Origin of the sequence: Sphingopyxis sp. OPL5 (genome assembly GCF_003797775.2) — a bacterium.
In the GTDB taxonomy this organism is placed as follows: Bacteria; Pseudomonadota; Alphaproteobacteria; order Sphingomonadales; family Sphingomonadaceae; genus Sphingopyxis.
In genome coordinates this window covers 3,361,250-3,473,977 of sequence record NZ_CP060725.1, presented here as the reverse complement: position 1 = coordinate 3,473,977, position 112,728 = coordinate 3,361,250, and the positions used below count along the sequence as shown (strand labels likewise).

Annotated in this window: 106 protein-coding genes, 3 tRNA genes and 1 pseudogene (2 of these 110 only partly in view); 37 read left to right on the top strand and 73 right to left on the bottom strand. The window is 64.4% G+C overall.

Annotated features, from left to right (window positions below; all coding sequences use genetic code 11):
- The 7 genes from EEB18_RS16760 to EEB18_RS16730 all read right to left on the bottom strand — a co-directional run.
- Positions 1–151: the beginning of a serine hydrolase gene (locus tag EEB18_RS16760; RefSeq protein WP_187140270.1), read on the bottom strand. The gene continues 1,427 nt to the left of window position 1, outside the view; 151 of the gene's 1,578 nt are visible here — the first part of the coding sequence; its start codon is at positions 149–151; its stop codon lies off the left edge, out of view.
- Entirely contained in the window at positions 148–1,287 is a 1,140-nt protein-coding gene (locus EEB18_RS16755) for a hypothetical protein (protein ID WP_187140269.1), read from the bottom strand. Before EEB18_RS16755 ends, EEB18_RS16760 begins: the two co-directional genes overlap by 4 nt.
- Positions 1,284–2,324, bottom strand: coding sequence for a DUF1611 domain-containing protein (locus EEB18_RS16750; protein WP_187140268.1), 1,041 nt, complete (start codon positions 2,322–2,324; stop codon positions 1,284–1,286). Before EEB18_RS16750 ends, EEB18_RS16755 begins: the two co-directional genes overlap by 4 nt.
- A 19-nt stretch (positions 2,325–2,343) precedes the next feature.
- A complete protein-coding gene (locus EEB18_RS16745) occupies positions 2,344–4,500 on the bottom strand; it encodes a TonB-dependent receptor (protein WP_187140267.1) in 2,157 nt (718 codons plus the stop codon).
- 34 nt (positions 4,501–4,534) lie between these two features.
- A complete protein-coding gene (locus EEB18_RS16740; protein WP_187140266.1) occupies positions 4,535–5,677 on the bottom strand; it encodes a dipeptidase in 1,143 nt (380 codons plus the stop codon).
- A gap of 86 nt (positions 5,678–5,763) precedes the next feature.
- Positions 5,764–6,768, bottom strand: a complete 1,005-nt coding sequence (locus EEB18_RS16735) for a dipeptide epimerase (protein WP_187140265.1) — start codon at positions 6,766–6,768, stop codon at positions 5,764–5,766.
- Positions 6,768–8,747: a serine hydrolase domain-containing protein gene (locus EEB18_RS16730; protein WP_187140264.1), complete on the bottom strand. Its 1,980-nt coding sequence runs from the start codon at positions 8,745–8,747 to the stop codon at positions 6,768–6,770. The genes EEB18_RS16735 and EEB18_RS16730 overlap by 1 nt, the downstream gene beginning before the upstream one ends.
- 222 nt (positions 8,748–8,969) lie before the next feature.
- Between EEB18_RS16730 and EEB18_RS16725 the strand changes: the two genes are divergently transcribed.
- The 4 genes from EEB18_RS16725 to EEB18_RS16710 all read left to right on the top strand — a co-directional run bounded on the left by EEB18_RS16725 (position 8,970) and on the right by EEB18_RS16710 (position 11,380).
- A complete protein-coding gene (locus EEB18_RS16725) occupies positions 8,970–9,530 on the top strand; it encodes a helix-turn-helix domain-containing protein (RefSeq protein ID WP_262407970.1) in 561 nt (186 codons plus the stop codon).
- Between the two features lie 79 nt (positions 9,531–9,609).
- Positions 9,610–10,230 carry a GNAT family N-acetyltransferase gene (locus EEB18_RS16720; protein WP_187140262.1) on the top strand — a complete coding sequence of 207 codons (621 nt, stop codon included), beginning with the start codon at positions 9,610–9,612 and terminating at the stop codon, positions 10,228–10,230.
- A 73-nt stretch (positions 10,231–10,303) separates the two neighbouring features.
- Positions 10,304–11,101 carry a FecR family protein gene (locus EEB18_RS16715; RefSeq protein WP_187140261.1) on the top strand — a complete coding sequence of 266 codons (798 nt, stop codon included), beginning with the start codon at positions 10,304–10,306 and terminating at the stop codon, positions 11,099–11,101.
- 203 nt (positions 11,102–11,304) lie between these two features.
- Positions 11,305–11,380, top strand: a tRNA-Thr gene (locus EEB18_RS16710).
- Between the two features lie 341 nt (positions 11,381–11,721).
- Here the strand turns inward: EEB18_RS16710 and EEB18_RS16705 are convergent.
- The 7 genes from EEB18_RS16705 to EEB18_RS16675 all read right to left on the bottom strand — a co-directional run bounded on the left by EEB18_RS16705 (position 11,722) and on the right by EEB18_RS16675 (position 18,746).
- Entirely contained in the window at positions 11,722–12,249 is a 528-nt protein-coding gene (locus EEB18_RS16705; protein WP_187140260.1) for a hypothetical protein, read from the bottom strand.
- Between the two features lie 147 nt (positions 12,250–12,396).
- Positions 12,397–12,756 (bottom strand): hypothetical protein, encoded by a 360-nt coding sequence (locus EEB18_RS16700; RefSeq protein ID WP_187140259.1) that lies wholly within the window; start codon positions 12,754–12,756, stop codon positions 12,397–12,399.
- A 211-nt stretch (positions 12,757–12,967) separates the two neighbouring features.
- Positions 12,968–13,459 (bottom strand): helix-turn-helix domain-containing protein, encoded by a 492-nt coding sequence (locus EEB18_RS16695; RefSeq protein ID WP_222943111.1) that lies wholly within the window; start codon positions 13,457–13,459, stop codon positions 12,968–12,970.
- A 47-nt stretch (positions 13,460–13,506) separates the two neighbouring features.
- On the bottom strand, positions 13,507–14,634 hold the full coding sequence (locus EEB18_RS16690; RefSeq protein WP_187140258.1) for a DNA cytosine methyltransferase: 1,128 nt from the start codon (positions 14,632–14,634) through the stop codon (positions 13,507–13,509).
- Position 14,635: 1 nt separating this feature from the next.
- The gene (locus tag EEB18_RS16685) at positions 14,636–15,295 is read right to left on the bottom strand and encodes a hypothetical protein (protein ID WP_187669019.1); all 660 of its coding nucleotides are present in this window, start codon (positions 15,293–15,295) and stop codon (positions 14,636–14,638) included.
- A 17-nt stretch (positions 15,296–15,312) separates the two neighbouring features.
- Positions 15,313–16,476, bottom strand: coding sequence for a hypothetical protein (locus EEB18_RS16680; protein WP_187140256.1), 1,164 nt, complete (start codon positions 16,474–16,476; stop codon positions 15,313–15,315).
- A complete protein-coding gene (locus EEB18_RS16675; RefSeq protein ID WP_187669018.1) occupies positions 16,461–18,746 on the bottom strand; it encodes an ATP-binding protein in 2,286 nt (761 codons plus the stop codon). The genes EEB18_RS16680 and EEB18_RS16675 overlap by 16 nt, the downstream gene beginning before the upstream one ends.
- 88 nt (positions 18,747–18,834) lie before the next feature.
- Between EEB18_RS16675 and EEB18_RS16670 the strand changes: the two genes are divergently transcribed.
- Together EEB18_RS16670 and EEB18_RS22560 are read left to right on the top strand one after the other, a co-directional pair.
- Positions 18,835–20,355: an Eco57I restriction-modification methylase domain-containing protein gene (locus EEB18_RS16670; protein WP_187140254.1), complete on the top strand. Its 1,521-nt coding sequence runs from the start codon at positions 18,835–18,837 to the stop codon at positions 20,353–20,355.
- Between the two features lie 58 nt (positions 20,356–20,413).
- Positions 20,414–21,262 (top strand): hypothetical protein, encoded by an 849-nt coding sequence (locus tag EEB18_RS22560; RefSeq protein WP_222943110.1) that lies wholly within the window; start codon positions 20,414–20,416, stop codon positions 21,260–21,262.
- 69 nt (positions 21,263–21,331) lie between these two features.
- Here EEB18_RS22560 and EEB18_RS16660 read toward each other — a convergent pair whose 3' ends face one another.
- The 3 genes from EEB18_RS16660 to EEB18_RS16650 form a co-directional block, all read right to left on the bottom strand.
- A complete protein-coding gene (locus tag EEB18_RS16660; RefSeq protein ID WP_187140253.1) occupies positions 21,332–21,670 on the bottom strand; it encodes a TrbC/VirB2 family protein in 339 nt (112 codons plus the stop codon).
- Between the two features lie 83 nt (positions 21,671–21,753).
- Positions 21,754–22,266, bottom strand: a complete 513-nt coding sequence (locus EEB18_RS16655) for a hypothetical protein (RefSeq protein WP_187140252.1) — start codon at positions 22,264–22,266, stop codon at positions 21,754–21,756.
- A gap of 8 nt (positions 22,267–22,274) precedes the next feature.
- A complete protein-coding gene (locus EEB18_RS16650) occupies positions 22,275–23,393 on the bottom strand; it encodes an RHS repeat-associated core domain-containing protein (RefSeq protein ID WP_262407969.1) in 1,119 nt (372 codons plus the stop codon).
- Between the two features lie 73 nt (positions 23,394–23,466).
- Between EEB18_RS16650 and EEB18_RS16645 the strand changes: the two genes are divergently transcribed.
- From EEB18_RS16645 to EEB18_RS16635, 3 genes are all read left to right on the top strand, one after another.
- Positions 23,467–24,381: an IS1595 family transposase gene (locus tag EEB18_RS16645; RefSeq protein WP_187140251.1), complete on the top strand. Its 915-nt coding sequence runs from the start codon at positions 23,467–23,469 to the stop codon at positions 24,379–24,381.
- Positions 24,382–24,625: 244 nt separating this feature from the next.
- Positions 24,626–24,907, top strand: a complete 282-nt coding sequence (locus EEB18_RS16640) for a DUF3892 domain-containing protein (protein ID WP_187140250.1) — start codon at positions 24,626–24,628, stop codon at positions 24,905–24,907.
- Between the two features lie 237 nt (positions 24,908–25,144).
- Positions 25,145–25,723 carry a hypothetical protein gene (locus EEB18_RS16635; protein ID WP_187140249.1) on the top strand — a complete coding sequence of 193 codons (579 nt, stop codon included), beginning with the start codon at positions 25,145–25,147 and terminating at the stop codon, positions 25,721–25,723.
- Here the strand turns inward: EEB18_RS16635 and EEB18_RS16630 are convergent.
- From EEB18_RS16630 to EEB18_RS16610, 5 genes and pseudogenes are all read right to left on the bottom strand, one after another.
- Entirely contained in the window at positions 25,720–26,181 is a 462-nt protein-coding gene (locus tag EEB18_RS16630; RefSeq protein ID WP_410468109.1) for an HD domain-containing protein, read from the bottom strand. The two genes, EEB18_RS16635 and EEB18_RS16630, sit on opposite strands and share 4 nt — an antisense overlap.
- 103 nt (positions 26,182–26,284) lie before the next feature.
- Entirely contained in the window at positions 26,285–26,482 is a 198-nt protein-coding gene (locus tag EEB18_RS16625) for a hypothetical protein (RefSeq protein WP_187140248.1), read from the bottom strand.
- A gap of 85 nt (positions 26,483–26,567) precedes the next feature.
- The gene (locus EEB18_RS16620) at positions 26,568–26,819 is read right to left on the bottom strand and encodes a DUF736 domain-containing protein (protein ID WP_187140331.1); all 252 of its coding nucleotides are present in this window, start codon (positions 26,817–26,819) and stop codon (positions 26,568–26,570) included.
- A 33-nt stretch (positions 26,820–26,852) separates the two neighbouring features.
- A pseudogene (locus EEB18_RS22845) lies at positions 26,853–27,943 on the bottom strand (tyrosine-type recombinase/integrase).
- A gap of 166 nt (positions 27,944–28,109) precedes the next feature.
- Positions 28,110–28,196 (bottom strand) — tRNA-Leu (locus EEB18_RS16610).
- A 195-nt stretch (positions 28,197–28,391) separates the two neighbouring features.
- On the opposite strand from EEB18_RS16610, the gene EEB18_RS16605 reads away from it, so the two are divergent.
- The 8 genes from EEB18_RS16605 (at position 28,392) to EEB18_RS16570 (ending at position 39,901) form a co-directional block, all read left to right on the top strand.
- Entirely contained in the window at positions 28,392–29,330 is a 939-nt protein-coding gene (locus EEB18_RS16605; protein ID WP_187140247.1) for a complex I NDUFA9 subunit family protein, read from the top strand.
- 83 nt (positions 29,331–29,413) lie between these two features.
- The gene (locus EEB18_RS16600; RefSeq protein ID WP_187140246.1) at positions 29,414–30,304 is read left to right on the top strand and encodes a hypothetical protein; all 891 of its coding nucleotides are present in this window, start codon (positions 29,414–29,416) and stop codon (positions 30,302–30,304) included.
- Between the two features lie 106 nt (positions 30,305–30,410).
- Complete coding sequence (locus tag EEB18_RS16595; protein WP_187140245.1) at positions 30,411–31,211, top strand: undecaprenyl-diphosphate phosphatase; 801 nt, start codon at positions 30,411–30,413, stop codon at positions 31,209–31,211.
- Between the two features lie 158 nt (positions 31,212–31,369).
- The gene (locus EEB18_RS16590; RefSeq protein WP_187140244.1) at positions 31,370–32,812 is read left to right on the top strand and encodes an NAD(P)-dependent oxidoreductase; all 1,443 of its coding nucleotides are present in this window, start codon (positions 31,370–31,372) and stop codon (positions 32,810–32,812) included.
- 23 nt (positions 32,813–32,835) lie between these two features.
- On the top strand, positions 32,836–34,005 hold the full coding sequence (locus EEB18_RS16585; protein WP_262407966.1) for a DUF2059 domain-containing protein: 1,170 nt from the start codon (positions 32,836–32,838) through the stop codon (positions 34,003–34,005).
- A gap of 31 nt (positions 34,006–34,036) precedes the next feature.
- Complete coding sequence (gltB, locus tag EEB18_RS16580; RefSeq protein WP_187140242.1) at positions 34,037–38,566, top strand: glutamate synthase large subunit; 4,530 nt, start codon at positions 34,037–34,039, stop codon at positions 38,564–38,566.
- Between the two features lie 154 nt (positions 38,567–38,720).
- Positions 38,721–39,158: a hypothetical protein gene (locus EEB18_RS16575; protein WP_187140241.1), complete on the top strand. Its 438-nt coding sequence runs from the start codon at positions 38,721–38,723 to the stop codon at positions 39,156–39,158.
- Positions 39,159–39,229: 71 nt separating this feature from the next.
- Positions 39,230–39,901 (top strand): glutathione S-transferase family protein, encoded by a 672-nt coding sequence (locus EEB18_RS16570; RefSeq protein WP_187140240.1) that lies wholly within the window; start codon positions 39,230–39,232, stop codon positions 39,899–39,901.
- A gap of 96 nt (positions 39,902–39,997) precedes the next feature.
- Here EEB18_RS16570 and EEB18_RS16565 read toward each other — a convergent pair whose 3' ends face one another.
- Positions 39,998–40,591, bottom strand: coding sequence for a YdeI/OmpD-associated family protein (locus EEB18_RS16565; protein WP_187140239.1), 594 nt, complete (start codon positions 40,589–40,591; stop codon positions 39,998–40,000).
- The gene (ubiG, locus tag EEB18_RS16560) at positions 40,588–41,313 is read right to left on the bottom strand and encodes a bifunctional 2-polyprenyl-6-hydroxyphenol methylase/3-demethylubiquinol 3-O-methyltransferase UbiG (RefSeq protein WP_187140238.1); all 726 of its coding nucleotides are present in this window, start codon (positions 41,311–41,313) and stop codon (positions 40,588–40,590) included. Before ubiG ends, EEB18_RS16565 begins: the two co-directional genes overlap by 4 nt.
- A 158-nt stretch (positions 41,314–41,471) precedes the next feature.
- Here ubiG and EEB18_RS16555 point away from each other — a divergent pair, with 158 nt between their 5' ends.
- Complete coding sequence (locus EEB18_RS16555; protein ID WP_187140237.1) at positions 41,472–42,719, top strand: aspartate kinase; 1,248 nt, start codon at positions 41,472–41,474, stop codon at positions 42,717–42,719.
- Positions 42,720–42,722: 3 nt separating this feature from the next.
- Here the strand turns inward: EEB18_RS16555 and EEB18_RS16550 are convergent, their stop codons facing one another.
- Positions 42,723–43,307, bottom strand: a complete 585-nt coding sequence (locus tag EEB18_RS16550; protein WP_187140236.1) for an inner membrane-spanning protein YciB — start codon at positions 43,305–43,307, stop codon at positions 42,723–42,725.
- Positions 43,308–43,415: 108 nt separating this feature from the next.
- On the opposite strand from EEB18_RS16550, the gene EEB18_RS16545 reads away from it, so the two are divergent.
- Together EEB18_RS16545 and EEB18_RS16540 are read left to right on the top strand one after the other, a co-directional pair.
- Complete coding sequence (locus EEB18_RS16545; RefSeq protein ID WP_187140235.1) at positions 43,416–44,003, top strand: TetR/AcrR family transcriptional regulator; 588 nt, start codon at positions 43,416–43,418, stop codon at positions 44,001–44,003.
- A gap of 86 nt (positions 44,004–44,089) precedes the next feature.
- Complete coding sequence (locus EEB18_RS16540) at positions 44,090–45,013, top strand: alpha/beta fold hydrolase (protein WP_187140234.1); 924 nt, start codon at positions 44,090–44,092, stop codon at positions 45,011–45,013.
- Here EEB18_RS16540 and EEB18_RS16535 read toward each other — a convergent pair.
- Genes EEB18_RS16535 through EEB18_RS16525 form a run of 3 tightly spaced genes read right to left on the bottom strand, consistent with a single transcriptional unit; the run spans position 45,010 to position 47,122 of the window.
- Positions 45,010–46,119 carry an HlyD family secretion protein gene (locus EEB18_RS16535; RefSeq protein ID WP_187140233.1) on the bottom strand — a complete coding sequence of 370 codons (1,110 nt, stop codon included), beginning with the start codon at positions 46,117–46,119 and terminating at the stop codon, positions 45,010–45,012. The genes EEB18_RS16540 and EEB18_RS16535 overlap by 4 nt on opposite strands.
- Positions 46,116–46,532, bottom strand: a complete 417-nt coding sequence (locus EEB18_RS16530; RefSeq protein WP_187140232.1) for a PaaI family thioesterase — start codon at positions 46,530–46,532, stop codon at positions 46,116–46,118. Before EEB18_RS16530 ends, EEB18_RS16535 begins: the two co-directional genes overlap by 4 nt.
- A complete protein-coding gene (locus EEB18_RS16525) occupies positions 46,529–47,122 on the bottom strand; it encodes a TetR/AcrR family transcriptional regulator (RefSeq protein ID WP_187140231.1) in 594 nt (197 codons plus the stop codon). Before EEB18_RS16525 ends, EEB18_RS16530 begins: the two co-directional genes overlap by 4 nt.
- 55 nt (positions 47,123–47,177) lie before the next feature.
- Between EEB18_RS16525 and EEB18_RS16520 the strand changes: the two genes are divergently transcribed.
- Positions 47,178–48,791 (top strand): DHA2 family efflux MFS transporter permease subunit, encoded by a 1,614-nt coding sequence (locus EEB18_RS16520; RefSeq protein WP_222943109.1) that lies wholly within the window; start codon positions 47,178–47,180, stop codon positions 48,789–48,791.
- Between the two features lie 373 nt (positions 48,792–49,164).
- Positions 49,165–49,590, top strand: a complete 426-nt coding sequence (locus EEB18_RS16515) for a hypothetical protein (RefSeq protein WP_187140230.1) — start codon at positions 49,165–49,167, stop codon at positions 49,588–49,590.
- A gap of 102 nt (positions 49,591–49,692) precedes the next feature.
- Here the strand turns inward: EEB18_RS16515 and katG are convergent, their stop codons facing one another.
- Positions 49,693–51,885 (bottom strand): catalase/peroxidase HPI, encoded by a 2,193-nt coding sequence (gene katG / locus EEB18_RS16510; RefSeq protein WP_187140229.1) that lies wholly within the window; start codon positions 51,883–51,885, stop codon positions 49,693–49,695.
- Positions 51,886–52,249: 364 nt separating this feature from the next.
- On the opposite strand from katG, the gene EEB18_RS16505 reads away from it, so the two are divergent.
- Positions 52,250–52,390 carry a hypothetical protein gene (locus EEB18_RS16505; RefSeq protein ID WP_187140228.1) on the top strand — a complete coding sequence of 47 codons (141 nt, stop codon included), beginning with the start codon at positions 52,250–52,252 and terminating at the stop codon, positions 52,388–52,390.
- Positions 52,391–52,462: 72 nt separating this feature from the next.
- Here the strand turns inward: EEB18_RS16505 and EEB18_RS16500 are convergent, their stop codons facing one another.
- Both EEB18_RS16500 and EEB18_RS16495 read right to left on the bottom strand, forming a co-directional pair.
- Complete coding sequence (locus EEB18_RS16500; RefSeq protein WP_187140227.1) at positions 52,463–54,988, bottom strand: TonB-dependent receptor; 2,526 nt, start codon at positions 54,986–54,988, stop codon at positions 52,463–52,465.
- Positions 54,989–55,095: 107 nt separating this feature from the next.
- Complete coding sequence (locus EEB18_RS16495; protein WP_082544952.1) at positions 55,096–55,266, bottom strand: YezD family protein; 171 nt, start codon at positions 55,264–55,266, stop codon at positions 55,096–55,098.
- A 200-nt stretch (positions 55,267–55,466) separates the two neighbouring features.
- Here EEB18_RS16495 and EEB18_RS16490 point away from each other — a divergent pair, with 200 nt between their 5' ends.
- The 3 genes from EEB18_RS16490 (at position 55,467) to ptsP (ending at position 59,643) form a co-directional block, all read left to right on the top strand.
- On the top strand, positions 55,467–56,471 hold the full coding sequence (locus EEB18_RS16490) for an NAD(P)H-dependent flavin oxidoreductase (RefSeq protein ID WP_187140226.1): 1,005 nt from the start codon (positions 55,467–55,469) through the stop codon (positions 56,469–56,471).
- A 25-nt stretch (positions 56,472–56,496) separates the two neighbouring features.
- Positions 56,497–57,279 (top strand): hypothetical protein, encoded by a 783-nt coding sequence (locus tag EEB18_RS16485; RefSeq protein ID WP_262407965.1) that lies wholly within the window; start codon positions 56,497–56,499, stop codon positions 57,277–57,279.
- A gap of 69 nt (positions 57,280–57,348) precedes the next feature.
- On the top strand, positions 57,349–59,643 hold the full coding sequence (gene ptsP / locus EEB18_RS16480) for a phosphoenolpyruvate--protein phosphotransferase (RefSeq protein WP_187141823.1): 2,295 nt from the start codon (positions 57,349–57,351) through the stop codon (positions 59,641–59,643).
- A gap of 6 nt (positions 59,644–59,649) precedes the next feature.
- On the opposite strand, the gene EEB18_RS16475 is transcribed toward ptsP, so the two are convergent.
- A complete protein-coding gene (locus EEB18_RS16475) occupies positions 59,650–60,618 on the bottom strand; it encodes a phosphatase PAP2 family protein (RefSeq protein ID WP_222943108.1) in 969 nt (322 codons plus the stop codon).
- A gap of 227 nt (positions 60,619–60,845) precedes the next feature.
- Between EEB18_RS16475 and EEB18_RS16470 the strand changes: the two genes are divergently transcribed.
- Positions 60,846–61,490 carry a class I SAM-dependent methyltransferase gene (locus tag EEB18_RS16470; RefSeq protein WP_187141824.1) on the top strand — a complete coding sequence of 215 codons (645 nt, stop codon included), beginning with the start codon at positions 60,846–60,848 and terminating at the stop codon, positions 61,488–61,490.
- A complete protein-coding gene (locus EEB18_RS16465) occupies positions 61,483–62,328 on the top strand; it encodes a hypothetical protein (protein WP_187141825.1) in 846 nt (281 codons plus the stop codon). The genes EEB18_RS16470 and EEB18_RS16465 overlap by 8 nt, the downstream gene beginning before the upstream one ends.
- On the opposite strand, the gene EEB18_RS16460 is transcribed toward EEB18_RS16465, so the two are convergent.
- Both EEB18_RS16460 and EEB18_RS16455 read right to left on the bottom strand, forming a co-directional pair.
- Positions 62,325–63,977 (bottom strand): hypothetical protein, encoded by a 1,653-nt coding sequence (locus EEB18_RS16460; protein WP_187141826.1) that lies wholly within the window; start codon positions 63,975–63,977, stop codon positions 62,325–62,327. The two genes, EEB18_RS16465 and EEB18_RS16460, sit on opposite strands and share 4 nt — an antisense overlap.
- Positions 63,974–64,984: a glycosyltransferase family 2 protein gene (locus EEB18_RS16455; RefSeq protein ID WP_187141827.1), complete on the bottom strand. Its 1,011-nt coding sequence runs from the start codon at positions 64,982–64,984 to the stop codon at positions 63,974–63,976. Before EEB18_RS16455 ends, EEB18_RS16460 begins: the two co-directional genes overlap by 4 nt.
- Before the next feature lie 206 nt (positions 64,985–65,190).
- Between EEB18_RS16455 and EEB18_RS16450 the strand changes: the two genes are divergently transcribed.
- Positions 65,191–65,601, top strand: a complete 411-nt coding sequence (locus EEB18_RS16450; protein WP_187141828.1) for a GFA family protein — start codon at positions 65,191–65,193, stop codon at positions 65,599–65,601.
- On the opposite strand, the gene EEB18_RS16445 is transcribed toward EEB18_RS16450, so the two are convergent.
- The 7 genes from EEB18_RS16445 to ybeY form a co-directional block, all read right to left on the bottom strand.
- Positions 65,598–66,995 carry a serine hydrolase domain-containing protein gene (locus EEB18_RS16445; protein ID WP_262407964.1) on the bottom strand — a complete coding sequence of 466 codons (1,398 nt, stop codon included), beginning with the start codon at positions 66,993–66,995 and terminating at the stop codon, positions 65,598–65,600. The two genes, EEB18_RS16450 and EEB18_RS16445, sit on opposite strands and share 4 nt — an antisense overlap.
- Position 66,996: 1 nt before the next feature.
- Entirely contained in the window at positions 66,997–67,350 is a 354-nt protein-coding gene (locus EEB18_RS16440; protein WP_187141829.1) for an MmcQ/YjbR family DNA-binding protein, read from the bottom strand.
- Positions 67,351–67,364: 14 nt separating this feature from the next.
- A complete protein-coding gene (locus tag EEB18_RS16435; protein ID WP_187141830.1) occupies positions 67,365–68,120 on the bottom strand; it encodes a hypothetical protein in 756 nt (251 codons plus the stop codon).
- Between the two features lie 372 nt (positions 68,121–68,492).
- Positions 68,493–69,779, bottom strand: a complete 1,287-nt coding sequence (locus EEB18_RS16430; RefSeq protein WP_187141873.1) for a replication-associated recombination protein A — start codon at positions 69,777–69,779, stop codon at positions 68,493–68,495.
- Between the two features lie 39 nt (positions 69,780–69,818).
- A complete protein-coding gene (locus EEB18_RS16425; protein WP_187141831.1) occupies positions 69,819–70,973 on the bottom strand; it encodes a glycosyltransferase family 4 protein in 1,155 nt (384 codons plus the stop codon).
- Between the two features lie 38 nt (positions 70,974–71,011).
- A complete protein-coding gene (locus EEB18_RS16420; RefSeq protein ID WP_056346603.1) occupies positions 71,012–71,950 on the bottom strand; it encodes a hemolysin family protein in 939 nt (312 codons plus the stop codon).
- 19 nt (positions 71,951–71,969) lie between these two features.
- Positions 71,970–72,476 (bottom strand): rRNA maturation RNase YbeY, encoded by a 507-nt coding sequence (ybeY, locus tag EEB18_RS16415; RefSeq protein ID WP_187141832.1) that lies wholly within the window; start codon positions 72,474–72,476, stop codon positions 71,970–71,972.
- 246 nt (positions 72,477–72,722) lie between these two features.
- Here ybeY and EEB18_RS16410 point away from each other — a divergent pair, with 246 nt between their 5' ends.
- Positions 72,723–73,889 carry a serine hydrolase domain-containing protein gene (locus tag EEB18_RS16410; protein ID WP_187141833.1) on the top strand — a complete coding sequence of 389 codons (1,167 nt, stop codon included), beginning with the start codon at positions 72,723–72,725 and terminating at the stop codon, positions 73,887–73,889.
- Between the two features lie 36 nt (positions 73,890–73,925).
- On the opposite strand, the gene EEB18_RS16405 is transcribed toward EEB18_RS16410, so the two are convergent.
- Together EEB18_RS16405 and EEB18_RS16400 are read right to left on the bottom strand one after the other, a co-directional pair.
- Positions 73,926–74,801, bottom strand: a complete 876-nt coding sequence (locus tag EEB18_RS16405) for a sigma-70 family RNA polymerase sigma factor (RefSeq protein ID WP_187141834.1) — start codon at positions 74,799–74,801, stop codon at positions 73,926–73,928.
- Positions 74,801–75,256: a carboxymuconolactone decarboxylase family protein gene (locus EEB18_RS16400; protein WP_187141835.1), complete on the bottom strand. Its 456-nt coding sequence runs from the start codon at positions 75,254–75,256 to the stop codon at positions 74,801–74,803. Before EEB18_RS16400 ends, EEB18_RS16405 begins: the two co-directional genes overlap by 1 nt.
- Positions 75,257–75,542: 286 nt before the next feature.
- Here EEB18_RS16400 and EEB18_RS16395 point away from each other — a divergent pair, with 286 nt between their 5' ends.
- Entirely contained in the window at positions 75,543–75,923 is a 381-nt protein-coding gene (locus tag EEB18_RS16395) for a DoxX family protein (RefSeq protein WP_187141836.1), read from the top strand.
- 14 nt (positions 75,924–75,937) lie between these two features.
- Complete coding sequence (locus EEB18_RS16390) at positions 75,938–76,414, top strand: hypothetical protein (RefSeq protein ID WP_056346594.1); 477 nt, start codon at positions 75,938–75,940, stop codon at positions 76,412–76,414.
- A 66-nt stretch (positions 76,415–76,480) separates the two neighbouring features.
- On the opposite strand, the gene EEB18_RS16385 is transcribed toward EEB18_RS16390, so the two are convergent.
- From EEB18_RS16385 to EEB18_RS16335, 11 genes are all read right to left on the bottom strand, one after another.
- Positions 76,481–77,461: a DUF6607 family protein gene (locus tag EEB18_RS16385; protein WP_187141837.1), complete on the bottom strand. Its 981-nt coding sequence runs from the start codon at positions 77,459–77,461 to the stop codon at positions 76,481–76,483.
- Between the two features lie 20 nt (positions 77,462–77,481).
- Positions 77,482–79,734, bottom strand: coding sequence for a TonB-dependent hemoglobin/transferrin/lactoferrin family receptor (locus EEB18_RS16380; protein WP_410468108.1), 2,253 nt, complete (start codon positions 79,732–79,734; stop codon positions 77,482–77,484).
- A gap of 323 nt (positions 79,735–80,057) precedes the next feature.
- Positions 80,058–81,065, bottom strand: coding sequence for a PhoH family protein (locus tag EEB18_RS16375; RefSeq protein ID WP_187141838.1), 1,008 nt, complete (start codon positions 81,063–81,065; stop codon positions 80,058–80,060).
- Positions 81,066–81,196: 131 nt separating this feature from the next.
- Positions 81,197–82,534: a tRNA (N6-isopentenyl adenosine(37)-C2)-methylthiotransferase MiaB gene (gene miaB / locus EEB18_RS16370; RefSeq protein ID WP_187141839.1), complete on the bottom strand. Its 1,338-nt coding sequence runs from the start codon at positions 82,532–82,534 to the stop codon at positions 81,197–81,199.
- A gap of 7 nt (positions 82,535–82,541) precedes the next feature.
- A complete protein-coding gene (locus EEB18_RS16365) occupies positions 82,542–83,339 on the bottom strand; it encodes a lysophospholipid acyltransferase family protein (protein WP_262407963.1) in 798 nt (265 codons plus the stop codon).
- A complete protein-coding gene (locus EEB18_RS16360) occupies positions 83,308–83,733 on the bottom strand; it encodes a Fur family transcriptional regulator (protein WP_056346586.1) in 426 nt (141 codons plus the stop codon). Before EEB18_RS16360 ends, EEB18_RS16365 begins: the two co-directional genes overlap by 32 nt.
- 132 nt (positions 83,734–83,865) lie before the next feature.
- Positions 83,866–84,306, bottom strand: coding sequence for a MucR family transcriptional regulator (locus tag EEB18_RS16355; RefSeq protein ID WP_187141841.1), 441 nt, complete (start codon positions 84,304–84,306; stop codon positions 83,866–83,868).
- Between the two features lie 105 nt (positions 84,307–84,411).
- Positions 84,412–84,891, bottom strand: a complete 480-nt coding sequence (locus EEB18_RS16350; protein WP_262407962.1) for a GNAT family N-acetyltransferase — start codon at positions 84,889–84,891, stop codon at positions 84,412–84,414.
- Positions 84,888–85,538 carry a tRNA (adenosine(37)-N6)-threonylcarbamoyltransferase complex dimerization subunit type 1 TsaB gene (tsaB, locus tag EEB18_RS16345; RefSeq protein WP_262407961.1) on the bottom strand — a complete coding sequence of 217 codons (651 nt, stop codon included), beginning with the start codon at positions 85,536–85,538 and terminating at the stop codon, positions 84,888–84,890. Before tsaB ends, EEB18_RS16350 begins: the two co-directional genes overlap by 4 nt.
- Positions 85,513–86,106 carry a malonic semialdehyde reductase gene (locus EEB18_RS16340; RefSeq protein ID WP_187141842.1) on the bottom strand — a complete coding sequence of 198 codons (594 nt, stop codon included), beginning with the start codon at positions 86,104–86,106 and terminating at the stop codon, positions 85,513–85,515. Before EEB18_RS16340 ends, tsaB begins: the two co-directional genes overlap by 26 nt.
- A 28-nt stretch (positions 86,107–86,134) precedes the next feature.
- Entirely contained in the window at positions 86,135–86,713 is a 579-nt protein-coding gene (locus tag EEB18_RS16335; RefSeq protein WP_187141876.1) for a NifU family protein, read from the bottom strand.
- 63 nt (positions 86,714–86,776) lie between these two features.
- Here EEB18_RS16335 and EEB18_RS16330 point away from each other — a divergent pair, with 63 nt between their 5' ends.
- Both EEB18_RS16330 and EEB18_RS16325 read left to right on the top strand, forming a co-directional pair.
- Positions 86,777–87,649, top strand: a complete 873-nt coding sequence (locus tag EEB18_RS16330) for a hypothetical protein (protein WP_187141843.1) — start codon at positions 86,777–86,779, stop codon at positions 87,647–87,649.
- 79 nt (positions 87,650–87,728) lie between these two features.
- Positions 87,729–87,804, top strand: a tRNA-Thr gene (locus tag EEB18_RS16325).
- A 159-nt stretch (positions 87,805–87,963) separates the two neighbouring features.
- Here EEB18_RS16325 and EEB18_RS16320 read toward each other — a convergent pair.
- The 8 genes from EEB18_RS16320 to EEB18_RS16285 all read right to left on the bottom strand — a co-directional run bounded on the left by EEB18_RS16320 (position 87,964) and on the right by EEB18_RS16285 (position 97,196).
- Positions 87,964–88,782: a TorF family putative porin gene (locus tag EEB18_RS16320; protein ID WP_187141844.1), complete on the bottom strand. Its 819-nt coding sequence runs from the start codon at positions 88,780–88,782 to the stop codon at positions 87,964–87,966.
- Positions 88,783–88,899: 117 nt separating this feature from the next.
- Complete coding sequence (locus EEB18_RS16315; protein WP_187141845.1) at positions 88,900–89,232, bottom strand: hypothetical protein; 333 nt, start codon at positions 89,230–89,232, stop codon at positions 88,900–88,902.
- A gap of 121 nt (positions 89,233–89,353) precedes the next feature.
- Entirely contained in the window at positions 89,354–90,076 is a 723-nt protein-coding gene (locus EEB18_RS16310; RefSeq protein ID WP_187141846.1) for a response regulator, read from the bottom strand.
- A complete protein-coding gene (locus EEB18_RS16305; protein ID WP_187141847.1) occupies positions 90,073–92,745 on the bottom strand; it encodes a sensor histidine kinase in 2,673 nt (890 codons plus the stop codon). The genes EEB18_RS16310 and EEB18_RS16305 overlap by 4 nt, the downstream gene beginning before the upstream one ends.
- A complete protein-coding gene (gene kdpC / locus EEB18_RS16300; protein ID WP_187141848.1) occupies positions 92,742–93,332 on the bottom strand; it encodes a potassium-transporting ATPase subunit KdpC in 591 nt (196 codons plus the stop codon). Before kdpC ends, EEB18_RS16305 begins: the two co-directional genes overlap by 4 nt.
- A gap of 10 nt (positions 93,333–93,342) precedes the next feature.
- Positions 93,343–95,379, bottom strand: coding sequence for a potassium-transporting ATPase subunit KdpB (gene kdpB, locus EEB18_RS16295; protein WP_187141849.1), 2,037 nt, complete (start codon positions 95,377–95,379; stop codon positions 93,343–93,345).
- A 10-nt stretch (positions 95,380–95,389) separates the two neighbouring features.
- A complete protein-coding gene (gene kdpA, locus EEB18_RS16290) occupies positions 95,390–97,093 on the bottom strand; it encodes a potassium-transporting ATPase subunit KdpA (RefSeq protein ID WP_187141850.1) in 1,704 nt (567 codons plus the stop codon).
- A gap of 13 nt (positions 97,094–97,106) precedes the next feature.
- The gene (locus EEB18_RS16285) at positions 97,107–97,196 is read right to left on the bottom strand and encodes a potassium-transporting ATPase subunit F (RefSeq protein ID WP_056347272.1); all 90 of its coding nucleotides are present in this window, start codon (positions 97,194–97,196) and stop codon (positions 97,107–97,109) included.
- Between the two features lie 449 nt (positions 97,197–97,645).
- On the opposite strand from EEB18_RS16285, the gene EEB18_RS16280 reads away from it, so the two are divergent.
- Positions 97,646–98,491, top strand: coding sequence for a MaoC family dehydratase N-terminal domain-containing protein (locus EEB18_RS16280; RefSeq protein ID WP_187141851.1), 846 nt, complete (start codon positions 97,646–97,648; stop codon positions 98,489–98,491).
- Positions 98,488–99,216, top strand: coding sequence for an enoyl-CoA hydratase/isomerase family protein (locus EEB18_RS16275; protein WP_187141852.1), 729 nt, complete (start codon positions 98,488–98,490; stop codon positions 99,214–99,216). The genes EEB18_RS16280 and EEB18_RS16275 overlap by 4 nt, the downstream gene beginning before the upstream one ends.
- Before the next feature lie 29 nt (positions 99,217–99,245).
- On the opposite strand, the gene EEB18_RS16270 is transcribed toward EEB18_RS16275, so the two are convergent.
- The 3 genes from EEB18_RS16270 to EEB18_RS16260 are packed head-to-tail and all read right to left on the bottom strand — an operon-like array spanning position 99,246 to position 101,562.
- Positions 99,246–100,004, bottom strand: a complete 759-nt coding sequence (locus EEB18_RS16270) for an N-acyl homoserine lactonase family protein (RefSeq protein WP_187141853.1) — start codon at positions 100,002–100,004, stop codon at positions 99,246–99,248.
- Entirely contained in the window at positions 100,001–100,789 is a 789-nt protein-coding gene (locus EEB18_RS16265; RefSeq protein ID WP_187141854.1) for an enoyl-CoA hydratase/isomerase family protein, read from the bottom strand. Before EEB18_RS16265 ends, EEB18_RS16270 begins: the two co-directional genes overlap by 4 nt.
- Positions 100,786–101,562, bottom strand: coding sequence for an SDR family NAD(P)-dependent oxidoreductase (locus EEB18_RS16260; RefSeq protein ID WP_056346555.1), 777 nt, complete (start codon positions 101,560–101,562; stop codon positions 100,786–100,788). The genes EEB18_RS16265 and EEB18_RS16260 overlap by 4 nt, the downstream gene beginning before the upstream one ends.
- Positions 101,563–101,889: 327 nt before the next feature.
- Here EEB18_RS16260 and EEB18_RS16255 point away from each other — a divergent pair, with 327 nt between their 5' ends.
- The gene (locus EEB18_RS16255) at positions 101,890–103,473 is read left to right on the top strand and encodes a Na+/H+ antiporter (protein ID WP_187141855.1); all 1,584 of its coding nucleotides are present in this window, start codon (positions 101,890–101,892) and stop codon (positions 103,471–103,473) included.
- Between the two features lie 6 nt (positions 103,474–103,479).
- On the opposite strand, the gene EEB18_RS16250 is transcribed toward EEB18_RS16255, so the two are convergent.
- The 8 genes from EEB18_RS16250 to EEB18_RS16215 form a co-directional block, all read right to left on the bottom strand.
- Positions 103,480–104,070, bottom strand: a complete 591-nt coding sequence (locus EEB18_RS16250; protein ID WP_187141856.1) for a methylated-DNA--[protein]-cysteine S-methyltransferase — start codon at positions 104,068–104,070, stop codon at positions 103,480–103,482.
- Positions 104,071–104,179: 109 nt separating this feature from the next.
- Positions 104,180–107,443: an efflux RND transporter permease subunit gene (locus tag EEB18_RS16245; RefSeq protein WP_187141857.1), complete on the bottom strand. Its 3,264-nt coding sequence runs from the start codon at positions 107,441–107,443 to the stop codon at positions 104,180–104,182.
- A 1-nt stretch (position 107,444) separates the two neighbouring features.
- Positions 107,445–108,587, bottom strand: a complete 1,143-nt coding sequence (locus tag EEB18_RS16240) for an efflux RND transporter periplasmic adaptor subunit (protein WP_262407960.1) — start codon at positions 108,585–108,587, stop codon at positions 107,445–107,447.
- Positions 108,588–108,629: 42 nt separating this feature from the next.
- Entirely contained in the window at positions 108,630–109,793 is a 1,164-nt protein-coding gene (locus EEB18_RS16235; RefSeq protein ID WP_187141859.1) for a TolC family protein, read from the bottom strand.
- Positions 109,794–109,893: 100 nt separating this feature from the next.
- Positions 109,894–110,232 (bottom strand): hypothetical protein, encoded by a 339-nt coding sequence (locus EEB18_RS16230; protein WP_056346542.1) that lies wholly within the window; start codon positions 110,230–110,232, stop codon positions 109,894–109,896.
- A gap of 44 nt (positions 110,233–110,276) precedes the next feature.
- Complete coding sequence (locus tag EEB18_RS16225; protein ID WP_187141877.1) at positions 110,277–110,678, bottom strand: DUF3703 domain-containing protein; 402 nt, start codon at positions 110,676–110,678, stop codon at positions 110,277–110,279.
- 253 nt (positions 110,679–110,931) lie between these two features.
- On the bottom strand, positions 110,932–112,035 hold the full coding sequence (locus EEB18_RS16220) for a copper resistance protein B (protein WP_187141860.1): 1,104 nt from the start codon (positions 112,033–112,035) through the stop codon (positions 110,932–110,934).
- On the bottom strand, positions 112,032–112,728 hold the 3' portion of the coding sequence (locus tag EEB18_RS16215; protein WP_187141861.1) for a copper resistance system multicopper oxidase. The gene runs 1,103 nt beyond the window's last position; only the last 697 of its 1,800 coding nucleotides appear in the window; its start codon lies off the right edge, out of view; the stop codon is at positions 112,032–112,034. The genes EEB18_RS16220 and EEB18_RS16215 overlap by 4 nt, the downstream gene beginning before the upstream one ends.

Here is a 112,728-nt window from a genome sequence, read left to right as displayed (position 1 = left end):
CATCCTCGACGATCGCAATCGACACGCCGGTAGCGCCGATCTCCTTGCGTAGCGCCTCGACCTCGGTCGCGAGATTCTTGGGCGGCTCGGCCCAGGCGGGCACCGCAGCGGTGGCGAGCAACGCAAAGGCGAACAAACGGACGTGTTTCATGACACGGTCTCCATGGGGGCAACAGGGGAAGGACGCAGCAGGCGCCAGACGCCGATGGTCAGCAACGGCGCGACAAAGACGGCGAGGAACAGCCAGGCAAGGAAGCGGTAGCCGCTGGCGATCAGGTCGACGAGGCCGATGCGCCCCGCGACGAAGATGCAGCCCGCGAGGATCACCGCGCCGATCACCGCGCGCGCGGCGGCGGTCAGCGGGGCGCGCCCACGGCTCTCGACCGCGCCCGAGATACGCTCGTTGATCGCATGCACCGCGCCCGCGCCGCTTTCGAGCAGCGCCGCGAAGATCATGACCTGGAAGATCACATGGAACCCCGGCACCGTCATCTGGCGGAGCAGGAAATCCGACGGCAAGGTCTCTGCGCCGATCGCGGGATAGAAGGCCATCATCGCGACGAAGAAGAGGATCGCGGGCAGCATCGACAGCGGCCCCGCGATCAGCCCCGCGACCACCGCGTCGCGCTGGCTGGTCAAATGGCGCAGCACCGGCAGGATCACCACCGCGCCGACGATATTATAGCTCGCATAAGTGAGCCCGCCCGCCATCCAGTTTCCCGACGGCGGCGGCGCGCTGGCAAACCCCTGCCCGATCAGCCCGCCGAAACTGGCGAGCGCGATGACCAAGAACAGGCCATAGACGGTATAGAGCAGGATCGAGACATATTTGAACATCTGCTCGACGACGCCGGTGCCCCATGCGACCACCGCTGTGATCGACACGCCGAGCAGCAGCGACCCCGTCCATTCGGGCCAACCGAAGGTCGCGGCGCCGATCGCCCCCGCCGCGGCGCCAAACACCGCGAGGATCAGCACGACGAAGATCAGATAGGCAATCTCGAACGCAATCCAGCCGGGACCGAGAAGTCCCTGGAAGAAGGCGCGATAGTCATAGGCGCCGAGCTTGCGCGCGAGCGCGAAGGTCACCGCCGCGACGAGGCTCCACACCAAAGTCGCGAGCAGCATCGCGGCGAGCCCGCCCCACGGCCCTGCCGGCACGAAATATTCGGCGAGCTCGCGCCCGGTGGCATAACCGCCGCCGATGATCACCGCCTTCAGCGCGAAGCCCGGGAGCAGGAAGCGCTGGAACCAGCTCGACGTCCCGGCTGGTTCGGCGGCGCTCATGCGAGGCAGCTGTCCACGAGCGCGGCGAAAGCCGCGCCGCCACGGATGGGATCGGCGACCGGCAGCCCGAGCCGCCGGCTTTCGGCCGCCATCAAGGCTTCGGCCGCATCGGTCCCCAGGCTCGAGGTGTTGAGGCTGATCCCGCCGCAGCGGATCGCCGGATTGGTGCGGCTACCCAGCCGGATCGTCAGGTCGATGACCTCCTCGACCGTCGGCAGCGCAAAGCTTTCCATGCCGAGGATCACCGTGCGCGACGGATCGTGGCAGACGACGAACACATCGGGCTGGCTGCCGTGGAGCAGGCCGAGCGACACTGCGGCATAGGCCGGATTGAAGATCGACCCCTGCCCCTCGATCAGGTCCCAATGGTCGGCGGGCGCATCGGGGCTGAGGATTTCGGCCGCCCCGGCCTCGAAGTCCGACACCACGGCGTCCATCGGGATGCCACCGCCCGCGATCATAATGCCGGTCTGGCCGGTCGCGCGGAAATCGGCGTCGAGCCCGCGCTCGACAAAGACGCGGTGCAGCGCGAGCGCAGTGTATTTCTTACCGAGCGCGCAGTCGGTGCCGACGGTGAGCAACCTTTTGCCTGCCCGCTTGCGCCCGGTGCCGATCGGGATGTCCGACGGCGGACTGCGCACGTCGATCAGCCGTTGCCCGGTGCGCCGCGCCGCCTCGGCCAGCGCGGGCACGTTCGCCAGCCGGACGTGCAGCCCGCTGATGATGTCGAGCCCCGCCTCCATCGCGTCGATCAGGATCGCGACCCAGCTTTCGCCGATCACCCCGCCTTGGTTGGCGACCCCGATCACCAGCGACCGCGCGCCCGCCGCCCTGGCCGCTGCGGGGTCGAGCCGCGGCAGGCCGGTGGTGACGGTGCAACCGGCGGCCGAAAATTCGCCGACGCAGCGGTCCGCCGCCCAGTCGGCGAGTCCGAAAGCGGTCTTGGCAAAGCTCGCCTCGGTGGTGTCGCCGAGGAACAGCAGATAGGGCTGCGGCAGGGTCAATCGGTCGGACAGGCGTCCGGTAGGGGCGTTCATTTGGTTCACTCCGGTCGCGTCAGAAGGACAGGTCGAGCGCAACGCCGATCGTCCGCGGCTGCAGCGGCGAAATGGCGAGGAAGCTGGGCCGGTTGAGTCCGTCGGCCATCGTCGATCGCGCCATCTCCCCCTTGTTGTCGAGCAGGTTACGCGCATAGGCGCGCAGCGTCCAATGGTCGCTGAAGGTCAGCGACGCATTGAGATCGACCGACGTATAGGGTTTGGCGAGCGCGGTCAGCGGATCGCTCTCCACCAGCGAAAAGCGGTTTCCGGCATGGCGGACGCCGGCACCGAAGCTGCCCTTGGTACCGCCGCCGAGCTCGAATTCATAGTCGGCGCGCAGCGCGCCGCTGAACTTCGGCACCGCCGGCAGGCGGTCGCCGTCGACGCCGCTGATTTCGGGGACATCCTCGCTGAGCGTCGCGTCGGTATAGCTGCCCGTCGCGGTGATCGTCAGGCCCGGCGCGGGGCGCAGCAACATCGAACCTTCGATGCCCTTGCTCGTCGCCTTGCCGCCATTCGCGCCGCCCGACACGCCGCCAAAGGCGCGCACGACCTGGATGTCGGTCCAGTCCATCCAGAAGAGCGCGACATCGACCGACACCAGGCGGTCGGCGAAATCGGCCTTCAACCCGAGCTCGTAATTCTTCATCCGGTCGGCATCGACCGTCGGCGGAACATTGGGCACGATGACGTTCGGGCCGCCCGGGCGATAGCCGGTGGCGATGCGGGCATAGAGCATCGCATCGTCGTTGATGTGGAATTGCGGGCTGATCGAGTAAGTGAAGACATTCTCGGCCGATTCACCCGGATCGTTCGCCTGCGGCACGATCGCGCCCGAGCTGATCTGGCGGAAGGTCTGTTCGTTGCGTGCCCAGCGCAGGCCACCGGTAATCTCGAACTGGTCGGAGAAGCGGAAGGTCGCGTTGGCGAAGGCGGCATATTCCTTGTACGTCGCGGGCAGGCCGACGATGGCGAGCGGATCGAGCGGCGCGATCGGGTTGCCGGCCATGTCGAACGACCGGACGAGCTGGGAATTGCTGGTCGTTTCGTCGGTGAAGAAGCCGCCGATCAGCCATTCGAAGCGCCCGCCACCCGGCGAAGCGAGACGCAGTTCCTGCGTCCATTTTTCCAGCCCGAGATCGAGGTAGAAGGGCGTGATGCCGGGCGCGATCGCGCCGCCGGTGAGCAGCGGGAACAGCACGCCAAAGGCATAGCTCGCATCCTGGACCTGCCGGCTCTGCGTCTTGCTGTAGGTGGTCGCCGAGGTCAGCGACGCGGCGCCGAAATCATAGTCGAGCGTGGCCGAATAATAGTCGAGGTCGATGTCGTAGGATTCGGGAACATAATTGTTGAACGAACGCCCGTCGCCGAGCCGGTTGCCGGCGAGGTCGGCAGCGTAAAGGCCGTTGCCGTCCGAATCGAGCGACTGCCAGATGCCCGCGAGCTTGACGCTGAATTCAGGAGTCGGTTGCCACAATAGCGCGACGCGGCCGCCGCGCTGTTCATAGTCGTTCTGATCCTTGAGCGCGGCATTGTTGACGCTGTCGACCCAGCCCGGCGTCTTGCGCCAGGCGAAGCTCGCCGACATCGCGAGCCGGTCGGTGACGATCGGGACATTGACCATCGCCTGCGCGCCCCAGCCGAGTCCGTCGCCGCCCTTGATCGCGAAACCCTCGACCCCGGCGCGCACCTTGAACGCGCTGGTGTCGGGCTGGACGGTGACATATTTGACCAGCCCGCCGATAGAGCTGGCGCCATAGAGCGTACCCTGCGGCCCCTTGAGCACTTCGATACGCTGGAGGTCATAGGGCATGAGGTCGATGGTGAACGCCCCCGCGCGGTTGTAGATCGCGCTCGATCCGACCGGCGCCTCGTCAAGATAGATGCCAACCGTCTGCGCCGAGTTCAGCGGTGCGACCCCGCGCAGCGTGATCGTGGTCTGGCCCGGCGTGCCACTGTTCGACACCTGCATGCCGGGAACGAAGCCCGCATAATCGACGAGCGACGCCGCACCCTGTTCCTGCAGCGCCTCGCCATCGACGACGCTGATCGAGATCGGCACGTCCTGGACATTCTGGACGCGCTTCTGTGCGGTGACGACGATTTCGCCCGCCGCTTCCACGGCGCCGGCTTCCTGCGCCGCTGCCGGCATCGCGGCCATCAGTGCGGCCATACTTCCTGCGATAAAGAGACCCTGTTTCATCGTCTTACCCCCAGACTTGCGCGAGCAGGCGGCGGAAATTGCCCCCCAGCACCGCGGTGATGTTTTCGTTGGAATAGCCCCGGCGGATCAGTTCCTCGGTCAGGTCGAAGACCTTGAGCGGATGGTCGAAGCCGTCGATGTCGATCTTGTCGCGAAAGCCGTAGCTCGCCTTGTAGCCCTGCTTGAGCAGCGCATATTCGTCCGGCTTCATGTCGTCATAGCCGTTGAGATCGGCGTCCGAGCCGATACCGACATGCTCGATGCCGGTCAGCTTCGCGACATGGTCGATATGGTCGGCCATATGCCCGACGTTGGTCGGGTCGGTCAACCGCACGAACATCCGCACCCCGGTGATGCCCATCACCCCGCCCTTCGCGGCGAGCGCCTTGATCGCGGCATCGGTCTTGACGCGCGGATGGTCGACCAGCGCGCGGGCGTTGCTGTGGGTGATCGCGATCGGCCCCTTGGCGATGTCGATCGCGTCGAGCGTCGTCTTGTCGCCGCAATGCGAGACGTCGATCAGCATCTTCGTCTTTTCCATCTCGGCGATGATCGCGGCACCATAGTCGCTGACCCCGCCATCGACGCGCTCGGTGCTGCCCGACCCGATCATGTTCTGGCTGTTATAGGTAAGCTGCGCGCAGCGCAGACCGAGGCGGCGGAAGGTCGCGACGTCCTCGATCTTTTCGAACTGCTCGGCGTTCTGGATGCCCATGACGACGGCGCATTTCCGGTCAACCTTAGCACGGTCGAGGTCGTCCACGGTGTCGACGAGGGTGAAGACATGGCTGTTGCGCCCGGCAAAGCCCTGCCAGCCGGCGAGGAACTCCAGCCCCTGCGCGCGGGCGTCGGGGCCGCCGAGGCCATAGGCGTTGTGGAAACCGGTGATGCCGCTCGCCCGGAACTCGGCGGCTTCGGCGTCGGTCAGCCGATGCGCGACATAATCGGGCGACATGGTGATCTTGAGCGGCGCGAGCATGTCGATGACGAGCGACGACGCGACCAGATCGACGGCGCGGCGCGAATAGCTGCGCCCCGGCGCGGCGGCGAAGGCGAACGCGCTCCGGCCGATCATCGGCGCGGACAAAGCGGTGCCGACCGCGCCGGCGACGAGTGCGCGGCGCGTCAGCGGGAATGACGTCTTCATTCCACCCTCCAACTCACGAAGTTTACAATTTCAAGACTATTGTCCTAATCAGAGAATTGTCAACCCAAATAGGACATCCTCACCTTCTAACCCCAAATTTCTTCCGGACAATGGATCCGCCCGCCCGCGTAACGCACCCCCGGATCGCGATCGGTCGCGAGGAAGGTCGGGCCGTCGAGATCGACGATGTCGCACAGTTGCCCCAATACGAACGACGGCGCCATCGACAGGCTGCTGCCCATCATATTGCCGACCATCACGTCGAGCCCGAGAAGCTTTGCCTGCCGCGCGATCGCCAGCCCCTCGGTCAGCCCGCCGCATTTATCGAGCTTGATGTTCACCACATCGAAGCGGCCGACGAGCGACGCGGTATCGGCGAGCGTCACCGCGCTCTCGTCGGCGACGAAAGGCAGCGGCCGCTTCAATCCGTCGAGATCGGCTTCACGCCCGCGCGCAAGCGGCTGTTCAAGCTGCGCGACGCCATTCGCAACCAGAACCGGCAGCAACTCGCGCAGCGTCGCGATGCTATAGCCCTGGTTGGCGTCGACCCCGATCCAGGCGTCGGGCCGCGCGGCGCGAATCGCTTCAACGCGCGCGATGTCCTCACCCAGATCGCCGGTCAGCTTGACCTTGACCGGCGCCTCCGGATCGAGCGCCAGCGCGGCGCGCGCCATCATCCTCGGCGCGTCGGCACCGAGCGTCAGCGTCGAAAGCAGCGGCTGCGGCGCCGCCAGCCCGGCGAGGTCCCACACCGTTCTGCCCGCCTGTTTCGCCTCGAGCTCCCAGAAGGCGCAGTCGATCGCGTTGCGCGCGCCGCCTGCGGGGAGCAACTCCTGCAATTGCTCACGGGTTACCCCGGCCTCGATCGCCCCGCGGACGCGCTGCGCCTCGCCCAGCATATGGTCGATGTCGTCGCCGAGATAATAGACCCCCGCCCCCTCGCCGCGCCCGCTGTGTGTGCCATCCGAAATTTCGGCGACAAGCAGCGCGGTCTCGGTGAAGACATGCCCCGAAATGCGGAACGGCTGGTGATAGGGAAAGCGCTCGACCCGAAGGTCGAGCGCCAGTTTCTGCTTGCCCATCGTCGCCATCAATACACCATGTTGAAGCCATAGAGGTGGAAGGCGAGCGTGACCCACACCAGTGGAAGCGCCGCCAGCACGAGCAGCACCGCGCCGAGCTTCATCGTCCAGCGACGCTTGCCTTTGATGCTCTGTCCCAGATGCCACAGCGCCGTGACCAGCAGCCCGAAGGTCGCGAGCGGCGTCAGGATACGCAGCAGGTGGATCAGCCAGTCGAGCGGTCCGCCGATGCTGCCGATATCAGCTGAGAAGGCCATGATCAGCCCGATCCAGCCCGCGAGCGCCGCGAGCACCAGCCAGGCGAAGAGCCGCGACAGGCGGTAGGCGCGGCGCGCCTTCCCCTCGAGCGCGAAGTCGGCCTTGAAACTGCGCCGGACCAGCGCGCGCACCGGCCAGGCCAGTGCGGCGAGCAGGACGATGCCGAGCGCGAAGATCAGCGCCGGGTTGAGCCAGGCGGCGTTGGTACCGGCCGGCGCGGGTTCGAACACCATGAACGGCGAGCCGGCATCGACGCTCCACCGCGTGACGCGGCCGTCCTTGACCTCGGCGGCGAGCCGCTCGCCGGTGCCGGTGTCGCGCCATACGAACGGCTCGACTTCGACCCAGTCGCGCGCACCGGCGCCAAGGCCGTCGAGCGCCGGCAGCGTGATCTTGCCATCTTCGGTCAGCCCGATCGTCGCCTGTCCGAGCAGTCCGAACAGGCTCATGAAATTGGTGAAGCTGCCGCGGCTGCTTTCATAATTTCCGACCATCATCTGCGCGTGCGCGGCGGCGGTCTTTGCGTCGACCGTTCCCGGCTTTTCGGTGCTGGGCAGGTAGCGGTCGGCGAATTTGTGGAACAAAGCGCTGCGCACCGCACCCGCGTCGCCCGCCTTACCGGGGCTGTTCATCGAGATATAGACGCCGATGTCGGCATCGGGGAACAGCCACAGATAGGAGTGGAACCAGACGGTGTCGCCGCCATGCGCGATCGCGCGGTGGCCGTTGACCCATTGTTCGTAGAAACCGAGCGCCATGCTGTTGAGCGGGCCGACGCCGGGCGCCTTATAATCGTGCATCATCTTCGCGGTTTCGGGCTTGAGCAGCCCGGCGCCGTCGTTGAGGTGCGCGATCATGAACTTCCCCATGTCGGCGCCTGACGCCGACAAGCTGCCGGCCGGCGCGGGGATCACCATTTCGAACGGCTGCGCCTTGCCGGTCACGTCGGGATAGCCCTTCGACATATGCGCCTCGAGCGCCTTGGGAAGCGGCTGGCGGAACGAAGCGTGCGTCATGCCGAGCGGCGCGAAGATATGCTTTTCGACATAGCTGTCGAAATCCTCGCCGCTCGCCCGCTCGACGATATAGCCCGCGAGCGCGGTCGCGTAATTGGAGTAAGCCGGCGTCGTGCCCGGCGCAAAGACGCGGTCGGGCAGCGCCAGCGGCATCTGCTTCTTCAGCGTCATGACCGCCTTGGGATCGCTACTGATCAGGTAACGCACCGATTCCTGAAAACCCGCAGTGTGCGTCATGATGTTGCGCAGCGTGATCGGCTTGCCCTGATAGGGCGGAATCTTGAAATCGAGATAGGCGTTGACGTCCTTGTCGAGATCGAGCTTGCCCGCCTCGACCTGCTGCATCACCGCGGTCCAGGTGAACAGCTTCGACACCGAACCGGGACGGAACAAGGTGGTTTCGGGCAGCACCGGCGCGCGCTTGGCGACGTCGGCGAAGCCATAACCCTTTTCCAGCACGACCTGGCCGTCCTTGACCACGACGACGACCGCTCCGGGAATGCGCGCGCGTTCGATCGCATAGGGGAGATAGCCGTCTAGCCAGGCCTCAAGGTCGGCGCGGTCGAGCGTCACCGGCGCGGCGGCGGTTTTGGCGGCAGATGTCGCGGGCACCGCGACCTTCTTGGCGGGCGGCGCGACCGCCGGCCCCTGCGCCATCAACGGCACCGCCGCGAGCGCGGCCAGTCCGATCATCAGCTTGCGAACAAAACGCATCGCGACCTCCCTTTTGCTGGCGCCCTCACTTAACCTTGCAGCGAGCCGCGCGACCCCTTACCAAGGGACCAACAACTGTTAGCCCAATAGGGACATAATGATCCTGATTAGAAAATTGTCAAACGGCTTGTGGCAACGCTGATGGCGAACCGGACAAAGCCCCCCACGCTGGGCGAGGTGATGCGCGGCATAAGGTCGCGAAATCGCTGGACACTCAAGGAGATGAGCGCCCAGTCGGGTATCCCCGTATCGACGCTGTCGAAGGTCGAGCACGACCGGCTGACGCTGAGCTATGACAAGCTCCAGCAGCTCAGCCAACGGCTCAACATGCGCATGTCCGACCTGTTCGCCGAGGATTCGGAGGACGCGTCGCCGCGCCCGACCGGCCGCCGCAGCGTCGGCACGATCGACAATGCCGTGCGCGTCACCACCGACAATTACGACTATCACTACCTTTGCACCGACCTGCGCCAGAAGCGCATGATCCCGATCCTGACGCGTATCCGCGCGCACAGCGCGACCGAATTCGGCGAACTGGTCCACCATCAGGGCGAGGAATTCATCTACGTCCTCGAGGGCCGGATGGCGGTGCACACCGAATATTACGACCCGGTGGTGCTCGAAGTCGGCCAGGGCATCTATCTCGATTCGTCGATGGGCCACGCCTATGTCGTCGCCGAGGGATGCGAGGAGGCACTCGTCCTCGGCGTCTGCTCGAGCGCTGACGACGGGCTCATGGATTCGCTGATGAGCCTGCACGGCGAAGGCGAAGGCGGCCTTTGAACGACCCTGGACGTCTCACGTCCATAGGCGCGGCACGCGGCCGCCGCGTACGCAAAGCGAAGGGAAGAGCGACAAACCGATGAGTGCGCCCCCCAAAACGAAGCTCGCGGTCGCGGCGGAGGAGGAGATGGCAATCCGCGCCGCGGTTCGCGCCGCCGACCTTTCCCTGCTCGGCGCCAGATATCATCTGGCGGACGCGCGCCATATCGAGGGCCTGATCGCGCTGCTGTCCGATCCCGCCGTCTCCGATCCGATCTATGATCTGCCAAGACCATTCACCCACGATGTCCTGTCGGCGTGGATTTCCGATGCGCGCGACAGGCAGGCGCGCGGCGAAGCGATATTGGCGGTCTCGGTGGACGAGGATGGGGACGTCGCCGGATATTCCTATTTCACCGTCTGGCCCGAGCGCTCGGCGGCCGAACTCGCCGGGGCGCAGCGCGCCGATGGACAAGGCCAGGGCCGCGGAAAAACAGGCGCCGCGCGCAGTTTCGGCTGGATGTTCGACCATCTGGGCGTGCGGTTGATCGGCCTCACCGCGGCCATGGACAATCTGCGGTCGGCGCGCGTCATCGAGGCCGCCGGATTCCTGTCGCAGGGCGAAAGGCGAAGCGTCCGACCCGACGGATCGATTCGCGTGTCCCGCTATTGGGAACTCGCGCGCGAACAATGGCGAAGCCGCGGGCAAACCGGCGCTTGACCCGGCGCGGCTGACGGCTTCGAGGAGGTCGGCGGCTCGGTTATCACACGACAACGGGATTCGGGGGATCGGCATGACGGGACGGGACACGCGGACGCGAGGCGGTTTGCTGGCCTCCAGCCGCACACGGCCGGCGATCGCGGCGACGATCGCGGTCGGCGGCTTGCTCGCCATGGGGTGGTATATCGTCAGCGACCGGCAGGAGCCGCAGGCCGCAGCACCGCTCACGATCGATACCGTCGTCACGGCGCCTGCGGTCCTCACCGGCGGCACGTTCAAGCTTCCCGACGGCAGCGGCGTCACGCTGACCGATGGCGCGGTTCTGGAAAACAAGTTCGACGACCAGCAACGCCGCGTCCTTCTCTTCGGCGGTCATGCCCGCTTCGACGTCGCGCACGACGCCACACGCCCCTTCATCGTCCTCGGAGCCGGCTCGAGAACCACCGCCCTCGGCACGATCTTCGAGGTCGACCTCCGCAACAGCCGCCCGCGCGTGTCGCTGATCGAAGGGGCGATCGAGGTCGCCTCGCGCAATTCCGACCGCAGCGTCCGGTTGCAACCCGGCGAAACCGCCGAGGTCGTCACCTCCGACGTCCGGATCCTGCCTTCGATGCGGTCCGCGGCCGGCCCGGTCGCGATCGACGCCGACAGGATGCCGCTCGGCGATGTCGTCGCCCGCGCCAATACCGTGAACGCCGTGAAAATCCGCCTCACCGAACCCGCGCTCGAAACGATCGAGGTCAGTGGCCGTTTCGATCTTGCCGACCCCGCCGCGCTGGCGCGTGAACTCGCCGCGAAACTCGATCTCGGGGTCGAGATACGCGCCGACGCCATCATCATCGGACCCGCACCCAAAAAACAGCGGGAATAGACGGCCGCCGCCCTCCTCGGCATCACCGTCCGAACCGCCCTTTCTTCGGGTCATCGCGCAGGCTGCGGCTGCAGTCGGCGGCCATGACCGCTTGAATATTGGCGGTCGTGCACGACCGGCAAAACCGCCCGATGCAGTCCAACCAGATTCTGCGCGACGATGCTTGTCTTCGCCCCGACGCGCTGATAGAGGCGCCCATCGTTGCCGCTTTAGCTCAGTTGGTAGAGCACATCATTCGTAATGATGGGGTCACAGGTTCGAGTCCTGTAAGCGGCACCACCACCTTCAGCAGGGAAATCCGAGACGTAAGGCCAAAGGGGCTTTCGCGTGGGACGTTCTTTGGGTCCTGTTTGGGTGGCTTTGGGCAGGAAGAACGGCCCGACCCACGCTATACCCTGTCGAAATCCAGCTATCGGTTGGAAGTGCTGGCCAAATTGCCGTTTAGTGCGAGCGAACGGCTCATGCTGGCCGCTAGCGGGCTGTCTGCTTTTCGCGGAAAATCGATTAAAGCAGACATCAGTCAGACCGCTGCGCGGCACGGGATGTTGCATCGCAATTCCACGATGGAAAAATCGGATCGCATGCTGATGGACTCAAGGATCATGCAGGAATGCGACGCTCTATTCTTGCGGCAATCGGAAACTCCCGGTCTCCCGCATCATATCGATCGCATCTCGGGCCGCTATCTTCGCACGGCTGCGAGGTAAGCCTCGGTGACGCAAGACAGAAACTGTGTGCTTAAGGAAAATCTTGTCCCAAGTTGGACGAAAGCCCGTGTCCGGTACCTCGACTACAACCCGATGCCTGTCAAAAGTAGTCCTTAACCGATCGCCGCCCCTTCCTGCCTGCAGATACAGCCCTCTAACTTTCAAAATTTGTTCGACGAGAATCCCATGATTGTCGGATAGTTGAAATCCGATGAGCATTTTCATCACCAAAGGCCGTTCGACAGTGAGCATCAAAACCACCATCTCGCGATCAGGCATATATGCCCATTGGACGCGCACATCACCTGGTGGAGAGGTGGCATGCACTCGAATATAGTCCTCAATGTCGGCGCGGTTGCTCGTATCTAAGATCAGCACTGGGATCATTCGGCCATCGCCCACATTGGCTGCGCCAATTATGCCATCGCCGGCGATGGCCACAATGTCGGCGCTAGGAAGGTATATGGTCGTGGGTTTCTTGAACCTACCGAACACCGGATCGCTCCGAAATCAGCAACGGCGTTACCCAAGCCAATTGGCTGTGGCTGTCAGTCAGTTCAACAACGTAGGATTCGACGGTTCGCGCCCTCAAAAGCGTGTGTCGATGACGAACCGACACCATCCCGCTACGGTTTCATGGGCTTCGATGAGCCGGGGCACCGAGAAGTCGTTCTCCCTCTGAATTTCGGCAGCCGGGATACGGGCGGCGACCGTGGTTCCGTCGATCAATCGATAGGAAATGCCTAACTCGATGCGCGCAACGGCATTGGCAGAATCGCTCGTATTCCTGACAGCGATTCGAATGTGATAGGTGCGCTCAGAGGTGGTCTCGCCCGTCGAATAATAGCCTTCAAGATAATCGGGTACTAGCGCGGGACGGCGCCGCCGCTCCTGGTCGTGGGCTAAGGCATGCCGCTTCCACGAGAAAAACAGGCTGGCCGCAGACATTATCAACGCCGCGATAGCTACTAGTGCGGTGGCTTGGTCAGTCCAGAGAGGGCCAGTAGTTATCATTTCCTACTTCTAATCCATGAACTTTCTTAATCGAAGGCGCCTACAAGTCTCGACGGTGCGCGGCGGCTAAGCTTGACTAGACGATGGCGATCTATCTGCTATTCAGTATTGAGTTGTAAAAAAGACTCTCAAGCCATTCCATTATCTACATTGGCTGAAACTCGTACCAAGCGAGTTTGAGTTCGCGCAACGTCTCGAAAACTTTGTCTCTTACTCGATTTTTGTCCGGCGTGACATCGAGCATCCCCAGCGTCCCCTGTGCACGTTGAAGAAAAGTGTCCGCATCGGGACTTCCTTGCCGCGCCCGCCAGTGCGCTGCAGCGGCCCGCAATCGATCTGCGTAATCGTAGGGCGGGATACCCCGGACCGCCGCCTGATCCAAAACATGTGCAACGGCCTCGTGGATTTCCACCAGCTCAGGTGTCCGTTCCAGCCTGCCTTCCGCGACATAGCGCATAGCAAGCTCTGTTCTTCGATCCAGCGCCTCACCTCCGCGCTCAATGCGACCAATTGTCTCGCGCGACACACTGATCGCCGCACCGAAGTCAGCCTGCGACAATCCACTCGCTTTTCGTAGTCGCCTTGCCTCCACGCCGTCCATCACCCGTTCCCTTCGATAGGAAAAGTCGGTCATCATGACACTGTTTATAACCCAAAAATGTCAAAAACTCCCAATCCGAATACCTATCGATTGATCAAGGCAGACTCAACGGCTTCAATAAACCCGGCCGGGAATCGTAGTCCGCCTTCTCGCGCACGACCAATATATCCGCGCAATGCACGCTCCGAGAGCCGCTTCCAGCTTTGATCACGAAAAAGTCCAATCGAAGGAACCGGAACGTCAAGAGGTCTCTCGCTCGCATCTACGGCAAAGTGTCCGTCAGTGTTCCCGAACGCAGCATTGGGCCATTTGGATGTGGCGGTCAGACTTCGCGAACCTAGGGGCAGCATATCGCCGGGCTCTTTAATCCTGCTTGCAAGCCAACGCGCTGCTGGAACTGAAACAGCATTGCCAACCATGGACCAACGCGGTGATCGGGCGACTCCGAATTCCACATCAGTCCAGCCGCGCGGAAAGCCTTGCAATTCTTCGCAGGATTCAATGCTTGGCGTTAGGACTTCACCGTCAGGGAAAAGAACAGCTGGCACCGAAGGAATGCCGATCCCGGACGCGATCTTCAATGGCGGTATGCCATCAACCGCAAGTCCCATACCCCGACGACCTTCGGTCCAATAGAAGCCAATCGGCTGATCGAGAGTGGGGATCGGCTTAGCGACGGGCCCAGCTTCGTCTGCGAAGAGCACGCCTCTGGGATCGATAGTGGTACTTGCGACTAGAAAAACACGGCGGCGGCGCTGCGGCAAGCCGAAGGATGTCGTATTAACGACCCGGTAGGCCCAGCTATAGCCCAGTTCCTCAAGATCTCCGACGAGCGACTTCATCGCGGCGCCACGCCCGAGATGAAGCATGAAGTAGACGTTCTCTATTACAAGCGTCGGCCTCCCTCCCGCTCTCAGCAATTCAAATAAGTGCCTGATATCGCTAGACTTGCTACCAGATAATCCTGATTTGTCTCCCGCCATACTAAGATTCTGACAAGGAAATCCCGCTGTTACGATCTTCGTGTTGGCTGGCATTTTATCCAGATCCGCCACGTCCGCGTGTATCTTCGCTCGCGGAAATCGCTTCTCAAGGACCAGTCGACAGTAGTCATCCTTGTCCGCCAGCAATGACGGCTGCATTCCGATGTCGTGAAAGCCAAGTTCGAAACCGCCGATGCCGGCGTATAATCCAAGAATAGAATTTCTCATTTCAAAAAAGCCGGATCGACTCGGACAAGGGAGCGTGAAGAGATACTAGGGGGTATCGCTTAGTGGCGAGGTGCTGAAAGGCCCGGGCAACCCGGGTCAATCTAATTCGTTGAGCGCGGTGATGCCCGAGCAAACCATTTCGGTTTTTGTCTACAACGCCTTGCCATCCGCTCGGCCACAGTTCGAACAGCAGCATTTCCAGAACATCACTCGGAAGGAGAAGAACACTTGGAAAGCGCGGAAAAGAAGTTCGGCCATCTACCTGCGCATGGCTGAAACAATGCATGACCTCCGATTGCGGTTCATTCCCGCCGGCGCATAAATCGAAATGATATTTGCCGGCGTCAGATCCATTCCGTCGGATAACAACATTCGTACCGCCGCGAGCGGCGCCAACCAGCGTCGGATCGTCGGTGCGCTCACAGATCCAGAGAAATGTAAACCGCGCGCTGACTGCGTGGGCTCCGCCTTGCCCTTGATAGGAAGTCGATTCCTCTGTTTCGACAACCGGGTCGATTGTCCAACTGAAGGGACCGGGCCGATTAGACTGGAACCAGGTTTCAAGTTCCTGCGCAGCCATGGTCAACCGCTGGTCGTCACGGTTTTTCAGAAGTGGACGCGCCGAAGCGGATAGGCGACGCAACTCCTGCGCGACAGCCAATGGTCGAAACAGCACTGTCATTCGTCGGCAGGGGCGTCGAGAAGCGGCTGATCGGATGGATCGATCATGTGTCGAAACCACGGTGCCGAGGCGGCTTCGGTGATCCGCATCCAAGGCTCTTCGCACTGCGGCGGCCAGCCCCGTGGTCGGAGCTGAACACATTTTGAAGCGGGGGCAATTCCAGCGTCAATCATATCGCCGTTTACGATCGCCACCGGGTCGCGCTCGCGCAGCAACGCAACGTCATCGCTGCCCGACAATGCCTGCAGAACCTGCTTTTTGTCCTGGCCTTCGCGAACGGCAATCGCGACGGTTAGCGACGCATCCGCGACACCGGCCGCCCACCAACGCCGTGGAAAGAGACTTGCGGCGGGGCCACGGTATACTGCTTCAGAAAGGGCTCGGCTCCAATCCGTAGCGAGATCTCGAATGAGAGCGTTAAGCGCGTTTGGCGTAACACCTAGGCGGGTCGCCACTTGGTCGTCAGACAGGAACGCGCCCGGATATGGCAAGGTCTCGTGGATCAACCAGCGCACAGCCGAGACAGGCCCCCGAAAAGTTGCTGCATTGCCCATCGCCTCCGAAACCGGCGGGCGGGCGCGTTCCACTGATGAGATCGCTGACGCCCGCCACGCTAGATTTGCCCCAAGGCCAAGAAACGCAACCAACTCGTCGAAGCTAGCACCATTAGCTCCAAATTGGATGCGCGCAGCTTCCTGCGCGAAGGCCAACGAAGAAATTTTAGAGGCAATAATCGCCTTTTCGTCGCCGTTTTTCGCAAAGAGCCACTCGACGTCCAAAACCGGCGCAAGGTGCGCTTCGCGTCCTACGAAGCTTCCACCGATCGGCCGTGCGGGTCCCACCGCGGGCACCTCCTTATCGAACAGATCAGGCTGGGTGGTGAAGATCGCAACGCACGGCAGCTGTCGGCCAGAACGTCGCGCCTCAGCTCTTAGCCAGCCAACTAGGCTGCTGCCATCGAAGACGGCAGGCGTCGCGCCGGGTTGCTTTCCCAAATTCTCGTCAACGAGGATTAGATCCCACAACTCATCGAGGCGGTCGCTGAAATCGTCATCGTCAGGCGTGCTGACGGCCAAGTCTGCCGGCAGCGGAACAAAGGTTCTCGCTTCTGCCTCGGACATCGTGTCGTCGATAATCCACACTCTCATCGACGCGGCCATCTCAATTCAATTGCCGTTTTGAAACCCGCGCTCGGTTTCACAAACTGAATTACGCCGCCGTATTCGTCCATGAGGCTGCGCGAGACAGTCAACCCTAGGCCCATGCCCTGGCCAAGATTAGCATCAACTTCGGAGGTCGTGGAACGAAACGGCTCGAACCATCGGTCCGCAGACTTCGCATCGACCGCAATCCCAGTGTTTTCAAAGCAGATTATTACTTCATCGTCGGTAGCCCGACCTACGGCGCGAACCGATCCAGGGGTGCCGGCGAATTTCACGGCATTGCTCAGCAAGTTTGAGAACAAGGCTGCGGCTTCCGCTGGAAAGATTGGCGGCGACACAAGTGATGAGGGAATGTCATTGACGATCACGACACCTCGACGTTCTGCTGATGCCTGATAGAATGCCGCCACTGGTTCGAAACGGTCACGGAGTTTCAGGCGTGATCGACGCTTTCGACCTTCGACGCCGGTCATCTCCGAGAGGTATATTCCGTTTCGTTTGAGTCTTTCACGCAGTTCCTTGGCGTCGCCTGCTAGCGCACGAAGGGCACGCTTCTCCGGACCAATCGGCACCTGCCTCGCGATCCGGTCTAGCCCATCGGCGACGACCTCCGCTGTGGCCCCCAAGCCCAATATCTCGTGGATGAAAGCAGCCTGTTCCAGTCCGACGGAAGCAAGAACTCTGAACATAACCGCTTCGGAAACATCATCGCTACTGATCTGATCGGCCTCGACCACCACTTCTTCTAGTCGATCCAATTGTTCTGCCGCGGCGCGCGAGTTGCCTGCGGCAGTGAGCGTCTTCATCTCCCTGACGATAGACACTGCCTGCTGATGCAATTCTCGTGCATGAAATGCGACTGGAGCCGAGCCTTCATCAGCTCGTGCGACGATTGCACGGCGCCGTTTTGCGTCGACCTTGCGGTGCTGCACGATATCTGCGCTCGCCATGCGCCGCTGACGCACTTGTACGCCGACTGCCCAGCGAACGACATCGCTGACGAAGTTCCAGCGGGGCCCGGGAAGGAAGCCTTCGCGGTTTACCAACATTTGGAGCTTGGACGAGCCTTCTCGCGTCAGGAACACCGCGCCGAAATAATGAGCGTTGCCCTTAATAGTTAGGCCTTCTCCCTCGTCTCCTTCCGGAACCTCCCATCCCGTGAAGCGTCGCAATCTCCCCTGTTCGCCCTTTCCGCGGCTCCGATATTCGGAATCGAGTTCAAGCCAATCGTCGTTCGGATCTCCGTATGGAGGAATCCTAAATCCCTCCAAATACACCCTTATTCCCGCGTAGGCGCGTGTCCAAGGCGTTCCATCTTTCTCGAAAATCCGGGCAGTAAACTGAACTGCGTCATCGGATTTCGGAATGGGATAGTCTCCACGCCAACCCTCAGCGTTCTCATATTTTGAAGCGCGCCTCGCGGCATTGGTCGGCTCCACCGCAACCTTCACGTTGCCGCGCGCTGGATCGCAGTCGATCTCGATCACCCAATATGCGGCCTCGGAAACAGCCGGGACTTCGGACGCGCTATCGCGAAAATCGCCCGAATACTCGATCTTAAACCCCGGATCTCCGGTCGATGTATCCCGTATTGTCGGACTTGCGAACAGCAGCTTGGATGAAACAACGCTCTTCGGCAACGTCTCAATTATCGGTTCAGCAGGGACAAGCGTGGCCACGTCACGAAAGAACGCGTCAAATTCGCGCGCTCCCCAACTGCGTCTCGGGCGGCGCAGGACGAGCTTCGTGCCGGCCTTCTTTGCTGCGCCAAGGGGTTTTGTTTCCACCGCATTGGTACCCTCGATGTCGTCAAGGGTCTCCAGCTTCTCGATCTCATCCCAATCTATATGTGCGGCGACGCCCTGGTCCGACCGCAGCCCCTCGACAGGATCGAGTGGGGCGCCGTCCCAATGATGGGAGGTGATGTGGAGGTCGGAAGCAAGCTTATGCGCGGCGAGCCGCCCCACGCCCTTTTCTCCGGTGAACCGCCGCTTAAACAAAGGGGATTTATGCTGCCCCTCTGTCTTTGTCCGGCCCGCGATTGTCAGAAACCCCTTTTCAAAGGCCTGAACCGTCATTCCCGTGCCGTCATCTTGAATTGTGATAACGCCGTCGGCGTCATTCAACCGCTCACCATGGACGCGGACGAGCCGCGAATCGGCATCGTAAGCATTTTTGACAAGCTCGACCATGGCCGTGCTGTCTCGACCCACGAGTAGCTCGCCCAACTCCCGAAAGAGTTTGGTATCTACAGCGAATTTGGCCAAGTCACCCCCGAATGGCCCGCCCCGACAATGGACCTACCAAAAAAAATGGCATTATAGCCATTTGGATGGAAGATGCTACGGGGTACATATGAAGATAGCCGCGGCAATCAAGGAGATGCATGAAAAGTGCGCGGTATATACTGCGTCCGAAACTGCCAATCGCCTTCTCGATATCGCGGAATGGACAGCGGGCCGAGACCTGACCTCGGCAGTGCTCCTTGAACCTTGTGCTGGCGAGGGAGCCATTCTGGTCGAAGCCGTCAGACGCCTAATTGCGAGCTTTCGGCAGCACGATCGGCCTTTGGCTACGCGAAGTCTGAAGGCACGAATCAAGGCTTTCGAATTTCACGGCCCGGCAGCCGCAGCCGCTAGACGCGCCGTCCGGCTAGTTTTGATGAACGAGGGTATTGGCTGGGCGGCAAGTGGCCTGCTTGCTGAGGCATGGGTGCACGAAGCCGATTTTCTCCTCCATGAGCCCGCCAAGGCCACGCACGTCGTAGCAAATCCCCCATATCTGCGTTGGAGCAAACTGCCGCTATCGCTCGCTGCAGAATATCGAAAATCTCTTCGGCCTCTATCAACTCGAGGAGATGTTGCGGTAGCATTTCTCGACCGGATGATCGAATGGACCCGGCCGAATGGACGAATTGCGGCCCTGGTGAGTGATCGCTGGATGTTCGCGCAGTACGGCGCCGATTTCATTGCAGACATTAAGGGCAAGGGATGGTCGCTCGCAGTTATCGATGATCAACCGGTAGCCCCCTTCGTGCGGCGCGTAGGCGTTTCATCGGCGATTGTGCGGTTGTCGATGGGCGCCCCGATCTCACCCTCTCCTGATAGTGTCCGCGAGATAGCGCGTACGCGCCATGCCGCGCTCGTAACGAAATACGGCACATTGGCCGACGCCGGCTGCATCGTGAAGGTCGGTCCGGCATTGGGGTGCGGCGAGACATTTCTGCTGGATGCCACTGAGGCTGCCACCATCGAGAACGAGCTTGTTCGCCCATACCTGTCGCGCAAGGCCCTCACCGGTGGCGTAATCGACTATGCCGACTTGAATGTGGTCGTGCCTTACGACCGACGCGGTCAGGCGATCGAGATCGAATATTGGCCGAATTTCCTCAAATGGGCGCGGAAGCACGAAACCTCTCTTAAGGCGCGGAGTCACGTGCAAGGTCAAGAACGCTGGTGGAAGACAATTGACGCGATCGGGTCCCAGTGGAACGATGAACCTAAGCTTCTCCTTGGAGAGATGTCGACGCACGCGGAAGTTTCGCTGGATCTCAGCGGGAGCATTCCTGCGCACTCGGTTTATGCTATCTGGTCGAGCGAGTGGCCGATCGAAGCTCTTCAACGCGTCCTCAACGCAGGCCTTCTTCAATTGACCGCGGAGGCTGAAGCTCCCCGGTTAAAACAACGATGGTTCCGGTTCTACAAGCGCTTCATTGTTCGTACGCCCCTCCCAAAATGGACGGCTTTGTCCAAGGAAGAACAGCTTGCGTTTGAAGGGGAAAATGCAGAATTCTTCACCGCAGCGTTCTACAAGATGTTTGGATTCTGGCCAATGTCGCACGTGAAAGGCGTCGCCGCAGACAGTCCTGAGAGCTAGGACGCTCGTCCAGCCTAGCGCGGTTCTGATGTAAACATCTATAGAGATAGGCCCGCACATGCGCCATCCTCGCTGGAACGACGGAATGATCATAGCTTTGCTTTTCAATTGGATCGCTTACAAGCAGAGCGGCAATTATTGGCACAAAATCCGCAAGGCTGTCTTCGGTACCGATATTATCCAGCGTTCCGGCCGACATATGAAACTTTCGATCGGCGATGTGCTCGTTGGGATTACGGCTGGCCAAGACCCTGAAGCACTGTTCAATGCGGCTTTCAATCACAGCGACTGGACTCTCCTTTACGAAGAGCGGGTGCAAAATGGCTTTCCAACGGTATTCGGCATGGTCTTCGACAATATGCCACGCGAGCTCGCGGCCGAATTGCATGACGCCCTATTCAATCACCGTGGATATGTGGGTGCGCTATCCGTTCATCTAGAGTTTGCGCCCCATTTAGCCTTGTATAGGAACCGCCTTCCCCCACAATACCGCTTACAAGGCCGGAGACTGCGAAGCTTCTACTCGATGGGTAACATGGACGGGTGTGACGAGCATGATCTGAACGACATGCGTTCACTCGGCTACAGCGATCTTGATTTCGAGGACACAGGGGCAGGCCGGACGATCCTGGATGATTTCGACACGCCGAGGCATTTTGCCAGAGTTACTGCGTTTCGGAGCTTGCTGTCGGGCGACCTCGCTGACGGCGAGGACTGTGCTTACGAATTGGCGATGCTTCTAGAGGATCTCAGCCCGAGGTTATTTAATGTCTTAGGGGCCGCCGCCGAGAGGCTGTCAGATGCCGAGAATGAAGAGGAAGTGGCTCAGGTCGCTCTGTCCGGTCGACGTTATCCTGAGCAATTGGCCGAGATGCGCGCCGTCGAGGCGGGCGCGACTGGTTGGTAGGGCTGACTCACTCACCTTGCCCTGGACTTGCATCGCGCAGGTTCGGGGCGGGGCTTTCCCTATTTTTTGTCAACGGATCAGCGAGGGACCGGCATAGGGGGCGCTGAGCTGAGCGGGAGGCGGTGCGGGCGTGAGCGGCAGGGGCGGTGCCATTGCCGCCTGCGGGACAGCATCGCCTCCGCCATTCGCCCATTGGACGAAGCCGTTTGCGAGGGACGGGGCAGCGAAGAGGATGAAGCAGCCGAGAATGACGGTCGCGCCACGGCGCAGGTGGACGCGCCCGGCCAGCATCCCGAAACCGATCCCCGCAACGGCGATGGTCGCGGCGACCAGGGAGATCGACCCGGTGGCGACGTCGGCGAGCCATTGGCTGGCGGCGACCAAGGCGTTGGCTGAGAGTGAGGTCATCGAAACATGCCCATCTTCCCGGCTCCCAAGATAGCCGGGAAGCCGACCTAATTAATAATTAACAACAAACAAAAACAATTCAACTAGCTAGATTCCTCATTCATTTTTTTTAAAATATCTATGATTTTGCTCGATTTTGCTATACTCAAATAGCTGAAACTGCAAGCCATACTTCCAGTTTCTTTTAGACTATGAGATGCTATAAATAGGTTACGCGGCACCTCTTTTTTCATATGATTTAACAACAATTCGCAGAATTCGACTATTAGATCGTATCTTTCTGAATCTATAAATCCTCTATTAGAGATCGCCGGATAGTTCTCTATCATCCTATATATCAAATAACCTTTTTGATCGTTAAAGACATCCTCAGCTTTATCGGCCGAAAGCTCCTCAGGCTTCGAAGGAAAAAATCCTATAATACCCGAAATTCTTGTAAATGAATTTCTTTTCTCTATTCTTGGACAATAGAATTCATATAGATCATTTGATCTTCTTGCAAAAATATATGAGTTCCATTTATAGCTAAAAAATTTGAAAAATCCTTTTCCTATCAAATATTCATCGATAATTCTGAAAATAATTTCATGACTCATGCAGAACCTCAACAAGCTAATACTGACCTACACTGAACCCTGGCAACAAACGTCGGCATTGAAGGAAAAAGGGATCCGTGAGGAAAAGATGGATTCAAATACCCCGCGACCTTTCCTCCCCCTCCGTATATAACGTTATCCTTTGCCTGCTGCAGGCCTCCATACCATGATGAGTTTACCTTTACTTCAACAGAAGTCATTTCGGTAACTCCTGGTTTAAATACAACATAGTCTATTATTCTCAAGCCAAGCCCGGTCTGAACGCGCACCTGCCTACCCAATATTTCGTATCCTTCTTCCAGTAACTTGGCTTCGACGGCGCTCTCGCCCAGGAACCCCAGCTGAGCGATTGTGGCTGCATTATCGGCTTCTTCCGATAGATCGCCAAGCGCCTCTTCAAGGGCCGATGGCTCGGGATAGCCCGAAGAGGATTCTTGTCCTGCCGCCGCGATCTTCATTTCCAGCTTCGGCGGCGTGTACAGGCGCCACATCGGATCGCGATCTTCCACGGGCGTGCGGCAAACCCGGCTGCCCGTTTGGGGCTGGCACTCCAGACCATCCGGATCGGTATGATTTACCGGATCGTTTGCCACATAGGCATAGAGGTTCACTTGGTCAGCATATCCGATCGGATCGGTCTGGAGAAAACGTCCTAGCGTCGGAGAGTAGATACGCGCCTTGTAATAATACATGCCCATATCGGCGAGCCAGAGCTGCCCCGTATACTGGAACCTTCCGACGTTGCTCGCCGCGGGAATCCCATATTCGTCGTAGCGGTTAATCCCGATCATTGTCCCGGCATTATCCGCGACCGCTATCACGCTGCCCTGATGATCGGTACGGAGGCGGCGCAGCACGCTCGTTGCCACCGTCGTCCCCTCATACCAGACGAGCGGCTCGTCGCCCCCCGGACCATGGATGTAGCGGCGCAGGAGCGGGTTCGGCGTCACCTGGCTATATTCGGCCACGAGCTCGTCGCCGTCATAGACCAGCCTTAGGCTCGGCGAGGTCACGGTTCCGCCATACATGTACAGCCGGCCCAGCGGATCGTATCGCAGCGCCGCCCTTTGCGCGCCGGCATAAGATAGCGCCGCGCAGTCGCTGTTCACCTGCGCGCGCGTCTGCACTAGCCGGTTCTCAACGTCATATTGGCAATTATATACTTGACAAAGCAGCCCATGAGACGGCATAGAATAGGGCATGACGAACATCACCGCCCCGCACTTTCACGACGAAACCAAAGCCCGCGAGCATTTGGAAGCGATCCGCTGGCCCGAAGGCCCGACCTGCCCCCATTGCGGCTCGTTCAATGCCACGCGCCTTGAGGGCAAGAAGCACCGCGCGGGCCTCGTCCAGTGCAACGATTGCCGCGAACAGTTCACCGTCACCGTTGGCACCGTGTTCGAGCGTTCCAAGGTGCCGCTTCACAAGTGGCTGCTCTGCAATCACCTGCTCTGCGCCAGCAAGAAGGGCATGAGCGCAAAGCAGATCGAGCGTATGCTCGGCGTGACCTACAAAACCGCTTGGTTCATGTGCCACCGCATCCGCGAGGCCATGAAAACCGATGGCACTGACGGCCCCCTCGGCGGTCCTGACGCCGTTGTGGAAGCCGATGAAACCTATGTCGGTGGCAAGGCCAAGAACCGCGCCACCCGCAGCCCTGCCCCCAAGAAAGCCGTTGTCGCCCTTGTCGAGCGTGACGGCCAAGTTCGTTCGTTCCACGTTGCCAACGTCAACGCCAAGCACCTGCGCGGCCTTATCGTCACCAACGTTGACCGCCGCTCGCACCTGATGACCGATGAAAGCATGGTCTATACCAGCGTCGGTCGCGAGTTTAACGGCCACAGCGTCGTCAACCACAGCGCGAAAGAGTACGTCACGACCGGCGGCTTCAAGCACAGCAACACCGCCGAAAACTTCTTCTCCATCTTCAAGCGCGGCGTGATCGGAACCTACCACCATATGAGCGAGGCCCATCTGGCTCGCTATACCGGCGAGTTCGACTTCCGTTACAACACCCGCACCATGACCGACGCCGAACGCGCCTCGATTGCCTTGTCGCGCATCGGCGGCAAGCGTCTCACCTATCGGCGGACTGACGCAATCGCCGCCTGATTGGTATCAGGCGCCTCGCCAGATCGGGGAGGGTCGAAAACGTTGGTCTAGGTGAGAACGGGCGGGGAACAGAATCCCTTTGCCGAATCAATTAACAACCCGTAAAATACCAAATGGCCGAGGTGGTTCAGACCTCGGCCATCATTGGAAACCGCCAGCGGGGGCGGGTGTGATCACGTTTTGGCTTTTGCTCCTAGACATGAGTCGCGTCAACCCCTGCTGGTTCTAAACAGGGTAAATTGACATGGCTGACGTCGCATACATTTCGTGCATCAACAAAGACCCCCGATACGATGCTTACAACCGCATCACACACGTCGGCGGGGTCGGGGCCGAGCGTTGGAAGATCACCACTGACGACGCCATTTCCCATATAGAGAACGGCGCTTGGGAGTTTTGGACCAAGCCGCCAGTAGGGCATGGTCAAAAGGTCATCGTGGCTCAGCGAAACGGGCGGAAATATCTGAAGACTGTGGCTGATTACGACACGCCGGATAATCTGCTGAGCCTTCCTGAGTGCCCGTAATCATGCAGCTCGGGGCGTTGTAGCCCTGAGGGTCGAGGGACCAGGCTAAGGCTTGCTGGGCCGCGTAAAACTCGGCGTAGCGCTCCCCCTCGGGGGCGCTACTCAGGGCGCGGCCCAGCTTTTCCAGTTCGTGACTTACGTGGTCCATCGCCATTGTCCTTTTTCGCCTTGTGCGGCGTCGGTGGCGTCGCCAGCATCCGGCGAAGCGTCTCTAGCTCTTTTTGATCGGTGTCTGACATGCCTACAACTCTCATTCCCGGCGAAGACGATCAGACCGCCGTTATGGCGCTCATTGGATACGTCTGCATCCAGTGGGCCGTTCTCGAAACCACGTTCTTGCACCTGATTGGCGCAATCGAATTAATGCTACCAGAAGAGGCCTACATTGTCTTCGCCGGTTTGGATTGCCGCCAGCGTATCTCAAAATCCCTCGTGTTGTCCCGTCACCACAAGTTTCCGAACCGCCTCACCAACCGCATTGAGCAGCTTCGCAAGGATATGGACAAGGCAGACATATTCGAGCTTCGCAACACTGTCGTGCATGGCGCTCACGCAGCATCGGAACAGCCCCACAGCACCAAAATCATGATGGCCCGGTACTCTGGCCCCAAGCGCTTTCAAGACTTTTCCATCACCGATCTGCGCGACATCGGCGAGAACGTCGCGCGCTTCGCTCTGGAAGCGCAGCTAATCTTTGAAGACTACGGAAAAACCAGCCGCGTCAAAGAAAGCACCCAGCATCTGGCGCGCGAGTTCAAAGCGGGAAACCTCGGCCTCTGGGTCAAAATCAAGCAGCACTTCCGTAGCCGCGCCTAGCATAGCGGAAGGGATTTCGAGCGTACCGGCCTGTCCCGAATCCTGTACCACTTACGTTCTGCTTTCTCAAGTATACAATTGCCCTCGAAGCCGCCATCGGCACGCATGCAATAATTGAGCGCGACCTCACCGCCATGGCCAAAGGGGGGATGCCCGAGGTCATGCGTGCACGCGACTGCCTGAATTAGGCTATGCTCCGGCAGGTTAGCTATCGCCGGATGTTCAGGCTGATTGAAGCGGAGTTGCTTCACCAAGCCTCCTGCAATCTGAGCCACCTCCAGCGAGTGCGTCAACCGCGTACGGTAGAAATCGCTGTCTCCAAGATTGAGAATCTGCGTTTTGCCTTGCAGCCTACGGAAGGAGCCCGAATGTACGACGCGCCCGTAATCAATATCACCGTCAGACCGCGCATCATTTGCCTTTCTAGTTTCCAAAGTCCTGCGCTCAAGCCAAATCATTCAAATGCTCCCCCTCATGGTAAACTGACGCAATCTCAAAACGACCTCTCGGATCGGTGAGCCGCTCGTGATTGACGACGACCAGGATATCGTAATCCGAATATTAGCCGCCGACCGGATCGGCGACCCAGTCGCCGCGCACATGGTTTCCGTAAAGGGTGACCTTGAGGATGCGCCCCTGCTTCTTCCACTTCTGGGTCGCAAGGGCGGTCGTATCCTCGAACTCGGCGAAGAGGATTTCGACGATGCGCGCGAGGTCCTGCTGCTTCCTGCCGGAAAGATGGTCGAGGTTGTTTTTCATGTGCCTTGAATCCTACCGATTTATTGTGGCATGACAACGAAATAGGGTGATCCCCGCGCCCGCCGGAGCGAACGGGGGCCGGCCTTCAGTCGGCCGGGTTCCAGATGACGGCATAGGTGTCGTCGTCGTCCTGACCCGCCGCCCGGCCGAGGTGCGCGTAGAGCCGGCGCGGTCCGAACTCGGGAGCGGCGAGGCTCAGCGAGACGTAGGTCTTGCCAGACATCTCGCCGGTGCGGACCCATCCCGCACCGATCTCGACGCCTTCGGAAAAGACCCGGAAGTCGAGCTGCGTGCCCGCCTTGCTGCGATTGGGGGTGATCTCGATGCTTGCGCGGATCGAGACCCGCTCGCCCCAATATTCGCCGCGCGTTCAAGCACGCCGCACGCTATTGATATCCATATGGGCGAGCTGGCGTTCGATCGCATCGGGATGAAAGCGCCCGGTTTCGTTCAGCAGCGTTGCCGCCATCGCCCTGAAACCGTGGGCGGTCATCCGCCCCTGACTGAACCCCAAGTCCCGCAGCGCGCATTCACCGTATTCTCCGACATTGGGCGCTGGGGCGACCGGAAGGACGGGAAGCAATATTTGCCTGTGCCCGTCAGCTCCCAAAGCTGTTCGAAGAGATCGAGCGCCTTGGGTGAACAAGGGTACGCGGTGGGGCCGGCCCATCTTCATCTTTTCAGCGGGAATGCTCCGCACCACCTGCTCGAACTCGCTCCATTCCGCCTGGCGCAATTTGCCGGGTCGGACGAAGAGGTGCGCGGACAGCCTGAGCCCGAACAAGGTGATGGCATGGCTGGTAAAGCCTTCGATCGCGCGCATGAACTCGCCTGCACCATTGGCCGTCGTAATCGCAGCCAGATGCTTTGCCTTGGGCACGGTCAGCGCGCCGCGAAGGTCGCAGGCCGGATCGCGCTCCGCCCGCGTCTTCGCGATCGCATAGCGAAAAACCCTGCTCACGACGCTGCGCATGCGCCGCGCGCTTTCGCTTCAACCGCGCGAAGGACGGCCAACACCTCCTGCGCGGTGATCTTCGCGACCGGTCGGTTACCGATCTTGGGATAGGCTTTGTCGAGCAACCAGCGAATCTTACTCAGCGTGATCTCGGCCATGCCTTCGCGCTCATTCTTTGCCGTCCATTCCTGGGCTACCGTCTTGAAGGTGTCGTTCTCCTCGACCCTGGCCCGCGCGGCTTCAACTTTCTGTTGGTGGGAAGGGTCGATGCCGGATGCGATCAGGCGCCGCGCTTCATCGCGCCGGGATCGCGCATCGGCCAAGGTCACCTCAGGCCAGGAGCCGAAAGCGAGCGTGCGCTCTTTATCCATATAGCGATAGTTGAGGCGCCAGAGCTTCGAACCGTTCGGTCGCACAAGAAGATAGAGACCGCCGCCATCGGACAGCTTATAGTCCTTCGCCTGCGGCTTGGCGTTCGCGACCGTGGTGGCAAAAAGGGTGTTCATGGGGGTATCGTCCTTGCAAAAGGACGGAAAACGATACCCTCGGATATACCCTCATTGTTCCCGATTGGTGCCGTATCCGCCCGGATTTGACCGGACGGTTATAGCACAAAAAACGGCTGAAATCTCCCGTTTTTCGGACGTCCTCGGACGCCCCCGGAAGAACAAATGGTGCCCAGAAGAGGACTCGAACCTCCACGACCTTGCGATCGCCAGCACCTGAAGCTGGTGCGTCTACCAATTCCGCCATCTGGGCACGGGGTAGGAGCGGGCGCTTAGCGGCGCGGCACGCGCCTTGTCAACCGCGCTGCAACCGGCTCGCTGCATTTTATCGAAAAGTGGCGCTTTCCGGTGCCGCCGTCCCGCTCTCCCCTTGCCCGCATCATCGCTTCGCGGCATGGGGAAGCGGACGGCGGACGGTGCCGGGACAGAATCACCACGGGCTGATATGATGCGAAATCTCGACGGACAATTGATCACGGTGCTCGGCGGCGGCGGCTTCATCGGCCGCTATGTCGTGCAGAAACTGCTTGCGCGCGGCGCGCGGGTGCGCATCGCCGAGCGTGAGCCGCGCAAGGCGGTGTTCCTGAAACCGCTCGGCGGGCTCGGCCAGACGCAGTTCGTCGCCGCCGACGTTCGCGACGCCGCCAGCGTCGCGCGCGCGATCCAGGGCAGCGACGCGGTGATCAACCTCGTCGGCAGCTTCGACGACATGGCTGCGGTCCATGCGGAAGGCGTCGGCCATATCGCGAAGACGGCCGCAGCCGCCGGCATCGCGGCGCTGGTCCATGTCTCGGCGATCGGCGCCGACCGCGACGCCGCCTCGGCCTATGGCCGCAGCAAGGGCGACGGCGAGGCGCTGGTCCGCGCCGCCTTCCCCGCTGCGGCGATCCTGCGTCCCTCGATCGTCTTCGGCCGCGAGGACCGCTTCATCAATCGCTTCGCGGGGATGATCCGCATGCTGCCGGTCGTCCCGGTGATCGCGCCGGGTGCGAAGTTCCAGCCGGTCCATGTCGCCGACGTCGCCGACGCGGTGGTCGCGGCACTCGACGCGGGCGCGGCGGGCCGGACGTTCGAACTCGGCGGGCCGCAGGTGCTGACGATGGCCGAATTGCAGCGCTGGATCGCCGAAGCGACGGCGCGCAGCCCGCTGTTCGTCGAGGTGCCCGACGCCGTCGCCGCGGCGCTCGCCAGCGGTTTCGGCTGGGCGCCGGGCGCGCCGATCACCAAGGACCAATGGCTGATGCTGCAGCACGACAATGTCGTCGCCGCGGACGCGGCGGGGCTTGGCGACCTCGGCATCGTGCCGGCGTCGCTCGCCTCGGTCGCCGACGGCTGGCTGGTGCAATATCGCCGCAACGGCCGCTTCGCCGAACTCGCCGCGCGCTAACCCCCTGCCCGCGCGCCCTCTGGCGCCAATCGCAAAAGCTGTTACTCTGAACCGGGGTCGCTTCTGCTTTGCGGGGGTGTACGATGAAATATGGGGGGATGGCCGCGCTGCTGACGGCGGCGCTGGTTCTGGCTGGCTGCGACAATACGCCGGCCGATTTGCATGGATTGCCAAAGGATGCCGCCGAGCGCGCGACCTTGTGCGGTCGTTCGGCGCTGGCCTATGCTGCGGCGGGCAGCGGCAAGGGAGCCGCCGAGGAAAAAAGGCGACAGGAGTTGCTGCAGACCATCGTCGACAAGACGGGTTTCTTCAGCGCCACCGGCCTCGACGATGAAAAGGGCAAGGCGCTGCTCGGCGATATCCAGGACACGCTGAAGGGCGGCAACTGGCTGGGCACGCTCAACCAGTGCAAGGCGGCCTATGCGCTCGGCGACCCCGAGCCGCTACCGAAATTGCCGACCGAGCCGAAGGAAAAGCCCGCGGCCTGCGCCGCGGTCGCGGTCGCCGCGGCGTTCGGCGACGGATCGAGCGACCTCGCGGCGCTCCAGAAAAACGTCCTGATGAACCCGCAATCCTCCTATTTCCTGATCGCCGCGGCGAACCAGGATGGCGGCATGGCGGCGGCGCAGAATGCGATGGCGAGCAAGGTCGAATGGGCGATTGCGTCGGGCGCGGTCGGCCCGCTGACCGACGCCTGCGTCAAGGAGTATCCCAAGGCCGCCGCGACCACCGCGGTGACGCTGCCCGCCGACGAAGGCCAGGCGGTCGCCGCGTGCGGCTTCAACGCCGGACTGCTCGGAACGCTGGAGGGCGAGGAAGGCGCGATGGCGAAGGCCGTCGCCAAGAAACTGCAGGACGGCGGCATGATGCCCGACCTCGCGCTCGCCGGCAGCCCGAAGAAGCTGCTCGAACAGGCGCTCGACCTCGGCCCGCCGGCCAATGTGCTGAAAGCCTGCGGGGCGCGGTTCAAATAGCGACTGGCCAAGCCGCGCGGCTGTCCTTAGGGCAGACACAGGACGGGGGCGTCCGACATCGGTCGGGCGCCCCCGCCTTGTTTCAGAGCCATCGTCGCAGGACCCCATGAACGAAATCATCACCGCCATCATCCTCGGCATCGTCGAGGGGCTGACCGAATTCCTGCCGGTATCGTCGACCGGGCATTTGATCCTCGCGACCGAATTGCTCGGTTATGACGCGTCGCGCTGGGCGATCTTCAACATCGCGATCCAGCCGGGCGCGATCCTCGCGATCGTCGTGCTCTACCGCAAATTGTTCTGGGAGATGTTCACCGGCTTCTTTCGGCGCGATCCGGTCGCGATCGCCTTTGTCCGCAACCTGGCGCTTGCCTTCGTCCCCGCGGTCGCGCTCGGCCTCGCGCTCGGCGATTATATCGAAGTGCTGCTCGAAAATGCGGTGGTCGTCGCCTGGGCGCTGATTATCGGCGGCTTCGCGATCCTGCTCGTCGAACGTTATGCCAAGCCAAAGGAGAGCGGCGGGGTCGCCAATCTGTCGGTGCGCCAGTCGGTGCTGATCGGCCTCGTCCAGTGCATCGCGATGATCCCCGGGGTCAGCCGCTCGGGCGCGACGATCCTCGGCGCGATGTCGCTGGGCGTCGACCGCAAGACCGCCGCCGAGTTCAGCTTCTTCCTTGCGCTGCCGACGCTGACCGGCGCGACGGCACTGCAATTGTTCAAGCATCGCGACGCGATCACGACGAACGACCTCGGCCTGATCGGGGTCGGCGCCTTTGTCTCGTTCATCGTCGCCTGGGTGGTGATCAAGGCGTTCCTCGCGGTGGTGACGCGCTATGGCTTCACCCCTTTCGCCTGGTACCGAATCATCGTCGGCGGCGCCGCGCTGGTTTGGCTGACCCTGAGGTAGGTCCGGACCGGACCTTTTAATGTAAGATAGTTGCGCGGGAGACTTTCTTCTGCTCGGCAAGTTCGATATTTAGGTCAGCAAAACTTCCCTATCTTGCATTTCTTGCGTGACATGGGGGATTTGACGATGCAATCGCCCCGCAACGAAGGGGAAATTGCATGGCTGCCGATCGCATGCTCCAGTTTGTGGGGCGTGAACAATCCTATCCCGACAAGCGCTCGGCCGAAGAGCGCGCGCTGGATTTCCGCGAAATCGCCGAGCGCTATGCCGCGCCCGACGCCGATGCGCAGGCTGCGCGCTGTTCGCAGTGCGGAGTGCCCTATTGCTCGGTGCATTGCCCGCTCCACAACCACATCCCCGACTGGCTGCGCCTGACCGCCGAGGGGCGGCTGCGCGAGGCCTATGAACTCAGCAACGCGACCTCGACGATGCCCGAGATCTGCGGCCGCATCTGCCCGCAGGACCGGTTGTGCGAAGGCAATTGCGTCATCGAATTTTCGGGCCATGGCGCGGTCACGATCGGCAGCGTCGAGAAATATATCACCGACACCGCCTGGGCCGAGGGCTGGGTCGAACCCGTGCATCCCGGCAAGCCCACCGGCCAGTCGGTCGGCATCGTCGGTGCCGGCCCCGCAGGCCTCACCGCCGCCGAATATCTGCGCGTCGCGGGGCATGAGGTTCATGTCTATGACCGGCACGATCGCGCCGGCGGGCTGCTGACCTATGGCATCCCGGGCTTCAAGCTCGAAAAGGATGTCGTGATGCGCCGCATCGAACGGCTCGAAGCCGGCGGCATCCATTTCCATCTGGGGTTCGAGGTCGGCGCCGACGCGACGCTCGACGAACTGCGCCGGAAACATGACGCGATCCTGATCGCCACCGGGGTCTACAAGGCGCGCGAGATCGCAGTCCCCGGCAACGAAGCCGCAGGCGTCATCGCCGCGCTCGATTATCTCGTCGCCTCGAACCGCAAGGGCTTCGGCGACGCGGTTCCCGCGTTCGACGACGGCAGCCTCGACGCGAAGGGCAAGCATGTCGTCGTCATCGGCGGCGGCGACACCGCGATGGATTGCGTCCGCACCGCGGTGCGCCAGGGCGCGAAGTCGGTGAAATGCCTCTATCGCCGCGACCGCGAGAATATGCCGGGGTCGCAGCGCGAGGTCGCCAATGCCGAAGAGGAAGGCGTCGAATTCGTCTGGCTCTCGGCCCCCGAAAGCTTCACCGCCGACAAGGCGGTCAAAGAGGTCGCGGTCGCGGGCATGCGCCTCGGCGCCCCCGACGCCAGCGGCCGCCGCAGCCCCGAGGCCGATCCCGGCCGCCGGTTCGACCTGCCCGCCGACATGGTGATCAAGGCGCTCGGCTTCGATCCCGAGGAACTGCCGCATCTGTTCGGCGCCCCCGACCTCAGCGTCACCCGCTGGGGCACTTTGCGCGTCGATCACCAGACGATGATGACCAGCCTGCCCGGCGTTTTCGCCGCCGGCGACATCGTGCGCGGCGCCAGCCTCGTCGTCTGGGGCATCCGCGACGGCCGCGATGTCAGCGACCAGATGGCGAAATGGTTGAAAGTCCGCGCGGAAAGCGAAATGAAGGCGGCATGACCATCAGGGGAAGGAATCACATTATGTCGACCTGGAAATCCATGCTGCTCGCCGGCACGATCGCTTTTGCGCCGCTGACCGCCCACGCCGCCGTGCCGAAAGAAGCGCCCGCCGCCGAAGTGATCGCGGTCGACGTGCCGGCCGATGATTATGTCGATCCCTCCTCGCCCGAAGGCCTCGCGCAGACCAAGGCCAAGATGCAGAAGGAAATGGATCAGGCCATCGCGATGGTCGAGAAGATCTTCGGCACCGACAAATTGCCGCCGATCGCTCCCGCCCAACTGGCCATCGCCCAAAAGACGACGGGTGCGCTCGTTCCGACGGGCAGCCTCGAAAAGATGATGGACAATCTTTACGGCAAGCTGTTCCGCGGCCTGATGGGCGAGCTTGGCGGCATGTCCGACATCATGCTGTCGTACAAGACCGGCGTGGAAGCCGACAAGATTTCGGCGCTCGACGACGTGACCAAGGAAAAGATCGCCGACATCTTCGACCCGAACCGCAAGGCGCGCGAAGAGCAGATCATGACCAACGTCAAGCCGCTGATCAGCGAAGTACTCCGCGACCTCGAAGTCCCGATGCGCGAAGGCATGGCGAACGCCTTTGCTCGCAAGTTCAGCGCCGACCAGTTGAACCAGATGAACGCCTTTTTCGCGACCCCGGCGGGCAGCGCCTATGCCAGCGAATGGATGGCGCTTCAGGCCGACCCCGAAATCATCCTCGCCATCATCAAATCGGTGCCGCCGATGGCGAACAAGTGGATCGACCGTGCTCCCGAACTGGAAGGCAAGTTCAAGGACCTGCCGAAAGAGCGGCAGATGGCCGACCTCAGCGACGCCGACCTCACCAAGCTGGCCGGGCTGATGAAGGTCGATGTCCAGACGCTCAAGGACCAGCGTGACCTTTACAAATCGGTCGACGATGCGGCGATGGAGGCGACCGATGCCGCGGCCTATGACGACACTGCAGTCGCAGCCGCTGCCGATGCCGCCGCGGCGGCTGGCGACGCCGTCGACGCCGCGGGCGACTTCGACGCCGGCTACGACCGCAGCAACTGGTCCGACGCCGATCGCGAAAAGGTCGAGGCGCTCGAAACCGCCGTCAGCGAAGCCACCTCGGCCGCCTATGAAGCCGAGGCCGCCGCCGCGGCCAACGCCCGCAAGAAGCTCGGCCTGCCCGACACCGCCGAATAGGCGCCGCAAAACAAGACACCGTCAGGACTGCATGATGACCCACTACCCCACTCCCGAACATGCCCGGCTCGAAGCCGAGGGCATGTACCGCCCCGACATGGAATCCGACGCCTGCGGCGTCGGCATGGTCGCCGCAACCGACGGCAAGGCCTCGCGCCGCGTCGTCGAGGCGGCGATCGAGGCGCTGCGTGCCGTGTGGCACCGCGGCGCGGTCGATGCCGACGGCAAGACCGGGGATGGGGCGGGCATCCATGTCGACCTGCCGGTCCGTTTCTTCGACGATGCCATCGCCGCATCGGGGCATAAGGCGCTGCCGAACCGGCTCGCGGTCGGGATGATCTTCCTGCCGCGCACCGACCTCGATGCGCAGGAACATTGCCGCACGATCGTCGAATCCGAGATCATCGACGCCGGCTACACCATCTATGGTTGGCGCCAGGTGCCGGTCGACGTGTCGGTGATCGGCGACAAGGCGCAGCGCACGCGGCCCGAGATCGAGCAGATCATGATCGCCGGGCCGCTGCCCGACGAACAGTCGCTCGCCGAGTTCGAAAAGCGCCTCTACCTCGTCCGTCGCCGGATCGAGAAAAAGGTCGTCGCGGCGCAGATCGCCGATTTCTACATCTGCAGCCTGTCGGCGCGCTCGATCATCTACAAGGGGTTGTTCCTCGCCGAGAGCCTCGCCGATTTCTATCCCGACCTGACGAACAAATTGTTCGAAAGCCGCGTCGCGATCTTCCATCAGCGCTATTCGACCAACACCTTCCCGCAATGGTGGCTCGCCCAGCCCTTCCGCTGCCTCGCCCACAATGGCGAGATCAACACGATCCGCGGCAACAAGAACTGGATGAAGAGCCACGAGATCAAGATGGCGAGCCTCGCCTTTGGCGAGCATAGCGAGGACATCAAGCCCGTGATCCCGGCGGGCGCGTCGGACACCGCCGCGCTCGACGCGGTGTTCGAGGCTTTGTGCCGCGCCGGGCGCGACGCGCCGACGACCAAGCTGATCCTCGTTCCCGAAGCCTGGGGTGACGATGCCGAGGTGCCCGATACCCACCGCGCGATGTACTCCTATCTCGCCAGCGTGATGGAGCCGTGGGACGGCCCTGCCGCGCTCGCGATGACCGACGGCCGCTGGGCGGTCGCGGGCATGGACCGCAACGCGCTGCGCCCGCTGCGCTACACGCTCACCGTCGACAATCTGCTCGTCGTCGGCTCCGAAAGCGGCATGGTGCTGCTGCCCGAAGCGAGCATCCGCAAGAAGGGCCGCCTCGGCCCCGGCCAGATGATCGCGGTCGACCTCGACGAAGGCACGCTCTACGAGGACCGCGCGATCAAGGACCGGATCGCCGGCGCACACGACTATGCGTCGCGGGTGAAAGGCTTCCGCAGCATGGCCGACCTGCCCAGGGGCGGCAAATCGACCCTGCCCGCCTTCGACCGCAGCGAGCTTTTGCGGCGCCAGGTCGCCGCCGGGCTGACGATGGAGGATATGGAGCTGATCCTCTCGCCGATGGTCGAGGATGCCAAGGAAGCGATCGGCTCGATGGGCGACGACACCCCGCTCGCGGTCATCTCGGACAAGCCGCGCCACGTTGCGCAATTTTTCCGCCAGAATTTCAGCCAGGTCACCAACCCGCCGATCGACAGCTTGCGCGAACGGCATGTGATGAGCCTCAAGACGCGTTTCGCCAACCTCGCCAACATCCTCGATGAAAAGGGGCAGAGCGACCATGTCCTCGTCATCGACAGCCCGGTGCTGGTCGGCGACGACTGGGACCGGCTGCGCGCCTATTTCGGCGACGCGGTCGCCGACATCGACTGCACCTTCAAGGTCGGCGGCGATGCCTCGACCCTGCGCGAAGCGATCGCGCGCGTCCGCCGCGAGGCCGAGGATGCGGTGCGCGCCGGGCGCAGCGAATTGTTCCTGAGCGACGAAAAGCTGGGCGAAGGCCGCGTCGGCATGGCGATGGTGCTCGCCGCCGCCGCGGTCCACACCCACCTTGTTCGCAAGGGGCTGCGCAGCTACGCATCGATCAACGTCCGCTCGGCCGAGGTGCTCGACACCCATGCCTTCGCGGTGCTGATCGGTGTCGGCGCGACCACCGTGCAGGCCTATCTGTCCGAAGCCGCGATCGCCGATCGCCAGGCGCGCGGACTGTTCGGCAGCGAACTGACGCTCGACGACTGCCTGAAGCGCTTCCGCAAGGCGATCGACGACGGTCTGCTCAAGATCCTCGCCAAGATGGGGATCGCGGTGATCTCCTCCTATCGCGGCGGCTATAATTTCGAGGCGGTCGGATTGAGCCGCGCGCTCGTCAATGACCTCTTCCCCGGCATGCCGGCAAAGATTTCGGGCGAAGGCTATCAATCGCTGTTCATCAACGCGACCGAGAAGCACGAGGCGGCGTATGACAAGCGCGTCACCACCCTGCCGATCGGCGGTTTCTATCGCCAGCGCGCCGGCGGCGAGACCCACGCCTATTCGGCTCAGCTGATGCATCTGCTGCAGACCGCGGTCGCGACCGACAGTTACTCGACCTACCTCCAGTTCGCGCGCGGCGTCGCCGACCTGCCGCCGGTCTATCTGCGCGACCTGATGGAGTTCAACTATCCGGCGCAGGGCGTCGCGCTCGACAGCGTCGAAGCGATCACCGAAATCCGCAAGCGCTTCGTCACCCCCGGCATGTCCTTGGGCGCGCTGTCGCCCGAGGCGCATGAGACGCTGGCGATCGCGATGAACCGCATCGGCGCCAAGGCGGTGTCCGGCGAAGGCGGCGAGGCGAGCGAACGCTACCAACCCTATGCCAATGGCGACAATGCCAACAGCAATATCAAGCAGATCGCGAGCGGGCGCTTCGGCGTCACCGCCGAATATCTCGGCGCCTGCGACGAGATCGAGATCAAGGTCGCCCAAGGCGCCAAGCCCGGCGAGGGCGGCCAGCTTCCAGGCTTCAAGGTCACCGAATTCATCGCGCGGCTGCGCCACTCGACCCCGGGCGTGATGCTGATCTCGCCGCCGCCGCACCATGACATCTATTCGATCGAGGATCTGGCGCAGCTGATCTACGACCTCAAGCAGATCAACCCGCGCGCGCGGGTCTGCGTGAAGCTCGTCTCCAGCGCCGGCATCGGCACGGTTGCCGCGGGTGTCGCCAAGGCGCACGCGGACGTCATCCTCGTCTCGGGCAACACCGGCGGCACCGGCGCCAGCCCGCAGACCAGCGTCAAATACGCCGGCACCCCGTGGGAAATGGGCCTCAGCGAAGTCAACCAGGTCCTCACCCTCAACGGGCTGCGCCACCGCATCCGTCTGCGCACCGACGGCGGGCTCAAGACCGGGCGCGATATCGTCATCGCCGCCATCTTGGGCGCCGAAGAATATGGCATCGGGACGCTCAGCCTCGTCGCCATGGGCTGCATCATGGTGCGACAGTGCCACAGCAACACCTGCCCCGTCGGCGTCTGCACGCAGGACGAGAAGATGCGCGCGAAGTTCACCGGCAGCCCCGAGAAGGTCATCAACCTGATGACCTTCATCGCCGAGGAAGTGCGCGAAATCCTCGCCAAGCTCGGCTACCGCAGCCTCGACGAGGTGATCGGCCGCACCGAATTGCTGCGCCAGGTCAGCCGCGGCGCCGAACATCTCGATGACCTCGACCTCAATCCGATCCTCGCCAAGGTCGACGCGCCCGACAACGAGCGCCGCTCGCACGGCCTGCTCCGCAACCCGGTGCCCGACAGCCTCGACGCGCAGATATTGAGCGACGCCAAGCCCTTGTTCGAGCGCGGCGAGCGGATGCAGCTGACGTACAATGTCCGCAACACCCACCGCGCCGTCGGCACCCGCCTGTCGGCCGAAGTCACCGCGCGCTTCGGGATGAAGGGCCTTGCCGACAATCATGTCCAGGTCCGCCTGCGCGGCACCGCGGGCCAGTCGCTCGGCGCCTTCCTGTGCCAGGGCATCAGCCTCGAAGTGTTCGGCGACGCCAACGACTATGTCGGCAAGGGCCTGTCGGGCGGCCGCATCATCGTGCGCCCGACGGTGTCGAGCCCGCTGGTCAGCCAGCACAACACGATCGTCGGCAACACCGTCCTCTATGGCGCGACCGCGGGCACCCTGCTCGCGGCGGGCCAGGCGGGCGAGCGCTTCGCGGTGCGCAATTCGGGCGCTAACGTGGTCGTCGAGGGTTGCGGCGCCAACGGCCTCGAATATATGACCGGCGGCATCGCGGTGATCCTCGGCACCGTCGGCTCGAACTTCGGCGCCGGGATGACCGGCGGCATGGCCTTCGTGCTCGACGCCGACGATCATTTCGAACGGCGTGCCAATCCCGAATCGATCGTCTGGCAGCGCGTCGAAAGCCGCCATTGGGAAGGCGTGCTCAAGGCGCTGGTCGAGGATCATGCCAGGGCCACCGGCAGCAAATGGTCGAACGAGGTGCTCGCCGACTGGGACCGCTGGCTCGGCCAATTCTGGCAGGTGTGTCCCAAGGAAATGGTCAGCCGCCTGTCGCACCCCCTGCGCGACGAGGAAATGGCCGTGGTGGCGGCGGAGTAGAGTCCGTCGCCCCCGCCTATGCGGGGGCGACGCTTTGTCGCATCGCCGTCTCATCCCACCGCATCGCCCGCCATGTTCAGCCCAGCGAAAGCGTTGTGTCCCCATACACCGCGCTTTCGCTGACCCCGCACCCTTCCCGGAAAGGAAGATGCCGATGACCCGCTGGACCCCCAAACTCGCCCTGGCCGCCCTCCCCCTGCTCGCCATCGCCGCGCCGCTTCCGGCGCAGGCCGCCGATGTGCGCGATGCCGCCGCGACGCTGACCGATCCTGCCGAAGCTGACCGCATGGCCGACACCGTGACGATCCTCGTCGATGCGCTGATGCGCACCAACATCGGCCCGCTTGCCGAGGCGATCGCGCGCGTCGATCCGGAGTCGGACGCGGCTTACATCCCCCATGATGCAACTTTGGGCGAGGTTACGGGCAGCAACCCCGACGCCGGCCAGCGCATGGGCGACGACGTCCGCGCCACCTCGCGCATGGCGGGCCAGCTCGCGACGACCGCTGCTGCTTATGCCCCGGTTCTCAAGGATATGGCGCGCGATCTCGCGGCGCAATGGCAACGCGAACGCGACGCCGCGCGCCGCTGATCCACAGCCTGCGGCGCCGCAACGCACCATAGCCGTTGCGCGCCGCGCCCCCCTGCCGCTATGCCCACGCCATGTGGCAACTTTACCAATATCCGCTCTGCCCCTTTTCGCGCAAAATCCGCCTGCTGCTCGGTGAAAAGGGCGTCGGTTACGATCTGGTGCGCGAATCGCCATGGGAGCGCCGCGACGAATTCATCGACCTGAACCCCGCCGGGCGCACCCCGGTGATGGTCGACAATGCGCGCGGGCAAGTGCTGATCGACAGCATGGCGATCGCCGAATATTTCGAGGAGACCGTCGAGGGCAAGGCGATGATCAACGGCACCGCCGCCAATCGCGCCGAAATCCGCCGCCTCTCCGCCTGGTTCGATCAGGATTTCTATTATGAGGTCACCGGGCCGCTGCTGTTCGAACGGATGCAGAAGCGCATCGTCCACCGCCAGCCCCCCGACGGCGGCGCGCTGCGCGAGGCGATGAAGGCGGCGAACCAGCATCTCGATTATGTCGATTATCTGATCGACCACCGCACCTGGCTCGCCGGCGCGACGATGAGCCTCGCCGACCTGACCGCCGCGGCGCATATCTCGGTCGCCGACTATCTCGGCGGCATCGACTGGACCGGGCATGAGCAGACAAAGGGATGGTATTCAGGGCTGAAATCCCGGCCCTCCTTCCGCCCCCTGCTGGCGGAGCGGATGGAAATCGTGACGCCGCCAAAATACTACGAAGACGTGGACTTCTGACGCGGCGAGGAAGTCGCTGTTCCCCGGCGAAAGCCGGGCTCCATGCCATGTAGCGCTGCGCGATCCGGGCCCCGGCTTTCGCCGGGGAACACGAACTCAGCAGCTCTTATATTTCCAGTTGCGGTCCTTGCCCTCGGCGACCTGCGCGACGATCGTTTCGATGCGCTTGATGCGCGTTTCCTCGCGCTTCGCCTCAAGTACCCATTCGATATAGTCGCGGCGCTTGCCCGGCGAAAAGGCATCCCAATGCCCCTGCGCTGCGGCATTGGCCCCCAGCGCTGCGCCAAGGTCGTCGGGCAGGTCGAGCGCCGCCTTTGGCTCGGACTTGGGCCGCTTGGCCTTGCCCTCGACGCATAGCGCCGCCGCCTTGGCGATATAGGCCGCCATCACCTCGTCCGACGGCAGGTCGGCCAGCGTCGCCAGCCGCCCCATGCTCCCCATCGCACCGGTATCGCGCGGCGATCCGGTGACCTCTTCGTCGCGCCAGAAACCGAAGGTCGCATGGCCCTGGAACGCCGCCATGCCGGCGAGATTCTGGCCGTTCAGCGTGAAATGCGGCACGCCCCATTTCAACGTCTCTTCCGCGCCGGGCACGTGCGCGTGCACCAGTTCGCGCAAATGGATCAGGATCGGCTGCGCGAAAGGCTGCCGCGCGGCGATATAGGCATCGACGCGCGGGTCGCGGTTCATCCCGGCCACCGCGCGGTGACGAGGTAATTGAGCGCCTCGCTGCCGCCGAGCTTGAAGCCTTTCGCCGCCGACGGCGACAGCCCGGTCCGGTCGATGACCTCCAGCCCCGCGCCTTCCATCAGTTTCGTCAATTCCTCGGGCTTCAGGAACTGGTCCCAGTCGTGCGTACCGCGCGGCACCGCGCCGACGCGCTCGGCCGCCTCGACGAGCAGCAACTTCGACAGCATCGTCCGGTTCGGCGTCGACAGGATCATCAGCCCGCCGGGCGCAAGCCGCGCCGCGAGTTCGCCGATGAACGCCGCGGGATCGGTGACATGTTCGACGACCTCCATCGAGGTGACGAGGTCGAAGGTCGCCGCCGGCAGCGCCGCCAGTTCGCCAGCGAAGTAATTGATCGCCAGCCCCTGCCCCGCCGCATGGTCCTGCGCCGCCGCGATATTCTCGGGCGCCGCATCCACCCCCGTTACCCCGGCGCCCATCCGCGCCAATGGTTCGGCGAGCAGCCCGGCGCCGCACCCAACGTCGATCGCGCTTTTCCCGGTGAGCGGGTGCCGCTCGCGCGTGTCACCGTGCCAATGCGCGTCGATCTTGCTGCGGATATACGACAGCCGCACCGGGTTCAATTTGTGCAGCATCGCCGACGACCCATGCGGGTCCCACCAGTCGGCGGCGAGCGCCCCGAAATGCGCGGCTTCGTTCGGGTTGATCGTGGCGGTGCTCATGGCCGTTGATGTGGCACCGGGGCATCACCGGCGCAAGAAATTCTATCCGCCGTGTGCGTTGCCGGTCTTGCCTTCCCCCGCCCCCTTCCCTAACAGCCGAGCGCCGCAAAATTGTACGAATGTTGCGGTGGAAACCAGTTTCTTGAAAGCGGGGCGAGATGGCGCGGATCGTGATGAAATTCGGGGGCACGTCGATGGCGGGCACCGAACGAATTCGCACCGTGGCGAAGCTCGTCGCACGCGAAGTCGCCAACGGCAACGAGGTCGCCGTCGTCGTTTCCGCCATGGCCGGCGAAACCGACCGCCTCGTCAATTTCTGCCGCGAGGCGAACCCGCGCTACGACCCTGCCGAATATGACGTCGTCGTCGCCGCAGGCGAACAGGTGACCTCGGGCCTGCTCGCACTGACGCTGCAGGCGATGGGCACCCCGGCGCGCAGCTGGCTCGGCTGGCAACTGCCGATCCGCACCGAGGAAGCGCATGCCCGCGCGCGCATCATCGATATCGACACCGGCGCACTCGGCGCCGCGATGGCGCGCGGCGAGGTCGCGGTGATCCCGGGCTTCCAGGGCATGATGGACGACGGCCGCATCTCGACGCTCGGCCGTGGTGGCTCGGACACCAGCGCGGTCGCGGTCGCCGCGGCGCTCAAGGCCGACCGCTGCGACATCTACACCGACGTCGACGGTGTCTACACCACCGACCCGCGCATCGTCGCGCGCGCCCGCAAGCTCGATTATGTGACATACGAGGAAATGCTCGAACTCGCGAGCGTCGGCGCGAAAGTGCTCCAGACGCGCTCAGTCGGGCTCGCGATGAAGATGGGCGTGCGCGTGCAGGTGCTGTCGAGCTTCGTCGAAGGCGACGAAGCGCCCAAAAAAGGCACGATGATCGTCAGCGACCAGGAAATAGAGGAACATCAGATGGAACGGCAGCTGATCACCGGCATCGCCCACGACAAGAATGAAGCGAAGATCATCGTCACCCGCGTGCCCGACAAGCCGGGCGCGGTCGCCAACATCTTCGGCCCGCTCGCCGCCGCCGGGATCAACGTCGACATGATCATCCAGAACGTCGGCCGCGAAAAGGGCGAAACCGACGTGACCTTCACCGTTCCGGGTACCGACCTCATCCGCTCGATCGACCTGCTCGAAGCGTCGAAGGACAAGATCGGCTTCAACCGCATCATCAGCGACGACAAGGTGGCGAAGATCAGCGTCGTCGGCGTCGGCATGAAGAGCCATGCGGGCGTCGCCAGCACGATGTTCCGTGCGCTCGCCGATCGCGGCATCAACATCCAGGCGATCTCGACCAGCGAGATCAAGGTCAGCGTGCTGATCGACGAGGACGAAACCGAACTCGCGGTGCGCGTGCTGCACACCGCCTACGGGCTCGACGCCGACTAAGCCCTATTCGGCCGCCAACGGCTGCAACTCGCCGCCCGTGCGGCGGCGCAGCCGCGCCTGGCCGATGACATGCACCACCGCGATGTGGCCCGCGAACAGGGTGAATTTCGACGCCAGCGGGAATATCCCGATGAAGAGCGGCCACCAGGCGGTGAAGAACACCGCAATGACCAGGTTGAGGCCCGCGCTCGCGAACATCAGCGCCGCCCAGATCATCCCGAACCGGTCCATGACATCGCCGACCAGCGCCAGCTGTTCGGGCAGGATATAGCGGTTGAGCCAGCCGCGGCGCAGCATCACCGTCCCGACGACCAGATAGACGATGGTGGGCTTTGCCATCACGAAACGCGGGTCGCCGGTGAAGAGCGTCACCGCAGCGGTGAGGAGCACCGACGCGAGGCTGATCCACTGCAGCGCCGCGACCTTCCTGCCGCGCGCCAGCTCGTAACCGACCACCGCAAGCGCCACGATGGTGCCCGCGATCGTCGCAATCACGATATCCGCGCCAGCGACAAGCAGCACTGCAAAGACAAGCACGCCGAGCGAGTCGAACAGCATCGGTCCGAGAGCGTATAGCAAGGTTTTCATCCGCCAGTCCTTTTCGCCTCAATATTTCCACTGTCAATATTGAGGCGGCGGCGCCCGCAAGTCAAGCATAAATTGACAGCGTCAACATTGACGCGCTAATCGGTTCCGATGACCAAGCCCTATCATCACGGCGATCTTCGCACGGCATTGCTGACCGCGGCCGAGGAAATCGTGAACCGCGACGGCGTCGCCGGTCTCACCCTGCGCGGGGTCGCACGCGAGGTCGGTGCCTCGCACGCCGCTCCCAAAAATCATTTCGACGATCTGACCGGCCTGCTCAGCGAACTCGCGGCGATCGGCTTCACGCGCTTCGCCGATCGCATGCAGGCCGCCGCCGCCGCGCAAACCGCGCCCGCCGACAAGCTCAACGCGATCGGCCGCGCCTATGTCGAATTCGCGCTCGCCGAGCCCGGCCTGTTCCAGCTGATGTTCCGCGGCGAACGCCTCGACAAATCGCGCCCGGCGCTGAACGCCGCGATGGAGCGCGCCTTCGGCACGCTGACCGGATCGGTCGCCGCCACCCATGAAGGCGACCCCGACGTCGCGCGCGCCACCCGCGCCCATGCGGCGCGGGCGTGGAGCATGGTCCATGGCTATGCGATCCTGCTCCTCGACGACCGGCTCAACCCGCTGCTCGACGCGGGCGCCCCGCGCGACGATGCGCTCGCATTGCTCGACGACATGCTGAAGGGCTGAGGCCGGCCTTGCGCGGGCCCGGCATCCGGCGCATGCTCGCCCGCAGAGGCGGTGCACTCGCTTCCGTCGACGGAGGGGCAAGGGCGATGAGATTTCCCGGCAGTTTCTTGGCGGCCTTGGCGCTCACGCTGACCGCCGTTCCCGCAGCCGCGCAGGTTCCACCCTTTCCGGCCGCCTTCACGACGCAGGAGATCGCGGCCAATGGCACGACGCTGCATGTCCGCGTCGGCGGCAAGGGACCCGCGGTCGTCCTGCTCCACGGCTATGGCGAGACGGGCGACATGTGGGCGCCGCTCGCCGCCGCGCTGATGCAGGATCATACCGTCGTCGTTCCCGACCTGCGCGGCATGGGGCTGTCGGCGCATCCCGACGGCGGTTATGACAAGGCGACGCAGGGCCGCGATATCGCCGCCGTGCTCGACAGCCTCAAGATCGGCAAGTTCGCGCTGGTCACCCACGACATCGGCAACATGGTCGGCTTCGCGCTCGCGACGCAGCAGCCCGATCGCGTCACCCGCTTCGCCTTGCTCGACGCGCCGGTTCCCGGGGTCGGACCGTGGGACGAGATATTGAGGAACCCGCTGCTCTGGCATTTCCGCTTTGGCGGCCCCGACATGGAACGGCTCGTAGCCGGGCGCGAGCGCATCTATCTCGACCGCTTCTGGAACGAGTTTTCGGCCGATCCCAAACGCTTCGACGAAGCCTCGCGCGACCATTATGCCAGGCTCTATGCGCTGCCCGGCGGCATGCATTCGGGGTTCGCGCAGTTCGCCGCCTTCGATCAGGACGCCATCGACAACCGCGCCTGGCTCGCCAAGGGCCAGAAACTGACGATGCCGGTGCTGGGGATCGGCGGCGCCAAATCCTTCGGCCCGACGATGGCGCTCGTTATGCGCTTCGCCGCGACCGACGTCAGCGAAGGCGTCATCCCCGACGCCGGGCACTGGTTGATGGAAGAACAGCCCGACGCGACCGTGAAGATGGTCGCCGCCTTCCTGAACGCCCCCTAGCGCAGCCGCACCGTCGCGGTGACCGACAGGCCGGGGCGCAATTGCGCCAGCGCCGCCTGTCCCGGATCGAGCCGGATCCGTACCCCGACACGCTGAACGATCTTGGTGAAATTGCCCGATCCGGGCTCGAACGGCAGCAAAGTGAACTCGCTCGCCGAACCGGGCGCGAGGCTTTCGACGGTACCGGTCAGCGGATCGCCGCCGAGCGCATCGACATGCACTTCGGCCTTCTGCCCGGACCGCATTTCGCGCGTCTGGGTCTCCTTGAAATTGGCGACGACATAGAGCGACCGCGTCGGCACGAGGGTCAGCAGCCGCGAGCCCGGCTGGACATAGTCGCCGACCTGCACCTGGCGGTTGCCGACCACCCCGGCGATCGGCGCGCGGACCAAGGCATGCCCCTGATCCTGCCGCGCCAGCGCCAGCGCGGCGCGGGCCTTTAGCGCTGCCGCCTCGGCCGCCTGGATCTGCGCGAGCAGCACCGGGCGCCGCGCCCTGGTCACCGCCGCCTGTTCGTAGCTGGTGCCGAGGTCGGCGCGCGAGCGCTGCGCCGCCGATGCCGCGCCGACCGCGGTCGCGCGCACCTGGTCGGCATCGCGCCGCGTGACGAAGCCGTCGACGAGCAGACTGTCGTATCGCTTGAGGTCGGCCGACGCCCGCACGGACTCGGCGTCGGCGGCGGCGATCTGCGTGCCCACCGCCCGGATCTGCGCCGCCGCAAGCCGTTCATCGGCACCGAGCGCGGCCAGCGCCGCGCGCGCCGTCGCGACCTGTGCATCGGCGTCGGCGACCGCGGCGACCGCCGCCTGCAGCCGCGCGTCATAATCCTCCGCGTCGATGCGGACGAGCGGATCGCCCGTCTTCACCGCCTGATTGTCGCGCACCAGCACCGCCGCAACCAGCCCGCCGACCTTCGGCGCCACCGTGCTCGAATCGGCCTGCAGATAGGCGTTGTCGGTCGATTCCGCGGTGCGCGGCGCGGTCAGCCACCAGATGCCCGCGGCGGCAACCAGCAGCGCGATCAGGCCGACCTTCCACGCCTTTGCCGGAAAGGTGAAACGCCTCGCGACAGGCGCTTCGGCCTCGATCACCGTCGGCGCGTTCATGGCGTGATCACCAGTAGGGTCGACGTCGCCGTGGCATAGAGCCGCCCCTCCGCATCGGTTAGCTTCGCCTCGACATAAGCGACGCGGCGACCGATCGAGATCACCCGCCCCTCGGCGCGCACCGTGCCGGTCTTGTCGGTCATCGCCTTCAGATAACTGGTCTTGAGTTCGAGCGTCGTCATCGCCTGATCGTCGGCGAGCCTGGTCACCACCGCGATGCCGCAGGCCGAGTCGAGCAGGGTCGCAGCATAGCCGCCATGGACCGTTCCCATCGGATTATAATGTTCGGGTCCCGGCACCCCCTCGAACGCCGCCCAACCCTCGCCCGCATCGACGAGCTGGAACCCCAGCGTATGACCGATCGGCGGGCGCCCGCCCGCGGCGATCAGCCCCTGCACCTTGGCGAGCGTCATGACGCGGCCTCCAGTCCATAGCGCGCAACAATCGCGGCATGGGTGTCGGCCAGCAGCGCATCGGAGAGCGCGGGATCGCCGACCGCGCGCGCCAGCGCGACCCCGCCGACCAACTGCGCGAGCAGCGCATGCGATTCCGCCTCGGCATCGGTGCAACCGAGCGTCGCCAGCGGCACGGCAAGCCGCGAAGCAATGCCGACCACCCCGGCGCCGAACCGATCGCGCGTCGCGGGTTCGGACCGCGCGAAATCGCCCGACAGCGTCGGCAGTGGACACCCCCGATCGCGGCTATCGCGATGCGCGGGGGAGAGGTAGAAATCGACATAGGCGCGCAACACGGCTTTCGGATCGCCGGCGGCATCGATCCGCTCGGTCCGCGCCCGCGCATCGGCGAACATCGTCCCGATCGCCTCGCCGACCAGCGCGTCCTTCGATGGGAAATGGGCATAAAAGCCGCCGTGGGTCAGTCCCGCGCGCGCCATGATGCCCGCGACCGCGACATTGTCGGGACCCTTGGCGCGAATTTCCTTCGCCGCTTCCTTCAACACCCGTTCGCGCGTTTCGGCGCGATGCCCACTCGAATAGCGCACTTGCGATCTCCTTTATATGATGCATATAATATAAAGGCAGCAGGACACAAGCCCGATGGCATCGATTCCCCTCTCCGCCGGGTCAGGCCCCGCTCCCGCCGACACGCCGTTCAACCCGGCGGCGATGCCCAATGCGCGCAAATATCTGATCTTCGCGGTGATGGCGTTCGGCCAGTTCATGGCGCTGATCGACATCCAGATCGTCGCCGCCTCATTGAACGAGGTCCAGGCGGGCCTCAGCGCCGGCCCCGACGAGATCAGCTGGGTGCAGACCGCCTATCTGATGGCCGAGTTGGTGATGATCCCCTTCGCGGCCTTCCTCGCGCAGGCGATGTCGACGCGCTGGCTGTTCGCGGCGTCGGCGGGGCTGTTCACCATCGCCAGCATGGCGTGCGGGCTCGCCTGGAACATCGAATCGATGATCCTGTTCCGCGCGATCCAGGGCTTTGTCGGCGGCGCGATGGTGCCGACGGTGTTCGCCACCGGCTATATGCTGTTCGAGGGCAAGCAGCGCGCGATGATCCCCGCGATCCTCGGCATGGTGTCGGTGCTCGCGCCCACGCTCGGCCCGACGGTCGGCGGCTGGATCACCGACGCGCTGGGATGGCGCTGGGTGTTCTTCATCAATGTCGCGCCGGGGATCGCGGTCACGATCGCGATCCTCGCCTTGGTACGCGTCGACAAGGCGGATTGGTCGATGCTGCGCCGGATCGACTGGGTGCATCTGGGGTCGATGGCGGTTTTCCTCGCCGGCCTCGAATATGTGCTCGAGGAAGGGCCGAAGCACGACTGGTTCAGCGAGCCGTCGATCGCGATCGCCGCCTGGCTGTCGCTCGTCGCCTTCGCGCTGTTCCTCGAACGCTCCTTCCGCTCCGATGGACCGATCGTCAAACTCACGCCCTTCCGCAAGCCGACTTTCGCCTTTGCCTGCGTCTTCAACCTCGTGATCGGTTTCGGCCTCTATGCCGGCACCTATCTCGTCCCGATCTTCCTCGGCCGGGTGCGCGGCTATAATGCCGCCGAAATCGGGACGACGGTGTTCGTCTCAGGGCTGGCGCAATTGCTCGGCGTGCCGATCGCCACCGCGCTGTCGCAGCGCGTCGACCCGCGCATCATCATCACCTTCGGACTCAGCCTGTTCGCGCTCGGGCTATGGATGTTCAGCTTCATGACCCCCGACTGGGGTTTCGCCGCGCTGTTCTGGCCGCAGGTCGTGCGCAGCTTCGCGATCATGCTGTGCATCGTCCCCTCGGTCGGCCTCGCGCTCGGCAATTTCGAGGGCGCCGAACTGCGCTACGCCTCGGGCCTGTTCAACCTGATGCGCAATCTCGGCGGCGCCATCGGCATCGCCCTCGTCAACACCTGGCTCGGCGACAATGCGCGCCTCCACGCGCTGCGCATTTCGGAAGCGCTCGGCCAGTCGGCGCAGGGCGCGCAGCAAGCGGCCGCACAATTGACCCACTATATCGGGACCTGGGTGTCGGACCCGCAGCAGGCCGCGCTGATGGCCGACGCGACAATGGCCCGGCTCGTCGGCCGCCACGCGCTGACGCTGGCGTTCGACGATGTCTTCCGCCTGATGTCCTATATCTTCCTCGCGGCGCTGGTCATGGTCCCCTTCTGCAAACCGCCGCCGATGGGAGGTCCGGCGCCGACGGATGCGCACTAGGGTGGAGACCGGCCACAAAAATCCTCCCTGTGGCGCAGCCATGGGGAGGGGGACCGTCCGCGAAGCGGATGGTGGAGGGGCCAGCAACCTCAGTGTCATCGCCCCTCCGTCAGCGCTTCGCGCTGCCACCTCCCCATCGCTTCGCGACAGGGAGGAATGAAATGGCCGGTACCGACCGAAACAAGACGTCGCCCCCGCGAAGGCGGGGGCCGCTGTCGGTTTACGCAGCGATACGGAAATAGGCCGTTAGCGGCCCCCGCCTTCGCGGGGGCGACGGTTTAAAGAACGTCCGTTTCCACCCCAAACCAGTCCTCCAGTCCCCCACCCAAAAAACTTCTTTCCTAAAATATCCCACTATGTTCCAAACTGGCAGATGGAACAGACCGACTCACCCGCCGCGCTCCTCGCCGGCACCTGCCTCGCCTTCGCAGCCGTCCCCGCGCAGCGCCATCGCGCCGACGGCTGGACGCCCGAAACCCAGGCCAATTTCATCCGCGCGCTCGAAGCGATGGGTTCGGTGGGCAAGGCGGCACGCGCCGTCGGCATGGGCCGGGCGTCCGCCTATCGCCTCCGCGAACGGGCGGAGGCGGCAAGCTTCGCCGCCGCGTGGGACCGCGCCATCGTGATGGGCCGCACGCACCAGTTCAGCATCGCGATGGACCGCGCGCTCAACGGCGTCACGACGGTCCGCGTCCTCAAGGGCGGAGCCATCGACGTCAGCGGCGGTCCCGACATGGCGGTCGTCCACGCCGTACTGCGTGACGAAGGCTTCGCTAAAGCGACAAAGGAGACATTTTGAACGCGTGCATGCGTATCCTTTGTCGCTTTAAGCCAAAAGAAAACCCGCCCCCCGGGTCGATATCCCCGGGGGCGGGTTCCTGCGACCCGTCGCTATTACCGATCAGGCAAGGTCGAAGCGGTCGGCGTTCATCACCTTGGTCCAGGCCTTGACGAAGTCCTTCACGAACTTCTCCTCATGGCCGGTCTCGGCATAGACCTCGGCAACCGCGCGCAGTTCGGAGTTGGAACCGAACACCAGGTCGGCGCGGGTGGCGCGCCAGGTTTCGCCGCCGCTCTTGCGGTCGGTCGCGACATATTCCTCGTCGCCCGATCCATCGACGGCCTTCCACACATTGGTCATGTCGAGCAGGTTGACGAAATAGTCGTTGGTCAACTGGCCCGAACGCTTGGTGAAATGGCCATGACCGCGATCGCCGTGATTGGCGCCAAGGACGCGCAGGCCACCGACCAGCACGGTCATTTCGGGAACCGACAGACCCAGCAAGGACGCCCGGTCGAGCATCATTTCCTCGGTCTTCACCGCCAGCTTCTTCTTGCCGAGATAGTTGCGGAAGGCGTCGGCCTCGGGCTCCATCACCGCGAAGCTGTCGGCGTCGGTCTGTTCGGCGCTCGCATCGCCGCGACCGCCCGTGAAGGGCACCGTCACGCCGAAGCCCGCATCCTTGATCGCCTTTTCCAGGCCGACCACGCCGCCCAGCACGATCGTGTCGGCCAGCGACAGATTGCCGCGCAGGCCGTCGAGCGTGCCCAGCACCTTGCCGAGGATCGCCGGTTCATTGACCTCCCAGTCCTTTTGCGGCGCCAGCCGCACGCGCGCGCCATTGGCGCCGCCGCGGAAGTCCGACTTGCGATAGGTGCTCGCCGAGGCCCACGCCGCCTTGACCAGTTCGCTGACGGTCAGGCCGCTGGCGGCGATCTTGTCCTTCACCGCCTTGACGTCGGCGTCGGAGGGTGCAGCGCCGGCAGGGATCGGATCCTGCCAGATCAGGTCTTCGGCGGGCACTTCGGGGCCGAGGTAGCGGACCTTGGGCCCCATGTCGCGGTGGGTCAGCTTGAACCATGCACGAGCGAAGGCGTCCTTGAACGCGTCATGGTCGTTACGGAATTTCTCGCTGATCACGCGGAACTCGGGGTCGACCTTCAGCGCCATGTCGGCGGTGGTCATCATCGTCGGAACCTTGATGTTCGGGTCCCAGGCGGCGGGGGCCTTGTCCTCTTCCTTCTGGTTCACCGGCTGCCACTGCTGCGCACCGGCGGGCGAGTGGACCAGCTCATAATCATAGTCGAGCAGCAGGCGGAAATAGTTCTCGGACCACTCGGTCGGGGTGTTGACCCACGCGCCTTCGATGCCGCTGGTCACGGCATGCTGGCCGATGCCGCCGCTGTCGTGGCTGCTGACCCAGCCGAAGCCCTGCGCCGCCAGGTCGCCGCCCGAAGGCGCCGCGCCGAGCAGCGAGGCATCGCCATTGCCATGCGCCTTGCCGAACGTGTGGCCGCCCGCGGTCAGTGCGACGGTTTCCTCATGGTCCATCGCCATGCGCTCGAAGGTTTCCTTGATGTCGCGCGCCGACAGCAGCGGATCGGGGTTGCCGCCCGGACCTTCGGGATTGACGTAGATCAGACCCATCTGGATCGCGGCGAGCGGCCCTTCGATCGCTTCCAGGCCCTTGTCGGGGTCGATGCGCGTCTGCACACCTTCATTGACCCATTTGTCCTCCGAACCCCAATAAATGTCGCGCTCGGGCTCGAACACATCGGCACGGCCGCCGCCGAAACCGAAGACCGGGCCGCCCATGCTTTCGATCGCGACATTGCCGGTCAGGATGAACAAGTCGGCCCAGCTGATCTTGTTGCCGTACTTCTGCTTGATCGGCCACAACAGGCGCCGGGCCTTATCGAGATTGCCGTTGTCGGGCCAGCTGTCGAGCGGCGCGAAACGCTGTTGCCCGCTGTTGGCGCCGCCGCGCCCGTCGGCGGTGCGGTAGGTGCCCGCGGCGTGCCAGGCCATGCGAATGAAGAAGGGACCGTAATGGCCATAGTCCGCCGGCCACCAGGGCTGGCTGTCGGTCATCAGCGCGGTCAGGTCATTCTTCAGCGCCCGATAGTCGAGCAACGCGAACGCCTTCGAATAGTCGAAATCGTCGCCAAGCGGGTTCGACGAGCCGTTGGGGGTAAGGATCTCGGTCGCCAGCATATCCGGCCACCAATCCTTGTTGGTGCGGCCGAGCAGCGCGCGAACGCCGCCGGGCTGGTGAACCGGGCAACCGCTGCCGATGGGGGTCTGGTCGTTCATGCAGTCTCTCCTTTGGGGTTTTTTGTTTGCTGATCGTGGCGGCGGGCGATGACCGGCGCATGACGCGCCGACGCGAAGGTCGCGGGACAGGCTTCGACAGGGGCTGGCCGCGAGTCGATGGGGTCATCCTTTCGCCTTGGGATGGAAAGGATAGGCGGCACCCCTCCATCGACATAACCGAATAAGCTGAATTCAGTCATTGAACGAACCGATCACAGCGTCGCGGGTTGCGGCAAGGAAATGACGTTGGTCGCGCCGCCGCCACGCCCCGGCGAAAGGCGGCGCGGCGGATGCAACAGCGGGACGGCCCGAGGGTTGATCGAGGGTCACGCCCACCCCCGGCGCGGCAAATAGGAGAGAGCAAGTGGCTAACCAAAACCCCAACGAGCAGCAGCAGCGCGACGAGGAACAACGTCGCAAGCAGCAGCAACAGCAGGGCGGCCAGGATCGCCAGCAGGGCGGTCAGCGGCCCGACCAGGACCGCGACAACCAGCAGCAGCGCTGACAGGCAGGCTGCATGAGAAAGGGCCGCTCCTGCCGGAGCGGCCCCTTTTCCTTTATCCGAAGGCGGTGGGGATCAGAAACTGACCTTGATCGTCCCGCCCCATGTCCGCGGATCGCCGGCCGTACCGGCGATCAGACCGGTGTTGCCGGGTGCGACCTGCAACAGATCGACATAGTTCACGTCGAAGGCGTTACGGACCCAGGCGAAGACGTCGATGCCGTCGCCGCGAAAGCCGGCGCGGAAGTTGGTCAGCGCATAGCCTTTGACGTTGGTGTAGATCGACGGCGACGCGTTCGAATTCCAATGCGAACGGTAATTGCCGTCGATGCCGAAATAGACCTGGCCTTCCTTCGCCAGCAGCGTGACCGGAGCATTGGCTTCGGCGCCGTAGGAGAAGGCATATTTCGACACGCCCGGCAGGCGCTGGCCCGAGATATCGCACTGGCGCGGGCTGAGCGCACCGGGAACACCCGCCGCGCCCGGCGTCACGCCGACACCGGCGGTCGTGCCGCCGGACAGTTCGGGCGGGCACGGCGCGCTGGTGAACTTCTGATATTTGGCGTCGGTATAGGCGCCGTTGGCATAGGCCGTGAAGCGGTCGCTGGCGCGGATCTTGAAATCCGCTTCAAGCCCCTGCGAAACCACCTTCTCCGCATTGGCCAGATAGCCGCGCACCGTGCCGAACTGGCCGCCGTTCACCGTCGCCTGGAAATTCTTGATCTCCGTGCGGAAGGCGGTGAGGTTGAAGGTGGCGAGGCGGTTAAAGAATTGGGTCTTGAGGCCGACTTCGAAATGGTTGACCGATTCGGGCTTCACCGTGCTGGCGCTGAGGACGGGCTGATTGTTCGTATCGAGCGGCAGGCCGTTCTGGTTGATGCCGACCGTCTTGAAGCTCTTGGCATAGGTCGCATAGGCCAGCACGTCCGGCGCGACCTTGTAATTCACATTCAGGTCGTAGCTGAAGTTCCAGTCACTCACCGAAGGTGCGGTAAGCTGCGGCTGATAGACGCCGCACTGCGCTGTCAGCACAGCATTGCCGGCGGTGGCCGTCGGGGCGCAACTGGTGATCACCTGCCCCGCCCCTGTGGTCACGACGCGCTGATAAAAGCCCTCTTTCTTGTCGTAATTGACGCGAATACCCGGCTGGATGGTCAGTTCCGGCGTCAGTTTATAGCTGAGCTGCCCATAGAATGCCGCGCTGTCGGCCTTCAGAAATTGGGTATTGGAGGCGGTCAGGCCGTTGAGGACCTCGGGGCGATTATAGACATTGGTCGGATCGGTGGACGGCGCCAGGCTGTAGCGCGTGGCGTCGATCCCCTGCTGCTCGGTACCCTGGGTATCGATCCGCTGTCTGAAACCGAACAGGCCGGCGACGAAGTCGATCTTGTCGCCTTCGTAATTATAGCGGAATTCCTGGCTATACTGATCCTGCTGCGACGGGTTCTGCGACCTCGCGACGACCGAAGCGCCGGTAAAGTCGCGGTCGTTCTCGGGCAGCCAGTCCCAGAAGCGCCAGGCGGTGATCGAGGTGAAGGTGCCGGGACCGACATCCCACTTCACGCGCAACGAAGCGCCCCCGATCTTGTTGCCGGCGTTGAGGCTGGCATCGATGTCGGTCAGGCGATCATAGACGTTGCGGCTCGGCACGATGTAATTGTAGTTTGGGTTGGCGGCCTGAAGCCGCGCGATGATCGCGTCATACTGGCGGGTGAGCGCCCGCTGCGTCGTCCCCACGCGAACAAAGGCGGTGCCGCAGCACTCGGGGTCCTGCTTGCTGTAGTCGCCGGCCAGCGTGATGCTGAGATCCTCGTTCGGCTGGAACAGAAGCTGGCCGCGAAGGCCCAGATTGTCCTGCTCGTTGATCCAGCGGTCGGTCCGGGTGTTGAACAAAGTGCCGCGCCGGCTGGTGGTGGCGATCGCGATGCGCGCCGCGATCTTGTCCGACAGCGGACCGGAGACCGCCGCCTTCGCCTGGCGTAAATTGAGATTGCCGACGGTCACTTCGGCGCGGCCCTCGAAATCGAAGGTCGGCTGGTTGGTCGTGATGTTGATCGCGCCAGCCGTCGTGTTCTTGCCGTAAAGCGATCCTTGCGGCCCGCGCAAAACTTCGACCTGATCGACGTCGAGGAAGTCGAACGTCGCGGCGGCGACGCGCGAATTATAGACGTCGTCGACATAAATGCCGACGCCCTGTTCGAAACCGTCGCTGGTCAGCCCGAAGGGGACACCAAGTCCGCGGATATTCACCGAGGTATTGCGCGGGTTCGAGGTATAGACCTGCAGCGTCGGCGCAAGCTGCTGAAGCTTCACGACGTTGAAATTGCCGGTTGCCTCGATCGAATCGCCACGAATCACCGAGATGGCGACGGGCACTTCCTGCGCCGTTTCCTGGCGACGGCGGGCGGTGACGATGATGATATCGCCTCGGCTGACATCATCATCCTGCGCTGTGGCGGTGGCCGAAGTGGCGGCTTCCTCATCGGCAGTCGTGGCGCCCTCCGCCGCAGTGGCCGGCTGCGCCGCGAAAGCGAGCACGAAGGATAGGGTGATGGCACTCACCGACAAGCGGCCGCGCACGGACGGATATTTCGCGGTCATGACAATTTTCCTGTTGCTTTGAAGTTGCACGAAAAATTGCCACATCCGGCGGTCCGGTCTGCGGCATTTTAAGGATGGGGCAAAGGCTAGCCCCCTTGGGAGATGGATCAGTTCGGGTAGCGATGGCGCTCGGTGATATCGACCTGCACCAGCTTGCCTTCATGCACGGTAAGTTGGATCGCACCGAAGCGCAGCTTTTCAAGCGCGTCGAGCACCGTCTGGACGGAACGCGACACAGCCTCGCGCTGGACCGGAGCCTTTTCTGCTGAAGCGGACATTTGTTTCCCTTTCCCTGCGACACCCTGTCGATTCGTCCACAAGCATATGCCAATCGATTTAGTTGACAATGATTGATTTGCTTTCTGCGGCGAAAGGCCCGGTTCGCACGCCCAAGCGAAATTTTGCCGATCGGCGCGTTTTGCACGCGCGGGACGCTAGGGATTGCGCGCGACTCCCAGTGCTGGCAAAGGCGTGTGCGATGACAAAAATTAACGATCTGATGGCGCGCGGAACCGCGCTTCTGGGCAGCGAATACGCGATTTTGTGCGGTGCGATGAGCTGGGTTTCGGAGCGAAACCTGGTCAGCGCGATCAGCAACGCCGGCGGTTTCGGCGTGATCGCCTGTGGTGCCATGACGCCCGAATTGCTCGATACCGAGATCGCGGCGACCAAGGCGCTCGCGACCAAGCCTTTCGGCGTCAACCTGATCACCATGCACCCGCAATTGTTCGACCTGATCGACATTTGCGCAAAGCATCGCGTCGGCCATGTCGTGCTCGCCGGCGGCCTGCCGCCCAAGGGCAGCCTCGAGGCGATCAAGGCATCCGGCGCGAAGGTGATCTGCTTTGCGCCGACGCTGGCGATGGGCAAGAAGCTGGTCCGTTCCGGCGTGGACGCGCTGGTGATCGAGGGCATGGAAGCCGGTGGACATATCGGCCCCGTGTCGACGAGCGTGCTGGCGCAGGAAATCCTGCCCGCGCTCGCGGACGAGGTGCCGATCTTCGTCGCCGGCGGCATCGGCCGCGGCGAGGCGATCGCGGGCTATCTGGAGATGGGCGCCTCGGGCGTCCAACTCGGCACTCGCTTCGTCTGCGCGACCGAAAGCATCGCGCACCCCAATTTCAAAAAGGCCTTCATCCGCGCTTCGGCGCGTGACGCCGTCGCCAGCGTCCAGATCGACCCGCGTCTGCCTGTCATCCCGGTGCGTGCGCTGAAAAATGCTGGCACCGAGGAATTCACCGCCAAGCAGCGCGAAGTCGCCAATCTGCTCGACGGCGGCAGCGTCGACATGCTGGAGGCACAGTTGCAGATCGAACATTATTGGGCTGGCGCGCTGCGCCGCGCGGTGATCGACGGCGACGTCGAAAACGGTTCGTTAATGGCAGGGCAATCTGTCGGTATGGTAACCGGCGAAGAGACCGTGGGGGAAATCATCGCGTCGCTGGTGCAGCAGGCCGAAGCCGCCTTGCAGGCCCGGGGTTGATGCCGCATGATTTGGCGGCTGGGGAGTGGAGCATGACTTTGTTGCGGAAGATTATCGTCGTCGGACTGCTTGCGAGCATCGCGGGCTGCACCAAGCCGCCGCCGCCGCCGCCGCCGCCTCCCCGCCCCCTCCGCCGCCGGTCGTGATCATCGTACCGCCGCGCCCGCTGCCGCCCGGCAACGCCTCGCTGACCCAGATCCTGCCCGGTCGCGCGATCGACGGACGCTTCGTGACCGCGAACAGCAACGTCACCGGCGACCGCGCCTTCTGGCAGATGAAGATCGCGCTGAACGTCGCCGCGATCGGCTGCCGCGGGCTGGAGGAAGCCACTCTGGTTTCAGCCTACAACAATATCATCAAGTCGCATGGCAAAGCGATCAAGGCGACTGAAAAGACCGTCATCACCGACCTCGGCAAGGCGAACAAGACGAACGGCATCAAGGAGCGTGATCGCCTGTCGACCCAGTTGTTCAACTATTTCGCGCAGCCGCCTGCCCAGCGCGCCTTCTGCGCGCGCGCCAACGAGGTCGCGCAGATCGTGTCGACGACGCCCCCCGCCGACGTCGTCGCGCAGGCACCAGCCCATCTTGCGCGGCTCGACCAGCCCTTCGTCGATTTCTATGAAGCCTATGCGAAATACCAGCTCGACGTCATGGAATGGGACGCCAAATATGCGCCCCCGCCGCCGATCATGAGCGCACCGGCCCCGCTGACGACAAACCCGAGCGTGATCTATGGCCCGACGACGACGACCGCGCCGGGCGCCGCTTATAGTCCGACGACGCCCGGGACCAATCCGGGCAACTAGGCGGCGAACAGTAAATATTCACGCACGCCCTTGGCGTCGAGGCACGGCATCTGTTAGCACCGTCGGGACATGACAAACGCCCCGCCCCCGCCCTCGACAGCCGCCCAGTCGGCGCGCACGATCCTGACGCGGCTGCACGAGGTGATGGCCGCGCGCACCCACGCGCAGGGCAAGCTCAACCAGGTCGTCGGTATCATCGGCGAATGCCTCGATAGCGAGGTCTGCTCGATTTATCTGCTGCGCGAGGGCGCGCTCGAACTTTATGCGACGCGCGGATTGAAGCAGGAGGCGGTGCATGTCACGCGCCTCGGTCTTGGCGAAGGTCTGGTCGGCACGATCGCCGAACAGATCGAGACGCTCAACCTCGACGAAGCGGCGGCGCATCCCGATTTCTCCTATCGCCCCGAAACCGGCGAAGAATTGTTCCATAGCTTTGCCGGGGTGCCGATCATCCGCCGCGAGCGTGCGGTCGGGGTGCTCTGCGTCCAGCACAGCGACCCGCGCCGCTATGACGATATCGAGATCGAGACGCTGCAGACCGTCGCGATGGTACTGTCCGAACTGATCGCCAACGCTGACTTGGTCGACACCACCGCACGGATCGACGCTGCCGAGGCCGACCAGTCGAGCCAGCGGCTGACCGGCCAGAAACTCGTCGATGGCATGGGCCGCGGCGTCGCAGTGTTCCACCAGCCGCGCGTCGTCATCGAGCATACCGTCGCCGAGGATACCGAAGCCGAACGCCACAGAGTTTACGCGGCCTTCGACAAGATGCGCGAACAGATCGACCGCATGGCGAGCCAAGCCGAATTCGGCGTCGGCGGCGAGCATGACGAAGTGCTCGAGATGTACAAGATGTTCGCCTATGACGAGGGCTGGTCGCGGCGGATCAACGAAGCGATCGACAGCGGCCTGACCGCCGAGGCGGCGATCGAGCGCGTCCAGCAACGCACCCGCATGCGGATGCGCCAGATCGACGATCCGCTGCTGCGCGACCGGATGCACGACCTTGAGGACCTCTCCAATCGGCTGATACGGATCGTTTCGGGCCAGCTCGGCACGGCGGCGCAGATGGGGTTGCGGCAGGATTCGATCCTGATCGCGCGCAACCTCGGCCCTGCCGAACTGCTCGAATATGATCGCCGCCGTCTGAAAGGCGTCGTCCTTGAGGAAGGATCGCTTACCGCGCATGTCATCATCGTCGCGCGCGCGATGGGGGTGCCGGTCATTGGGCGCGTGCGCGATGTCCGCACCGTCATCCGCGACGGCGACATGCTGTTGCTCGACGCGGCCGATGGGACGGTACACGTCCGTCCCAGCCCGTCGACAGACGACGCTTTCGACGCCAAGCTGGAGGTTTCGCAGAAGCGCCGCGCCAATCTTGCGGCGCTGCGCGACCTGCCGGCGGTGACCAAGGACGGCGTGTCGATCGAACTGATGATCAACGCGGGGCTACGCGAGGATATTGCGGCGCTCGATCTGACCGGCGCGCGCGGTATCGGGCTGTTCCGCACCGAGTTCCAGTTCCTGGTGTCGGCGACGATGCCGCAACGCGAGCGTCAGCAGCGCCTCTATCGCGACGTGCTCGACGCAGCGGGCGACCGGCCGGTGATCTTTCGCACCGTCGACATCGGCGGCGACAAGGCGCTGCCCTATATGAACACCGACACGGTGCTCGAGGAAAATCCGGCGATGGGCTGGCGCGCGCTGCGCCTCGCGCTTGAACGCGAAGGCCTGCTCAAGGTCCAGGCGCGCGCGCTGATGGAAGCGGCGGCGGGGCGGACGCTCAACGTCATGTTCCCGATGGTGTCCGAGCCATGGGAATATGAAGCGGCGCGGGCGCTGTTCGTCGGCCAGCGCGCCTGGCTCGCCAAGCACAACAAGAAATTGCCCGTGGCGATCCGCTATGGCGCGATGCTCGAGGTGCCGGGGCTCGCCGAGACGCTTGACCTGATGCTGCCGCACCTCGACTTCCTGTCGATCGGCACCAACGATCTGACGCAGTTCCTGTTCGCCGCCGACCGCGCTCACCCGCGCCTCGCCGAGCGCTATGACTGGCTGTCGCCGATCGTGATGCGTTTCCTGTCGCGCGTGGTGAAGACCGTCGCGGGCTCGAAGGTCACCCTCGGCGTCTGCGGCGAGATGGGCGGGCGTCCCCTGGAAGCCATGGCGCTGCTGGGGATCGGCATCGAGCGACTGTCGATCACCCCCGCGGGGGTCGGCCCGGTTAAGGCGATGATCCGCTCGCTCGACCTTGCCGCGCTGCGCCGCGATATTCCCGCGATCCTCGCCCAGCCGTCATCGACCCCCCGCGCCCAATATGCCGATTGGGCCAAGGCGCATCAGGTCGATCTGGGCGACTGACGCAATTCAGGCAGCCGCGGGCACCGCCGTGTCGATCGGGTCCGGCGCAGCCGCATCTCTTGCCTTGCCCATGATCCGCTCCGCGAGCCGGACACACACCCACGCGAGGGCAAGCCCGGCGGGAGCATCGACGACATAGTGCCAGCGGCTGGCGATCGACGTCACCAGGATGAAGACGAGGATGACCGAATAGAGCGGCAGGAGGATTCGGCCGTGCTTCCACGCGAAAAGGAAGAAAAGAAAGGCGCCGCCGGCGTGCAGCGACGGCATCGCCGCGAGGCCGACGGTGAAATTGGCGCTGCCGTTCTCGGCGAGCCAGGCCGGCCCGTGGGCGACGGAGTTCCGATAGAACTCCAGCATGCTCAACTGGCCCGTGGTAATGCCCGCATCGACTCCGCGCTCATAGATGAACGGGCCGATCGCGGGCGCCACCAGATAGGCCAAGGCGCCCGACGCCTGCAGCAACAGCACCGCCACAACCAATGTCCGGAAATGGGCCGGCGTCTTGATCGCATGATATAGAAAGCTGGTGTAGAATAGTGCGATGAACGAAACCATGTAGAAATTGGAATCTTCAGAAACGAAGCCAAATATATTGTTTCGCATATAGACGCAAAGATCGACGATCGGCCGAAAAAGCTCGTCCGTCGCCCAATAGACATCGTCGTACATGACGGGATTGATGTGTGGAATCCACAGCTTCAGATTGAAGTGCGCAAACAGGATGACAACGTAGCAGGGCAAGGCGATCAGGAAGCTGGCCGCGACGTCGCGCTTGCCCGCGATGAAGGTTGCGACCCCCAACAGGGCCACGCCGATCAGCGGATAGATATAATGTACGCCGACAAAGGCCGCCCGGTCGCCCGAAGGTGTCACCACCGGCAAACCCAAAAGCAGCGAGAAGAGGAACATGATCGCCAGGGTTCCACCGGCGATCGCGATCTCTGGGGGAATGTTGCGCAGGCCAAGCCGCATGGATCACCGCCAATGATTAGGAGTAGGTCACCTGCGGCAAACAGGCTCGTAGCGCCCCCTCCGCATCGCCGAACTGCCATATCAAGGTTAACAAAGGTCTAATTTCGGGCTTCGGACATGACTCGAACCCTTCGCCAGGGTCGGCGCGCGCGATCGGGTTGTTAACCTTTCGCTAGGAGGTTCTTGGTTAATATAATCTTGTCGCCCGTTCCGGGACAGGAGGATTCATGCAACTCGTCAAACGTACCTATTCCGGAATGATGCATGCAATTGCGGGGTTGGGCGCGCTGGAAAAGCTCAGCGACGACGCCCGCACCAGCGATGCCTATCGATGGCAGCGGTGGACGGCGTCCCTATTGGCGATCCACGACATCGATCGGATGGTGGCGCTCGACCTGCCTTGGTGGAACGTCGCGGCAACGCGCGAAGCGGAAGACTATCTGCGCGCGCGCCCCGGCGCCCGCGTGTTCGAATATGGCGCCGGCGCCAGCACGATCTGGCTCGCCCGGCGCGCCGGGTCGGTTATGTCGGTCGAGCATCATGCCGACTGGCATCGGCGGCTGGAACCGATGGTCGCGCGCTTTGCGAACATCGAATTGTGGCAGCGCGATCTGACCGGTGACGCCTATATCGGCGCGATCGACGAGGCGGGCGGGCTGTTCGACATGATCGTCGTCGATGGCCGCCGCCGCGCCGAGTGCCTGGCACGCGCGGTTCCGCACCTGAAGCCCGGCGGCGTGATCCTGTTCGATGACAGCGGGCGGCGGCGCTATCGCCACGCCATCGAAACCTGCGGTTTGCCCGAGCAACGCCACTTCGGCCGGTCCTATTGTGTCCCCTACCCCGACTTCACCAGCTTCCTGCGTGGCTGACGTCGCCGCTGGGCCGCGGCGCCCGTCGATCGACCGGATCGGGCGGTGGGTTGGCGGTGTAGCGCTGGCGGCGAGCATCGCCTTCCTCGGCGACCGGCTCTGGCGGCTCGACTGGTCGACGCTGCAACCGCATGTCACCTGGCAGTTCGGCGCGGCGATGGTCGGCGCACCGCTCTTGTTCGCAGCCGCTGATCGCGCGCTCGAACGCGGATGGGCTGTAACGGCCGACCCCGACGGCCAGATACCGCGCCAGGAGCTTGCCGGCATTTACGCGCGCGGCGTGCTGATGAAATATCTTCCCGGTTCGATATTCCAATATGTCAGTCGCCAGGTCGGCGGCGCCAAGGCCGGGCTCGCGCATAAAAAGCTAGCGCAGGCGAGCCTGGTCGAGATCGGCCTGCATCTGGTGAGCAGCCTGTCGGTTGCCGCCGGCTGCCTGGCATTCGCGCGCCTCCCGATTGTCGCCGGCTTCGGTGCCGCGGCGTTGGTCGGCGCGCTCCTGGTCATGCGCCGACGGCTGATGACCGCGCTGGCGTTTCAGATGATCGCCTTTTCCCTTTTTGCTGCCGCGGCGGCGCTGGTCGGCTGGGCCATATTGCCCGCCAATGCCGGGTTGCCGCATTTTGCCGCCCTCTTTCTGCTCGCATGGCTGGCTGGCTTCGTCGTGCCGGTCGCACCCGGCGGGATCGGCGTGCGCGAAGCGGCGTTGCTGGCGTTGGCGGGCGCCTCGCTGCCCGCCGCGGCCGCGTTGGCGGCGACACTCGCGCTGCGCGCGTCTTCGATCACGGGCGATCTGGGCTATGGCCTCGCGACCCTCGCGACCGGGCGGCGCGCCTAGAAATCCCTGAAGACCGGTCCGCCGACAAAGGGCTTGGCCGGGCGCTTCAGATGATCGCCCCAACGCAGGATCGTCTCGTCACCCGGCGTCGCCGGCTCGAAGCGATGCGGCCCGCGCGCCAGAACGACGCTCTGTCCCGCCAGATGAAGAACACCATCGATGCGCCCGCTCGCCCCTTCGACGGTGTAGCGGCCTGGCGCATGGATTTCGAAAGATTCGGGACCATTGTTCGACGCAAACCGCCGCCCCGAAACCCAGATCGGCCCCCAATGCTGGATGAAGCCCTTGCGCAGCGCCTCCGCATCGCGAGCCAGCATCGCACCCGCCGGTGCCAGCCCTAGCTGGTTGGCTTCCAGCGTGTCGTGATTCACGATCAACAGCGGCACGACCTCGCGGTCCATCGCGTCGACCAGCGCTTCTTCAAAGCCCGCCCGATATTTTCGCATCCCCCACGACGTCATGAAGAAATTGGCCTTGGGAAAACCGACGATCATGCCCGGATAGTCGAAATAGGCGACCGGCTCGGGAAATATCTCGTGCACTGCGGCCAGCAGTTGCCGCTGCGTCGACAGGGTTTCGCGCGGGGTCGACAGGCTGACAAGCAGGGCATTGGCAAGCAGGGCGACCGACAGGGTTTTCGCCGAAAGTCGCCCGATCACCGCCTCGATCGCGACGGCGGCAGCGACCATCGCCGGCGGCAGGATATAGGCGTAATAATAAGGAAAGGCGTTGCGATAGAAGAGGAAGCTGGCGAGCGGCAACAACAGGCCGACCAACGCGACACGCTGTGGCCGCGAGAGGTTGGGCGACCCAAGCGCGAACGGCGTTGCGACGAGCAATATGGCGAGCAGGGGCGCCGAGAGCATAGCGCCGAGGCCATATTGCCAGCGCGGGAAAAGCCCCTCGTCGAACATCATCATGCCCGACGTCGAAACCGTCCGGGCCGCGCTGCCATGGCCGACATCGGGGAGGCTGAGCACCGTGGCCCCGATGAAAAGTAACGCAAAGATCACCGCCGCGATGCCAAAGCCGACGAGCCGCATCGCGACGCCCCGCGGCTGTTCGGCTTCGCGCCAGCGTAGCCACGCGACCCCGGCGAAGGCCGGCGCGTAAAAGACGACCTTGATCGTCGTCAGCGCCGCGAGACCGGCCAGCACCGCCGCGACGAGGATCGCGGTCCTGTCGAGGCGGCTCGCGAGCAATATCCACAGCGCCCCCATCAGGAACGCCGCCGCCATCGGGTCGGCGCGATAGGAAAATCCGTGCTGGAAGACATAGCCGCCGGTGACATAAGCCAGCGCGGCCAGTGCGGCGGCAAGGCGCCCGGAAAAGCGGCTGGCCATCGCATAGATGGCATAGAGGGTGAACAGTTCGAACCCGAGCATGAACAGCCGCGCGACGCGGATCTGGTCGATCGCGTCGAGCGGCAGCAGCGGCAGCCAGAAAAAGGCGCGTGCGTAAAAGACCTGCAATGCTTCGGTCAGGCGACCCTGATGAAAGGCATGCGCTTCGCTGAGATGGAAAAATTCATCCCAGTTCACCGGCCGGTTGAAGACCAGTTCGAGCTGGAGCAAGATCGCGAGGGCAAAAATTGCGATCAGCCACCAGCGCCGCACTCCCTCCTCGCGCGTGAAGGCGGCGACGATCAACCCGCCCGCCTGCGCACCGGCTTGTCGCTCTCGGACGAAGCTTCGCCTGGCTCGACCGATTTTTCGAGATGATCCTCGATATGGCGCAGCCGGGTCAGGCTTGCCTCGATCAATTTGCGGTTGGAGGCGATCAGATCGGCCAGCACGCCGAGGACCGCAACAAGCGCGCCGAGGATCAGCAGCGCCCCGCCGATGACGAGCGACTGGACATGCCCGTCGCCGCCACCCTGCGCGTAAAGCCACAGGAAGCGAACGATCGGCAGAAAGCCGAAAAAGGCAATGGACAGGCCGAGGCCGACAAAGGCGCGCAACGGGTTATAGGTCGTATAGGCCCGCGCCATGGTGATGCCGGTGTTCATGATGAAACGCGGGATCGACTTGAACAAGCGCGAGGGCCGGGTCGCGGCATTGGTGCGGATCGGCACGCTGAGGATCGCGAGGCGCTTGCGTCCCGCCTGGATCAGCATATCGGTGGTATAGCTGAATTCGGTGGTGATGTTGATGCGCTGTGCCGCTTCGCGGCTGATCGCGCGAAAGCCGCTGACGGCGTCGGAGACCTCGACATTGGCGAGCCGCTGGACGACCGCGCTGCCCAGCTTCTGCAGCTGGCGCTTGATCGGACCGAAATGCACATTGTCGGCGACGCCCCGATCGCCGACGACGATGTCGGCGCGTCCTTCGAGTACCGGACGGACGATCGTTTCGATATCCTCTCCGGCATATTGACCGTCGGCATCGGTATTGACGATGATGTCGGCCCCCGCGCGCAGCGCCGCGTCGATGCCCGACTGGAACGCGGCGGCAAGCCCGCGGTTGGTGCGGTGGCGCACGACATGCTGCACCCCCCACATGCGAGCGACCTGCGCCGTATTGTCGGTGCTGCCGTCATCGATAACGAGGATTTCGATGCTGTCGATGCCCGCGATCCGACGCGGCAGTGCGGCCAATGTGGTCGGCAGATCGTCAGCTTCGTTCAGGCAGGGAATCTGGATGATCAGCTTGGTCATGGCAGCATCGCTCGCGAAAACGCGGCTGGGCGCAACCCGGCAAGAGCCGGCGCGGCGGAGCGCATATGGTCCATGGAAACTCCCCAAAATTCCGTCGTAACCGCCCTAGAAGCTTGTGGTTAACAGCCCGCTAACGCCGCCCGCTATCCGACTGGACTCCGACCATGTTTATGTTATGTTCTCCCCTCAGTCCCGAGGAGAGGAACATGAGCGAGACCCCCACCCGCGCCACCGGCCAATGCCATTGCGGCGCCATCCGCTATTCGATGCCGACCACCGTCGTCCACCACGCGCTGTGCAACTGCCAGGACTGCCGCCGCCACGCCGGCGCGCCGCTCGTCGGCTGGGCGCTTGTCGGGCAGGACGAGCTGGAAGTCACCGGCACGCCGAAAATCTATGCCTCATCCGACCATGGCCGTCGCCATTTCTGCGGCGATTGCGGCACCGGGCTTTTCTACACCAGCGACGCGGTGTTCCCGGGCCAGATCGACGTCCAGTCCGCAACGCTCGACGACCCCGACCTGATCCCCGCACAGGTGCAGATCCAGACCGCCGAGCGCATCGGCTGGATGGAAACGCTCGGCGATCTGCCGACCTTCGAGCGCTATCCGGGCTAGCGCCTGCCGTCCGCCTCGACGATCGCTCGGACCAGCGCGGCGATGTCGAGCCGCACCTTGCCGTCATCATACCCCTGGCGCACGATCACCAGCCCGCGCGAAGGGATGACGACCATATATTGGCCGCGATTGCCGAACGCGCCGAAGGCGTCGGCGGGAATGCCGTCGGACTTGTTGAAGAGCCAGAAGCCGGCACCATAGCCGAAGTCGCCGGTCGGCTGCGGTCCGCTCGGCGTCGTGACGAAGCGGCGCCAATTTTCGGGCAAAACCCGCTTGCCGGCCCACATCCCGTCATTCTGGTAGAGCAGGCCGAGCCGCGCGAGATCGCGCGCGGTGGTCGATACCTGGCTCGACAGGATATAATCGCCGTCCTTGTCATGCTCGGCGAAGGTGCGCGTCATGCCGAGCCGGTCGAAGAAGGCGGCAGGGTCGAGGTGCAGGTCGCGGCGGATCACCGCCGAGCGTTTGTTCTTTTCGTCTTCGGCCTTCTGCTGCGCGGCCTTGAGCGACTGGACCGCGAGCAACGTGTCGTTGTTGGCATAGCGATAGACGCTGCCCGGCGGGTTGAGCAGCGGCCATTGCACCGTCCACTGCCGCACCGACGCGCCGCCCATGTAAATGGCGTCGCTGCGGTTGCCCGCGGTGTCGCTGGTCAGCCCGCTCGCCATGCGCATCAATTGCTCGGTGGTGATCGCGGCGCGCGGATCGCCCGGCGTCTGCCAGTCGGCGATCATCGCGGGCCTTGTCACGTCGATGTCGCCGTTCAGCACGCCATGGCCGATGAGTGTCGCCGCCATCGACTTGGCGACCGAAAAGGTGCGCTGCGCGGTGTGGAGGCCGTGCCCCTGCTGATAGCGTTCGATCGCGATCTTGCCATCCTTGACGACAAGTAGCGAACTGGTGCGCCCGCCGAAGCGCTCCATATCCATCGTCGCCAACTCATAAGGTGTAGCGTTGCGCGGCCGCGGTGCCAGCGCGTCGCGATCGCCGAGCGGCCATGGCTGGTCGTCGAGGTTCGGCCGGCCGGGACGATAGCCGCTCCGCTCGCCCGGCGCCGTGCCGATGGGCAAGGTCACACAGCCCTGTTCGCCGTCCCATTCGGCGATACGCGGCGGCATGTCCTCGCGGTAGCGCACGCTGACGCGCTTCGCCCTGTCGTCGATATCGGCCTTTTGCAGGCGGATATCGGGTTCGATCTCGGGATAGATGTTGGTGAGTTCGTCGCGCTCGATATCGGCGAGCGCCTTGCCCGCGCCGTTCCACAGCGCCGAACAGGTGGCCCCGGCGCGATAACCCGCCGCCCACGCGCGGTTGATCTCGGCATTGGGTTCCGCTGCGTGCGCCGGCAGGGCGGCGAAGGCCAGCGCCGCGCCGAGGATCAGGAAGCGCAGCATCTCAGGGCCGCGCGCCAAAGGCCTGCCGCTGCGGCTTTTTGGCGCGGTCCCACCAGGCGCGGCGGAGGACATCGGCGATACGTTCGGGATCGTCCGATTCGAAGCGGACGAGCAGCGCGTGCCAACCCTCGTAATGCGGGGTCTGCCAGAAGGTGTCGGGGTCGGTTTCAAGCAGGATTTCCTTTTCGTCGGGTTTGCACATGACCGCGAAGCTGCCGGCCTCGCGCCCCGGCGCAGCGAGCGCCTTGCCGTTGAGCTTGGGACAGGGCGTACCATAGAAAGGCAGCATTTCGACATCGGGGAGCGCGCAGGCAAAGGCGACGACATCGGCCCAGCTGTCGAACTTCGGTGTCATGTCGGCTCCGCCTCTCAGTATCTTGGCGGCTTGGGGCGCACCACGACCTGCTCCACCGCGTCCCCGACCGGCTGCATCGGCTGGAACCGCATGCCATCGACAACCAGCCGATCGCCGACAATCGAATAGTCGAACAGCGCCTGCCCGCCGCGCGGACAGCAATTGCCGTCGCCGTCGCGCGCAACCGGGACGATCGCGAACATCTCGTCGAAGCGGAAGTCGGCGGGGCCGCGCAGCCAATAGCCCTTGGGAAGCAACTTGCCGCCTTCGTCGTACCAGCCGCCGATATCGATCTGGTGCCAGCTCGCCGCCGCGCCCTCGCCCGCAAACAGCGCGTCGGCGTTTCCCGCGCCGCTGCCCGCCAGCGTCCCGGTGACATGGACGAGGCTGCGCTCGCCATTGCTCGACACGAGATCGGGGGTGCCGATCACGCCCGAGCTTTCGGCAAAGCCCGCAAGCGCCGTCTTGCCCGCCGCATCGCGCGCGATCAGTACGACCATCCACGCGCCCGGACCATCGCGCGGGGCGAGCGAGAGTTTTTGCCACAGCAAAATGGTGCCGCGTTCGGGCACATCGATCCGCCCGCTCGCCTCGACGCCGCAGCGACCGCCATAATCATAGAGGCAAGTGTCGGCGATCTTCGCGACGCGGTCGGGCGCGAGCGCAATCTTCCCCGCGACATCGGCGCGGCTGCATTCGCTTTCGATGCTGCCACTGGGGCAGGAAATGACGGGCGTCGCGATGGCGGCGAGCGCAAGGGTCAAAGACATGGCTGTTTCCCGGACATGGTGCGACCCGATGCGATGGCTAAGGCGAAGCAGCGACCGAGGCAAGCGCGCCTTAAGGAGACAAAGGATACGCAAGCACGCGTCCGAAATGTCTCCTTTGTCGCTTTAAGACCGGTGTGGACCGAGGTGGCCAGCAGCAAGCAGTTCGGGATAAGCGGCACCGTCATCCCACAGGGTAGATCATGCCGGGATTTATTAGGAAAGCGGTTTCTGCGGGGACGAGCGGACGGTAGCGGTCACTCCCTTACCTTGTCATTCCCGCGAAAGCGGGAACCCAGTGTGGGGTCAGCCTAAGGACGCTCTGGGTCCCCGCTTTCGCGGGGATGACCAACATTGGGGCTGCTAAAGCCGTCCTCACCCCCGCGCCTTCCTTTGTTCGTCCCACCAAGCCAGACGTTCGGCGATGCGCTTTTCGAAACCGCGATCAGTCGGCCGGTAATAGATCTGCGGCCCCATTTCCTCGGGCCAATAGTCGGCGCCCGAAAAGCCACCCTCGGCATCATGGTCATATTCATAACCCGCGCCGTACCCCAAGTCCTTCATCAGTTTGGTCGGGGCGTTGAGGATGTTCGCGGGCGGCGCGAGGCTGCCGGTGTCGCGCGCCGAGGCGAAGGCGGCTTTCTGCGCGGCGTAGGCGGCGTTCGATTTGGGCGCGGTGGCAAGATAGAGGCACGCCTGCACGATCGCGAGTTCGCCTTCGGGCGAGCCGAGGAACTGGTACGCATCCTTCGCGGCAAGGCATTGCACCAGCGCCTGCGGATCGGCGAGGCCGACATCCTCGCTCGCGAAGCGCACGAGGCGACGCAGCACATAAAGCGGCTCCTCGCCCGCGACGAGCATGCGCGCCATATAATAAAGCGCCGCTTGCGGGTCCGATCCGCGCAGCGCCTTGTGGAGCGCGCTGATCAGATTGTAATGACCGTCGCGGTCCTTGTCGTAAACCGGCATGCGGCGGTGGAGCAGCTGCGCGAGCGCCGCCGGGTCGAGCGGCTCGGCGATGCCCGCCGCGAACAATGTCTCGACCTGGTTGAGCAGGAAACGCCCGTCGCCGTCGGCGCTGGCGGTCAGCGCCTCGCGCGCCGCGTCGGTCAGCGGCAGCGGTTTGCCCACCTCTTCCTCGGCACGGCCCAGCAAGGTCGCCATCGCCGTCTGGTCGAGCCGATGGAGCACGAGCACCTGCGCGCGGCTGAGCAGCGCGGCGTTCAGGGCAAAGCTGGGGTTCTCGGTCGTCGCGCCGACGAGCACCACGGTGCCGCGCTCGACATAGGGCAGGAACCCGTCCTGCTGCGCCCGGTTGAACCGATGGATTTCGTCCACGAAAAGCAGGGTGCGCTTGCCCGCCGCCGCCATCTTTTCGGCATCGGCGAAGACCTTTTTGAGGTCGGCGACGCCCGAGAAGACCGCCGACAGCGGAGCAAACCGCATGCCGACCGCTTCCGCCAGCAACCGCGCGATCGTCGTCTTTCCGGTGCCCGGGGGACCCCACAGGATGATCGACGACAATTGCCCCGCGGCGACCATCCGCCCGATCGCGCCGTCGGACCCGGTCAGATGTTCCTGCCCGACGACTTCGGACAGGGTCCTGGGACGCAGCCGTTCGGCGAGCGGTGCCGTGCCGGGCGGGCCGCCGGCGGCGCGCATCGGCGCATCGTCACCGAACAGGTCGTCGGCCACCGCCGCCTATCCCCGCCGCTGTTTCTGACGGATCAGCCGGATATAGGTGTCGGCGACCGTCTGGTTGATCGCGTCCCATTGATAGTGATGGCTCTCGGCGAGTGCCGCCGCGCCGTGCTTCGCGCGCAGGCCGATATCCTGGCAATAATGCTGCAGATGGTCGGCGAAGCCGGTGATCAGCCCCGGCGACACGAGATAGCCCGTCACGCCATGCTTGACGATGCTCGCACTGCCCGTCGCGCGCGCCGCCACCACCGGCAGCCCGCACGCCATCGCCTCGAGCGTGACATTGCCGAAGGTTTCGGTGACCGAGGGATTGAAGAAGACATCGCACGAGGCGAGCGCGCGGGCGAGGTCCTGACCGCCCTGAAACCCTACGAATTTGGCGTCGGGCAGGCGCGATTCGAACCAGTCGCCGGCAGGCCCCTCGCCGATCACCACCACCTCGTGGCGCACCTTGCGCCGGTTGAGCTGGTCGATCGCGTCGGCGAAGACGTCGAGCCCCTTTTCCATCACCAGCCGGCCGAGGAAGGCCACGACGGGGACATCGTCGGCGATGCCCCAGCTTTGCCGCCAGCTGTTGTCGCGCCGCCCGGGATTGAACACGTCGCGCTCGACCCCGCGGGTCCAGATGCCGATGTCGTAATTCATCCGTTGCTCGCGCAGCACCTGCGCGAAGCTTTCGGACGGCGCGATCAGCGCATCGCATTTGCGGTAGAGCTTGCGCAGCCAGGCGACGATCACCGGTTCGATGAACGAGAGGTTGTAATAGCGGAAATAGGTTTCGAAGCGGGTGTGCACCGAACAGGCGACCGGCAGGCGGCGGCGGCGCGCCCAGGCCGCGGCCTGACGGCAGACGCGGTCGGGGCTGGAAATATGCATGATGTTCGGGGCGAATGCGGCGAGATCCTCGCGCACGCGGCCCGAAAAATGGAGCGGGATCCGATATTCGGGGCGGTTCGGGATCGCCATCGACGGCACGCTGACCAGGTCGCCGGTCGGCTCGAAATCGGGATTGGCGACGGTCGGCGAATAGACGCGCACCGCCGCGCCCTGGCTGAGCAGATAGCCGACGAGCCGGTTGAGCGCCTTGTTGGCGCCATCGACGGTCATGTTGTAATTGCCGCTGAACAGCGCGATGCGGAGATCGGAAATTTCCATCCCGCCTCCGCTAATCGTCTCGGCAGGCAAAGGCAATCTTAGTCGCCGGTCTCCGACGGCGCCTCGAGTTCGACCACGACCGGCGGATGCAGGCGCAGGCGATGGACGCGACGTTCGTCGGCCTCGGTCACCTCGATCCGCCAGCCGCTCGGATGGACAAGGATTTCGCCGACCTCGGGCACATGCCCCGCGAGCACCGCCGAAAGGCCGCCCAGCGTATCGACATCTTCCTCGATCTCGGCGAGGCGCGGGTCGATCGCTTCGCCGATATCGTCGAGTTCTGCGCGTGCGTCGGCGTCCCAGCAGCCGTTTTCGCCCGGCGTGAACAGCAGCACCGGCTCGTCGTCATGCTCGTCCTCGATCTCGCCGACGATTTCCTCGACCAGGTCCTCGATGGTGACAAGACCTTCGGTGCCCGAATATTCGTCGATCACGATGGCGAGATGGGTGCGCTGGGCGCGCATGTCGGCGAGCAGGTCGAGCACGCCCATCGATTGCGGCACGTACAGCGGCTGGCGGATCAGGTCGAGCAAGGGCGGCGGCGCGCGCTTTTCCGCCAGCACCGCGAAGACGTCCTTGATGTGGATCATGCCGACGACCTCGTCGAGATTTTCGCGGTAGACCGGCAGGCGGCTGTGCCCGGCCTCGGCGAACAGCGCGACGACCGCTTCAAAGCTGGCGCTTTCGTCGATCGCGATGATCTCGCCGCGCGGCACCGCGACGTCATCGACGGTCTGCTCGCCGAAATGCAGGAGATTGCGGAGCATCTTGCGCTCGATCGGCGAAAGGTCGCCGACGACGCTGCTGCCGCGCCGTTCCTGCCCTTCTTCCTCGGCCTCGTCGATGACCTCTTCGATCTGCTCGCGCAGCGACGGCTCCTTGTCGCCGCCGAACAGCAATGTCTTCAGTCCGGCCAACAGGCCGGGTCTACTACTGTCCTCTTCCGATCGGTTCGAAGACCCCTGGTCGTCGGGCATGATGTGTCGTGTTTCCCTGCTAAATCTCATCCGCATATGGATTGGCGAGGCCCAGCGATGCAAGCGCTTTCACTTCGAGCGCCTCCATCGCGCCGGCGCTGGCATCGTCCATATGGTCGTAACCGACGAGGTGGAGCGCGCCGTGGACGATCAGATGCGTCGCATGATCCTCCAGCGAAATCCCCTTCTCTTCGGCCTCGCGCGCGCAGGTTTCGCGCGCCAGCACGATGTCGCCGAGCAGGATTTCGCCGTCGTCGCTGTTCGCCAGGCTTTCGAGCAGGTCGTCCTGCACCTGCGGAAAGGACAGCACGTTGGTCGGCCTGTCCTTGCCGCGAAAATCGCGGTTGAGCTGGTGCACCTCGGCATCGTCGGTGAGGCGCACCGCGACTTCGACGAGCGGCGCGGCGTCGGCAAGCGATGCAAAAGGGGTCAGCGCCAGCGCCGCCGCCACCGCCTCGGCGGCGCGCGCCTCCCAATCGAAGGCGTCGGGCCACGGCGTCGCGGCATGGGTTTCGACGGTCAGCATGAAAATTCCCGCAGCGAGATTATGACGGAAAACCGAGAAACTTCACTCTGGAATCGCATTTTCCGGGCGGCGGACGAAGGGGATCGAAGGTCGATGTGGATCATCGCTGGACGCTATAACGACGGTGCGATGTAGGACAGCGAAAAAGTTGCCCGGCCGTCACCCTTGACGGCTGCGACGGTGTATGGATATGGCAATACACACTAGCAGCCGATACATTCCTCCAGCTTTGGATCGCCAAAAAAGATGCTGAACAAAATTTCCGCCGCAATCGGTCTGATTGCGGTCATGGGCGGCCTTGCCAACAGCGCAAACGCCCGCACGACGCCGGTCACCGAAGCAGACAACAAGACGGCCGCGATCGAACAACTGGTCCAAAGCGAGATGACCGCGCGTGACATTCCCGGACTGCAATTGGCGATCGCGCAGGATGGCAAGATCGTTTTCACGGGTGCCTATGGTCTGGCCAACAGGGAAACATCAGCCCCCGTCACGAACAAAACCATTTTCCGCATCAATTCGATCAGCAAGGCCGTTACCGGTGTTGCGGCAATGCAGCTTGTCGAAGCGGGCAAGCTTGATCTTGATGCGCCAATCTCAACCTATCTCGAAAAACTTCCGGAAGCATGGAGCGGTGTCACCGTTCGGCAAGCTCTCACCCATACATCCGGGCTGCCCGAAATTGTGGATGACAATACCCGGCCGATTGACGGCCTCGTTGACCCGGATGCCTCCTGGGCAAGGGTGCAGCAAAATCCCCTGACCTTTCCGCCGGGAGCGGGATATCGATATAGCCAGACCAACTATGTCGCGATGGGGAAAATCATCGAGAAGCTTTCAGGGAAATCCTTTTCCGATTTCGTGCGCGATCGGCAGTTTGATAAAGTGGGCATGAAGCAGACCCGCTTTGCCTATCCTGTCTCGACCAACCCCGACCTGGCTGAACTCTATACGCATTTGACGCTGAAGTTTGACGGGATGAGAACTGTCGGCGCTGATCGCAGTGAAACCGCGTTTGTGCGTCAGGAAGCATGGACGTCCGCGCAATTGCTCCCGATCGGTGGCATCCAGTCCACGGCCATTGATCTGGCGAAATGGGTTATTGCGATCCAGAAATTGCAACTGGTCAACAAGAGCAGCCTTGAGGAACTCTGGAAACCACAGCCGCAAAAAGATGGCAGCTATCGCGGCTTCAACGCTTTCATCAATGGCTATGGCTTGGGCTGGCCATCGGTGCGGCGCGCTGAGCATCCCGCACTTGCCCTTACCGGCGGAGCGCGCGCCACCGTGTTCATTTATCCCGAGGACGACCTGAGCGTTGTGGTCTTGACGAACCTGATGGGCGCTTCGCCCGAGAAGTTCGTCGACAAGATTGCTTCGCACTATATCCCCGGCCTCGCCGCCGAACAGTGACACCGGCACCTCCCTCGACGAGAGGGAGGCCGCCATTCAATGCATATGCTTCAGCTTGTCGGGATTGCGCATCACATAGATGGCGGTGACCTTGCCATCCTCGATCTCCAGCGCGGTGGTCTGGAACTCGCCATCGGCCTCGCGCGTCACGAAACCCGGCAGGCCGTTGATCGTGCCGGTGTGGACCAGGGTCGAGCCATATTTTCCGAACAGCACCGCGAGGCTGCGGTGCAGCTTCATCACGATATCATGGCCCAGAACCGGCCCCATCGCGGCGGGGCGCTTGCCGCCGCCGTCGGCCCACATGCCGACATCGGCGGCGAGCAGAGCGCCCAATGCCCCCATGTCGCCGCTGCGCGACGCCGCGAAAAAGGCATTGGCGATCTCTAGCCCCTGCTCCTTTTCCAGCTTGTAGCGCGGGCGGGCGTCGCGGACATGGGTGCGGGCGCGGGCCGCGAGCTGGCGCGTCGCAGCGGGATCGCGGTCGATCGTCTTCGCGACTTCGTCGAACCCCACTCCGAAAACATCGTGGAGCAGGAAGGCGGCGCGTTCGAGCGGCGACAGGCGTTCGAGCGCGAGCATCAGCGGCAGGGTGACGTCGTCCTCTTCCTCTTCTTCGACCAGCGGGTCGGGAAGCCAGGGGCCGATATAGGTCTCGCGCCGGTTCTTCGCCGACTTGATCTGGTCGAGGCAGAGGCGGGTGACGGTGCGCCGCAGGAAGGCGGCGGGTTCGCGCACTTCGCTGCGGTCGGTGCCGAGCCAGCGGAGGAAGGCATCCTGCACCACATCCTCGGCATCGGCGACCGAGCCGAGCATGCGATAGGCGACGCGGGTGAGGAGCGGACGCAGCGGGTCGAAACCGGCCGCCGCGTCCGCCGCATCGTTGGCGTCATGGATGCCCTCGGCGGGCATCAGGCCGCCTTCGCCGCGGGCATGTCGTACCAGAGATCGAAGCCGACCGCGAGGCGGTTCCAGCCGTTGATGACGTTGATCATCAGGGTCAGCTTCACCTGTTCCTCCGGCGTGAAATGCGCTTCGAGTTCATCCTTGACCGCCTTCTGTGTGTGCCCCTGCGCGACCGTGGTCAAGGCGTCGGTCCAGGCGAGCGCGGCGCGTTCGCGGGGCGTATAGACCGGGGCTTCGTGCCAGGCCGACAGCAGGTAGATGCGCTGCTCGGTCTCGCCCTTGGCGCGCGCTTCGACGGTGTGCATGTTGATGCAGTTGGCGCAGCCGTTGAGGATCGACGAGCGGATCTTCACCAGTTCGATCAGGCTCGGCTCGAGGCTGTTCTGCGCGACCATCGAAAAGGCCGTCCACTGCTTCATCAACTGCGGGGCGGCGGCATAGGGGTCGGTTACCTTGGTCATCGTCGGTCTCCTTGTGTGGGTTGTACGGACATGACGAGACAGGATCGGCGGATGTGACATGGGGCACGAAAAAATTCGGGTCATCAAATCCTCCCTGTGGCGAAGCCATGGGGAGGTGGCAGCGCGCTGCGCTGACGGAGGGGCGATGAGGCCGACGTTGCTGGCCCTCCCCATCGCTGCGCGACAGGGAGGATCGGAAACGCTGGGTTGCGAGAATGGCGCTTTGACGGAAGCGAAAGCTGAACTAGCATCCGCCCCTCATTCAACAAGCGAGGGGTACGCGATCATGAAATTTCTCGATGGCTTCACCGAACAGGCCTATGCGCTGCTGCGCATCGTCGCGGGCCTGTTATTCCTGGCGCATGGCGTGCAGAAATTCCTGAACTTCCCGGCGCCTTTCCCGATGCCGCTCAACCCGATGCTCACCGCGGCGGGCGCGATCGAACTGGTCGCGGGCACCCTGATCGTCATCGGCGTCTTCACCCGTCCCGCCGCCTTCATCGCGAGCGGCATGTCGGCGGTCGGTTACTGGGTCGCGCATGGCACGCAAGGCCCCTTCCCCATCGCCAACGGCGGCGAGACCATTGTGCTCTACTGCTTCCTGTTCCTGTTCATCGCGGCGCGCGGTGCGGGCATCTGGAGCGCTGACGGGGCGATGAAGAAATAGGCGTGCGTCGACCTTTGCTGGTGGGAATCGCGATTGGGGCGATGCTGGCTCTGGCCGGCGTCGCCGTCGCGGCCGTCTGGATCGCGCCAAGGACCGAACCGACTTATCTGCGCATCGCCGACGACGACATCGACCATTTGCTGAGTTCGGACCACGAACCCGAAGATGGCCCGACCAGCGCGAGGCTGATCCGGCATTGCGGCATCGACGCATTTACCCTCGATCTGGCCATTCCCGATCATGCGGGATCGGCGTTCGTCAATCTCGAGAAGACACCGCGCGCGCGGCTCAATTGCCTGATCGGGGAAGCGCGAATTCATGGCCTGTCATTGGCCATCGTCGATGGCGAAGACACCGCCAGCTTCGAATGCCTGCCCGGCTGGCCATCGCGATTCCAGCGCTTCGATCCGGCGGACTATGGATTTTGCCCGAAGGGTGAACCCAATCCGGTGGTTGGAAAAGGCCCAGCCCTGACGCGCACCGATCGATAGATTGAAAAATGGGGCGGCCCCTTGCGGACCGCCCCTTGAGGTGCGGGCTTCACATGGTGAAGGTCGTCAAAGCTTGCGGGTGTTCGTCTCGATCAGTTTCTTCGCTTCTTCGATCGCCTTCGCGGTCGTCAGCGTCTTGTCCTGGATCTCGTTCGCCATATCGAGCAGGCGGCCGCTGATCACGGTACCGGTCTGTGCTTCCTCCTGGATCGCGATGCCGCCCTTGGTCGCGGCGACGCGGTCCCATTCGGCGCGGACGGCCGCCCAATAGTCTTTCGTGGCGGCCCAATAATCGTCGGCGGCCTTCAGGTCATACTGGTCGTATTTGATATAGGTGTTGAGGACATATTCCTGGACGATCGGCACCAGCTTGCCGTCCTTGATCCCCATCTTGGTATTATCCTGCCAATGGACCCAGCCGTCGGGCGAGGGCTGGTGGCGGTTGATCGAGAGATAGCGATCATAGACCGGATTGCGCACCGCATCGCGGCGGGCGAGCGGGCGCCAGGTCCAGTTCGAGCGCCAGCGGCGGACGCCGCCCTGCGTTTCATACTGACCCCAGCCGGCATAGCGCGGGCTGTCGTCGACCTGATAGACCGTCTGCGACCAGCGGCCGGTGCGCATCTTCTCGGGGACGTCTTCCCACGTCCATGTGTTGCGGTCCGAATAGACGAGTACCCTGGCGGGTTCATATTCCCAGTCCTGGCGCCAATGCTTGATGATCATGCTCTTGTCGTCGTCGCCGGTGATGACAAGCATGTGCTGGAGCACGATCTTGCGCCCCGTGTCCTCGATCACGCGCACGACCTCGTTGCCGCCCGAACGCTTCGGCTCGAGCACCTCGTAATTCGGGTCCCAGCGCGTCGATTCCTGCATGTTGAAGCTGACGCGGTAGTTGCCCGCCATCGCAAGGATGTCGGCGCGGTCCTGTTCGAAATTCGCTGCGGCGGCGTCGGCGGCGATCGGCGGGTGGGCGAGCGCCGCGACCGGCAGCGCGGCGGAGAGCAGCAACAGGCCGGCGGCGAGCGAACGATATGTTTTCTTCATCGGTGCAGTCCTTCTTGTGGTCAGAAGCGGAAGCTCAGCGACACGCTCGCGTTGCGGCCCGGCTGGGTATAGGCATCGGCGGTGGCCGGCGTGACGTAGGTCGCGGGGACCGTCGCGGGCACCGACGACACCAGCGCGAGTCCGCGCACGTCGCTCCACCAGCTGTATTTCTTGTCGAGGATGTTGAAGACGCCGGCGCGCAGCGTCAGCCCGTCCATCAGCCGCACGAAGGCGGTTGCGTCGAGGATAGTGAAGGCGTCGGGACGATAGCATTGCGGGGTGCAGACGCCGTCGGCCCGCGACGCTTCCTTGCGCGCGCTGTGGGTCATGATGATCTGGCCACCGAAGCGCCCGGTGCGCTCGCGATAGCCGACGCCGGCGACGAGCTTGAGCGGGTCGATCGTCGACAACGGGCTGCGCGCGCCATTGGGTTCGATCACGTCGCCCGTCGCATAGGATAGGGCGAGCGTCGTATAGAGGCCGGACGACGCTCGCCCCTCGAACCGTGCCTCGGCCCCCTTGACCCGGACACGATCGAGATTCACGAATTGATAGACGGCGGGGTCGGCGGGTGTGAAGCTGCCGCTCACCACTTCCTGGCTGATAAAATCCTTGTAGCGCGACGTGAAGCCCGTGAGGTCGAGGCTGACATGGTCGCTGGAGAAGCGCAGCCCGCCCTCGAAGCTTTCGCTGCGTTCGGGGCCGAGGTCGGGGTTCGGAGCCGAGGTATAGCCGAAGGCGAGGTTTTCGAAGAACTGGTTCACCTGCCCCGGTTCGGGCGCCTTGAAGCCGGTCGCATAATTGGCGAACAGCCGCACCTGGTCGGTGACTTTCCAGACCGCGCCGAATTTGGGCGAAACGCGCGAACCATCCTGTCCGGCGCCCGCGAAGGTCGGGAGTAGCGGATCGGTGCGGGGCGACAGGTCGTACCAGTCGAAGCGCAACGCCGGATAAAGCGTCAACGCGCCGCCGGCGATGCCGATCTCGTCGCCGACGAACAGCCCGGCGCGGGTGAAATCGGTGGTCGGGAAGGCGCGGGTCGGGAACACCTCGCCCGCCGGCGGCACGGTGCCGTCGCGCAGGCCGCGCTGGCGCGTCTTGCTGATGTCGCCGCCGAAAACGATGCGATGCGTGATCGCGCCCGTATTGAAATCGGCGCGGGCATCGGCGGCGGCGCCGATGACGCGGTTTTCGAAGGTGTTGAGGCGGGTGCGGTCGGCGGCGGGGGTGCGGTCTTCCTCGGTGTATTGATTGTCCTCGCCGTCCTGCCAGTACAGCGCGACGCGGGCAAAATCGATCAGCCCATCGCCTTCCCAGCTCCAGTCGAGCGAGACGCGCTTGCGTTCGCCGCTGTCGAAGCCTTCGAGGCGGTCGACGGTGGTGCTGCGCCCGGTGAGGCCGTTGGTGTAGAGGTGGGTGTCGAGATATTCGCCGGTCAGGCGCAGCTTGTGGCCGCTGGCGGGATCATAGACGATCCGCGCCAGCGCGGCGTTCGAGCGGCCGTCCTGCGGATTGGGCTCGGTGCGCAGGCTGCCGAAACCGCCGACACTGCCCTTGTTGTCGAGTTCCTGCCAGTCGCGGCGCGTATAGGCGGCCATCACCGACCAGTCGCCGCTGCGCCCCGCGAGGATCGCGGTTTCGCTATACTCGTCGTCGGCGCTGCTATAGGCGCCGCGCACGAGGCCGCCGACCGACTTGCCGCCGGGCAGGAAGTCGGCGGGATCGCTGGTGACGAAGCTGACCGCACCGGCAAGGCCGTCGCTGCCGTAAAGCGCCGACGAGGGGCCGCGCAGGATTTCAACCGACTTCACCAGCCCGAGGTCGACATAGTCGCCGCGCCCCGCCGCCTGCGCGCCGAAGCTGAAACCATCGGGGACGCGCACGCCGTCGACCTGGATCAGCACGCGGTTGCCGCCGATGCCGCGGATGTTGAAGCTATCGTTGCCGGCGCGGCCGGTGGCGCCGAGCGCGGCGCCGAACCGCGCGGGCTGGCGCTGGACGCTGACCCCGGGTTCGAAGCGGATGAGGTCGCGGATGTCGGTCGCCAGTTCGTTCGCGATCTGCTCTTCGGTGATCAACGAAATGGTCAGCGGCACATCCTCAACACTCTTCTCGGTCCGCGTCGCGGTGACGACGATCTGATTCTTGCGCGACGCCCAATATTCACCGTCATTATCCTGCGCCATGGCGGGCGTCGCGGTCGCGGCGAGCGCGATGCCCAGCGCGGTACCGGCGGCGAGACGGGAGACGGACGGCGAACGCTGGATGGTCAATTTTCTTCCCCTGAATTTGTGCGACTGACTCGCAATAGCGGCCGTCTAGGCGCGCAAATTCAAGGGGTCAATATGCTATTGCGACTCGTTATTGACAAAAGACCGACGAACAAATGGGGAAGGCGGGCCATATGCCGTCATCCCGGCCTTCGTCGGAATGACGATAAAGTGTAGAAATGATCCTCCCTGTGCCGCAGGCACGAGGGGTTTGCAGCGCGAAGCGCTGACGGAGGGCCATTGGCGGTGCCGTCGCCGCCCCCACCGCCCCTTGCTTCGCAAGCGGCCCTTCCCCATCGCCGCGCGACAGGGAGAATCTTTAAGAGTTAGGCCCCCGGCCCCTCATAGGCATCGACGATGCGCCCGACGATCGGGTGGCGGACGACGTCGGCGCTGGTGAAATAGCTGACGTTGATGCCCTCGACCCCTTCGAGGCGCGAGACGGCGTCGGCGAGGCCCGAGCTGGCGGGGATCGGCAGATCGACCTGCTTCGGATCGCCGCAGATCACCATGCGGCTGTTCATGCCGAAGCGGGTCAGGAACATCTTCATCTGCGGGATCGTCGTGTTCTGCGCCTCGTCGAGGATGATGAAGGCGTCGGCCAGCGTCCGCCCGCGCATGAAGGCGAGCGGCGCGATCTCGATCTCGCCGCTCGCGATGCGGCGCTCGACCTGCTCGGCGGGCAGGCAATCGTGCAGCGCGTCGTAGAGCGGACGCAGATAGGGATCGACCTTTTCCTTCATGTCGCCCGGCAGGAAGCCAAGCTTTTCGCCCGCCTCCACCGCAGGGCGCGACAGGATCAGCCGCTGGACACTGCCGGTGATCAACTGGGCGACCGCCTGCGCGACCGCGAGATAGGTCTTACCCGTCCCCGCCGGGCCGAGCGCGAAGATGATGTCTTCACGCGCCAACGCCTGCATATAGGGGATTTGCGACGGCGCGCGCGGGACGATCGTTTTCTTACGGGTGCGGATCATGATCGGCGGCGCTTCGTTGATCTCGTGGCGGATGATACCGTCGAGCGTCGGCTGCGCCGACATCGCGATCACGCCATCGACCATACCGGCGTCGACTTCCTGCCCCTGTTCGATGCGGTTGTAGAGGTCGACGAGGACGTCGCGGGCACGCGCCGCAGCTTCGGCCTCGCCCTCGATCTGCACGCGGTTGCCGCGCGCCGAGATATAGACCCCGAGCCGGTTTTCGATTCCGACAAGATTGCGATCGAATTCGCCAAAGAGAATGCCCAAAAGCTGCGTTCGCTCGAACTCCGCCGTCAGTCGGACGCGGTCGCCGGGTTCGGCGGGGGAGGCGGCGGTCAGCGGGCGTTTCGACACGTGGGCAAGGCTCCTTCGATCAACGACATGACTCTACTCCCGCCAAGACCGGAGTCCACTCCGATGGAGGAGAAGAGGACGAAAGGAGCGAGCAGCGTTGCCAAAAAGCGACACCGCCTCCCCGCGCCGCACTAGGCGACCTCTTCGACGAGCAATCCGGCGGTGAGGCTGTTCGGCCCGGCCGCGGCGATGCGCACATCGACCATGTCGCCGATCGCGAGTCCCGGCGCGATGACATGCGCCGATTGCAGCCAGGGCGTCTTGCCGATCAGCTGGCCATCGAGCTTGCCCTTGCGTTCGAGCAGCAGGCGCGTCGCCTTGCCGACCGTCGCCGCGTTGAACGCGTGCTGCTGTTCGTTGAGCAGGGCCTGCAGCCGCTGGAGGCGATCATGCATCGCCTCCTCCGAAATCTGGCCGTCCATCGTCGCCGCCGGGGTGCCGGGGCGGCGCGAATATTTGAAGCTGTACGCCATGGCGTAACGCGTCTCATGGATCAGATCGAGCGTCGCCTGGAAATCTTCCTCGCTCTCGCTCGGAAAGCCGACGATGAAGTCGCCCGAGATCGCGATGTCGGGGCGCACCGCGCGGACGCGTTCGATGACGCGCAAATAGCTGTCGACGCTGTGGCTGCGGTTCATCGCGGCGAGGATGCGGTCGCTGCCCGCCTGCACCGGCAGGTGGAGATAGGGCATGAGCTGCGGGATTTCGCCATGCGCGGCGATCAGCCCGTCGGTCATGTCGTTGGGGTGGCTGGTGGTGTAGCGAATGCGTTCGAGCCCGTCGACGCGCGCCAGGTCGCGGATCAGCCCGTCGAGACCGACGGCGCGGCCGCGATCATCCTCGCCGTCCCACGCGTTGACGTTCTGGCCGAGCAGAGTGATCTCACGGGCACCGCCCTCGACGAGCGCGCGGGCCTCGGCGATCAGGTCGGCATAGGGCCGACTGATCTCGGCGCCGCGGGTATAGGGCACGACGCAATAGGTGCAGAATTTGTCGCAGCCTTCCTGCACGGTGAGGAAGGCGGTCGGGCGCTGACCGGCGCCGCGTTTGGGCAAGGCGTCGAATTTCGACATCGCGGGCATGTCGAGGTCGACCGCTTTTTCGCCGCGCGCGGCGCGGTCGAGCAGGTCGGGCAGCCGGTGATAGGCCTGCGGCCCGACGACGACGTCGACGGTCGGTGCGCGACGCGCGATTTCGGCGCCCTCGGCCTGCGCGACACAGCCGGCGACCGCGATCGTCGGGCGGCTGCCGTCGTCGCGCTTCAGCCGGCCGATGTCCGAATAGACCTTTTCGGCCGCCTTTTCGCGAATGTGGCAGGTGTTGAGCACGACCAGATCGGCGTCGGCGCCGTCGGCGGCGGCGGTCATCCCGCGCGCGCCGAGCATTTCGGCCATGCGCTCGCCGTCATAGACGTTCATCTGGCAACCGAAGGATTTGATGTGAAAGGTCTTGGGAGAGTCGGATTTCATCGGCGCGCTATAGGCGATGCATCGCACGGGCGGAAGGCTTGGCCGTCTCGGCCATTTCCTGCGCGATCGCGGCGCGCGCCGCTTCGCTGATCGCCTTGCGATCATGCGTCACGCTGGCGGGCAGCGGATCAAGGTAATGGATGGTAAGATGGATCGGCTTTGCGCGCGCGAGCAGTCGCTTGAAATTGTCGAGTCCGGATTCGGGGTCGAGCCAGGCGATATCGTTCGATTCCGCGCCATAATCCATGAAGACCGGCTGGATCTGCAGGTTTGGCGGGGTCGGGATCACCGCCTGGAACAGCGAAGCGCGGAACGGCAGCAGTCCGTCGCCGGGGCCCGTCGTGCCTTCGGGAAACAGCGTCACCGGGCGACCGCGCGCCAGCGCGTTGCGCAGGTCGTTCGCCTGATTGTGGATTTCGCGCTTCGCCTCGCGCTGCACATAGATCGTATGGTTCTGGTCGGCGAGCCAGCCGACGAGCGGCACGCCCTCGACCTCGGCCTTCGACACGAATGCCGAACGCGCGGCGCCGCCGAGCGCGAGGATGTCGAGCCAGCTGACATGGTTGGACGCGAACAACACGTTGCGCCGCAGCCGCGTGCCCGTCGTGCGGACGCGTAGCCCCGCGATCCAACCGACGGCGTTGAGGAACGCCATCACCATCGGCGACGGGCGGCCGACCGCGCGATAACAAAGGTGCGGAACGATCAGGAACAGCAGCGCCAGCACCATCGCGGTGAGGCGGACGATCGAACGCCAGGTGACCCGTGCGGGTCTAGTCGCGCTTGCGATCGAGGGCGACACCATAGAGCTCCATGCGATGGTCGACGAGGCGGAAGCCGAGGCGTTCGGCGATAACCTTCTGCAACGCCTCGAGCTCGGGATCGACGAATTCGATCACCCGGCCGGTTTCGACGTCGATCAGATGGTCGTGATGCGCCTCGGGCGCCGCTTCGTAGCGCGAGCGGCCGTCGCCGAAATCGTGGCGATCAAGGATGCCGGCCTCTTCGAACAGGCGAACGGTGCGATAGACGGTGGCGATCGAAATGCCGCTGTCGACCTTCGACGCGCGCTCATAGAGCGTTTCGACGTCGGGATGATCCTCGCTGTCGGAGATCACGCGCGCGATGATGCGGCGCTGCTCGGTGATGCGCAGGCCCTTTTCGTGGCACAGAGCTTCGAGGTCGATGGTACCGGACATGCGGGCCTTTCCTGCAATCTGCAGCCGTTCTTTGTTCTTATATTCTGTATAGGCACGGCCTGCGCATAGAACAAGGGCGGCGCCTTGCAGCACCGCCCCCATCTGCCCTGAAAGGCCAAAGCTCGAAACGCGTCAGGCCGCTTTCTTGGCCTTGGGCTTGCGCCCGCCGCCGCGGCCCTTGGTGCCGAGGCCGATTTCCTTGGCCAGCGCACGACGTTTTTCGGCGTAATTGGGGGCGACCATCGGATAGTCGGCGGGCAGGCCCCATTTGGCGCGATAGTCGTCGGGGGTCATGCCATAATGGGTCATCAGGTGGCGGCGCAGCATCTTGAGCTTTTTGCCGTCCTCGAGACAGGTGATGTAATCGGGCTTCACCGAGGTGCGGATCGACACCGCCGGTACCAGCTTCTCTTCTTCGACAGGCTGCGTACCGAGGCCGGAGAGGGCGGCGTGGACGTTGTTGATGAGCGCAGAAAGATCTGAAATCGCGACACTGTTGTTGCTGACATGGGCAGCAACGATGTCAGCAGTCAGCGTGACCAGCATTTCACTGGTATCGGTTTGCTCCGACATGGGACGGTTCCTTTTTTATATACCCAGAAGATGGACGACGAATATTGGGGCTGTTCTTCATCCGGCCGAGATACTGCCATTATGGCAGCATTTCCGCAAGGTCTATCACCTAGTTAGACCGGTTCCGGATGAATGACGCATGGTAATCGCGTCGCGGATCATCCCGTCACCGCCTCGATAATAGTCCTTGCGCCGACCGCACTCCGAAAACCCGCTGCGCTCATAGAGATGAACGGCGTCGTTGTCAGCGCGCATTTCGAGGAAATAGTCCTCGGCACCTTCGCCGCGGCCCCAGGCTTGCCAATCGGATATTAACGCGGCGCCGATTCCGCGGCCGCGCCACGCCGGATCGACCGCGAGCAACAACAACTCGCTCTCCGGACCCGCGATGCGCGCCGCCGAAAAACCGCATGGCTGCTCGCCGTCCCACGCGAGGCAGACACGCGCCGACGGCAGCGCGAAGAGGGTGAGCAACTGCGCGCGGCTCCATGCCTCGCCAAAAGCCGGATCGAAGGCGGCATCCATCACGCGCATGACCGCGGCGAGGTCGGCGACGCGCGCGGTCGCAAGGCGGAAGTCGCTCATACGCGCGCCGCCATCGGCTTGGCATCGGGCGCGCGGCCATAATGGGGGCTGGGATCGGCGAAGGTCGCCGCGGCGGGCAGGCGCGGATAGGCGCGGGCGTCGGGAAGCATCGGCAAGGCGGTCCCCGCGCCGCGCAGCGCAACGAACGCCCCGGCGCGGTTGCCGACGACCAGCGCGTCGTCGCGCCGCACCGCTTCGCCGGGCAGCAGCGAGCGAATATCGGCGCGCGGCGACAGGTCGGCGGCGAAGGGCTGGACGAACCATTGCCCGTGCCCGCCCTCCATCACGACGAGTGCGCCGTCCGCCGCCGCGATCTCGTCGGCCGCCGCAGCCGCGACGAGCGCGAGGGTCGAAAAACCGAAGGCCGGTACCCGCCAGCCGAGCGCCAGCGCGCGTGCCGCGGCGACACCGATGCGCACGCCAGCGAAGCTGCCGGGGCCGCAACCGACGAGGATCGCGTCGGCGCGCCCGCCGTCCGCCAGTTCGGCGATCAGCGGCACCAGCCGTTCGGCATGGCCGCGGCCGATGATGTCGTGGCGAAAATCGCGTAGGCGCGCGCCGTCGAACAGCGCGACCGAGCAGGCCTCGCTGGCACCATCGATGACGAGCCGGCGCAGGCCGTCAGGCGACGCGGTTGAAGCGGTCAAAGCCGGGGCGCGGGCTGCGCTCGAAAATGGTCGCGGGGTCGCCGTAACCAAGCGTCGAGATGAAATTGCTTCGCACGCTCGGCTGATCGGCGAAGAAGGCCGCGTCGACGGCGTCGTTGGCGAAACCCGACATCGGCCCGGTGTCGAGCCCGAGCGCGCGCGCGGCGAGGATGAAATAGGCGCCCTGCAGGCTCGAATTGCGGAACGCGGTCGCGTGCGCCAGTTCGGCATTGGTGTTGAACCAGCTTTTCGCGTCAGCGTGCGGAAAAAGCTCGGGCAGGTTTTCGTAGAATTCGAGATCCATGCCGATGATCGCGGTGACCGGGGCGCTGCGGATCTTGTCGCCATTGGCGGGCAGCGCGAGCGCCGCGAGCTTTTCCTTCGCTTCGGTGCTGGTGCACCAGACGATCCGTGCCGGCAGGCAGTTGGCGCTGGTCGGGCCGAATTTCACCAGATCCCAGATCGCGTGCAGCTGGTCGTCCAACACCGGTTTGTCGACATAGCCATTATAGGTGCGCGCGGTGCGGAACAGCTGGTCGAGGGCAGTATCGGAAAGCGGCTCGCTCATCGGATCATTCTCCTGATTTCGGGACGGGTCAAACGGCGTGGACGGCCGTCACTTCGGGAACATAGTGCTTAAGGAGCGATTCGATGCCGTTCTTCAGCGTCGCGCTCGACGACGGACAGCCGGCGCACGCGCCCTGCATCTTCAGATACACATTGCCCTTGTCGAACCCGCGATAGACGATGTCGCCGCCGTCGTTGGCAACCGCCGGGCGGACGCGCGTCTCGATCAATTCCTTGATCTGATCGATGATGTCGGCGTCGGCGGGATCGTCGGCGAAGCTCGCCTCATCCTCACCCGGAACGCTGATCCCCGCAGCAGAGCCGGGATTGAACAGCGGCATCTGGCCGAGGAAATGGTCCATCACGATGCCGAGGACGTCGGGCTTGAGGTCGCTCCAGCTGACGCCGGGCGCCGCGGTGACCGAGACGAAGTCGCGGCCGAAAAAGACGCCGGTGACGTCGCCGAGCGCGAACAGCGCGTCGGCGAGCGGCGAGGCTTCGGCTTCCTCGGGGCTCGCGAAGTCCCGGGTGCCCGCGTCCATCACCGCCTGGCCGGGCAGGAATTTGAGCGTCGCGGGGTTGGGCGTCGATTCGGTTTCGATCAGCATGGGGGGCATGTGGGACGCGATCGGGCTTTGTGCAAGCCGACAAAGATGCTGTAGGGTCGAAAAATGCGCCATTTCTCCCATTTCGCCGCGATCGACTGGTCGGGCGCGCGCGGCGCGCGGCAGCGCGGGATCGCGCTGGCGGTCGCCAGCGGCACGGCGGCGCCCGAACTGGTGCGGCCCGGCCATATCTGGTCACGCGCCGAGATGCTGGATTGGCTCGAAGGCGTCGCTACGTCGGGGATCGACATGCTGATCGGTTTCGACTTTTCGGCGGCCTTCGCCTTCGCCGACCGCGAGGCCTATTTCCCCGAATGGCCGGAGAGTCCCGCCGACCTGCCGTCGCTGTGGGCGCTGGTCGAACATCTCACCGCCGCCGATCCGCATTATGAGGTCGGCGGTTTCCTCGCGCATCCGCAAGCGCGGCGGCATTTCCGCCACGGCCGCGGCGACGTCGGCGACCTCTTCGAAGCCGGTGCCGGCCGGCTGCGTGTCGTCGAGCAGCACCAGCGCGCCACAAGGCAAGCGGCGAGCGTGAGCAATTTCAACCTCGTCGGCGCGGCGCAGGTCGGCAAGGCGAGCCTTGCGGGCATGCGCCTGCTCCATCGGCTCAGCGGTCGCATGCCGCTGTGGCCGCTCGATCCGGTGCCGAGGGCGGGGCCGCTGCTGGTCGAAATCTACACCGGCCTTGCCGCGCGCGCCGCGCGCGTGCCCGCAGGCCGCAGCAAGATCCGCGACGGCGCCGTGCTCGACGCCGCGCTGGCCGAACTGGGATCACCGCCCGTGCGGCATATCGGCCCGATCGGAGACCATGCGAGCGACGCACTGCTGACCGCCGCCTGGCTGCGCGCGATCGCGCACGACCCCGCACGCTGGGCGCCTGCCCCGCTCACCGACACACTCGCACGCACCGAAGGCTGGACCTTTGGCATAGTTTGACGCGTTTTTCGCTTTTCGCATTTTCTCGACGCCGGATATTTCCATCCGACCGAAAAATGCCTAGGGCCGCAAACGGCGCGCCGGCTTAGCTCAGTTGGTAGAGCAACCGCCTTGTAAGCGGTAGGTCGTCAGTTCGAGTCTGACAGCCGGCACCACACAGTCTCTCGCCATCGGCCCAAGACGCCGTCCGTTTTCCCGCTCCGACCGTGGCGAATGACGCGGGCGATCCCTGCATAGCGCATGACATGCGTTCGCGCTGACCCTGGCCACGAGATTGGTCCGGACGGCAACGCGCCGTCCGGATCGGCATATACTCAGAAGGAGGCTGTGACGCTTGCCACGACCGTTGCGTCGGCGATGGAGCCGCTGCCGTCGAGTCCCTTGCTGAAATTGGGCAGAAGACGCGCGGCCTCCGCCCTGCCGATATCCGTGTCCACGTAGGAAAGATTGAGCGTCAGATTGCGCCAGACCGCGTCGACGCCGAGCGACCAGTCCCAATAGCGACCGGTCGGCGCGACGCTCGTGCCGTTCGGACCGAGGCCGGGGTTTCCGTCCGAATAACCGATATGCGCCTTCGCCGTCAGCGGTGTTCCGGCGATCGCCAACGCGCCATCACCCCACAGATAGAGATTATCTTCACTCTGGCCGCGGCTGTTCGGCGCGGCGGAAACGTTCGCGAGCGCATATTGCTTGGGCGCATAGGCGGCGCCCGCCGTCAGCGTCGCCGACCCCGTGGCGCCCGTCAGCTTGACATAGGGTTCGGCGAAATCCGAGTCATCGGCGCCGCCCGGATACATGTACCAGACGAGGCCCATGTCGAGCGTCATATTGTCCGCGATCGACGCCTTGTATCCGCCGATCAGGTCGAGTTCCATGTTCGCGCCGCCGAAGGTGCCCCAGCCCGAGAGATTGGACGCCCAGGCGCCGGCATAGAGGCCGCTCTCATGCGTCACCGTGAGGCCGCCCTGCACCGCCATTTCCTTGTCGGTTTGCGACACGCCGCGGAAACGATAGTCCGAGGCGATCGTTGCCGAACCCGAAATGGTGACGGCCGGTTTTCCTTCTTCCTGCGCCCATGCAGCGGCGGGAGACAGTGCTGCCGCAAAAACGGCGGCCGAGATGATGATTTTCATATCTTCCTCTAGAAAACGCCTCGGCCGGACATGGCGGAGGCTCGCGAGGATGCTCAACTAGATCGGCGCGGCGTTGGAAATCGAGAGCGAGAACCGCCCGCCCGCATAGTGTTTTTGCTACGCGACCGGCCGGTTTCGATCGCCGGGCACCAACAGCTGTTCGAATATCGTCGGCGCTTCGAAGTCAGACGCGGGCAGACGCCTCCAGCGCTCGGAAACCTCGACGGTTTCCCACAGGCCGGGACCGACGAAGAGGAGCGCGCTCCCGGCGCTGCCGCAGACAAATATGATCGCGGAGAGGAGCATCATGAACGATGTCGCATCGCGGGCCGGGGTGGTGAGCGCCATGTGGTGAAGCCGGACGGCAACCAACCAACCCAGCACAAGAAGCCCGAGGCCGCCGACGCGCAGGCCCAGATCGGCCGCAAGAGTGTCATGCCATTTCTTCACGTCAGACCTCCAAAGGGAGGTCGTTCACCTATGCATGTACGCGTAGGAAATCGAGATCGGGAAACGCCGCCGGGCATAGAGATTGCATATAGTCGCAGCCCGACAGCGCGCCGCCTCCCACTCAGCGCGCCGACGCGCCCTCCTCCGCAAGAGGATCGCCGAGGCGCAGGCGATAGCCGATGCCGAGTTCGTTGCAGATGATCTGCGGCTGCTGCGGATCGGCTTCGAGCTTCTGGCGCAAGGTCCGGACGAGAACGCGGAGATATTCGACATGATGCTCATGCTCGGTCGGCCAGACCTCGTTCATGATCTGGTTGTGCGTTATGACCCGGCCGGGGAACCGCGCGAGTTGCGCGAGCACGGCATATTCCTTGGGCGTCAGATGCACCTCCTTCCCCGCCTTGGTCACCGTCCGCGCGATCAGGTCCATCGTCACATCACCCACCGACAGGGTCAGGTTCCCGCCGTCACGGGTCAGGCGGTTGCGCAAAGCGACGCGCACACGGGCGAGCAGCTCGTCGGTGTCGAAGGGTTTGGTCAGATAATCGTCGGCGCCGAGATCGAGCGCCGCGACCTTCTCTTCGGTCGCATCGCGCGCAGACACGACGATCAGCGTCGTATCGGACTGCTGCTTGAAGAGCGGAACCAGCTCGAGTCCGTCGCGGTCGGGCAGCCCGAGATCGAGCAGCGTGATGTCGGGACGCTCTTCACGCAGACGCTCGATCGCCTCGCGCGCATTTTCCGCCTCGACGATCGCATAGTCGGCGCGCGCCAGCGCCGCGTGGATCAGGCGGCGAATGTGGAACTCGTCATCGACGATCAAGACCTTGTGACGCACTTTCATGATATGTCCTTGTCGATCGGATGCGTGATGATCAGCGTTTCGGGGATGCGGATGGTGAAGCAGGCGCCATGCGGCTCGGCATTGTTGCCCGCCTCGACCGACAGCCCCATCGCCTCGGCAAAGCCCTTGACGATGGCGAGGCCAAGCCCGGTGCCGTGCTTCGCGCGGTCGCTTCCTTCGAGGCGGGTAAAGGTTTCGAAGACGCGCTTCTCATTCCCGGGCGCGATACCCGGTCCCTGGTCGATGACCGACAACAGGATCGCATCCGCCATGCGCCGCGCCCGGATGACGATCGGCGTATCGGGATCGGCATAGCGCCCGGCGTTGTCGAGCAGGTTGATCAGGCAATGGTGGAGCAGCACAGGATCGACGCGGACCAGCGGAATATTGGGTGAGATATCGATCTTCACCTCATGGCCGGTCAGCGACGCCCGTGTGTCGTGCGCCGCACTCGCCGCGGCGTCGAACAGTTCGGTCGCCTCGACCTTCAACGGCAAGGCGCCCGCTTCGACGCGCGCCATGTCGAGCAGGTTCGACACGAAGCGGTTGAGGCGGCGCGCTTCGGTCTCGATGGTCTCGGCCAGTTGCGGCGACGGGTGGCGCTGCATTTCCTGCGCCGCCGAGAGGATCGTCGTGAGCGGTGTCCTGAGATCGTGGCTGACCGAGGACAGCAGGGCCGAACGCAAACGATCGCGCTCGTCGACCTGCCGCGCATGAAGAGACGCTTCTTCGAGCGCCATGCGGTCGAGCGCGATCGACGCCTGGTCGAGCAGGCTCATCAGCAGCGGCACCTGATCGGACCGGATGGGTTCGCGCGCATCGTCACGGGTCATGCCGAGGACGCCGAGCACACCGCGCGTCGTGCGCAGCGGATGGAACAGCCAGTCCGACGCGGTGAGCGTCGACGACCCGCGCCCGGCGGGCTGTTCATTGTCCATCGCCCATTGTGCCGCGGCCCGTTCGATCTGCTCGAGCCGATCTTCGGGCGGCACCGCGGCGCGCAACGTCGGCCCGTCAGCGGACGGCAGCAACAATGCCGTGCGGACATCGAGCAGACGCCCGACCTCGGCACAGATCGCGTGCATCAGCGTGTCCTGGTCGGGGGCAGCGGTCAGCTGCCGCGAGAAGCTGGCGAGCGCCGCATTCTGGCGCGCGCTCCACTGCGCCAGATCGGCCTGCGCGCGCACCCGCGCGGCGAACTGGCTGGTGACCACCGCGACGCCGAGCAGCACGAGAATGCTGACGACATTTTCCGGATTGTTGACGGTGAGCGTGCCGGTCGGCGGCAGGAAAAAGAAATTATAGGCAAGGCTCGATGCAAGGCCCGCGAACAGGCCGGCGCGCACGCCGAACGTCGCGGCGGCGAACATGACCGGCACCAGATAGAGCAAGGCGATATTGCCGAGGTCGATAGCCGCGAGGAGCAGGCGGCCCAGCGCCGTCATCGCGGCGACCATGATCAGCGACCAGACATAGTCCGCCGGCCGCCCCCAGCGCCCGGGAACGACAAGGCGGCCACGCTGTTGTCCGGACCGCGCGGCAGGCTCGCCGGGCAGCACATGGATGGCGACATCGTCGATCGTCCGGACGAGCTGGTCGACGACCGAGCCATGGCGCATTTCGAACCACCAGGGGCGGCTCGACTTGCCGATGACGATCTGGGTCGCCCGTGCCTCGCCGGCAAAGGCGCGCAGCCCTTCCACGACGCTCGCCGCCGGCACGGTGGCGGTCGAGGCACCGAGCCGCGAGGCGAGCGCGAGCGTGTCGGCAAGCTGCCGCCGATCGTCATCCGACATCGCCTGGCTTCGCCGCGTCTCGATATAGACCGCGGTCCACGGCGCCCTCAGCGCGTCGGCGAGCCGCTTCCCGGCGCGGACGAGTTCGGCGGCGACGGGCAGTTCGCTGACCGCAACGACGATCCGTTCGCCGACCGCGAAGCTGCCCGCCAGCGCATTGGCGCGGACATGTTCGAGCATCTGCGCGTCGACCGCCTGCGCCGCGCGGCGGAGCGCCAATTCGCGCAGCGCGGTCAGGTTGGACTTGGAGAAGAAATGGGTGAGCGCGCGGCTCGCCTCCTGCGGAATATAGACCTTGCCGTCGCGCAGCCGCTCGATCAGCTCGTCGGGTGGAATATCGACCACCTCGATCTCGGCATTTTCGAGGATCGAGTCGGGCACCGTCTCGCGCACACGAACGCGGGTGAAGGAGGCGACGACGTCGTTCAGGCTCTCGACGTGCTGGATGTTGATCGTCGAATAGACGTCGATGCCGGCATCGAGCAGTTCCTCGACATCCTGGTAACGCTTCGGATGCCGGCTGCCCGGCGCGTTTGAATGGGCAAGTTCATCGACCAGCACCAGTCCCGGACGGCGTTCGAGGATCGCGTCGATGTCCATTTCACCAAGGCTATGTCCCTGATGATCGACGGCGCGGCGCGGGATGATCTCATGGCCGTGGACCAGCGCCTCGGTCTCGCGGCGGCCGTGGGTCTCGACCACGCCGATCACGACATCGACCCCGGCCTCGCGCCGTTGCCGCCCGTCGGTGAGCATCTCCCACGTCTTGCCGACCCCGGGGGCTGCGCCCAGAAAGACTTTCAGACGGCCGCGGCCTTCCTGCGCCGCCTGGCGCAGGAAGGCCTCTGGTGATGGTCGATCCTTCTCTGTCACGCGGCGGGTTTAGCGCCAAAAGCATCGAGTCGTCGATTGAGCTCGAACACATTCACCCGCGGCTCGCCGAGAATGCCGAGGAGCGGCTTGTCAACGCTCTGTTCGACCAGCCCGCGGACGGCATCCGGTGTGAGTCCGCGGGCCCGCGCCACCCGATCGACCTGATAGAAGGCCGCCTCGGGAGTGATGTCGGGATCGAGGCCCGACCCCGATGCGGTCACCATGTCGGACGGAACGGCTTTGCCGGGTTCGGCGGCCTTCAGTTTCTCGACATCGCCCTTGACCCGGTCGACGAGCGCCTGCGACGTCGGCCCGAGGTTCGACCCCGACGATGCCAGACCGTCATAGCCGTCACCCGCCGCGGAAGGCCGCGTGTTGAAATAGCGCTCCGACGTGAAGGCCTGGCCGACAACGGTCGAGCCAACCACGCGGCCCTTCTCTTCCACGAGGCTGCCGTTCGCCTGATTGGGGAAGAGCGCCTGCCCGATACCGGTGAGCGCCAGCGGATAAGCGAGCCCGAGGAGCAGCGCGAACAGCAGCGTCATGACGAGCGCCGGACGCAGCGAGGTGATGAAATCCTTGTTCATTGTCATATCCTCAGACGAGACCCAGGCCGCCGACCGCGAGGTCGATCAGCTTGATGCCGACAAAAGGTGCCACGAGGCCGCCGAGGCCGTAGACGGCGAGATTGCGGGCGAGCAGCGGGCCCGCCCCCATCGGCTTGTAGGTGACGCCTTTCAGCGCCAGCGGCACAAGCAGCGGGATGATCAGCGCGTTAAAAATGATCGCCGACAGGATCGCACTCTCAGGACTGCTCAGCCCCATTACATTGAGCACGCCCAATCCCGGATAGAGCACGATGAACATCGCCGGGATGATCGCGAAATATTTGGCGACATCGTTCGCGACCGAAAAGGTCGTCAGCGCGCCGCGCGTCATCAGCAATTGCTTGCCGAGGCCGACGACCTCGATCAGCTTGGTCGGATCGCTGTCGAGATCGACCATATTGCCCGCCTCGCGCGCCGCCTGCGTGCCGGTGTTCATCGCGACCCCGACGTCGGCCTGCGCAAGCGCCGGGGCGTCGTTGGTGCCATCGCCGCACATCGCGACGAGCCGCCCGCCGGCCTGTTCCTTGCGGATCAGCTCGAGCTTGTCCTCGGGGGTCGCCTGCGCGAGAAAATCGTCGACCCCGGCCTCGGCGGCGATCGCCGCGGCGGTGAGCGGATTGTCGCCGGTGATCATCACGGTGCGAATGCCCATCGCGCGCAGCTCGCCGAAGCGTTCGCGAATGCCCGCCTTGACGATGTCCTTCAGGAAGATCGCGCCGAGCAACTCGCCGTCCTTCGCCACGGCGAGCGGGGTGCCGCCGGCGCGCGCGATTTCGTCGGTGATGCGGCGCAGCTCGGTCGCAGCGGCGGTTGCCCCTGCACCGGGATTTGCCTTGAGGACCGAATCCACGGCGCCTTTCTGGATCACGCTCTGACCGATCTTGATGCCTGAGATGCGGGTCTGCGCAGTGAAGGGGATGATCTCCGCGCCCTTAGGCAGTTCGGTCACCGTCCGGCCGAATTTCTCGCGCGCGAGTGCGGCGATCGAGCGGCCTTCGGGGGTTTCGTCGGCGAGGCTGGCGAGCAGCGCCGCCTCCGAGAGGACAGCCATCGACTGGCCGCCAACCGGACGGAATTCGGTCGCCTGCCGGTCGCCGACGGTGATCGTGCCGGTCTTGTCGAGCAGCAGCACATCGATGTCGCCCGCCGCCTCGACCGCGCGGCCAGACTTGGCGAGCACGTTGAAGCGCACAAGGCGGTCCATGCCCGCGATGCCGATCGCCGAGAGCAAGGCCGCGATCGTCGTCGGGATGAGCGTGATCAACAGCGCCGCGAGGATTGCGACCGGAATACTGCCGCCCGCATAGTTCGCAAATGCCGGGATCGTGCCGACCGCGATCAGGAAGATGATCGTGAGGCCGACGAGCAGCAGGGTCAGCGCAATTTCGTTCGGGGTCTTCTGCCGCTCGGCGCCTTCGACGAGCGCGATCATCCGGTCGAGGAAGCCCTGCCCCGGATTGACCATCACCTGGACGCGGATCTCGTCGGAGATCACGCGGGTACCGGCGGTGACCGCCGAGCGGTCGCCGCCCGCCTCGCGGATCACCGGCGCGCTTTCGCCGGTGATCGCCGCTTCATTGACCGACGCGACACCGCCGACGACTTCGCCGTCCGACGGTATCAGGTCGCCGGTCTCGACGAGCACGACGTCGCCGACCCGAAGCGCGCTGGCAGGAACGTTTTCAAACGCCTTTCCGGTGCCCTTCAGCTTCTTGGCGGTCAGTTCGGCCTTCGTGGCGCGCAGCGAAGCCGCCTGCGCCTTGCCGCGCCCTTCGGCGAGCGCTTCGGCAAAGGTGCCGAACAGCACGGTCAGCCAGAGCCAGATCACGAGCTGCAGCTTGAAGCCGGTGGCAAGGCCGTCCTGACCGACGGCGAGGAGAACCGTCAGCAAGGTCGCTACGACAGCCGTGGTGAACATCACCGGATTGCGGATAAGTTCCCTGGGGTTGAGTTTGCGGAAGGCGTCACCGATCGCCGGAACGATCAGGTCTGCCGTGAACAGAGACTTGGTTTCAGACCGAGCCATGTGCAGATCCTTAAAAGAGCTGGCCGTTGATCATCGCGAGATGATCGGCGATTGGACCGAGCGCGAGGCTGGGCAGGAAGGTCAGACCGCCGACGATCAGCACGATGCCGATCAGCAAGCCCGTCCACAGCGGCCCCGTGGTGGGGAAGCTGCCCGCCGATTCGGGCGTATATTTCTTCGCCGCCAGGCCGCCCGCGATGGCCAGCATGGGGATGATGATGAAGAAACGGCCGATCCACATCGCGACGCCCAGCATGCCATTATAGAAAGGCGTGTTGGCGGTGAGGCCCGCAAAGGCCGACCCGTTGTTCGCGACCGCGCTGGTGAAGGCGTAGAGGATCTCCGAGAAGCCGTGCGGCCCCTTGTTGAGCGGCCCGGCCAGCCCCGCCTCGGTGACCGACGCGATCGCGGTGAAGCCGAGTATGATCAGCGGCAGCACCGCGATCGCGAGCACCGCGAGCTTGACCTCGCGCGCCTCGATCTTCTTGCCGACATATTCGGGGGTACGCCCGACCATCAGACCCGCGACGAAGATCGCGAGGATTGCAAAGAGCAGGAAGCCATAGATGCCCGCGCCAACGCCGCCGATGACGACTTCGCCAAGCTGCATGTTGAACAGCGGGATCATCCCGCCGAGCGCGGTGAAGCTGTCGTGCATCGCATTGACCGCGCCGCACGACGCCGCGGTGGTGACGACCGAGAAGAGCGACGAGGCCGCGATGCCGAAGCGAACTTCCTTGCCTTCCATATTGCCGCCGGCGGCGCCAAGCTGGTGAAGGATCGGGTTGCCGGCGGCTTCCTGCCAATAGGTGATGGCGGTGCCAGCAACGAACAGCGTCATCATCGCGGCGAGGATGGCCCAGCCCTGACGCTGGTTGCCCACGGCGCGGCCGAAGGTCCAGGTCAGCCCGACCCCGATCGCGAAGATCGAGAGCATCTGGACGAGGTTGGTGAGTGCGGTCGGGTTCTCGAACGGATGCGCGCTGTTGGCGTTGAAGAAGCCGCCGCCGTTGGTGCCGAGCATCTTGATCGCTTCCTGGCTGGCGACCGGACCCAGCGCGAGCGTCTGCTTCGCGCCCTCGAGCGTCGTCACGTCGACCGAACCCGCCAGTGTCTGTGGCACGCCGCTCGCGATGTAGAAGATCGCGATGGCAACGCAGAGCGGCAGCAGCAGGTAGAGCGTCACGCGCGTCATATCGGCCCAGAAATTGCCGATCGTTTTCATCTCGCGCCTCGCGAAGCCGCGAAACAACGCGAAAGCGAGCGCAATCCCCGTCGCAGCCGAGAGGAAATTGTGAATGGTAAGGCCAAGCATCTGACTGAGGTTCGACATCGTCGACTCGCCGCCATAGCTCTGCCAGTTGGTGTTGGCGGTGAAACTGATCGCCGTGTTGAACGCGAGATCCGCGCTCGTGCCGTCATGTCCGAGCGGATTGAGCGGCAGCACGCCCTGCAGGCGCAGGATCGCATAGGTGAAGAGCAGCAGCGTCGCATTGAAGATCAGCATATGGATCGCGTAGCGCCGCCACCCCTGCTCCTCGTTCGGGTCGATACCCGACAGGCGGTAAAAGCCGGTTTCGACCGGCCCGAATATGCGGTGCAGTGGCGTCCGGCGCCCCTCGTAGAGCGCGAACAGCCATTGGCCCATCGGCTTGCAGAGCAGGAGCAGGATCGCGACGAACGCGACGATGAGAAACCATCCCTGAAAGGTCATGGGTTCGCCTCCCTTAGAAGCGTTCGGGCCGTGCGAGCACGGCCACGAGATAGAAAAGAAGACCGAGCGCGGTGGCGCCCGCGAGCCAGAGGTCGAGTGTCATCGCCATCCGTCCTTCACGCGTCGTCGCACAGGCGGGCATAGCCAAGGCTTGCCGCGACCAGACAGAGGATGAGGCCGATCCAGAGAAGGTCCTGCATGGGTTTGCTCCAGCATGGCGCTGGCCACGGGGCGTGGCACGAGTCGTCTGCGGACCCTCAAATAGGAGAGGCGCGCGTTTGAATGCGAGAGACCGAAACAATCTGTCGCATAGTATTCTCGTATGATTTTGCCGTTTTTCGCGTTGCGGCGCACACGAGGCTCGGTCCGCCACGCCATCGCCCGTCGCCGGGCCTCATCACGGGCAGGAGCATCGGGGGAAACCATCGCTTCATTGTCGTCGACGCCGCGATGACGATCTCGCGCGCGCCGCGCGGGCCACCTATTTTTGACTTCTCGATCACCGCATTACGCCCTACCGCAACCGCACCGCAAGGCGGCAGGGAGGTTTGAATGGCGGACTGGACGGCATGGATCGGGCGCCGGATCACGCAGCAGGATGTGCTGACGCCTGCCGCGCTCGCGCGCTTCCGCGCGACGATCGACAGCGACGCGACCGGCGACGTTGCCGCGCAGGCGATCCATTGGTGCCTGTGCCTGCCCGACGCGCCGACCGCGACGCTCGGCCCCGACGGCCACCCGCTGCGCGCGGACAGTCCCGACAGTTTCATGCCGCCGATCCCGTTGCCGCGCCGGATGTGGGCGGCGAGCGACGTGCGCTTCCATGCCCCGATCGCGGCCGGCGCCGCGATCGCGCGGACCTCGATGCTCGCGGCGATCAGGGAGAAGAGCGGCGCGACCGGCCAACTCGTCTTTGCCGAGGTCGAGCATGAAACGCGCGCCGACGGCGTGCTGGCGGTAAGCGAGCGCCAGACGATCGTCTTCCGCGCCCCCGCGCCCACCGCAGCCCCCGCGCCCACGCCAGTATCGACGAACGCGCCCGATCTGTCAGACTGGACATGGCGGCGCGACCTGGTGCCCAACGAGGCGATGCTGTTCCGCTATTCGGCGCTGACCTTCAACAGCCACCGCATCCATTACGACCTGCCCTATGCCCGCGATGAGGAAGGCTATCGCGGCCTCGTCGTCCACGGACCGCTGACCGCGACCTTGCTGCTCGACCTCGCGCAGCGCGAACTGGGGGCCAACGCGCTGACGGCGTTCACGATGCGCGCGCAGGCACCGGCCTTTGTCGGTGAACCGATGCACCTCGTCGGGCGCGCGAAGGATGGCGGCTGGGAAATGGCGGCGATCGGGTCCGATGGACGAACCATCATGGCGGCGGAGGCGAAGGCATGAACGAACTGGTCTTGCGCGAGGACAGGGACGGCGTCGCGACCCTGACGCTCAACCGCGCGACAAAGCGCAACGCGCTCAACCTTGCGCTGTGGGGCGAACTCGACGCCCATGCCGACGCGATTGCCGCCGCGGGCGATGCAATCGGCGCGGTGGTGTTGCGCGCCGACGGCCCGGTGTTCTGCGCGGGCAACGACCTCAAGGAGCGCGGGCTGCAAGCGCCCCGTCCGCATTATCAGGCGTCGATCGTCACGAAGCTGGCCGATCTGCCGCAACCGCTGATCGTCGCGGTGCAGGGTGGCTGCTTCACCGGCGGCCTCGAGCTCGCGCTCGCCGGCGACATCATCGTCGCGGGCGCAAGCGCGCATTTCGCCGATACGCACGGCAAATTTGGGCTGGTACCGATCTGGGGCATGAGCCAGCGCCTCCCCCGCCGGGTCGGCGCCTGGAAGGCACGCGAGATGAGCTTCACCGGCCTGCCGGTGAGCGGCGCCGAGGCCGCGCGCATCGGCCTCGCCAATCATTGCGTCGCCGATGCCGATCTGGAGGCGACGACGCGGACGCTGGCCGAGGCGATTGCCGGCCAATCGCGGCACAGCGTCTTTGCGTACAAGAAGCTCTATCGCGAACAGGCGGATTTGCCGCTGGCTGCCGGACTGGCGCATGAGGTGTTCAACAGCGCCGGGGTGGCGCCCGATTTCGCCGAACGGGTGGCGAAGCAGTTTTAGGATCCTCCCCGGAACGGGGAGGATCGGCATCACCCGATCGCCTTGCCCTCCTCGACGCTCGCCCATTGGCGCCCGTCGTGGCCGAACAGGATCTGCGTCCCCGCTACCCGCTGCTGCTGCAAAAACGCCATCGTTCGCATCCCCGCCTCGCGGTCGACCACCGCTTTTTGCAGCACCATCAGGTCGAGGTTGCGTTCGGTGTAGCAGCAGTCCGCCGCGAGCAGCACCTCGCGTCCGCTCGGCAGCTTGACGATCACGCTCTGGTGCCCCGGTGTGTGGCCATAGGTCGGCACGATCCGCACGCTGCCGTCGCCGAACAGGTCGCACTCGCCGTCGATCGCCTTCACCGGCTGGCCGGTGGCATAATCGAGCGCCTCGTACAGCCCCGCCTCCTCGGTCGCCTGCGCGGCCGCGAGTTCGCGCGACTGCACGATCACCGTCGCATTGGGCAGGCTGGCATTGCCGCCGCAATGGTCGATGTGGAGGTGCGAGTTGATGACATAGTCGATGCTGCCGGGGTCGACGTCGATGCTTTTCAGCCGCGCCGCGATCTCCTGCCCCTCGAAAAATTGCAGCCCGAACTTGTTCGGCGGCAGCGCGGTTTCGAGCGTGCGGCGATAGCGCACCCCCATGCCGCTATCGAACAGCGCGCGGCCCTTCGGATGGTCGATCAGATAAGAGGGAACCGGCCCCTTGAGATAATCGCCCTCCTCGCCCTCGATGAAATAGCCCGGGCGGCACTGGAACCAGCCAGTGTTGAAGGCATAAAGGGTGAGCGTGCCGGTCACTGTTCGCTATATTCCGGGGGACGCTTGCCGAGGAAGGCGGCGAGCGCTTCCTTATGATCCTCGGTCGCCGACAGGATCACCTGCTGCCGGTCCTCGATCGCCATCGCGGCGTCGAGGCTCTGCGCGTCAATGTTGAGATTGAGCGCCTGTTTCGAAAGCCGCAGCCCCCAGGGCGCGGTCGCCAGCATCTCGTCGGCGAGCGCGAGGCCGCGGTCGAGCAGCGCCTCTTCCTCGACGATCTCGCTGATCAGCCCGGCGCGCAAAGCCCGCTCGGCATCGATGAAACGCCCGGTCAGGATCATCTCCGCCGCCAGACTCGCCCCGACGAGCCGCGGCAGGAAATAGCTCGACGCCATGTCGCAGCCGCCAAGCCCGATGCGGATATAGGCGGCGTTGCAACGGAAGCTGGGCGTCCCATAGCGCACGTCCGAGGCGAGCAGCAGCGACAGCCCGCCGCCCGCCGCGGCGCCATGGCCCAATGCGATGATCGGCTGCGGACAGGCGCGCATCTTGCGATAGATGTTGCCGATGCTCGTCTGGGTGCGCAGCGTGCGCAGCACCGGCGTCTCGTCGGTCGTCCGATCCTCCTGGATGTCGAGCCCGGCACAGAAACCGCGCCCAGCCCCACGCAGGATGACGACGCGCACCTCCTTGCGATCGGCGAGGCCGCCGAAATAGGCGTTGAGTTCGTCGACCAGCCCTTCGCTGAGCGCGTTCAGCCGATCGGGCCGGTTGAGCGTCGCGATCTCCACCTGCCCACGCGTCTCGATCAGCAGCTCGCTCACAGCGTCTGCCCATCGTCGACGGTGATCACGCTGCCGGTAATGCCGAGCGCCGCGTCGGAGCAGAGCATGAGCAACGGCGTATGAAGGTCGGTAGCGGGACGCATGCGCTGGCGCGGAAAGCTCTTCACCATCTGCGCGCCGACATCGCTGTCGAACAGTTCAGCGGTCATTTCGGATTCGAAATAGCCCGGTTGGATGACATTGACGCTGATTCCGCGCCGCGCCCATTCGCGCGCCAGCGCCTTGCCGAGGTGGCGCACCGCCGCCTTGGTCGCGCCATAGACCGAGGTCGCGGGAAACACCTTCTCGGCGGTGATCGATCCGATCAGGACGATGCGACCATGCTGCTTCTCGCGGGCCCCCGCCTTGTCGAGCCGCTTGGCGCCCTCGGTCGCAGTCAGGAAAACGCCGCGAACATTGGCCGCGAGCAGGAAATCGACGTCGTCGACCGACAGCCCAAAGGCCATCTTCTCGGTGGCGACCCCGGCATTGGCGACGATCGTGTCGACCGTGCCGAACGCGGCCTCTGCGGCATCATAGGCGGCAATAGTCGAGGCTTCGTCGGTGACGTCCATCGACACCGCTATCGCCTGCCCTCCCGCAGCCTCGATCGCCGCGACTTGCTCGGCGAGCTTGTCGGCGCGGCGCGCGGCGAGCACGACCTTCGCGCCCGACGCGGCGAGCACCCTCGCGAAACCCGCACCCAGCCCCGACGAGGCCCCGGTGACGAGCGCGACGCGGCCCGTCAGGTCGAACTTGGGTTGCTCCGCCATCGTCTCTCCCTTTCGTTGAACGATCCGGCCTTGGCGCCAATTGACGTTTACGTCAACCAGTCGAACCAATGGCCGCCGTAACGACAAGAGGAGTTGACAGAGTCCATTTGTTCCCCTAATGTTCCTCTTGTGCACACACAACCTTTCCCCCGTCGCGGCTGCCAAGCGCGGCGGACGGGGGATAAAGGTTCCTCTTTGCCCCCTTTCACGCCAGAGCATTGATCGCGGCGGCAAACGGCGTCAGAAGCGGTGCCGTATCTGGCTAAAAAATGCGGGGGCTCGGCATGACATCTTCTTTCGGCATCGCCGGGCATCGGAGCTGAAACGATGCATGCCGTCGAAGCCTTCGAACTTGTCCTCGCTCTCCTGGCCCTCGTCATCGTGCTGCACTGGCTGGCGCTCAAGCTCCGCTGGCCGCCGGCAACGGCTTTGCTTGTGGGCGGCGGTGCGCTGGCCTTCATTCCGGGCTTGCCACATATTTCGCTCGACCCCGAACTCGCGCTCGTGCTGTTCCTGCCGCCGCTGCTGATGGACGGCGCCTATTACACCGCGCTCGGGCGCTTCCGGCGCCATCTGCCCGGCATCCTGTCGCTCGCGGTGGGTGCGGTCGTCTTCACCACCCTCGTCGTCGGCGTGGTCGCGCACTGGATTCTACCCGAGCTGCCGTGGGCCGCCTGTTTCGCGCTCGGCGCCATCGTTTCGCCGCCTGATGCCGTGTCGGCGCGCGCGGTGCTCAAGGGCGTCCACCTTCCCCGCCGGCTCGAAGCGCTGCTCGAGGGCGAAAGCCTGCTCAACGACGCGACCGGCCTGATCCTCTTCCGCTTCGCGGTCGCGGCAACGCTCAGCGGGGTTTTCGACGCCGGCGACGCCGTGCAGAGCTTCGCCTTCGTCGCACTCGGCGGCGTGGTCGTCGGTGCCGTAGTCGCCAAGGGCTGGATCATCCTTGCGAAGCGCTTCAGCGATCCGATGCTGATCATGCTGATCACGATCCTGCTCTGCTGGGCGGCCTATATCGCGGGCGAGACCGTCCATGTCTCGGGCGTGATCGCAACGGTCACCGCGGGGCTCGCCATGGGCTGGTACCAGCATGAGATCCTGCCCGCCGCGGTCCGCCTGCGCGCCAATTCGGGATGGCAGATCATGGTCTTCGTCCTCGAAGCGCTGGTGTTCATCCTGATCGGCTTTTCGCTGCGCGACGCGATCGAGCGGATTGGCGGGATCGGCGCGATCCCGGGCAGCTGGGTGACCATGATGGTCGGCGTCGTCCTGACCGTCACCGTCGCGCGCTTCGTCTGGATCTTCGCGTCGGAGGCAGTGCTGGAAGCCGCGCGCCGGGTGGGCCTCGAACGCGCGCGACCGCTCGGCTGGCGGCAGGCGACGGTACTGAGCTGGGCCGGGATGCGCGGCGTCGTGACGCTGGCGGTGCCGCTGACGCTGCCGATGGCCATGCCGGGCCGCGACCTGATGCTGATCTGCGCCTTCGCGGTGATCTTCGTGACGGTGGTCGTCCAGGGATCGAGCCTCGGGCTGCTGATTCGCCGCGTCAAACCAGTCGATGTCGATCCGCCCGCCAAGATGGCGTTGCCCGCCGCCGAAGCCGCGATGGCACGCGCGCGCTTCGCGGTGATCGAGAAACTCGCCTATGACGAGGACGGCACCCTCATCCATCCGATGATGCTCGAGGAGCATCGCAAACGGATGAATTTCATGGAGCGCTACGAAGCCGATGCCAGCACGACGATGGACGGCTTGCGGGCGCATTTCGACGTGCTGCTTCAGGCCATCGCGGCGGGCCGCGCCGAACTGATCCGCATCCACCGCGCCGGGCTGATCGAGGACGAGGTTCTCCACGAACTGGAGCGCGACCTCGACGTCGAGGAACTGGCGATGACGCTCCAGCGCGGCGACTAGAGTGGGTTAGAAGTCGAAACCGGCCTGGGTGTCGGTCTTGCCCGGCGCGGCCTTTCGGGACGTTGGGGCCGCTTCGATCGAGACCCCTTCGAGTGCGAGCATATGCGCTTTCGACGTCGACCCTCCAGGGGCTGAAAAACCCCCGATCTTGCCACCGGCGCCGGTCACACGGTGGCACGGCACGATCAGCGGAACCGGGTTGTTCGCCATCGCCTGGCCGACGTCTCGCGCAAATTCGGGACCTGCACCGAGAGCCTTCGCGACCGCACCATAGGTCGTCGCCTCCCCCCATCCGAGCTTGCGGACGAAGGCGTAGACCTGCTCGAAAAAGAGCGACTGTTCGCCCATGTCGACCGGGACCGCCGCGAAATCGACCCTTTCGCCCGCAAAATAGCGCACCACGGCATCGACCACCGACCGCACCGCCGGCGGCGGTTCGGTCGGCAGCGCCATCGAAAACCGGCGCACCAGCGAACGCTCCGCCTCGTGCGCACTCGCCGCAGGCAGCCGCAGGCTGGAAATCCCTTTGTCGTTCCAGCCGATCGCGGCGAAGCCCGCCGCGGTCTCGAACAGATGATAGTGAATCCGCTCCGTCATGGCCCGGCCGTATATCACCGGACCGTTTCGCGAATGCAATGGCGGCCTCCCCATCGGAGCCGCACAGCCCGCCGGTGTGTACCGGCCGGCTGTGCGGCAGGATTCCGCCCTACTTCTGGTCAGCGGCGATGGCCCGCTCGCCCAGCGCCGTGACGTCGGCATAGTCGCCCGCCACATGCGCCCGCGCCCGCCCACGAAGCAGCAAATGGCTGATTGCGGGCAAGACGAACAAGGTCAGCAGCGTCGAGGTGATCAAACCGCCGATCACGACGATCGCGAGCGGCTTCTGTACCTCGGCGCCGGTGCCGGTGGCCAGCGCCATCGGAACGAAGCCGATGGCCGGAACGATCCCGGTCATCAGTACGGCGCGAACCCGCTCCATGACGCCTTCACCGATCGCGACGTCCACAGGTTTTCCTTCGTCGATGCGCTGGTTGATGCTCGTCATCACAACGAGGCCGTTCAGCACGGTCACGCCCGAAAGCACGATGAAGCCCACCGCGGCCGATACCGAGAAGGGTAACCCCGTGAGCAGGAGCGCAAACACCCCGCCTGCCAAGGCGAGCGGGATCGCCGAATAGACCGCGACCGCCTGCCGCACGCCGCCCAAGGCCATGAACAATATGCCGAAGATCGCGGCAAAGATGATCGGGATGACGATCGACAGGCGCGCCGACGCGGCTTGCAGATTTTCGAACTGCCCGCCCCATTCGATGAAGCTGCCGGTGGGAAGTTTCACCTGCGCGTTCACCTTGTCCTGCGCCTCCGCAACGAAGGATCCGAGGTCATTGCCGCGGACGTTGGCCTGTACGACGACGCGCCGTTTGCCGTTTTCACGGCTGACCTGGTTGAGCCCCTCGGAGAAGCTGAACTTGGCGAGTTCGCCGAGCGGCACCGATGCCCGCGCGCCACCCTCGCCCGGCAGCAGCACGGGGAGCGCCCCCACCGCATCGAGATCGTCGCGCGTCGCCCGGTCGAGCCGGACGACGATATCGAAACGCCGGTCGCCTTCGAACACGATCCCGGCTTCGCGCCCGCCGAGCGCCGCCGCGACAGTGTCGCTGACGTCCCGAAGCGTCAGACCGTATCGGGCGATGGCATCGCGGTCGAACTGGACATCGAGCACGGGGAAGCCCGCGGTCTGTTCGACTTTGACGTCGGCGGCGCCCGGCACGGTGTTCAGGATCGCCGCCACCTGCTGCGCCGCGCGGCCCATCTCGTCGAGATCGTCGCCGTACAGCTTGATCGCGATATCGCCGCGCACCCCGGCGATCAGCTCGTTGAAACGCAGCTGGATCGGCTGGCTGATTTCGAAGGCGTTGCCGACCAAAGGTTCGAGCTTCTTCTCGACCCGCTCGATCACATCATCCTTCGTACGGACGCCGTCGGGCCAGTCGCCCCGCGGCTTCAGGATGATGAAGGTATCCGACGCGTTCGGCGGCATTGGGTCGCTGGCGACCTCGGCCGTGCCCGTCTTCGAATAGATGAAGGCAACCTCGGGCAATGCCGACACCGCTTTTTCGACCTGAAGCTGCATGTCCTGCGACTTGTTCAAGGATGTCGAGGGAATACGGAGCGCCTGCATCGCAAGATTGCCCTCGCCGAGCACCGGGATGAACTCGCTTCCGAGCATCCCGAACACGAGGATGGCCGCCGCGAACGTCCCGCCGCCCGCACCGATCCACGGCCAGGGGCGCGCGATGACGCGCCCCAGCACAGGTTCGTAACGCTCCTTGACCCAAGCGATCGCACGGACTTCTTTCTCGGCGACCTTGCCGCGCAGGAGCAACGCAACCATGGCCGGCACGAAGGTCAGCGATGCGATGAACGCGCCGCCCAACGCCAGCAACACCGTGATCGCCATCGGCGAGAAGGTCTTGCCCTCGACCCCGGTAAAGGTGAGCAGCGGCACGAACACGAGGAAGATGATCGCCTGGCCGTAGATCGTCGGCTTCACCATTTCGCGTGAGGCTTCGAACACCTCATGCAACCGCTCGCTCAACGAGAGCAATCGTCCTTCATGATGTTGTCGCTCGGCCAATCGCCTGAGACAATTTTCGATGATGATGATCGAGCCGTCGACGATCAGCCCGAAATCGAGCGCGCCGAGGCTCATGAGATTGCCCGACGTGCCGGTGATGTTCATTCCTGTTCCCATGACCAGGAACGAGATCGGGATGACCAAGGTCGCGATGACCGCGGCGCGGAAGTTTCCGAGCAGCCAGAACAATATCGCCGCGACGAGCAACGCGCCTTCGGCAAGGTTCTTTTCGACCGTACCGATCGTCGCGTCGACGAGTTGCGAGCGGTCGAGCACCGGCTTGACGACGATCCCCGGCGGCATCGACCTCGCAACATCCTCGAGGCGTTCGGCCGCCGCCGAGGCCACGATCCGGCTGTTGCCGCCCGCGAGCATCAGGACGGTGCCGACGACCAGTTCCTTGCCGTTTTCGGACGCCGACCCGGTGCGCAGTTCGCCGCCGATCTGCACGGTCGCGACATCACGAACCATGACGGGCACCCCGCCGCGGTTCGCGACGGTCGCCCGGGAGATTTCGTCGAGGGTTCGAATGCGGCCATCGGCGCGCACGAGGAAGGCCTCGCCGCCGCGTTCGACGAAGTTCGCGCCGACCGAGATATTGGCGCGTTCGAGCGCTTCGGCGAGTTCCGAGAATGAAATGCCATAGCTCGCCAATTTGGTCGCGTCGGGCTGGACGACGAACTGCTTTTCATAACCGCCGATCGAATCGATACCGGCGACCCCCGATACCGAGCGCAGTTGTGGGCGGATCACCCAGTCCTGCACGGTCCGCAGATAACCGAGCTTGGCGACGTCATCGACGAGGATTTCGCCGGTCGGGGTCCTGTAGGAGCCGTCCGGCTGGAAGCCCGGCTTTCCGGCGATCTTGGGATTTTTCGCATTGGCCGTCGGCGCAAAGTCGACGGTGTACATCAGCACTTCGCCGAGACCCGTGGAGACCGGACCCATTTGCGGCTCGGCGCCGTCGGGCAAGGTGCCCTTGGCCTGGCCCAGCCGTTCCGCCACCTGCTGACGGGCGAAATAGAGATCGGTATCGTCCTCGAAGATCACCGTAACCTGACTGAACCCGTTGCGCGAAATCGAGCGCGAGCTCTGCAGTCCCGGGATTCCCGCCATCGCGGTTTCAATGGGGAAGGTGACGAGGCGTTCGATGTCGAGTGGTCCCAGATTGGGTTCGACGGTGTTGATCTGAACCTGTTTGTTGGTGATGTCGGGGACGGCATCGATCGGCAGCTTGAGCAGCTGCGTCAGGCCGTAGGCCGAGATGATGAGGGTGAGGAGAACCACAGCCCAGCGAAAGCGTATCGACGCATCGAGAAGTTTTTCGATCATCTCAATGCTCCGCCTCGCCCTTGCCGATTTCGGCTTTGAGCAGGAAGGCGCCCCTGGTCGCGATGACCGCGCCCGGCTTCACCCCGTCGACAATCTCGATGCGTCCGCCGCCGCGCTTGCCGGTGACCACCGTTGTCGCCTGAAAGCCCTTGGCGGTTCTGACGAACACGACCTCGCGTCCCTCGACCGTCTGCACGGCTTCTTCGGGCAGCGCGATCAGCGTGGCATCCGCTGTGCCTTGCGGCTTGATCCGGGCGCGAAGGCCTTGCCCGGGGGTCAGTCCGCCAATGCCTTCGGGAATGACGACGATCGTCGCCGTCTTGCTCTCGGCGTCGAGGCTCGGGGTGGCCGAGCGCACCACAGCCTTGACGGTCTCACCGCCGAGCAGTTCGATGACGGCCGTATCGCCAGGCCTGATCCGGCGGGCGTCGGCCGCGAGCACCGAGGCGTTGATCTGGATATGATTGGGATCGGAGACCCGGAACAACTCGGTTCCGGCGAGCACATAGGCACCGAGCTTGGCGTCCGCTTTGGTGATCCGCCCCGAAATCAGGCTCGTCACCGCGAGGGTGCGGCCATCGCCCGACACCTTGGCGGCGGCGGCAGCCGATTGCGCCCGCCGCGCCTCGGCTTCGGCTTCGGCCAGCGCTGCGGCGGCGGCCTCGAGGTCCTGCTTTGCGGTGATGCGGGCGTCGAACAGCTTCTTTTCGCGCGCATAGGTCGATCGCGCGAGCGCCAGGCGCGCCGTCGCCGAACTCCGCTCGGACGCGATGGCCGCCGCGTCGCGGCTTTCCATCACCGCCACCGATTCACCGGCGCGAACGACGTCGCCAAGGCGGCGATGGATGCGGGTGATCGCCCCGTCGGCGCGTGCCGTCAGCACCGCCTCGCCATCGGGGGTCGATGCGACGACGCCCTGCGCCAATATCTCGGAGGCCAGACCGCCGGCCTGGATCGTCTCGGTGACGATGCCGGCCCCCTTGGCGCGCGCTTCGTCCATCAGGACCAGCCCTTCGACATGGCCTTCCTCTTCCTCCTCGGCGGGAGTCGCCGCGGGTGCGACGGCCGAAGGTGCGGTCGTCGAGCGGCCGATCAAGATACCGCCACCACCCAGAACGAGCGCCCCGGCCGCGACGGCGGCCATCAGGCGATTTTTGTTTTCGAAGATTTGCATGGTATTTGTCCCCTATTGCGCGTTCGCACGGCCCAGCGCGGCAAACGCGCGGGCGCGATCGAGTTCGGCTTCGATGAGTTTGAGATTGGCGCTGGTCAGCGCCTCCTGGGCATCGATCAGTTCGATGAGCGTGAACTTGCCCTGCTGGTATCCGATCTCGGCGACCCGCGCGGCTTCGCCAGCCTGATACAGGCCGACCCCCGACAGCGCCGACACCCGTTCGTTGGCGGCCGAGAGCATCAGTTCGGCATCACGCCGCGAAAAGCGGGTGTCGAGGCGGGCCTGTGCGAGTTGGGCCTCCACGGCCTCGCCTTCGGCGCGCGCCGCATCGATATTGCCACGATTGCGATTGAACACCGGCAGCGGGATCGAAACACCAACGATAAACGCCGTGTCCTTGCTTTCGCGAAAGTTCCGCACCCCGCCTGACGCCGTGATGTCGGGAACGCCCTCGGCCTGCGCCTGCCGGACCCGTGCGGAGGCGGCATCGCGCTCGGCGGCGGCAAGCCGCTCGTCGAGGCTCTGCGCATCGGCTGCGAGAGCGGGAAGCGAAAGGATGTCCTGCCGAACAGCCGACAGCTCGGGATCATCGCTGCCGATGAACAGAGCCAGTTTTTGGCGAGCCGACATCAACTGCGCCATCGTCTTCAGGCTTTCGGCCTTCGCCTCGGCGAGCAGCGCATCGGCGCGCAGCTTGGTCAGCGGCGGATCGCGCCCGACATCGACGAGGGTTTCCGCGATCCGAGCCAGTTCGACCGCCCGCGCGAGAACGCTTTGCGACAGCACCGCCCGGTCTTCCGCCGCGCGGAGTTCGGCATGCGCCACGATGATGTCGTAGGACAGGTCGGCCTCGGCGCTGCGCAGTGAGATTCGGGCCAATTCGCGCTCGGCGGCGGCGACCGCCTTGCGGGCACGCCTTTTGCCGCCAAGCTCGAAGGGCTGCGAAACCGCGACGGTCGTCTCGGTCTGGCCAAAGGTCCGATAGGGTCCGGTGCCGCTAAAATTCTCGACTTCGGCGGATATGGTGGGATTTGGACGCACGCCAGCCTGCGTCGCGCGGCCTTCGGCCGCCTTCAGCTCAGCCTTGGCTCTGGCAATCCGCGGTGAGGCCTCTTGTCCGCGCACCAAGGCGTCGGACAGCGAGACAGGTTCGGCCAATGCCGGTTGAACCGACATAGCCAGCATCCCTGCAAACAGCAGGATGCCCGATGATTTCGACATAAATACTCCCGATCAATGCGTGGAGCGCGGGCGAAATGCCCGCGCGAAGCAGTGATCAGGCGGCGGGAGGTTGGGTTGGTGGCGCGATGCTGCGCGATGCGAGCGCCACGGCGAGGCGCGGCAGATGCACGTCGCGTGCGTGCGGCCCCGACGCGGACGCCAGGCCTTCGTCCGCGACAAGGCCGGTCGGACAATGATGATGATGCACCACTTCGCCGCCGCTTTCGGTCGGCGAATTGTCGCCGTGAACCGCGTCATCCGACGGTTCCACAAAGTCATGATGATGGCCGACAATGCCCGACGCCGCCACATTGTCATCCGCCATGGCACGCGTGTCCATGCCCGCCATCAGCGCCGCGATGAGCAACAGGAACTGGACCAGGGCCTTCTGCATCGCCCGCCAACTAACAGTCGCGTGAGAGACAGGCAAGCTGGCGATCATCGCGCACCCGGTCGCACATAGGGCTGCAAATCGTCAGGCACCGTCATCGGCACGAACGCGCTGACGCGGGCGCGGCCGGTGTTGCCGGCGGGCAACCGGCCGGTGAGAGCGCCGAGCGGGACCAGCATGATGCGCAGCAACTGCCCGAATATCTCGCGGGCATCGCCCCGCGCGACGGCGAACTTCAGCATCTCGGCATGCGAGGAGATATGCAACCGAAACAGGGGCTGGGCGATGATATGGGCACGCTCGAGATACCGCCAGCAGGCGGCCCAATCGCGATCCCGGCGTGCGCGCCGAAAATGATCGATCTCTTGGCGATATGCGCCGTGCCGCGCCTCCGCGGTACGGGTCGCACGCGAGGCCCCTGAGCCTCCTGCGGAGCGATGGTCTGGCATCATATTGCACCGATGTTGTTCGAGTCGGCGCCTTCCCTACACCCTGTAGCTGCTACAGGGTCAAGCCGGATCGAACGACCAGCTTGGCAGCGGCGTGCCGCAACGGATGCCGTCCCGGCCTATATTTTCCCCGAAACGGTCGCGACCGGATCGCAGTTCGAACCCGGCGCAACGCACTGGCGCTTCGACGTCGTGCTGCTCGGTTGGACAGATTTGGGGGTAAGCGACGATCCGTGGAACAGCGGCGCGCGCATCAGAACCAGGCCTTGATCCCCATCACGAAACTGACGCCGCTCGCATCCTCGCCTGCGGCGCGGGCGAAGCGGGCGCTGTCGCCGACCTTGCGCGCCCATTCGACGCCGACATAGGGTGCGAATTCCTTGACCACCTCATAGCGGAGCCGCAGGCCGAGTTCGACGTCGGAGAGCCCCGAACCGATCCCGCTTTCGGGGACATCCTGCGCCGCGAAATTGACCTCGGCGGCGGGCTGGAGGATCAGCTTCTGGGTCAAACGCTGGTCGTAACTGGCTTCGAGGCGGGCGAGCAGATCGCCCTTGTTCGACAGAAACAGCGCCCCCTCGACCTCGAACCAATAGGGCGCAAGCCCCTCGACACCGATCGTCGCATAGGTCCGGTCGGGGCCGTGGCCAAAGTCCTGGCGAACACCCGCCTGCGCGTTGAAATAGGGACCGATCGCGCGGCTGTAGAGCGCCTGGACCTCGCCGCTTTCGATGCCTTCGCCGAACACCGCCTCGCCTTCGCTCTTCACCGTCAGGCGGTTGATGTCGCCGCCGTACCAGCCCTCGCCCTCCCAGCGAAAGCCGTCGCGCCCCTTGCGCGCCTGATATTCGGCAAGGTTCAGGCTGACGAAGGCGATCTTCTGGTCGCCGCCCTCCTTCATCATCTCGTGGCGCGAATGCTCCATCGCGCCGCCCGGAAAGATGCGATCGGCGTACCAGTCGGTCGGCGGCGAAGGCGCAGGCGCGTCGCCGGGCGGCAGGTCGGTGCCGCTGGCACCGCCCATCGCATCGGGCGCCGGCGCCTTCGGCGTGCAGTGCCCCATGCTCGCATGCTCGGGCGGACAGTCGGGATCGGAGGGCGCCGGCGTGCCATGATCCATCGTTCCCATGTCGGGCATTTCCGCATCGGGTTCGCCTGGCTGCGGCGTTTCCTCGTCGGGCGTGCAATGCCCCATCGCGGCATGTTCGGGCGGGCAGGCAGGCGCCTTGGCGGCGGGTTTCGTCGCCGGTGCGGGCGCCGCCGACCCATGCATCGAATGATCCATCGACTGCGCCGCCGCCGGAACCGCGAAAACCAGCGGCGCGATGCCCGAAAGCAGCAGGGCGAGCCGGGTCATGCGGCCTCTCCCTTCGGGCGGACGCTGACGACGCGCATCATGCCGGCGTGCATATGGTAAAGGAGGTGGCAGTGGAACGCCCAGTCGCCGAGCGCGTCGGCGGTGAAATCGAAACTCGCCGTCCCGCCCGGCTGAACCAGCACCGTATGCTTGCGCGGCGAGCGATCGCCCTTGCCGGTGACCAGTTCGAAGAAATGGCCGTGCAGGTGGATGGGATGGCTCATCATCGAATCGTTGATGAGGTTGATCCGCACCCGCTCGCCCTCGATGAAGGGGATGGGTTCGTGATGGTCGGACATTTTCACCCCGTCGAACGACCACATGAAGCGTTCCATGTTGCCGGTCAGGTGGATGTCGAGCGAGCGCGAGGCCGCGCGCACATCGGGGTTGCGATCGAGCGCGATCAGGTCGTGATAGGTCAGCACCCGATGCCCGACATCCTCCAGCCCCTGCCCCGGCTCACCCATGCGGTCGACCGGCATCGGCGAGATCGTCTGGACGCTCGGGTCGCGCCTGACCTGCGGCGCGACGTCGAAGTCGCGCATGCTGTGCTTCATGCCGCCGGCGCCATGTCCCATGGCGGCATGGTCCGGCGCTGCTCCGTCGGCGGGCGCGGGAGTGCAATGGCCCATCGCGGCATGTTCGGGTGCGCACGCCGCATCGCCGCCGGTGGCGCCGCTCCCGCCCATGTCC

What these genes read in the sequence shown, in the direction of transcription:
- EEB18_RS16755 (WP_187140269.1), bottom strand. Translation starts at nt 1,287, where the DNA reads ATGAGCGCCGCCGAACCAGCCGGGACGTCGAGCTGGTTCCAGCGCTTC.
- EEB18_RS16750 (WP_187140268.1), bottom strand. Translation starts at nt 2,324, where the DNA reads ATGAACGCCCCTACCGGACGCCTGTCCGACCGATTGACCCTGCCGCAG.
- EEB18_RS16745 (WP_187140267.1), bottom strand. Translation starts at nt 4,500, where the DNA reads ATGGCCGCACTGATGGCCGCGATGCCGGCAGCGGCGCAGGAAGCCGGC.
- EEB18_RS16740 (WP_187140266.1), bottom strand. Translation starts at nt 5,677, where the DNA reads ATGAAGACGTCATTCCCGCTGACGCGCCGCGCACTCGTCGCCGGCGCG.
- EEB18_RS16735 (WP_187140265.1), bottom strand. Translation starts at nt 6,768, where the DNA reads ATGGCGACGATGGGCAAGCAGAAACTGGCGCTCGACCTTCGGGTCGAG.
- EEB18_RS16730 (WP_187140264.1), bottom strand. Translation starts at nt 8,747, where the DNA reads ATGCGTTTTGTTCGCAAGCTGATGATCGGACTGGCCGCGCTCGCGGCG.
- EEB18_RS16725 (WP_262407970.1), top strand. Translation starts at nt 8,970, where the DNA reads ATGAGCGCCCAGTCGGGTATCCCCGTATCGACGCTGTCGAAGGTCGAG.
- EEB18_RS16720 (WP_187140262.1), top strand. Translation starts at nt 9,610, where the DNA reads ATGAGTGCGCCCCCCAAAACGAAGCTCGCGGTCGCGGCGGAGGAGGAG.
- EEB18_RS16715 (WP_187140261.1), top strand. Translation starts at nt 10,304, where the DNA reads ATGACGGGACGGGACACGCGGACGCGAGGCGGTTTGCTGGCCTCCAGC.
- EEB18_RS16700 (WP_187140259.1), bottom strand. Translation starts at nt 12,756, where the DNA reads ATGTCTGCGGCCAGCCTGTTTTTCTCGTGGAAGCGGCATGCCTTAGCC.
- EEB18_RS16695 (WP_222943111.1), bottom strand. Translation starts at nt 13,459, where the DNA reads ATGATGACCGACTTTTCCTATCGAAGGGAACGGGTGATGGACGGCGTG.
- EEB18_RS16690 (WP_187140258.1), bottom strand. Translation starts at nt 14,634, where the DNA reads ATGAGAAATTCTATTCTTGGATTATACGCCGGCATCGGCGGTTTCGAA.
- EEB18_RS16680 (WP_187140256.1), bottom strand. Translation starts at nt 16,476, where the DNA reads ATGGCCGCGTCGATGAGAGTGTGGATTATCGACGACACGATGTCCGAG.
- EEB18_RS16670 (WP_187140254.1), top strand. Translation starts at nt 18,835, where the DNA reads ATGAAGATAGCCGCGGCAATCAAGGAGATGCATGAAAAGTGCGCGGTA.
- EEB18_RS22560 (WP_222943110.1), top strand. Translation starts at nt 20,414, where the DNA reads ATGCGCCATCCTCGCTGGAACGACGGAATGATCATAGCTTTGCTTTTC.
- EEB18_RS16660 (WP_187140253.1), bottom strand. Translation starts at nt 21,670, where the DNA reads ATGACCTCACTCTCAGCCAACGCCTTGGTCGCCGCCAGCCAATGGCTC.
- EEB18_RS16655 (WP_187140252.1), bottom strand. Translation starts at nt 22,266, where the DNA reads ATGAGTCATGAAATTATTTTCAGAATTATCGATGAATATTTGATAGGA.
- EEB18_RS16645 (WP_187140251.1), top strand. Translation starts at nt 23,467, where the DNA reads ATGACGAACATCACCGCCCCGCACTTTCACGACGAAACCAAAGCCCGC.
- EEB18_RS16640 (WP_187140250.1), top strand. Translation starts at nt 24,626, where the DNA reads ATGGCTGACGTCGCATACATTTCGTGCATCAACAAAGACCCCCGATAC.
- EEB18_RS16635 (WP_187140249.1), top strand. Translation starts at nt 25,145, where the DNA reads ATGCCTACAACTCTCATTCCCGGCGAAGACGATCAGACCGCCGTTATG.
- EEB18_RS16630 (WP_410468109.1), bottom strand. Translation starts at nt 26,181, where the DNA reads ATGATTTGGCTTGAGCGCAGGACTTTGGAAACTAGAAAGGCAAATGAT.
- EEB18_RS16625 (WP_187140248.1), bottom strand. Translation starts at nt 26,482, where the DNA reads ATGAAAAACAACCTCGACCATCTTTCCGGCAGGAAGCAGCAGGACCTC.
- EEB18_RS16605 (WP_187140247.1), top strand. Translation starts at nt 28,392, where the DNA reads ATGCGAAATCTCGACGGACAATTGATCACGGTGCTCGGCGGCGGCGGC.
- EEB18_RS16600 (WP_187140246.1), top strand. Translation starts at nt 29,414, where the DNA reads ATGAAATATGGGGGGATGGCCGCGCTGCTGACGGCGGCGCTGGTTCTG.
- EEB18_RS16595 (WP_187140245.1), top strand. Translation starts at nt 30,411, where the DNA reads ATGAACGAAATCATCACCGCCATCATCCTCGGCATCGTCGAGGGGCTG.
- EEB18_RS16590 (WP_187140244.1), top strand. Translation starts at nt 31,370, where the DNA reads ATGGCTGCCGATCGCATGCTCCAGTTTGTGGGGCGTGAACAATCCTAT.
- EEB18_RS16585 (WP_262407966.1), top strand. Translation starts at nt 32,836, where the DNA reads ATGTCGACCTGGAAATCCATGCTGCTCGCCGGCACGATCGCTTTTGCG.
- gltB (WP_187140242.1), top strand. Translation starts at nt 34,037, where the DNA reads ATGATGACCCACTACCCCACTCCCGAACATGCCCGGCTCGAAGCCGAG.
- EEB18_RS16575 (WP_187140241.1), top strand. Translation starts at nt 38,721, where the DNA reads ATGACCCGCTGGACCCCCAAACTCGCCCTGGCCGCCCTCCCCCTGCTC.
- EEB18_RS16570 (WP_187140240.1), top strand. Translation starts at nt 39,230, where the DNA reads ATGTGGCAACTTTACCAATATCCGCTCTGCCCCTTTTCGCGCAAAATC.
- EEB18_RS16565 (WP_187140239.1), bottom strand. Translation starts at nt 40,591, where the DNA reads ATGAACCGCGACCCGCGCGTCGATGCCTATATCGCCGCGCGGCAGCCT.
- ubiG (WP_187140238.1), bottom strand. Translation starts at nt 41,313, where the DNA reads ATGAGCACCGCCACGATCAACCCGAACGAAGCCGCGCATTTCGGGGCG.
- EEB18_RS16555 (WP_187140237.1), top strand. Translation starts at nt 41,472, where the DNA reads ATGGCGCGGATCGTGATGAAATTCGGGGGCACGTCGATGGCGGGCACC.
- EEB18_RS16550 (WP_187140236.1), bottom strand. Translation starts at nt 43,307, where the DNA reads ATGAAAACCTTGCTATACGCTCTCGGACCGATGCTGTTCGACTCGCTC.
- EEB18_RS16545 (WP_187140235.1), top strand. Translation starts at nt 43,416, where the DNA reads ATGACCAAGCCCTATCATCACGGCGATCTTCGCACGGCATTGCTGACC.
- EEB18_RS16540 (WP_187140234.1), top strand. Translation starts at nt 44,090, where the DNA reads ATGAGATTTCCCGGCAGTTTCTTGGCGGCCTTGGCGCTCACGCTGACC.
- EEB18_RS16535 (WP_187140233.1), bottom strand. Translation starts at nt 46,119, where the DNA reads ATGAACGCGCCGACGGTGATCGAGGCCGAAGCGCCTGTCGCGAGGCGT.
- EEB18_RS16530 (WP_187140232.1), bottom strand. Translation starts at nt 46,532, where the DNA reads ATGACGCTCGCCAAGGTGCAGGGGCTGATCGCCGCGGGCGGGCGCCCG.
- EEB18_RS16520 (WP_222943109.1), top strand. Translation starts at nt 47,178, where the DNA reads ATGGCATCGATTCCCCTCTCCGCCGGGTCAGGCCCCGCTCCCGCCGAC.
- EEB18_RS16515 (WP_187140230.1), top strand. Translation starts at nt 49,165, where the DNA reads ATGGAACAGACCGACTCACCCGCCGCGCTCCTCGCCGGCACCTGCCTC.
- katG (WP_187140229.1), bottom strand. Translation starts at nt 51,885, where the DNA reads ATGAACGACCAGACCCCCATCGGCAGCGGTTGCCCGGTTCACCAGCCC.
- EEB18_RS16500 (WP_187140227.1), bottom strand. Translation starts at nt 54,988, where the DNA reads ATGACCGCGAAATATCCGTCCGTGCGCGGCCGCTTGTCGGTGAGTGCC.
- EEB18_RS16495 (WP_082544952.1), bottom strand. Translation starts at nt 55,266, where the DNA reads ATGTCCGCTTCAGCAGAAAAGGCTCCGGTCCAGCGCGAGGCTGTGTCG.
- EEB18_RS16490 (WP_187140226.1), top strand. Translation starts at nt 55,467, where the DNA reads ATGACAAAAATTAACGATCTGATGGCGCGCGGAACCGCGCTTCTGGGC.
- ptsP (WP_187141823.1), top strand. Translation starts at nt 57,349, where the DNA reads ATGACAAACGCCCCGCCCCCGCCCTCGACAGCCGCCCAGTCGGCGCGC.
- EEB18_RS16475 (WP_222943108.1), bottom strand. Translation starts at nt 60,618, where the DNA reads ATGCGGCTTGGCCTGCGCAACATTCCCCCAGAGATCGCGATCGCCGGT.
- EEB18_RS16470 (WP_187141824.1), top strand. Translation starts at nt 60,846, where the DNA reads ATGCAACTCGTCAAACGTACCTATTCCGGAATGATGCATGCAATTGCG.
- EEB18_RS16455 (WP_187141827.1), bottom strand. Translation starts at nt 64,984, where the DNA reads ATGACCAAGCTGATCATCCAGATTCCCTGCCTGAACGAAGCTGACGAT.
- EEB18_RS16450 (WP_187141828.1), top strand. Translation starts at nt 65,191, where the DNA reads ATGAGCGAGACCCCCACCCGCGCCACCGGCCAATGCCATTGCGGCGCC.
- EEB18_RS16445 (WP_262407964.1), bottom strand. Translation starts at nt 66,995, where the DNA reads ATGCTGCGCTTCCTGATCCTCGGCGCGGCGCTGGCCTTCGCCGCCCTG.
- EEB18_RS16440 (WP_187141829.1), bottom strand. Translation starts at nt 67,350, where the DNA reads ATGACACCGAAGTTCGACAGCTGGGCCGATGTCGTCGCCTTTGCCTGC.
- EEB18_RS16435 (WP_187141830.1), bottom strand. Translation starts at nt 68,120, where the DNA reads ATGTCTTTGACCCTTGCGCTCGCCGCCATCGCGACGCCCGTCATTTCC.
- EEB18_RS16430 (WP_187141873.1), bottom strand. Translation starts at nt 69,779, where the DNA reads ATGCGCGCCGCCGGCGGCCCGCCCGGCACGGCACCGCTCGCCGAACGG.
- EEB18_RS16425 (WP_187141831.1), bottom strand. Translation starts at nt 70,973, where the DNA reads ATGGAAATTTCCGATCTCCGCATCGCGCTGTTCAGCGGCAATTACAAC.
- EEB18_RS16420 (WP_056346603.1), bottom strand. Translation starts at nt 71,950, where the DNA reads ATGCCCGACGACCAGGGGTCTTCGAACCGATCGGAAGAGGACAGTAGT.
- ybeY (WP_187141832.1), bottom strand. Translation starts at nt 72,476, where the DNA reads ATGCTGACCGTCGAAACCCATGCCGCGACGCCGTGGCCCGACGCCTTC.
- EEB18_RS16410 (WP_187141833.1), top strand. Translation starts at nt 72,723, where the DNA reads ATGCTGAACAAAATTTCCGCCGCAATCGGTCTGATTGCGGTCATGGGC.
- EEB18_RS16405 (WP_187141834.1), bottom strand. Translation starts at nt 74,801, where the DNA reads ATGCCCGCCGAGGGCATCCATGACGCCAACGATGCGGCGGACGCGGCG.
- EEB18_RS16400 (WP_187141835.1), bottom strand. Translation starts at nt 75,256, where the DNA reads ATGACCAAGGTAACCGACCCCTATGCCGCCGCCCCGCAGTTGATGAAG.
- EEB18_RS16395 (WP_187141836.1), top strand. Translation starts at nt 75,543, where the DNA reads ATGAAATTTCTCGATGGCTTCACCGAACAGGCCTATGCGCTGCTGCGC.
- EEB18_RS16385 (WP_187141837.1), bottom strand. Translation starts at nt 77,461, where the DNA reads ATGAAGAAAACATATCGTTCGCTCGCCGCCGGCCTGTTGCTGCTCTCC.
- miaB (WP_187141839.1), bottom strand. Translation starts at nt 82,534, where the DNA reads ATGAAATCCGACTCTCCCAAGACCTTTCACATCAAATCCTTCGGTTGC.
- EEB18_RS16365 (WP_262407963.1), bottom strand. Translation starts at nt 83,339, where the DNA reads ATGGTGTCGCCCTCGATCGCAAGCGCGACTAGACCCGCACGGGTCACC.
- EEB18_RS16360 (WP_056346586.1), bottom strand. Translation starts at nt 83,733, where the DNA reads ATGTCCGGTACCATCGACCTCGAAGCTCTGTGCCACGAAAAGGGCCTG.
- EEB18_RS16355 (WP_187141841.1), bottom strand. Translation starts at nt 84,306, where the DNA reads ATGTCGGAGCAAACCGATACCAGTGAAATGCTGGTCACGCTGACTGCT.
- EEB18_RS16350 (WP_262407962.1), bottom strand. Translation starts at nt 84,891, where the DNA reads ATGAGCGACTTCCGCCTTGCGACCGCGCGCGTCGCCGACCTCGCCGCG.
- EEB18_RS16340 (WP_187141842.1), bottom strand. Translation starts at nt 86,106, where the DNA reads ATGAGCGAGCCGCTTTCCGATACTGCCCTCGACCAGCTGTTCCGCACC.
- EEB18_RS16335 (WP_187141876.1), bottom strand. Translation starts at nt 86,713, where the DNA reads ATGCTGATCGAAACCGAATCGACGCCCAACCCCGCGACGCTCAAATTC.
- EEB18_RS16330 (WP_187141843.1), top strand. Translation starts at nt 86,777, where the DNA reads ATGCGCCATTTCTCCCATTTCGCCGCGATCGACTGGTCGGGCGCGCGC.
- EEB18_RS16320 (WP_187141844.1), bottom strand. Translation starts at nt 88,782, where the DNA reads ATGAAAATCATCATCTCGGCCGCCGTTTTTGCGGCAGCACTGTCTCCC.
- EEB18_RS16310 (WP_187141846.1), bottom strand. Translation starts at nt 90,076, where the DNA reads ATGAAAGTGCGTCACAAGGTCTTGATCGTCGATGACGAGTTCCACATT.
- kdpC (WP_187141848.1), bottom strand. Translation starts at nt 93,332, where the DNA reads ATGAACAAGGATTTCATCACCTCGCTGCGTCCGGCGCTCGTCATGACG.
- kdpB (WP_187141849.1), bottom strand. Translation starts at nt 95,379, where the DNA reads ATGGCTCGGTCTGAAACCAAGTCTCTGTTCACGGCAGACCTGATCGTT.
- kdpA (WP_187141850.1), bottom strand. Translation starts at nt 97,093, where the DNA reads ATGACCTTTCAGGGATGGTTTCTCATCGTCGCGTTCGTCGCGATCCTG.
- EEB18_RS16285 (WP_056347272.1), bottom strand. Translation starts at nt 97,196, where the DNA reads ATGACACTCGACCTCTGGCTCGCGGGCGCCACCGCGCTCGGTCTTCTT.
- EEB18_RS16280 (WP_187141851.1), top strand. Translation starts at nt 97,646, where the DNA reads ATGGCGGACTGGACGGCATGGATCGGGCGCCGGATCACGCAGCAGGAT.
- EEB18_RS16275 (WP_187141852.1), top strand. Translation starts at nt 98,488, where the DNA reads ATGAACGAACTGGTCTTGCGCGAGGACAGGGACGGCGTCGCGACCCTG.
- EEB18_RS16260 (WP_056346555.1), bottom strand. Translation starts at nt 101,562, where the DNA reads ATGGCGGAGCAACCCAAGTTCGACCTGACGGGCCGCGTCGCGCTCGTC.
- EEB18_RS16255 (WP_187141855.1), top strand. Translation starts at nt 101,890, where the DNA reads ATGCATGCCGTCGAAGCCTTCGAACTTGTCCTCGCTCTCCTGGCCCTC.
- EEB18_RS16250 (WP_187141856.1), bottom strand. Translation starts at nt 104,070, where the DNA reads ATGACGGAGCGGATTCACTATCATCTGTTCGAGACCGCGGCGGGCTTC.
- EEB18_RS16245 (WP_187141857.1), bottom strand. Translation starts at nt 107,443, where the DNA reads ATGATCGAAAAACTTCTCGATGCGTCGATACGCTTTCGCTGGGCTGTG.
- EEB18_RS16240 (WP_262407960.1), bottom strand. Translation starts at nt 108,587, where the DNA reads ATGGCCGCCGTCGCGGCCGGGGCGCTCGTTCTGGGTGGTGGCGGTATC.
- EEB18_RS16235 (WP_187141859.1), bottom strand. Translation starts at nt 109,793, where the DNA reads ATGTCGGTTCAACCGGCATTGGCCGAACCTGTCTCGCTGTCCGACGCC.
- EEB18_RS16230 (WP_056346542.1), bottom strand. Translation starts at nt 110,232, where the DNA reads ATGCAGAAGGCCCTGGTCCAGTTCCTGTTGCTCATCGCGGCGCTGATG.
- EEB18_RS16225 (WP_187141877.1), bottom strand. Translation starts at nt 110,678, where the DNA reads ATGCCAGACCATCGCTCCGCAGGAGGCTCAGGGGCCTCGCGTGCGACC.
- EEB18_RS16220 (WP_187141860.1), bottom strand. Translation starts at nt 112,035, where the DNA reads ATGACCCGGCTCGCCCTGCTGCTTTCGGGCATCGCGCCGCTGGTTTTC.